Genomic DNA, 109,108 nt, shown 5'->3' on the forward strand with positions numbered 1-109,108 from the left:
CTCGATGTCGAGGTAGGTGTTGACGACGTTGTCCTTGCCGAACACCACCTTGTCGCCGATGCGCAGCGAGCCCTCGTGGCAGCGGATGGCGTTGCCGTCGCCGATGTGCACCCAGCGACCGATCTCCATCCGGCTCAGCTCGGGGGTCGCGTGGATCTCGACCCGGCGGCCGAGGAACACCATGCCGCGCAGCACGATGTGCGGGTTCGTCAGCTTGAACTTGAACAGCCGGTAGTAGCGGACCAGATACCAGGGCGTGTAGGCGCGGTTGGCGAGCACCCAGCGCAGCGACGCCATGGTCAGAAATCGCGCCTGCTGCGGATCCCGGCGGCGCGAACCCCGCCACCGCGAGCGCAACGGTGCGCCCCACATGCTCGTCACGAACCGTTCTCCCGTCGTGTTCCCCGGGGCCGGCGACCCGAGGGGTGTCTTTGGCTACACAGCGTACTTTCGCGCCGCATCACCGCCTGCTCTACCCTCACGTTCGCCCGCGAGACGTCCGTCAGCCGACCTGTTCACCGAGAAGCAACCTGCGCCTCGCAAGTCGGCCACCCCGCGCGAGTCTTACGAGCGCCGTTCGCGGCCCGTCTCGCGCTCGAGCGGCCGCTGCGCACGCGACACCGTCGCCAGCAGCGGTCGCTCGAGCGCGAGACACCAGGGGGCCGCGAACACGCCGTGCCGGAGGCGCGGCCGATCGGGCGCAGGCTAGTCTTGCGAGCGGCCACCGACCAGAGGGGAGAACAGCAGGTGCGAACCGGTAGCGTGCGGGCTGTCGCCACACAGCCGCGATCCCGGGTGCGTGCGGTGGCCGCGCTGGCCGCCATGGGCGCGCTCGCGCTGACCGCCTGCGGCACCGACGTCGACGACATCACGGTCGGCCCCGGGAAGGGTTGGCCCGCCGCGCACCACGACGGTCGCAACAGCGGCGTCAGCCCCGTGACCGGCGCGCGCTCGCTGACGCTGAGCTGGTCGAGGCCCGCCGCCGGTCCCATCGAGCAGCCGGTCACCATCGGCGCCGAAGGCCAGCTGTTCCTGACCACCCGCACCCCCAACGGATGCGCCATCCTGTCGTTCCAGATGCCGACCGGCCGCAAGCGTTTCTGTGATGTGCTCGGCCCCAACGCGATCTCGTCGCCCACTGCCGTGGACGGCGTGAGCAACGTCTACGTCGGCGACGACGGCGCGGTGAACTCCTACAACTACCTCGGTCAGCCGCGCTGGCGCACAGCCGTTGCGGGCGTGCCGGTTTCGGTGCAGTTCACCGGTGACAGCAGGCTGCTCACCATCACCCAGTCCGGCCAGGTGGACGTGCTCGACCGGCAGACCGGCCTGCGGACCGTGCCGACCCTTCAGCTGCTCGGCGAGCCCGACTTCATGGAGCACCCCGACCTGACCCGCCCGGCTTCGGGCCAGGGTCTCGACGACTGCGCCACCGGCGGCCCGCAATGCCCGGTCGCGAACATCTCGGCGATCGAGGAGTCCACCGGTCGTTTCTACGTCACCGTGTGGCAGCCGGGTTCGCCGAACGCGGCGCTGGTGGCTCTGCGCTACGCCGACAACAAGATTCAGCAGGAGTGGCGCGCGGAGATACTGACCGACGGCAGCGCCACCGGTCCCGCGCTCTCCGCCGACGGCGGCACGGTCTACGTCGGCGACAACACCGAGCGGCTGATCGCCGTCGACACCGCCGACGGTCGCACCAAGTGGGTGCGGCCGCTGGGATTCACACCGACCGGCGGAATCTCGGTCTCCGCCGACGGTCTGATCATCCCGGCGGGCGACGAGGGTTACCTGCTCGCCCTGCGCGACACCGGTGAGACCGCCGAAACGGTCTGGGAGCGCAAGGATCTCGCGCTGCGTGGCGTGCCGGTGCAGACCGCGGGCGGTACCGGCTACACCGTGGCGGCGATCCGCGAGGGCCTGAGCCTGATCACCTTCGACACCGGCAGCGGCGACACCATCGATGCCGACGTGCTGCCCGGCGCGAAGGGCAGCACCACCGGCACCTCGGTCGGCGCCGAGGGCGAGGTGGTGCTGGCCACGCGAATCGGCGAGGTCTTCGTTTTCAAGCCGGAGTAGGCGCAGCTCCGTATCCGCTCCGGCCGTGCGCGGTCTTCGGCCGGACTGCGTCCGGCAGCGCCGATCAGATCGGGTTGTTCGGATCCCGTTCCGGCAGCGGACGTTCCACGATGACCGGCCTGCCGAGCGGGTTGCGCACCCGGCGTTTGGCTTCCGAGTACACCTGCGCGGTCTCCGCGGCGACCACGTCCCAGGCGAAGTCCGCGGTCAGACGCTCCCGCGCGGCGTAGGCGCGGTCTTGCGTGGCGACGGGATCGTCCAGCGTGGCGCGCACCGCCTCCACCAGACCGTCCACGTCGGCGGGTTCGAAGGAGGCGCCGGTGACGCCGTCGATGACCGCTTCGCCGAGCCCGCCCGCGGTGGAGGTGATCAGCGGGGTGCCCGCGGCGGCCGCCTCCAGCGCGACGATGCCGAACGGCTCGTAGCGGCTCGGCAGCACGATGGCGTCGGCGCCGTGCAGCCAGCCGAGCAGCTCCTGGTGACCGAGCTGACCGGCGAAGGTCACCGCGCGCGCGACGCGGTGCACCCGAGCCCGTTCCCGCAGCCATTCGAACTGGGTGCCGACGCCGGCGACGGTCAGCGTGGTGCCGGGGTGGGCGCGGCGGATGCGGGGCAGGGCGGCGATGGCGTCCTGCACGCCCTTCTCGTATTCCAGCCTGCCGACGTACAGCAGCCGCGGCGGGCCGGAGCGTGGCGCGCGCGGCCGGAAGGTCCACGCGCCCACGTCGATGCCGTTGCGGATGACGGTCATCGGGATGCGCTCGGGACCGTAGAGGCGCTGCACCTCGTCCTGCATCGAGGTCGAGCAGGTGATCAGCGCGTCGGATTCGTTGGCGAGCCACCATTCGACCGAGTGGACCTGCTTGTTGACCTTGCCCGCGACCCAGCCGCTGTGGCGACCCGCCTCGGTGGCGTGGATGGTCGAGACCAGCGGCACGTCGTAGTACTCGGCGAGGGCGATGCCGGGATGGGCGACCAGCCAGTCGTGCGCGTGCACGACGTCGGGCGTCCAGCCGTCGCCGATGCCCGGCTTACCGAGCGCGACGCCCGCGCGCACCATCGCGTGGCCCATGGCCAGCGTCCAGGCCAGCATGTCCTCGCCGAAGTCGAAGCAGGGCGGATCCTCGGCGACGGCGACCACCAGTACGCCGTCCTCGATGAACGAATGCGTCGGGTGGGTGGCGGAATCGGTGCCGGACGGGCGGCGGGACAGGACGACCACCTCGTGGCCCGCCGCGGCGAGCTCGGTGGCGAGGTGATGCACGTGCCGACCCAACCCACCGACCACAACCGGCGGGTATTCCCACGACACCATCAAGATCTTCATGCATGTCCTTCATAGGCAGGGCCGTCCGCGGCCGGGCCTTGCGGGCCCCGGCCCAGGTTCCCGGTGGGATCGGCACTGGGGAGCCGTCGCGCATCCAATCCGGGGAAGAATCCGTCGGCCGCGTACCATCCTGCCGCCAACTGCCGCGCTTTGGCGACTTGACCCGCGCCGACCGCCGCCGCGATCTCCCGCACGGCATGCGCGTGCTGGTGGGCCCGCTCCCGCGCGTAACCCGCCGCGGAGTCCTTGCTGACCATGAACGCCCAGTCGCTGGACACTGTCAGGATCGCCTCGCGCAGCAACTGATCCGCGACCGGATCGCGCAGCGGGGACGTGGATCCCGCGCGCATCTTGTCCAGGGTGTCCAGCGCCAACCGCACGACTTCGTCGTTGAGTTCGACCAGATCCCGCACCTGATCACCGGCCCAGACCCGCCAGTCCTTGCCGGATCCCCAGGACGAATCGGTCAGCTGCACGGGCTCACCCACGAAGCCGCGTTCGCGCGCGTCGGCCAGGGTGCCGACGGTGACACCCGCCTCGGGCAGCGCGCGCAGGACCTGGGCCAGCCACTGCGGGCCCTCGTGCCACCAGTGCCCGAACAGCTCGGTGTCGAAGGCGGCGACGACGAGCGCGGGGCGGCCGATGCGTTCGGATTCGGCCACGAGTCGATCGCGCACGGTGCGCACGAAGTCGTCGACGTCGCGGACCACCGCCGCGGCCGCCAGCTCCGGGTCGTACGGGGCCTTGTCGGGCCCGGCGACGGTCTTGCCGGTGACCCGGGCGGGTTTGAGACCCGTAGCGTGGTCGTAGTGATGAAAGTCACGGTACGCCGCCTGGCCGGGATACCCGGACTTCGGCGACCAGACCCGGTAGCTCACCTGCAAATCGCGCCCGAACGCCACCACGTCGGAGTCGCGCACCGGGCGGCCGAGGCTGCTGTCGCCGCGCAGCGCGGGCCCGTCGACCATGAAATGCGTCACACCAGCCTCGGCGTAGCCGATCTCCATGCCCGGCGTGTATCCGCACTCCGGCGCCCAGATGCCGGTCGGGGTGTGCCCCCAGCGCTGGCGGGCGTCGGCGAGGCCTTCGCGCAGCTGGAAGGCGCGCAGCCGGGGGTCCAGCAGCGGCTGGAACGGGTGCGCCAGCGGCCCGCCGAGCAGTTCGATCGTCTGCGCGTCCGCGAGTTCGCGCCAGACCGGCGCGGCGCCGTGCCGCCAGCGCAGCTCGAACTCGGTGAGCGCGGCGGCGGCGAGCCGGTGCTCGTGTCCGCCCAGCGCGAGATTGCCCGCCATGGCGGCCTCGTCGGCGCGCAGCTGCCAGTTGCCGAGCCAATGGTGCATGCCCGCCAGGCAATGCGGGTCGTCCAGCTGGGCCGCGAGCACCGGCGTGATGCCGAGGCTGAGCAGATGCGAACGCCCTTCCGACGCAAGGGTTCTCAGCACCTCGACGACCGGAAGGTAGGACGCGGCCCAGGACTGGTAGAGCCATTCCTCGCCGACCGGCCAGCGGCCGTGGTGGGCCAGCCACGGCAGATGGGAGTGCAGGACCAGGGTGAACTGGCCGGGTACCGCGTTGTCGGTCAACGCTTCACCGCGATGGCCACGAGGTCGAGACTGGCGTCGATGTCCTCGGTGATCAGGTCGAAGTCGTCGATGGAGACCGCGGCGACGTCGGCGGTCAGTTCGGCGGGCCACGGCTCGCCCGCGAGCGCCCGTTCGATCTGCGCGTCGATGAACGAGCCACCGTGCTTGGCGTCCAACGCTTTCAGCGTCGCGCCGTGGTGTACGCCGGTCATCAGCGCGACTTCGAAACCGGCCTCGACGATCAGCTCGGTCAGTTCGTCCGCGTTGAGTTCGCGGGTGTGGAACGGGTTGAGCGGGGTGTCGCGGCCGGGGGAGAAGGTGATCCGGTTGGGCGTGCTGATCAGCAGCTCGCCGCCGGAGCGCAGCACTCGATGGCATTCCCGCAGGAACTGGCTCTGGTCCCAAAGGTGTTCGATGACTTGGAAATTCACCACGACATCGACCGAGGCGTCGTCGAGCGGCAGGGCGGCGAGGTTGCCCTGGATCATCTCCACGCGCGGGTAGCGCGCGCGTACGTGCGCGACCGCGCTCGCGTCGTAGTCGAGGCCGATCACCTTGGCGGCCACTCCGGCGATCATGTCGGCGCCGTAACCTTCGCCGGAACCGGCCTCCAGCACGGTCTTTCCGGCGCACCGGTCGAGCAGCCGGGCGTAGACGATCTCGTGCCTGCGGAACCAGTAGTTCTCCTCGGCGATGCCGGGGACGGTGCGCTCGCCGGTCAGCGGCAATGGTTCGTCGGCACCGGCGTTTTCCGCAGTTATGACCCTCGGGTCGCCCACTGCGGCAGGGATCACAGCCTCGCTCATCACACCGACGTTACTGGTAAGGGTCGCGCACGATATCGCCCGGACCGGTGTATTGAGAGAGAAGCCACTAAGTTACCCACGAGTAACTTAACGTAGGGTAGTGTCACGCCCTGAGCTACCTCAACAGGACGTACGGCCCAGCTCGTGCGACCACCAGATAACGCCCCCAGAACAGGAGGTCGACGAAGACCGATGCCGAACATCGTCGTACTCATCAAGCAGGTCCCTGACACCTGGTCCGAGCGCAAGCTGTCCGATGGTGACTACACCCTGGACCGTGAGGCCGCGGACGCCGTCCTCGACGAGATCAACGAGCGCGCCGTCGAAGAGGCGCTGCTGATCAAGGAAGCCCAGGGCGGTGAGGTCACCGTGCTGGCCGCCGGTCCGGACCGCGCCACCGAGGCCATCCGCAAGGCGCTTTCCATGGGCGCCGACAAGGCCATCCACATCAACGACCCGGCGATCCACGGCTCCGACGCCGTGCAGACCGCGTGGGTGCTGGCCAGCGCGCTCGGCCAGGTCGAGGGTGTCGAGCTGGTCATCGCCGGTAACGAGGCGACCGACGGCCGCGCCGGTGCGGTGCCCGCGATCATCGCGGAGTACCTGGGTCTGCCGCAGCTGACCCACCTGCGCAAGCTGACCGTCGACGGCGACAAGATCACCGGCGAGCGCGAGACCGACGAAGGCGTCTTCAAGCTGGAGGCCACCCTCCCGGCCATCGTCTCGGTCACCGAGAAGATCAACGAGCCGCGCTTCCCGTCCTTCAAGGGCATCATGGCGGCCAAGAAGAAGGAAGTTCAGGTCTTCACGCTGGCCGATCTGGGCGTCGACCCGTCGACCGTGGGTGTCGCCAACGCGGGCACCACCGTCACCGCGTCCACCCCGAAGCCCCCGCGCACCGCGGGCGAGAAGATCGCGGACGAGGGCGACGGCGGCACCAAGATCGCCCAGTACCTCATCGGTCAGAAGATCATCTGATCCGGCCGGCTGACGAGACTTCCTAGGAGAGAACACAAATGGCTGAAGTACTTGTGCTCGTCGAGCACGCCGACGGTGCGATCAAGAAGGTCAGCACCGAACTGCTCACCGCCGCCCGCACCCTGGGCACCCCGGCCGCCGTCGTGCTCGGCGCCGCGGGCACCGGCGAGAAGCTGGCCGACGCGCTGGCCGCCGCGGGCGCCGAGAAGATCTACATCGCCGAGTCCGACGATGTGGACAACTTCCTGGTGACCCCGAAGGTCGACGTGCTGGCCGGTCTGGTGGAGTCGGTGTCCCCGGCCGCCGTGATCGTGTCCGCCTCCGCCGAAGGCAAGGAGGTGTCGGGTCGCCTCGCCGCCCGCATCGGCTCCGGCCTGCTGGTGGACGTCATCGGCGTCAACGAGGACGGCTCCGTCGTGCACTCCATCTTCGGTGGCGCCTTCACCGTCGACGCCAAGGCCACCGGCGACGTGCCGGTCATCTCGGTCCGCCCGGGTGCGGTCGAGGCCGCGGCGCAGGCCGGTGCCGGCGAGAAGGTGACCGTCGAGGTCCCCGCGCAGGAAGAGGGCGTCGTCAAGGTGACCTCGCGCGAGCCGGTCGTCGCCGGTGACCGTCCGGAGCTCACCGAGGCGAACATCGTCGTCTCCGGTGGTCGCGGTGTCGGCTCGGCCGACAACTTCGCGGTCGTCGAGGCGCTGGCCGACTCGCTCGGCGCGGCCGTCGGCGCCTCGCGCGCCGCCGTCGACTCGGGCTACTACCCGGGCCAGTTCCAGGTCGGTCAGACCGGTAAGACGGTCTCCCCGCAGCTGTACATCGCCCTCGGCATCTCCGGCGCCATCCAGCACCGCGCCGGTATGCAGACCTCGAAGACCATCGTCGCGGTCAACAAGGACGAAGAAGCCCCGATCTTCGAGATCGCGGACTACGGCATCGTCGGCGACCTGTTCAACGTCGCCCCGCAGCTCACCGAAGCGGTCAAGACCCACAAGGGCTGAGACCCCTCGGCGCGTAGCCAACTTGAACGACCCCGGCTGGAAACAGCCGGGGTCGTTCCTGTTTCAGCTTCGATGCCGGTACCTGGGCTCCGCGATGAGCCGCGGCACACCAGTCCAAGAGGCCGATTGTCGTAGCCGGAGACTTGTCGTTCGAACGTGGGGCCTGGCGATTGACCGGCGAAATCACTGTGGACCGGCGGCTTTCGCCTCGTTTGTGAGACCGAGGGTGGTCTGCGGTGCCTCAGCTGCGGTGGAGGGTGGCCAGCAGGGTGGTGAGGATGGGGGAGCGGCGGGCGTCGTCGCGGAGGACGGCGGAGACGGGGATGCGCAGGCGGTGTTCGGCGAGTTGCAGGACGACGAGTCCTTCAGTGGGGCTCTGGGCGTAGAGGACGGTCCACGCCTCGGGGCGGTTGATCAGCTCCATGGTGGCGGTGTGGTCGGGAGGAATCGGCGGGCCGAACGTGGGTCCGACGGGCAGATCGGCGAAGGCGCTGCGAATGATGTTGTGCAGCAGCACCTGTTCCTGTTCGGGCGGCAGCAGCAGCGGGTAGGAGCTGAGGTCGTTGAGGGTGACGGTGTCGCGGGTGGCCAGCGGGTGACCGCTCGAAGTCGCGATCACGAGGTCTTCGACCCAGAGTTGTTCCACCATCAGGCCTGGCTGGTCGACGCGCCCGCGGATCAGCGCGAGATCGCAGTCGCCGTCCGCGACGGCCGTGATGCGTTGGCGGAAGGGCTTGATCACGAATTCGATTTCCGCGTCCGGGTGCGCGGCGCGCGCGGCCGCGATGGCCGACAGCGAGCGGCTCGCGAAGGACATGTTGGCCGCCAGCCGGATTCGCGGCCCGGAGGCCCGAACCGCCGCGCGGATGGCGGATTCCAGGCTCAGCATCTGTTTGGCCAGGGGAAGTAGCCGGGTGGTCGCGTCGGTGGGGACGACGGCCCTGGTAGAGCGCTCGAACAGCGGCACACCGAGGTCGCGTTCGAGCCGCGCGATCTGGTGGCTGATCGCCGACTGCGAGATGAAACATCGGGCCGCGGCCCTGCTGAAGCTCAGTTCTTCGCAGACCGCGACGAAGTACGCCAGCTGCCGAAGCTCCACGACAAGCTCCTATTCATGAGCAATCCAGATAAGAGTCATCTTCATTATGCGCCGTAACGGCTGAAATATCTGCGTTCCCGATGACGGTTGGTAATGAGAGAAGGAGGCTGTCATGGAACACGCAGATGTGGTCGTCGTCGGATCGGGATTCGGGGGGCTGGCCGCCGCCAAACAACTCGCCAAGTCGGGTATCGACTTCGTACTCATTTCGAGCACGCCGGAACACCTGTTCCAGCCGTTGCTCTATCAGGTCGCGACGGGTGTGCTGGCGTCGCACGAGATCGCGCCGCCCATCAAGTCGGTGCTGCGCAGGCACAAGGAAGCCGATGTGCGCCTCGGCAAGGTGGTCGGCATCGATCCGGATCAGGCGATCGTCACCTACGAGAACGACGGTGTGCGCCACGAGATTCGGTACGGCTCGCTGATCGCGGCCACCGGCGCCTCGCAGTCCTATTTCGGCCGTGACGATTTCGCCGAGAAGACCTTCGCCCTCAAGACCATCGACGACGCGAAACTGCTTCGCGCCCAGATCGAACGGGTCTTCGCCGAGGCCGCGACCGCGGACCCCGAGACCAAGAGCAGGCTGCTCAGCTTCGTGGTGGTCGGCGCGGGCGCGACCGGCGTGGAAGTCGCCGGTCAGCTGAAGGAGCTCGCGAAAAGGTACTACCACCAGGAGGTTTCGGTCACCCTGGTGGAGGGCGCCGGAGAGGTGTTGCCGCCCTTCGGCGGTGGGCTCTCGGAGTACGCGAAGAAGTCGTTGACCGGAAGCGGCGTCGAGGTGCTCGTCGACACGTTCGTCACCGACATCGAGCCGGGCAAGGTGACCGTCAAGGACAAGGCGGGTGTGGAGCGCAAGATCGGCGCCGAGACCGTGGTCTGGTCGGCGGGTGTGCAGGCGGGCGGGTTCGCCAAGATCCTGGCCGAGGCCACCGGCGTCGAGACCGACCGCGCCGGACGGCTGCTGATCAACCCCGATCTCACCGTCGCGGGCTACGCCGACATCTACGCCATCGGCGATATGACCTCGCTCAACGGCTACCCCGGTCAGTCGCCGGTGGCCATGCAGGAGGGCAGGCACGCCGCCGACATCATCCGCCGCAAAAAGCAGCCCGGCACCCCGTTCAAGTACTGGGACAAGGGCAGCATGGCGGTGATCAGCCGGTTCAGCGCGGTGGTGAAGCTCAACGAGAAGATCACCTTCCGCGGCGTGATCGCCTGGGTCATGTGGCTCGCGGTGCACCTGCTGTACCTGGTGGGCTTCCGCAACCGCTTCGCGGCGGTGGCTTCGTGGCTGGTCGCCTTCATCGGCAGCGGCCGCCCCGGTTTCGACGAGGTGGAATCGACCCCGGCGCAAGCCCGCGCACCGGAACGCGTCGCCGCCTGAGCGCACCCGCACGAATCGCACCGATGCCCGCGCATCGGTGCGATTGCCGTTTTCGGGCACTGAACGGTTGCTCGAGCAGGGAAAAGGCGACTCCACGACGCGTCGATGCTAACGCCGCGCGTCGGGTCGGTGAACCTTGGGTGTGACCGGCGTCTCGTTAACCTAGCCTGCATCGACACGCAACTTCGAGGTTGCCCCGGCGCAGTGTCGGACTGGCTTCATCACGGATATGACTATTTCGTCCGTGCTGACAGCCCCGGCTCCGACGGACTCGGGGGTGGAACGGTCGCGTTATTCCCTGGTCGTCTCGTCCGACGCCGAGCACAGGGAGGCGGCGCAGCGGCTGCGCTACGGCGTCTTCGCCAACGAGCCGGGCTTCCACATCCCCGACAACGGCACCGGGCTGGACGCCGATCGCTTCGACGAGCACTGCGACCACCTGCTGGTGCGCGACGACATCACCGAGCAGTTCGTCGGCTGCTACCGGATGCTGCCGCCGGACAAGGTCGCCGCGGCGGGCGGGTACTACACCGCCACCGAATTCGACCTCGCCCAGCTGGATCCCGAGGGTCAGCGGATCGTCGAGATGGGCCGGGCCTGCGTGGTGCCCGACCACCGCAACGGCTCGGTGCTCACCCTCATGTGGGCGGGCATCCTGCACTACATCCAGCTCACCGGATACGAGTGGGTGATGGGTTGCGTGTCGGTGCCGATGCAGGACTCCCCGGCGGACCCGGTGGGCGTCAACGTGCGCGGCGTGCGGGACATGCTGCTCGGGCGGCACGCCTCCGATCCGGAGCGGCGGGTGCACCCGCACCGCCCGGTGGTCGTCGACGGTAAGACGCTCGACGAGCTGACCCCGCCCTCGCGCCCCAAGCTGCCTCCGCTGCTGCGCGGCTACCTGCGCCTCGGCGCGCAGATCTGCGGCGAGCCCGCGCACGATCCCGACTTCGCGGTCGCCGACTTCGTCGCGCTGCTCGGCCTGGACACCATCAACACGCGATACCTGGACCGACTACAGGGCGCTGCCGCGGCCCTCGACGGGGGGCGGTGAGGACCGTGGTCTTCGAGGCGCCGCCCGCACAGGCCGTGCACGCGTGGATGCCGTCGAGCCCCTGCGGGCCCGGCTGCATCGAGCCGATCGGTGAGATCGGCACGGCGCGGGTGGTCGCCCGCGCGCTCGGCGTCGCCGGGCTGCTGCTGACCTATCCGATGTGCCACCTCGCGACGCCCGCGGGACGGCGCGAAGACCTCCAGCGCGGATACGCGCGGATGCTGCTGCGCTGTCTCGGCATGCGACTGCGGGTGGTGGACAAGCGGATTCCCACCGATCCGGTGCCCGCCGAGCGCGCGATCGCCTCCCGGGTCGGCGCCGAACGCGCCGCGTCCGCGGCCGCCAGCGCAGACGTCCGCTACGCCGATCGCGGCACCGGCGTGCTCGTGGTGACCGGGCACATCGGCTGGACCGACGTCGTCGCGCTGGCCGCCGTGCAGCCGCTCGGGTTCGTCGCGCGAGCCGATCTGATCGACTGGCCGCTGCTCGGCGAGCTGGCGAAGCTGATGCGCGTCATCCCGATCGAACGCGAGCGGCTGCGCCAGCTGCCCGACATCGTCGCCCAGCTCGGGGCGCGTCTCGCCGCGGGCGAGCGCGTCGCGGTCTTCCCGGAAGGCACCACGTGGTGCGGCCGCGCCTACGGCACCATGCGGCCCGCACTGTTCCAGGCCGCGATCGACACCGGCACCTTCGTGCAGCCCGTGCGCCTGCGCTACTTGGACGGGCACGACGACCGCTGCACCGTCCCCGGCTTCGTCGGCGAGGACTCCTTCGGCGACTCGGCCCTGCGCGTGTTGCGCTCCCGCGGCATGATCGCCGAGATCGTCCTCGAGCCGCCGGAGTACCCGGGCCTGGACCGCAAGGATCTCGCCCGGCGTTGCGAGCTGGCCGTGCGCGGCGACGAACTCTCCCGGCACGGACTGAACGACACCCGGTGGATCGAGGCCACCGCGACTCGGGTGGAGGACCCCGCGCCCGCCGAACCGACGGCGCCTGCCGCGGTCACGCACAGCGGCGTGGATCGGCGCGGGCTGCGCAGCCGCGCGGTCGCGGTCTTCCGCGGTCGGGGACGTGCACCGGAGCACGCGCCGCGCACCGAAACGGCATCCGACAGCGCACGCGCCTGACACAGGTGGCGCACTGCGTGCTAGCTGGGAGCCGGACGCAGGTGCACGACCTTCGTCTGGGTCATCTCGTCGAGCAGTTCCGGTCCGTAACCGAAGCCGGTTCCGCTGGCCCGCCGCGGATGCGCCGCGCCGCCCGGCGCTCCGCCGAACACCGCGTTGATCTTCACCGTGCCGACCGGCAGCTCCCGCCAGGCGCGCTGAGCGTTGGCGATCGAGGGAGTGAGCACGGTCGCCGCGAGGCCGTAGTCGTCGTTCGCGGCCTCGGCGAGACCCTGGTCGAACGAGTCCACCACCCGTACCGGCGCGACCGGACCGAACGTCTCCTCGCGCATGATTCGCATGGTCGGCTCGCAGCGGGTCAGCACGGTGGCCGGATACCACGCACCGGCGCCGTCCGGCACCGTTCCGCCGGTCAGCAGATCGGCTCCGTCGCGGACCGCGTCGCGCACGTGGGCGTGGACCCCATCGCGATGGCGGCGGTCGACCAACGGCGCCGCCCGCCAGGACTCGGCCTCGGCGACCAGCGCCGCGAGAAACGCCTCCGCGACATCCCGGTGCACGAAGATCCGCTCGACGGACACGCAGATCTGACCGGCGTTGGCGAACGCGCCGAGCGCCGCCTGCCCGGCGGCCCACACCGGATCCACACCGGTGTCGACGACGAGCGCGTCGTTGCCGCCGTTCTCCAGCAGGGCCTTGGCGCCCGTGGCCGCAACGCTTTTCGCGATCGACCGTCCGGTGCTCGTGCTGCCGACGTGCGCGACGACATCCACGTCGGTGCGTGCGGCGAGCAGCGCGCCCACCCGCCCATCGCCCTGCACCGTTTGCACAACGCCTTCGGGGAACGCGCTGGTGAACAGCTCCCCGAGTAGCCCGCCGGTGTGCGGCGCGCGCTCGCTCGGCTTGTGCACGACCGTGTTTCCGGTGACCAGCGCCGCGCCGAGCAGACCGCAGGACACCGCGACGGGGTCGTTCCACGGCGTCAGCGCGACGACGACGCCGCGCGGTTCCCACACCATGAGGTCGGTCGCGTCGAAGTCGCCCTGCAAGCTCTTACCCCGGTGCACCGGGCCCAGTTCGGCGTATTGCTCCAACGTCGCCGCCCCGGCCGACACACCTTCCTCGCCCTCCGGCCGAGGGCGTCCGGTTTCGCGGCGGTTGAGCTCGGCGAGATCGTCGGCGCGCTCGCGGAGCGAGGCGGCGCAGGCGCGGAGCGCGGCCGCCCGTTCGGCCGCCGAGGTGCGCGCCCACGTGGACTGGACACGGCTGGCCAGCTCCATCCGCTGATCGATCTCCGCGAGGCTCGTCATGGACACCTTGCCGACGGTGGCGCCGGTGGCGGGATCGAGGATCTCGATCGTTTCGTCCGCCCGGTCTTCGGTGGGAAACGTGACAGCTCTCGGTCCGGTCATACCGCGGGCGTTGCCTGCCGCCCGCTGTTCAAACCAGTGGCGCCGGTGCTGCCGTACCGTGCGGGGCCGGGTTTGATTCGATGCCGACAGGCAACAGCTATCGACGTGGCCGCGACTGTCGAACGGCGCACCGTGCTGCTGTGGCATGTGCACGGCTCGTGGACGACATCGTTCGTCCAAGGGCCGCACCGTTATCTGGTCCCCGTGGTGCAAGGCGGTGGGCCGTGGGGGCGTGGGCTCTGCGGTCGGGACTGGCCGTCCGCAACGGAGGTGCTCGCGGGCGAGTTGCGCGAGACCCAGCCGGACGTGGTCGTTCTGCAACGCCCGGAGGAGATCGAGCTCACCGAGCGCTGGCTGGGCAGGCGCCCCGGCGCGGACATTCCGGCGGTCTACGTCGAGCACAACACGCCGCGCCCCAGCCCGGCCACCACCAGGCATCCGCTGGCGGATCGCGCCGACATCGCGCTCGTGCACGTGACGCATTTCAACGAGCTGATGTGGGACAACGGAATCGCGCCGACCCGTGTCGTGCCGCACGGCATCGTGGACCCCGGCGCGCTCTACACCGGGGAGCTGCCGCACGGCGTGGCGCTGATCAACGAACCGATGCGGCGCGGCCGGATCACGGGCAGCGATCTGTTGCCCGACCTCGCGATGGCGGGACCCATCGATCTGTACGGCATCGGCGCGGACGACTTCACGACGCACAGACCCACCCGACATCCGATTCGCGGCATCGGCGATTTCGCACAGCACGCATTGCACCGGGAAATGGCGCGGCGACGGATATACCTGCACACCGCGCGGTGGACCTCGCTCGGCTTGTCGCTCCTGGAAGCCATGCACCTGGCGATGCCGGTGATCGCCCTGGCCACCACCGAGGCCGGGTGCGCGGTGCCGCCGGAAGCGGGCGCGCTCTCGTGTGATGTCGCGTCGCTCACCGCGAAATTCCACGAATTCCTGCACGAACCCGATCTCGCGGTGCTAGCGGGCAAGGCCGGACGGCAGTTCGCGCTGGAGCATTACGGCCTCGACGCCTTTCTGCGTCGGTGGGATTCTCTACTTTCGGAGGTCACCGGATGAAGGCGAAACGCGTATTGGTCACCGGCGGTTGCGGATTCGTCGGGTCGCACCTGTGCGAGCGGTTGCTCGACGCGGGCGCCGCGGTGGTCGCACTGGACAACTTCGCCACCTCCACACCGGACAATGTCGCCCGGCTGCTGGACCGACCCGGCTTCGACCTCGTCCAGCATGATGTCACCGAGTCGTTTCCCGCGGTGGGTTCCTTCGATGTCGTCTTCCACCTCGCGTCGGCCGCGTCGCCCCCGGACTATCTGCGGCTGCCGATCGAGACGCTACGAGCCGGTTCGGCCGGGACCGGCAACGCCCTCGGGCTGGCCGAGCGGAATCGGGCTCGCTTCGTGCTCGCCTCGACCAGCGAGGTCTACGGCGACCCGGCGGTCCACCCGCAGCGCGAGGACTACTGGGGTCACGTCAATCCGGTCGGTCCGCGCAGCGTCTACGACGAGGCGAAACGTTATGCCGAGGCGTTGACCATGGCATTTCGCCGGGAGCGGCGCGTGAACACCGGCATCGCCCGTATTTTCAACACTTACGGACCCTGGATGCGCACCGACGACGGCCGCATGGTGCCTACGTTCATCGCCGAGGCGCTGGCGGACGCCCCGCTCACCATCGCGGGAACCGGCGAGCAGACCCGCTCGCTGTGCTACGTCGAGGACACGGTGCGTGGCTTGATCGCGTTGGCGGCCAGCGATCACCCGGGACCGGTGAACATCGGGAATCCGGACGAGGTCTCGGTGCGCAGCCTGGCCGAGGAGATCCGCTCGTTGAGCGGAAGCCGGTCCATCGTGCGGTACGTCGACGGCGCGATCGATGATCCGCGGCGCCGCTGCCCGGACATCTCACTCGCGCGGCGTGAACTGGGCTGGTGGCCGTCGGTGACCAGGGACGATGGGCTGCGCCGCACGATCGACTGGTTCGCGGGGCGCCCGACCGTGCCCGCCGAGGAGCCGGTGCGCTGATCGGCGCGTCGGTTTAGTGGCGACCGCCGAGGGTAGCGCCCGATAAATGCCAGCGGTCGGCCGATGGGCCCCGCATCCGTCTCGAACAGAAAGGCGGCACGTGCGCATTCTGGGAATCAACGCGATATTCCACGATCCTGCCGCCGCCCTGATCGTGGACGGCGAAATCGTCGCGGCCGCCGAAGAAGAGCGGTTCAGCCGACGCAAACACGGCAAGCGGCCGGTGCCGTTCTCCGCGTGGGAGCTGCCCGAGCAAGCGGCCAAATGGTGTTTGGACAAAGCCGGGATACGCCCCGATCAGCTCGACGCGGTCGGCTACTCGTACGACCCGAAGCTGGTCGATCACTCGCTCGACGGCCTCGATCCCGGAAGCGAAGAGACCCGCACGGACTACGCCTTCCGAGCGCCCGCATTCCTCGCGGCCGCGTTGCCCGGCCTCGATCCTATGAGGGTGCGTTTCGTGCGACATCACCTGGCACACGCCGCGTCCGCCGCGCTGGCCGCGCCGTTCGGCGACTCGGCCGTTCTGGTGGCCGATGGACGCGGCGAAAGCCATTCCTCTCTGGCCGGCGAATACCGGGACGGCAAATTCGTCGAGCTGGCCTCGCAGCGGCTGCCGCACTCGCTCGGGCTGATGTACGAGGACCTCACCGAACACCTCGGATTCGCCCGCTCCAGCGACGAATACAAGGTGATGGCCCTCGCCTCCTACGGCACGCCCCGGTTCCTCGATCGGTTCCGCGAGCTGGTGTATTGCACCGGTGACGGCGGTTTCCGAACCGAACCCGTGGACTGGGATTCTTTCGCGCCCGCCGTGATCGACGGTGCGTTTCGCCTCGACCACGCCGACCTCGCCGCGAGCGTCCAACGTCGACTCGGGGACGTGTTGCTCGAGTCGATTTCCTGGCTGCACGGTCAGACCGGTCAGCGTGACCTCACGCTGGCCGGTGGGATCGCGTTGAACTGCGTCGCCAACACCCGGTTGCACGCCGAAGGTCCCTTCGAACGGATCTGGGTGCAGCCCGCGGCCGGTGACGCGGGCACCGCCCTGGGCGCCGCGCTGCAACTGGCGGCCGAGTTCGGTGAACGTGCCACCCCGATGCGGGCGGCCGGTCTGGGTCGTGAGTGGACCGACTCGGAGCTGGAAGCGATTCTCCGCACGGCGAAGGTCGCGTACACGAAGTCCGACGACGTCGCGGCGGACGTGGCGCGGGCGCTGGCGGCGGACGAGGTGGTGGCCTGGTTCCAGGGCCGCGCGGAGTTCGGCCCGCGCGCGCTCGGGCACCGTTCGCTGCTCGCGCATCCCGGTCGGGCCGAGAATCTCGAACGCCTCAACGAGGTGAAGGGGCGCGAACAGTTCCGCCCGCTCGCGCCGATGGTGCTCGCCGACCGCGCGGCCGAGATCTTCGGACGCGGACCGTTGCCGAGCCCGTACATGTTGTTCGTCCACGATGTCGCGCCCGAGTGGCGGGCCAGGATCCCCGCCGTCACGCATGTGGACGGCACCGCGCGGGTGCAGACCGTCGATCCCGCGGACAGCCCCGTCGTGGCGCGGATGCTGGCGGAGTTCGACAGGTTCACGGGTCTGCCCGTGGTGGTCAACACGAGCCTCAACACCGCGGGCAGGCCGATGGTCGATTCACCACGTGATGCGCTCGAGTGCTTCGGTTCCGCGCCGATCGATCTGCTCGCCATCGGCTCGTTCCTGGTGCGTCGCGCATGAATACCGTCGACTACAGCGTCGTGATTCCGACCGTGGGCCGAGAGAGTCTTCGGACGCTGCTCGAGTCGCTCGACAACGCGACCGGCCCGAAGCCGCGGGAAATCGTCGTGGTCGACGACCGGCCCAACGGCGGGGAACTACCGCTGCCCGAGATGCTGTCTCCGGTACGGGTCGTCCGCTCGGGTGGCCACGGACCCGCCGCGGCGCGGAACGCCGGTTGGCAACACGCGTCGGGCGAGTGGATCGCCTTCCTCGACGACGACGTGCGCCCCGCGCCGGACTGGCCCGCCCGCTTGGCCGACGACCTGCACGACCTCGATGAGAGAACAGCGGCGTCCACGGCCCGCATCGAGGTTCCGCTGCCGAAGCACCGCCGACCGACCGACGAGGAACGGGGCGTCGCCCGGCTGGCCACCGCGCGGTGGATCACGGCGGACATGGCCTACCGCCGGACCGCGCTGCTCGCGGTCGGCGGCTTCGACGAACGGTTCCCGAGGGCATTTCGGGAGGACGCCGATCTGGCGCTGCGGATTTGTCTCGCCGGGTACGTCATCGCCAATGGGCAGCGGGTCACGCACCACCCGGTGCGTCAGTCGGGGCTCATGGCCAGTGTGCGAGCGCAACGCGGCAACGCCGACAACGCGTTGATGCGGCGCAAGTTCGGCCCCCAGTGGCGTCAGCGCGTGGGCGAGGACAAGGGATCAATGCCTCGCCACGCGCTCACCACGGCCACGGGTGTGGCCGCCTTGGCGCTCGGCGTCGCCGGACGCGAACGCGCGGCTTTGGCGTCCGCGGCGCTCTGGGCGACGCTGACCGGCGTATTCGCCGCGCGCCGGATCGCATCCGGGCCGCGCACGCCCGCCGAGATCGGCCGAATGGCGTTGAGCAGCGCGCTGATTCCACCGGCCGCGTGCTGGCACCGGCTGCGCGGCGAGCTGCGCCACCGGCACGTGACCCACGCTTCGCCGCTGGCGCTGCTGTTCGACAGGGACGACACCCTCATCGTCGATGTGCCCTATCTCGGCGACCCCACCGAGGTCCGTCCGGTACCCGGCGCCGTCGACGCGCTGCGGATGGTGCGCGCGGCGGGCATCCCGCTCGGCATCGTCAGCAACCAGTCCGGCGTCGCGCGGGGATTGATCAGCCACGAACAGCTGGCCGCGGTGAACTCCCGCGTCGAGGAACTGCTCGGGCCGTTCGCCACGTGGCAAGTCTGCGTGCACGGCGAAGGAGACGGCTGCGCGTGCCGCAAACCCGAGCCCGGCCTGATCAGACGGGCCGCGGCGGAGCTCGGCGTCGACGTCGGCAGGTGCGTGGTCATCGGCGACACCGGCGCGGATGTCGCCGCCGCGACGACCGCGGGCGCCCGCGCGATCCTGGTGCCGACAGCGCGAACCCTTCCCGAAGAAGTGCACCGCGCGCGGCACGAAGCGACCGTGGCGCGAGACCTGGCCGAGGCCGTTCGGCTGGCGCTGGCGGGTGTGCCGTGACCGGCGCGCTGTTCGAGGGATCGTGGCCTTGACCGGCTCGATCCTCGTGCTGCGCGCACTGGGCCTCGGCGATCTGTTGACCGTGGTGCCCGCCCTGCGCGGATTGCGCGACGCCTTCCCGGACGACCGCGTGGTACTTGCCGCGCCGGAGTCCCTGTGCGATCTGGTCGATCTCGTCGACGCGGTCGACGAACTGCTGCCGACAGCGGGACTCGGTGCGCTCCGCTGGCCGGGAGCGCCGCCGAGGCTGGCGGTCAACCTGCACGGCAGCGGGCCGGAGAGCATCCGCGATCTGCTCGCGACAAATGCGGACATCCTGCTGAGCCATCGTCATCCGGATTTCCCCGACCTGCCCGGCCCCGAGTGGCGCGACGACATGCACGAGGTGGATCGCTGGTGCCGACTGCTGGAGTCCGCGCGGATCGACGCCGATCCCGCCGCGCTGCGGTTACCCGCGCCACGACAGCAAGCCCCCGAGTCGGACGTGGTCGTGATCCATCCCGGCGCGGCCTATCCCGCCCGTCGCTGGCCCGCCGAACGTTTCGCGCGCGTGGCTCGGGAACTCGGCGCAGACGGCCACCGGGTGGTGATCACCGGGACGCCCGCCGAGCTCCCCTTGGCGAGCTCGGTCGCCGAGCAAGCGGGCCTACCGCCCTCGGCGGTGTACGCCGGACGCACCGACCTCGCGCGACTCGCCGCGCTGGTGGCCGACGCGGCGCTGGTGGTGTGCGGCGACACCGGCGTGGGCCATCTCGCCACCGCCTTCGGCACACCGTCGGTCCTGCTGTTCGGCCCGACACCGCCGAACCGGTGGGGGCCGCCGCTCACCGCGAAAGATCATGTGGCGCTATGGGCCGGGGACATCGGCGATCCGCACGCCGACCGCCCGGACCCCGGACTGCTCATGCTGCGACCCGAACAGGTGCTCGCGGCCGCGGCCGGATTGCTCGGAGAGAAGGTGCGCCATGGGTAGTCGCGTCGGAGTCGTCGGCGCCGGGTACGTGGGACTCACCAGTGCCGCGTGCCTAGCGCATCTGGGACATCACGTGGTCTGCGTCGACAACGACGAGTCCAAGATCGCGGCGCTGCGCGCGGGGACGGTCTCGATCGTCGAGCCCGACCTGCCCGAACTGGTGCGGGAGGGGCTCGCAGAGAACCGGCTCTTCTTCACCTCGGATCCGGGGGCGCTGCACGAATGCGAAGTGGTCCTGCTGTGCCTACCGACTCCCATGGGCACCGCCGGTACGGCCGACCTCGGCGTGGTCGAGGACGCGCTCGAGACCCTGACCGCGGTCCTGCCGCCGGATTGCGTGCTCGTCACCAAGTCCACCGTTCCGGTGGGGACGGCGGCTCGGATTCCGGCGCTGTTCGGTCTGCCCGCGGTTGTCAGCAATCCCGAATTCCTCCGTGAGGGCCACGCGGTGCACGACTTCCTGCATCCCGACCGCGTCCTCATCGGTGTGGAGGAGCGGGACCGCGAATCGGCCGACCGTGTCGCGGCGCTGTACGCCGGAACGGACGCGCCGGTGCTGCGATCGGATACGGCCAGCGCGGAACTCGCCAAGTACGCGAGCAACGCGTTTCTCGCGGTCAAGCTCTCGTTCGTGAACACGCTCGCCGAACTGTGCGAGCGGGTCGGCGCCGACATCACCAAGGTCACCGACGCGATGGGCATGGACGACCGGATCGGTCCGGCGTTCCTCGCGCCTGGTCCCGGCTGGGGCGGCTCGTGCCTGCCCAAGGACACACGCGCGCTCCTGCGGGCCGCGGAGGCAGCGGGCGTGGACTTCGCCGTGGTCCGGGACGCGTTGCGCGCCAACGACCATCAGCACGCGATGGTGATGCGCAAGATCCGCCGCGCGGTCACCGGTGCCGTCGACGGCTCGCTGTCGGGGACCCGGATCGGCGTGCTCGGCCTCGCGTTCAAGGCCGGGACGGGAGACCTGCGTGATTCCCCCGCCGTCGCGATCGCGCGGCAACTGTCCCATCACGACGCCGCGGTCACCGCCTACGACCCGTGTGTGCCTCGGTCGGTCGCCGCCGACCTCGACGGCATTCGCGTGGTGGACGATCCGTACCTGGTGGCGAAACGCGCCGGTGCGATCGTCATCCTCACCGAGTGGCCCGAATTCCGTTCGCTCGACTGGACCAGGCTCGCCGCCGATGTCGACCGTGCCGTGATCGTGGATACCCGAAATCTGCTCGACGAACGTTTGCTGAGCGGCACCGGCTTCGTCTTGCTCGGCACCGGCACCGCCGCGGCTTCCGCAGACGGACCGACGTGAACGGTGCCTCGGCGGGCCAATTGTCCAGGCGGCCAAGAACTTCGGCTCATCTACCGGGCTGTCGCTGGGGGAAGCGCAAGCGCGGGATCTCGTGGACGATTCCTGCCTGTAGGTCCCGTCGATTTCCATGCGGCGCGACGTAGCGGCTTCCGGCCCCGGCCGCGTGCAGTCCAGCGACCGGGTACCCGAGGCTAGTTTCGGGGAGGTAGCCCGTCCCGGGACGGATTCACCTGCGGGCGATACACCTCGTCGAACACTGCGAGCTGGGGAGCGGACAGGATGGCGCGGGCCTCGTCCAGCAGCACCTCTCCCTGCTGCACGTGCCGTGGCCACTGGCATGCGTGTGACTTCTCGAGGTGGGCTCTGCCCTTGTCGAGATCCGCTGGGAGGCCGTCTGTTCCGACGAGGTAGGCGAGGCCGAGTTCGAAGTGGGCGTTGCCCTGCGCGAATCGGTCGTCGTCGTAGGCGAGGGAGGAGCCGAACAGGAGGTCGTCGATGAGGTCCTCGGCCTCGGTGTGGCCGAAATCCACTGCGACACTGAGCAGTTTGTAGGCCAGTTCGTCCAGGCAGTCCGCGTCGTCGTCCGTCGAGTCGAACGAGAGCAGGTCCTCGAGTGCGCCGCTCCGGGCCGCCGCCACGTACTGCTGGAAGGACGGGGAGGAGCCGGGGCCCGGGCTCACGAGATATCCGTCCTGGAAATGGTTGCCGAACGCCGATTCGCCGTCGCGAGCTGTCATGTCCAGGCACTGTAGGGTCGGGCACCGACAATCTGCTGCGCTGTTCGGCTCGCTGCCAGTCGACAATGCTTTGCCCGCCACAACTTTTGGAAGCTGGTCTGACGGTGAACTCGGTTCGAGGCGCCGCCCCGCCATTCCCAGCATGGCACGGCGGTAATTCACCGATGTCGATCGACGTCCGGGGGTGTCTAGGCGCGCAGCAGCAAGTACGCGGCGACTACCGAGCCGATGACGGCGCCGCCGTAGCAGACCGCGATGATCAACGCGCTGAACCGCTCGAGCCGCAAGCCGTGTGTCAGCGTGTACCGGAAGCGGTGTGCCCAATGGAACAGAGCCAGCGCGCAGAGGCCGAAAAGGACCAGCCGGGTGACGGGATGACGCAACACCGAGAGCAGGTCTGCGTGGTCCGGCGCGGGCAGCCAGTCCAGGGGAAAGGCGAGGCCGAACAGGAACAGCAGCACCGGCACGAGCAGCGCGGCGGCCATCCCGCCGGCGCTGAACAGCAACCACGCCAACGGTTCCGGGGATCTTCTGTTCGTCATCGCAGCACCACCCACAGCACGATCGCCGTCAGCAGACCCCACAGCAGATAGTGCGCCCCAACGATCGCGGCCGGTGCGACGCGCCGGTTCCGAACCCGCACGACCATCGCCTTGGGCGCGAGGCCGAACCAGGTGACCGTGTGCAGTAGCACGAACAGCAGGGCGATCGTGTTCAGCGCGACCACCCACCCTCCGGAGCTCCAGCTCAGAAACCGTTGATACTCCGCGCTTCCCGAACTGACCGCGTGGACGAGGAGCAGCAGATACACCACGAACCAGGCGACGAACACGCTGCTGAGTTCGCGCAGAACGAAGAGCAGGTACGAGCGGCGTCGCACCCACCAGAACGTGGGGACCGGCTTTCGGTACAACTGCGGCGCCGTGGTCATCGGGCCCGCCAAGGCATGAGGAGATCGCGCAGCGATTGCGTGGCCGCGGTCAGTTTGTAGCGTTGGATCGCCCCGGCCGGGTCGACCCCCTTGGGGCAGGCAGTGCTGCACTCGCCGACCAAGGTGCAGGACCATACTCCCTCCGGAGAAGAGAGCACGTCCCGCCGATCCGCGGCTCCCTCGTCACGCGAGTCGAGGTTGTAGCGCTGGGCCAGCGCGATCGCCGCCGGACCGAGGAACTCGGGCTCGAGCGCGTAGACGGGACAGGCCGAGTAGCAGAGCATGCAGTTGATACACATGCTGTATTTGCTGTAATCGTCCATTTCGGACGGTGTTTGCAGGTACTCGCCGTCCTCGGGCGGCCGGTGTTCCTCCCTGATCAGCCATGGCTCTACCGCCGTCAGCTTCTGCATGAAGTCGCTGATCTCCACGACGAGATCCCGGATCACCGGGAAGTTGCGCAATGGCTCGACCCGCACGGGCCCGGGCGCGTAGTCGGTGAGGAAAGTGGCGCAACTCAGCTGTGGCTCGCCGTTGACGGTCATGCCGCAACTACCGCAGATGCCCATCCGGCACGACCACCGGTACGACACCGTCCCGTCGAGGTCGTCCTTGATGTAGTTGAGGCCGTCGAGCACCGTCCATTCCTTGCGCAGCGGAACCTCGTACGACTGCGGGACCGGTTCGTCGTCTCGATCCGGTCGGTAGCGCGCGACCTGCAGGGTTATCCGGTCCGCCATCGCCATCACCTCCCATATACGCGTTCGGCCGGAGGCCAGCGGGTAATCGTCACCGGCAGGTACGAGACGCGGCCAGGACCGTCCGGCTGCCGATGGATCAGCGAATGGGCCAGGAATCGCTGGTCGTCCCTGGCGGGGAAATCGGTCCGTTGGTGCGCGCCACGGGATTCCTCCCGCGCCAGCGCGCATGCGACGATGCATTCCGCCACGTCGAGCATGCAGGACAGCTCCAGCATCGCCACCAGTTCGGTGTTGAACGCCCGGCTGTGGTCGTCGAGGTGCGCGCTGCCGAACCGTTCGCGAAGCTCGCGCACCTTGTCGGCCGCCGCGGTGAGGGAGGCGCCGTCCCGGTAGATCCCGGCACCGGTCTCCAGCGTCTCTTGCATCTCGGTGCGGATTTGGGCGATGCGTTCGGATCCCTCGGCATGCTGGGCCAGTCGCTGTTCCAGCCGGTCCTGTTCGGTGCGTCCGCGCGCCACGACCGCCGGTGTCTCGCGGGTCTTGGCGGAGCTCGCGTACTCGGCGGCGGCGTGACCGGCTCGCGCGCCGAAGACCAGCAACTCGGGCAGGGAATTCGACCCGAGCCGATTGGCGCCGTTGATGCTGACGCAGGCGGTCTCACCTACGGCGTACAAGCCGTCCAGGGGTGTCGCGCCGTGGATGTCGGTATGGATGCCGCCCATCATGTAATGGACGACCGGGCGAACCGGGATCAGCTCCCGGACCGGATCGATGTTCTGGTACTTCGAGCACAGCTCGCGCACGAACGGCAGTTTCGTGTCGATGAGAGCCGCGCCGAGGTGGCGTAGGTCGAGGTGGACGACGTGTCCGTACGGCGTGCCGATGGTCCGGCCCTTGTCCAGCTCGTGCACGAAGGCCTGCGACAGCCGGTCACGCGGCCCGAGTTCCATGCTTCGCATCACCGGCTTCGGTGCGGGCGTCCCGAGGTCGTAATCCTGCAGGTAGCGGTAACCGTCCTTGTTGAGCAGCCAGCCGCCCTCCGCGCGCGCCGCTTCGGTGATCAAGATGCCCGTGAATGGAAGCCCGGTCGGGTGGTACTGGACGAACTCCATGTCCTTGAGCGGCGCTCCCGCCCGGTAGGCCAAGGCCATACCGTCGCCGGTGTTGATATTGGCGTTGGTGGTGAACGGATACACCCGGCCGCAGCCGCCGGTGCACACGATGACAGCGCTGGCGAGAATGGTTTCGACGCGTCCGGTGGCCAGTTCGATGGCGACGATGCCGCACACCTTGCCCTCGTCGACGAGCAATGTCGTGGCGAACCACTCGTCGTACCTGACGATGTCTCGATACGACAGTGCGGTCTGGAACAGCGTGTGCAGCATGTGGAAGCCGGTCTTGTCGGCCGCGAACCAGGTGCGGTTGTTCGTCATGCCGCCGAACGCGCGTACCGCGATGCGCCCATCCGGCTTGCGGCTCCATGGACAGCCCCAATGTTCCAGCTGGAGCAGCTCGCGCGGTGCTTCCTGGACGAAGGCCTCGACAGCGTCTTGGTCACAGAGCCAATCGCTGCCGGAGACCGTGTCGTGTGCGTGCTCGTCGAGGCTGTCGCCGGGATCAGCGACAGCGGCCGCGCCACCCTCGGCGGAGACGGTGTGGCTGCGCATCGGATAGACCTTGGAAACGATCGCGATACTCAACCGGGGGTTGTCTTGCGCGATGGCGATGGCCGCACGCAGGCCCGCGCCGCCCCCGCCAACGATCACTACATCGTGCGAAGCGGTCATGGTGGCACCACCCGGGCGTCGTCGGTCAGGCCTCGAAGTCGGCGCTGTGCTCGTCCATCAGGACCTTGCCGTCGTGGCGGACGGTTTTGATCCGAACGCTGCCGTCGTGGAATTCGTGTCGAATCCTGCGGCAGCCGCAGTCGTAACGCAGGTCATCGATGACCAGGCCCGCGTCGTCGTTTTCCCGGTGGCGAGCCCCGCCCCGCAGTTTCCCGCATGGGGCGCGTTCGGTGCTGAACTGCTCGGTGGTGCTAAGCATCTCGGCCTCCCGGCTAACCGGTGGCACACCCTACTGATCGGTGTAGAAGACAAGCGTACGCGCATTGCCCCCGGGTCGGGCCTAGACGACCTTGGCGTCGATCAGCCGCTGCCAGATCTCGCCCTGGTCGATGACCTCGACGCCGAGTTTCTCCGCCTTGGCCAGCTTGCTCTCACCGACTCCCGCGCCGGTGACGAGCAGGTCGGTGTTCGCCGACACCGAGGACGCCACCGTCGCGCCCGCCTTCTCACACAGGCGTTGGAATGTCGGCCGGGCGACCTTTTCGCCGGAGCGCGGGTCGCTGATGGCGCCGGTGATCACCACCGCCTTGCCCGCCAGGGGCGCGCCCGCCGCGACGACCGGGGGCAGGTCCTCTTCGCGCACATCCAGACAGACACCCGCGGCGCGCAGCCGCTCCAATTCCGGGCGCAGGCGAGTGAGATGCTCGACCAGGGAGGCGGCGACCTTCGGTCCGATATCCTCCACCGCCACGAGCCGTTCCTCGCCCGCGTCGGCGACCTCCTCCAGGGAGCCGAATCCCGCTCGGGCCAGGCGCGCGGCGGTGCCATCGGAGGCCATCGGGATCGCCAGGCCGATCAGCGCGCGACGCAGGCCGACCTGGCGGCTGGCATCGATCGAGTCGATCATGCGCGCGGCCGAGACCTCGCCGATGCGGTCGAACTCGAGCAGACGCTCCTTGGTCAGCGTGTAGAAGTCCGCGGGACTCTCCAGAATGCCCGCCTCGGCCAGGCGTTCGATCCACACCGGTCCGATGGCGTCGATGTCGGCCGCCGCCCGCGACGCCCAATGGATCAGCCTGCGCACCGTCTGGGCGGGGCAGGAGGCGTTGGTGCAGAACAGTTCTCGGCTGTTGCCCTGTTCGGTCACCGGCTGCGCGCACGAGGGACAGGCGGTGGGCGGCACGATCTCGCGTTCCTCGCCCGTGCGCTTGGAGGCGTCGAGCACGCCCGCTACGAACGGGATCACGTCGCCCGCGCGGCGCACCAGTACGGTGTCACCGATTTTGATGTCGCGGGCGCGGATCACCTCTTGGTTTGCCAGCGTGGCTTTCGTGACTGTCGTGCCGCCCACGAACACCGGCTCCAGCCACGCGACCGGGACGATCTTGCCCGTCTTGCCGACGTCCCAGACCACCTCGGCCAGCAGCGTGGTCTTCTCCTCGGCGGCGAACTTGAACGCCAGCGCGCCGCGCGGGGAGTTCGACCGCGTCCCGGCCGCTGCGTAGGCATCGCGGTCGGCCAGTCGCAGCACCGCGCCGTCGAGGTCGTAGTCGAGTTCGTTGCGGCTTCGCTCGATCGCGGTGATCGCGGCTTGCGCCTGCTCGGCGTCGGCGCAGTGCCGCATCTGCGCGCCCATGATGCCCAGTGCCGCCAACCCCTCCACGAGGTCGACCGCGGCGGCGTCGGCGGGGGTGTCCAGGTCGAATCCGAAGAACTGCAAGCGCCGGCCGGCGACCGTGGCCGGGTCCTTCGCCCGCAATGTGCCCGCGGCGGCGTTGCGTGGATTGATCAGCGGCTTGTCCGGATGCGCGGTGTTGTAGGCGAGGAAGGTCGAACGCAGCATCACCGCCTCGCCACGAACCTCCACCCGCCCCGAGAGGCCGATCCGCTCGGGAACGCCGTCGACCAGCGCGCGAACCAGCATGGTGACGTCGTCGCCGGTGGTGCCATCACCCCGGGTCACGGCACGCACCAACCGCCCGTCCTCGAAGACAAGGGCCAGGGACAAGCCGTCGAGCTTCGGCATCACCACCACCGGCTGGCCGGGAAAACGTTCGAAGAACGCCGCGACCTGCTCCGGCTTGGTCGCCTTCTCGAGCGACAGCATCGGACGCGAGTGCCGCACCGGCGCGTGCAGCACCGCGGGCGCGCCGACCTGCTCCAGCGGATTCGGGTCGGGCGTGAGGTCGGGGTGCGCCCCGATCAGGGCACGAAGCTCGTCCTCGAGCGCGTCGTACTCGGCGTCCGCGACCAGCGGCGAGCCCTGGTAGTAGGCGTCGCGCAGCGCCACGATGCGGTCCGCGAGCTCTTGGATACGTTCACCGGTTTCCACAGCACGGGAGGCTACCGATACCCACCGACACTGCCGTCGAGGCGCTTCCGCCCGGCCTAGCTGAGCGTCTTCAATGCCGCCGCGTCGTACGGCTTCAGCTCGTCGATCCGCCCCGCCAGGACCTTGGACGCCCACTCCGGGTCCTGGAGCAGGGCGCGACCGACAGCGACCAAGTCGAATTCGTCGCGCTCCAGACGATCGAGGAGGTTGTCGAGGCTGCCGAGTTCGGCGCCCTGGCCCGTGAACGCACGGAGGAAATCGCCGTCGAGGCCGACCGAGCCGACGGTGATGGTGGGCTTGCCGGTGAGCTTCTTGGTCCAGCCGGCGAGGTTCAGGTCCGAGTCGTCGAATTCCGGGAGCCAGTAGCGACGGGTGGAGGCGTGGAAGGCGTCCACGCCTGCCGCGGCGAGCGGAGTCAGGATCGCCTCCAGCTCCCGCGGGGACTCGGCGAGTCGCGTGTCGTAGGCCTCCTGCTTCCACTGCGAGTAACGGAAGATCACCGGGAAGCCGGGCGAGACGGCGGCGCGAACCGCGGCGACGACCTCGGCCGCGAACTTCGTACGGCCCACGGGGTCACCGCCGTAGACATCCGCACGGCGGTTGGTGCGTCCCCACAAGAACTGGTCGAGGAGATAGCCGTGCGCACCGTGCAATTCGACGCCGTCGAAGCCGATGCGCTCGGCGTCGGCCGCGGCCTCGGCGAAGGCGCCGATGACGTCGTCCAGATCACCCTGGGTCATCGCCTTGCCACCCTCGGTGCCGTCGACACGAATACCGGAGGGGCCGACAGCGGGTGCGTCAGGGTAGGGCGCGTCGCCCTGGTTGCGGACCATGCCGATGTGCCACAGCTGCGGCACGATCTTGCCGCCCGCCGCGTGGACGTCCGCGGCGACCCGCGCCCACCCCGCCAACTGCTCCTCGCCGTGGAACCGCGGCACGCGATCGCTCTGCCCCGCCGACTCGTGGCCGATGTAGGTCCCCTCGGTGACGATCAGGCCCACGCCGGCGGCGGCGCGCCGGGCGTAGTACGAACGCACGTCGTCACCGGGAATGCCGCCGGGGGAGAACATGCGCGTCATCGGCGCCATCACGATGCGGTTCGGGACGGTCAGGCCGTTCAGCGTGACCGGCCGGGACAGGATCTCGGCCGTGCGGGAGGCCTTGGACGCGGTATCGATCAACTGGATGCTCCTAGTAGTTACTTGAGGAAGTCGATGGTTGAGAACTTCAAACAACGCAGCCACCGTAGAGCTAAGTATTTGAGATGGTCAAGTTTCTGCGGATAGGGTGGTTCGTATGGCAGAAGCTCCCCGCGTCGACACGGCCCAGCTCATGGAGCTGCTCTCGGTGTCGCTCGGCACCTACTACAGCGACTTCACAGCCGCGGCGGCGAGCGAGAACCTCACCGCGAGCCAGGCCAGGACGCTGAGCGTGCTGCGCCGGGGGCCCGTCGCGATGCGCGCCCTGGCCGAGACCATGGCCTGCGATGCCTCCAACGTGACCGGGATCATCAACCGGCTGGAGAAGCGTGGCCTCGTGCGCCGGGAGGCCAGCGCATCCGACCGGCGCGTCACCAATCTCGTCATCACGCCCGAGGGGTGGCAGGTGACCGAGACGATCCGGGCGAAAATGTGCGCCACCCGAGACGGCCTGGACAGGCTCAGCGACCAGGACCGAGACCGTCTGTGCGCACTGCTGGAACAGGTTTTCGTCGCCCGGCTCGCCACCCGGTCCGACTCGTCTACCTCGGTCGCCGGTCGATAGACGCCGCCGACTCCGGCTCCGCACCCTCGAGCAAACCACCCATTCCGGGTCGGCATCAGCGAATGACCTCCCACGGCAGGCGAGTTCGGTAGCGACTGAACTGTGCTCATCGCCGGGCCGGCGGTAGGACGAGGTCTGAACGGGCTCATTGAAAGTCGGCGCTGGGAAAGATGCGCCAGCAGATGGGCTTTCACTCGCTCCGCCACCTGTACGGGTCGCCCAGCCGGAGCACTGTCGAGGCTGTGGCACGCGGCCGTTGACGGACTGAAGACCGGACGTCCTGGCCAGCCGCCGGCCACGGGCCGTCCACCGATCAGTTCTTCCAGCTCTAATTCATGTTGACCGGCATCCATCTCATCCACGTCCTCATCGGACTCGCAGCGCTGCTCGCGATGCGCCGATCCCTGCGAGCAGGCACGGCCACGTTCCGGCAGTTCGACAGCGGGGCCTCCTACTGGCACCTCGTGGACCTGCTGTGGGTTGGTATCGATGCGTAATGACGGTGGTAGGCGCCAGGGCGGTGCCGCAGGATGGTTGTGCAGTGCTGGTGAGAGGAGAGCACGATTACCGGCGCCGGACTGAGGCGGAGGGTCCTCGTTCACGGATGCGGGCGCAGAGGGGGTAAGGGTCTTCGCGTCGGGCCGGGTTCAGGAGGTCGGCGAAGAATTCGGAAGCGGGTGCGGTGGTCACCGTGTGGCTGGGGGCGCGCCGTGGTGGATGGCGCGGTGGGTGAAGGTCGGGGAGGTGCCGGGGTTGAGGCGCGCGCCGGTCAGCTCGCTGGAGGGGAAGAACTGGGGAAAGCGTGCGTCCTGTTGGGAGACATCGACGAGGGTCTTCTCGATGACCAGGGAGTTGTACTGCTCGTAGGTGGTCTCGAGGGTGTTGGCGTTGAGGATCACCTCGTGGCCCCCGGAGCGCGCCGAGCGGGCCAGCCCGAGGATGCGCGAGTGCTCGGGGACCAGACATTCGGCGGCGATGGCGTTTTCGCTGATCGCCCAGATACCGGTGTCGGTATTGAGCACGAGGGATTGATTTCCCATGGCGTGGCCGGGGGTGGCGAGCAGGGCGATGCCGGGGCCGAGCAGCACGCTGCCGTCGAGCGGGAGGATCTTCTCCGGTGGGATGTCGACGAAGGTGGCGGGCTGATACCAGGGCCGCTGCAACGGGTGCAGATCCGCCATGGCGTCGAGCTCGTCGCGCTGGGCCAGCAGTCTGGCGTTGGCGAAGGCCGCTGTCACCGGGGCGTTCGGACTGATGTCGGCCTGTGGGCGCAGGGTGCCGAGCCACCGCCGGACGTCCTGGGTATGCAGATGGTCGAAGGCGAGATAATCCACCTCGGCCGGATCGACCCCGGCCGCACGGCAGGCCGAGAGCACATCGGTGTGTTCGCGCACGAACAGATTCCGCAGCCGACCGGGTGCGTAGCGATTGAGTTCGGCGAAATACGGTGTGTAGGCGTCGAGTTCGTGATCACTGGGCTCGAACAGCAGGGTGCGCGCGGTGCCGTCGGTCTCGGTCCAGCGCACGATGAGCATGCGGTTGACGATGGTGAGGAACGGTGTGGGGGTGACCGCCGCGCGGAAGAGCCCGTAGCTCGTCGGATAGGGCAGCGAGATCAGATCGTGGGTGCGCACCGAGTCCGGCGTCCCGGTGGCGGCGAATTCGCGGCGGAAATCCAGTGCGGCCGTGCGTGCGGCGCGCAGACGTGCGCCGAAGCCGCCGGGCGCGGTGAGCGCCTTGTCGAAGGTGTCGATGCGGACGAACGGCGCGGTGGTCGTCGGCCGCGGAATGGCGACCGGCTCGGTGGCGAGGCGTTCGGCGATGCTCATAGGAGCCTCCTGAGGAAAGGGGCGGTCCCGGCGTTCACAGGACGCGGGGCCGCATGCGGGCCGTGGTGAACAGGGGGGTCAGCGGTCGCAGCGGGAGCGGCGGCACCCAGCCGCCGTAGAGGTCGACGCGGTGCAGGCGCGCTTGGACGACGCGGCCGATACCCATCTGGTCGATCGGATCACGTTCGGAGCCTTGGACTTCCAGCGTGAAGTCCTCGACGCTGCGGACTTCGATCACCTTCTCCCGCGGGGTGAAGGCGATCAGCCAGGAGGGGAACAGTCCGGTCAGGCCGGTGACGTTACGGTGCGGGCGGGCCAGGATCGGCGGCGCGTCGGGCATGACCGCGCCGAGCCGCCCGCTCATGCCGAGCAGCTTGCGCCCGCGCCGGCTAGCGGTGGCCTGGATCTCGGAATCGCTCAGCGTCCAGGTGATTTCGCCGAGCTTCTTCGGATAGCCGAGCATCTCACGGCCGAGGATCAGGGCGACATCGTCGTCCAGGATCATCCAAGGGCAGTGGATTCCGGTGCCCTGCACGGTCTTGATGTGCACGAACAGTCCGGCTTCGTGATAGACCGAGCCGTAGTTGCAGTCCGGGAACCAGGCGGTGAACAGCTCCGCGCGGGCCGGTTCGGCCAGGCGCACCCCGGCGGGCAGCCACTGCTGCATGCGCGAGGGGTCGATTTCCACGGTGGCGGTGAAGTAGTGGGCGTCGCGGTAGAGGCTCTTGCGGGGATCCGCGAGTGTCAGCGCCCGGCGCAGATCCGATCCGAACGAACGGCCCACGGTGCGGGCCACGGGTTCCCAACCCATCTCATTTCACCTTCCGGTAGACGGTGCGCAGGATCGGGCCGACCAGACCGCGCGGGGTGTACTGGCCGCTCACGGTCTGCACCTTGGCGAAGACTCCTGGCACGACCCGTCGGCGACCGGCTGCCATGCCCGTGATCGCTTGCGTCGCAGCCTCTTCGGCGCTGATCCACAGCGGTGCCGGTACCAGCCGATCCAGGTTCGACACTCCCGCTGCCTCGGCGTATTCGGTGCGCACCGGGCCGGGGGCGAGCAGCGTGCACTGCAGGCCGGTTCCGGCCAGTTCGCCGTGCAGCGATTCGGCCAGGGTGTTGGCGAACGCCTTGGACGCGGCGTAGGTTGCGTTGTTCGGGCCGGGCTGGTTACCCGCCGTGGACCCGGTGATCAGGATCGCGCCCGCGCGCCGTTCCAGCATGCCCGGCAGGACCGCGAGGGTGAGGTCGTGCACCGCGACGGCATTCAATTCGACCTGTCGGCGTTCCCGGGCGGGATCGGCGCTCGCCAGTTCGCCGTAGCTGGCGAAACCGGCGTTGTTGCACAACACCGCGATCTCGCGGGCGGCGAGTTCGTCACCGAGCTTGGCGCGTTCGGCGCGATCGGACAGATCGACGGCGCGGATCTCCGCCGTGACCCCGTAATCGGCGGCCAGGCGATCGGCCAGCTCACGCAGCCGGTCTTCGCGGCGGGCGACCAGGATCAGCGAGTACCCGCGCCGGGCGAGACCTTCGGCCAAAGCGGCGCCGATGCCGGAGGAAGCTCCGGTGACGACGGCTCGGCTCGTCGGGGTGGGTGTGGGCAGGCTCATGGAAGCTCCTCGATGTTCAGAACTGGGTGAGAGCGCGGACGGTCATGGTGGCCCCGGCGGCGGCCAGGGTGCGCACCGCGCCCGGCCCGCGCAGCCGTTTCTCCCCGGCCGCGATGCCGCGGAAATTGGCGGCGTGCCAGGCGAGTTGGAGATAGGAGTTGACCGGATCCAGGCCACGGCCGGGGATCCGGGGCGCGCAGGGCAGCTCCCGCGAATCCCACGTGCCCGCCAGCAATTCGGCCGCGAGATCGGGCCGGACCGCGAAGGGACGGCCCAGCCCGATCACATCGACGGCGCTCTGGGCGAGCACCTCGTTCATGAAATCGAGAGTGCGGATGCCGCCGGTGAGCATGAGCGGCATACCCGAGCGGGCGCGCAGCTCCCGGGCGTAGCGCAGGAAGTACGCCTCGCGTTCGCGGGTGCTGTCCTGCACCACGCCGGTCATGGCGGGAGCCTCGTAGTTGCCGCCGGAGATCTCGAGCAGGTCGATGCCCGCGGACTCCAGTGCGAGCGCGACGTCGAGGGACTCGTTTTCCTCCAGTCCGCGGTGCTGGAAGTCGGCCGAGTTCAGCTTGACCGACAGGATCGCGTTGGGGCCGACGGCCTCTCGCACGTCCGCGACCACCTCGAGCAAAAGTCGGCGGCGGTTCTGCGGGCTGCCGCCATACTGGTCGGTGCGCTGGTTGGCGAGCGGGGACAGGAATTGCGAGAGCAGATAGCCGTGCGCGGCGTGCACCTGCACCCCCGCGAACCCGGCGGCCATGGCCAGTTCCGCGGTGCGGGCGTAGCGGCTGCGCAGATCGGCGATGTCGGAGATCGAGAGCGCCCGTGGCTTGCGCAGGTTGTAGCCGATCACCTGCGGGCGCAGCGCCGACGGTCCGACCGGACGTCGGTGCAGCGGACCGACCGCGACACGTCCGGGATGGTTGATCTGCATGACCATCACCGCGCCCTCGCGGGAGCCGGCGCGGGCCCAATTACGCACCGCCTCGAGGTGCCGGTCGTCTTCGAGGGTGACATTGCGCGGTTCGACGTAGGCGCGGCGGTCGATCATCACGTTGCCGGTGATGAGCAGGCCCGCGCCCCCGCGCCCCCAGGCGCTGTAGAGCCGGGTGAGGGTCTGGCTGGGCGCGCCGTCGATCTGGCCGAGCTGCTCGCTCATGGCGGCTTTGGCCAGACGGTTGGGCAGGGTCACCCCGCACGGCAACGGCAGTGGACTGCCGACGGCGACGAGGCGGGGCGAGCGGTTCTTGGGTGACACGAACGAGACTCCTAGGGTGGTGGCAGGTTTGGGATCAAGCGATGCGACGTGCGGCGGCGAAGATCGGACGCAACAGGGTGTGGTTCAGGGTGCTGGAGGGGTCCCACTGGGCGTCAGGGACATCGCTGTCGATCGTGTTGCCCCGCCGCCTCGACAGCATCGACCACAGAACAGAGAGCCGGGCCATCGCACGCACCATCAAGCGGCCGCGCACCACCTCCCAGCGCAGTTCCGGTCCGCCCGCCAGGATTTCGGCCGAGGGCTTCGACACAAGCGTGTAGAGGTCGCCGATCGGGGTGCGCACTCGCTGCTGTAACAGCGCCGCCTCGGCCAGCAGCCGGGAGGAGTTCATCAGCAGCATGCCCGCACCGGAACGCGGGGCGACGAGCCCGGCGAACCAGAGATTGGCCAGCCCGGGCGCGAAAGTGTGGGAGATGAGCCGCGGCTGGCCCTTCTCCCAGTCGAGCAGGCCCTCACGCAGAAACGGGAACGTCGTCTTGAATCCGGTCGCCCAGACGATGGTGTCGTACTCGCCGCTGGAGCCATCGGTGAAATGCACCGTAGGCCCGTCGAATCGCGCGATCTCCGGACGTACGGTGATGCGTCCGTGCTTGAGGAAGTACGGCAGCTGCTGGTTGACCACCAGGTCCTGATCGAAGATCCGGTGCTCGGGCTTGGCCAGCCCGAAACTATGGTAGCTGCCCATGCCGACGGCGACGATCAGCCGGAAGACGGCCTCCTGCACCAACTTCGGCACCGGCACCGACCCGACGTCGAATCGGCTGCTCGGCACGCCGAGGACATACTTGGGCACGAACCAGTAGCCGCGGCGCAGTGAGATCTCCGAGGTCCCGAACACGGTCGCGGCCTCGACCGCGAGGTCGCAGCCGGAGTTGCCGGCCCCGACCACCAGCACCCGCGAACCAGCCAGATCGGCGGGCCGCTTGTAGTTCTTGGAATGGATCTGCTTGCCGGTGAATTCGCCCGGATAGGACGGCACATTGATGTCCCAGTAGTGCCCGTTGGCCACCACGACACCGGCGTACTGCCGCACGACACCGTCGGCGAACTCCACCCGCCACCCGGCCAGGCCCGAATCATCCAGCGGCGCAACATCGGTCACCAAGGTGTTGAACTCGATCCGGCGGGTCAAACCGAATTCGGCCGCGAAGGCGCGCAGATAGTCGCGCATCTGCGCGGCGCTCGGGAAATCCGGGTAGTGGTCGGGCATCGGATAGTCCGGGTAGCCGGTGACGTCCTTGGCGCTGATCAGATACGTCGAGTCGTAGACCCCGTGCGACCAGTTGCCGCCGATCGAGCCGGTGGCCTCGATGTGGTCGTAGTCCAGACCCAGATCCGTGTACGCCTTCGCCACCGCGAGACCGGTGTATCCCGCCCCGATGATGCAGTACCGGCGCGTCATGAAGACCTCCTCGAAAGCTACAACCGCTGTAGCTACATTGAGTGTAGTATTTGCGTACGAAGAACGATCTGTCAAGACAGTGGCCTGCCACGAGGCAGCGATACCGAAGGAGGTGGGTGCGTGACCAGCGCCCCGGCACGACGCGGAAAGGCATACGCGCCCCGAATGCCCCTGGAGGAACGCCGCGCGCAACTGCTGGACGCGGTCCTGAAAATCATCGTCGAACAGGGTGTTCACAAGGTGTCGATGGACACCGTCGCCCGCGAGGTCGGCGTCACCCGCCCGGTGGTCTACAGCGTCTTCTCCGACAGCGACGACATGCTGCGCGCCTCACTCGATCGCGAGCAGGCTGCCGCGCTCGCCCAGGTGACGCCACTGATGAGCGCGGCGCTGGCCTCCGACGACCCGGCCGCCGCCTTGCTCGAATTTCTCGACGGCTTCCTCACCGAGATCCAGAAAGCCCCCGACCGATGGCGCGCCGCCTTCAGCCTCGTCGACAGCGCCACCCCGAAATTCCGCCGCCGTGTCGACAGACAACGCAAAGCCGCCACCGCGCTCCTGGAGGACTACCTGCGGCGCACACCCGTTCCACCCGGCACCGATGTCGAGATGACCGCCCGCGTCATCTTCGCTCTCGCCTGGGAGGCAGGCCGCCTGCTGCTGTCCGAACCCGAGATCTTCTCCCAGCGCCGCATGCTCGGCTTCGCCCGAACGGTCATCGCCGAACAATTCGACGTTCCCGCACAGCCCGACTGACGCGAACTTCCTTCGAACGCGCGAGCACGGCCGATTCGCCGCGCTCTCGATCTGCGGCCGAAAGTCGAGTACCGCCTTCCGAGTCGAATCCGGCTCCGCGCAGCGGCGACACGATCCTGGATGCCGGGCGCAACAGGCGAGCGGTGCAAGCACTCGCAAACGAGCTCGACCTTCCCGGCCGATTCGCGGACTCGACGATCCCGCGGCCGCCGACGCGGCACTCGCGGGGGTCGACGTGGTCGGACACTGCGCGGAAACGTACTGTCCGTCGATCCGGGAATACCGACTAGTGCTACACGTGTTGAGGATCCTGGGTGAATCGTAGAAAAATCGTAGAAAGCAGGGGTGGACCCGAAAAATGCCCAGGTCAGCGGTGGTATAGGCTTTGTCGGTCATGAAGTCGGCTTTTTCGGGTCCGGTCACCGGTGCTGCGCCCCAGACGGTCTACCTCGATCATGCGGCGACCACACCGATGCTGCCTGCGGCGATCGAGGCGATGACGGCTGCCATGGCGCGGCCGGGGAACGCCTCGTCGGTGCACGGATCCGGGCGGGCCGCGCGCCGGTTGCTGGAGGAGGCGCGCGAGTCGATCGCCGCTGATCTGGGCGCCCGGCCGTCCGAGGTGATCTTCACCTCCGGCGGAACCGAGAGCGACAATCTCGCGGTCAAGGGCATCTACTGGGCGCGCAGGGACGCCGACCCGCGCCGCACCAGGATCATCGCCAGCTCGATCGAGCACCACGCGGTCATCGACACGGTGGAATGGCTCGAGCGGCACGAGGGCGCGCAGGCCACCTGGCTGCCGGTCGACGCCGACGGCGTGGTGTCGCCGCGCTCGCTGCGGGCGGCGCTGGCCGAGCACCCCGACGAGGTCGCCCTCGTCACCGTCATGTGGGCGAACAACGAGGTAGGCGCGATCCAGCCGATCGCCGAACTCGCCGCGGTGGCACAGGAATTCGGCGTTCCCATGCACAGCGACGCGATCCAGGCGGCGGCCCAGCTGCCCATCGATTTCGCCGCGAGCGGGCTGTCCGCGGCGAGTTTCGCCGGGCACAAGGTCGGCGGACCGCACGGTGTCGGCGTGCTGTTGCTCGGCAGGCAGGTCGGGTGTGTGCCGCTGTTGCACGGCGGCGGGCACGAGCGCGACCTGCGCTCCGGCACCTCGGATACCGCGGCCGCGGTCGGCCTTGCCACCGCGCTCGACGCCACGGTCGCCGAATTGCCCACGCGCACAGCCGAATTGATCGCCTTGCGGGACGCGCTCATCGCGGGCGTCACGGCGGCGGTGCCGCACGCCGTGCTCAACGGTCCGGTCGGCGCGCAGCGCTTGCCGGGCAACGCGCACTTCACGTTCCCCGGTTGCGAAGGCGATTCGCTGCTGATGCTGCTGGATGCGGCGGGGATCGAATGCTCGACCGGCTCCGCCTGCAACGCGGGCGTGGCCACGCCGAGTCACGTGCTGATCGCCATGGGTGTCGAACCATGGGTGGCGCGCGGCTCGTTGCGATTCTCCTTGGGGCACACGTCGACCCGCGCCGACGTGGACGCCCTCCTCGATGTCTTGCCCCAGGTGGTGGAGCGGGCCAGGGCCGCTGGTCTTGCCGGTGCGAAAGGTGGTGTGTGATGCGGGTACTCGCGGCGATGAGCGGTGGTGTCGATTCCGCCGTCGCGGCGGCGCGCGCCGTCGACGCCGGGCACGAGGTGGTCGGCGTGCACCTCGCGCTCTCGGCCACGCCCGGCACGCTGCGCACCGGTTCGCGCGGCTGCTGCTCGAAGGAAGACGCGGGTGATGCCCGCCGCGCGGCGGATGTGCTCGGAATCCCTTTCTATGTCTGGGATTTCGCGGACCGCTTCAAGGAAGACGTGATCGACGACTTCGTCGCGGCCTACGCGGCGGGCGAGACGCCCAACCCGTGCCTGCGCTGCAACGAGAAGATCAAGTTCTCGGCGCTGGCCGACCGCGCGGTGGCGCTCGGCTTCGACGCCGTCGTCACCGGCCACTACGCCCGGCTGGAGGACGGTGTGCTGCGCCGCGCGGTGGACGCGGACAAGGACCAGTCCTATGTCCTCGCCGTGCTCACCGCCGAGCAGCTGTCCCGCGCCATGTTCCCGGTGGGCGACACCCCGAAGCCGCAGATCAGGGCCGAGGCCGCCGAGCGTGGACTCGCGGTGGCGAACAAGCCCGACAGCCACGACATCTGCTTCATCCCCTCCGGTGACACTCGCGCCTTCCTCGGCGCGAAGATCGGCGTCCGGCCGGGCGCGGTCGTGGACGCCGACGGCCAGGTGCTCGCGAAGCACGAGGGCGTGCACGGCTTCACCATCGGCCAGCGCAAGGGCCTCGGGCTCGCGGGCCCCGCGGCCGACGGCAAGCCGCGCTACGTCACCGACATCGATCCCGACTCCGGCACCGTGCGCGTCGGCTCGGCCGAGGACCTGCGGGTCTGGACGGTGCGCGCCGAGCGGGCGATCTGGACCTCGGGCACGACGCCGGAGGGGCCGATCGAGTGCGTCGCGCAGGTGCGCGCGCACGGCGGCACCGCGCCCGCGGTCGCCGAGGCGGTGGGCGACGGGCTCGAGGTGCGGCTGCGCGAGCCGTTGACCGGCGTCGCGCGCGGACAGGCCGTCGTGCTGTACCGGCCCGACGCGGCGGGCGACGAGGTGATCGGCAGCGGGACCATCAGCGACACCTCGCGCGAGCCGCACTCGGCCGACGACGCGGCGCGCGTCGAGGCGCGGTAGAGGAGCCGATCGTCCGTCCTTATCGGTCGATGTACCCGTTGCAGTACCGGGGCGCGGTAGAGGAGCCGATCGGCCGACGTACCCACTGGCGCACCGGGGCGCGGTAGAAGTCGATCGCCTGTCCCGATCGGCCGTCGTACCCGCTGGCGCACCGGGGCGCGGTAGAGAAGTCGATCGTCCCTGATTGGCCGTCGTACCCGCTGGCGCACCGAGGTGCGGTAGAGAAGCTGATCGTCGTCTTGATCGGCCGTCGTACCCGCTGGCGCACCGAGGAGCAGGCCGCGAGTCCGACAGGCATACGCCATGATCGCCCCGGCTGCGGTGCGGGGTAATGTCACGATGCCGCGGCCGGGCGGACTGGGACGGATCTCGGCATCAGGCGTCGAGCCACCGGCGCACGCGGCGGCATCCATCACACATCGACATGGGTAGGACGTGGTGAGCGAAACCGGTACTGACGCTGCGGATTCCGCCGACCCCGGCGCGTCCGACCCGTTGCCCGGCGGTATCGCGACGGCCGTCGGCTCCTGGCCGGGCACCGATCCGCGCGAAGCCGCGAACACCGTGCTTGGGGAGCTGGCCGAGCTGACCCACCTGCCCGAGCTACCGGGCCGCGGTCTCGGATCCGACATGATCGGCCGCGTCTCGGCCCTGCTCGTGGACATGCGCTTCGACACCAGCACCCGCGGCTACCGGCTCGCCGCGCGTCCCGGCGCGGTCTCCCGCCGCGCCCGCGACCTGCTGCGCGCCGACCTGGACGCGCTCGAAGAGGCATGGGAGACAACGGGTTCGGCGGATACGGGACGCGTCGTCAAGGTGCAGGCCGCCGGTCCGCTCACGCTGGCCGCCGAGGTCGAGCTGCCCGGCGGGCACCGCGCGCTCACCGATTCCGGTGCGCTGCGCGATCTTTCGGAATCCCTCGCGGAGGGCCTTGCCCAGCACGTCGCCGAGGTCGGCAAACGGCTCGGCGCGCGGGTCGTGCTGCAACTCGACGAGCCGTCGCTGACCGACGTGCTGAACGGTTCGCTGCGCGGCGTCAGCGTGCTGGACACCGTGCGCGCGATGCCGGATCCGGAGGCGCTCGCGGTCCTCGACGCCGTCATCGAGGCGCAGGCCGCGCCGGTGCTGGTGCACAGCTGCGCCGGGCCGCCCGCGCTGGCCTTTCTGCGCCGCAGCCAGGCCGCCGCGGTCGGCTTCGACCTCGCGACGATCCACACCCGCGATCTCGACAGCATCGGCGAGACGCTCGACGCAGGTAAACGGCTGGTGCTCGGGCTGGTGCCAACCACCGACCCGGCGATCAGAGCCGCCGCGACGGCGACCACGCCGCAGGCACCGGTCACCTGGCGTGAGATAGCGGAACCGGGCGTGCGTCTCATCGATCGCCTCGGCTTTCCGCGCGCCACGCTCGCCGACCGCGTGCTCGTCGCACCGGCGTGCGGGCTCGCGGGCGCGCCGCTGTCCTGGGCCCGGCGCGCGCTGAATCTGGCGAACGAGGTGGCCCGCGCCTTCGCCGAGGACCCGGAGTCGCTGACCTTCTCCTGACCGGTCCGGACCCCGCGGCAGGGCTCGGACGTGCGGGAATGTGTCGGTGGCCTCGACTACTCTGCCTTTCGTGAGCGAGAGCGAGAGTGTGGCGATTCCGGCGACGGCAGAGCAGCGGGTGGAGTGGCAGCGGCTCGCGGACGAGGTTCGCGAACACCAGTTCCGCTACTACGTGCGCGACGCGCCGATCATCTCCGACGGCGAGTTCGACGAGCTGCTGCGGCGGCTGCAAGCCATGGAGGACGAGCATCCGGATCTACGGACGCCCGATTCGCCGACCCAGCTCGTCGGCGGCGGCTTCGCGACCGACTTCACCGCGGTCGACCATCTGGAGCGGATGCTCTCGCTGGACAACGTGTTCAGCTATGACGAACTGCGCACATGGGCCGCGCGGGTGGAGGCCGAGACCGGCCCGAACCTGCACTACCTGTGCGAGGTGAAGATCGACGGCGTCGCGCTCAACCTGGTCTACGAGAAGGGCAGGCTGGTGCGCGCCGCGACCCGTGGTGACGGCCGCACCGGGGAGGACGTCACGCTCAACGCGCGCACCATCGACGACATCCCGGTCGAGCTGGCCGCCGCAGACGAGTTCCCGATTCCCGACCTGCTCGAGGTGCGCGGCGAGGTGTACATGCGGTTGGCGGACTTCGAGACCCTCAACGCGTCCATCGTCGCCGAGGGCAAGCCGCCCTACGCCAACCCGCGCAACACCGCGGCCGGTTCGCTGCGGCAGAAGGACCCGTCGGTCACCGCGCGCAGGCGGCTGCGGATGATCTGTCACGGTTTCGGCCGCATCGAGGGCTACATGCCGTCCTCGCAGTACGAGGCGTACCGCGCGCTGGCCGCCTGGGGCCTGCCGGTCTCCGAGCACACCCGGCGGGTGCAGGGCGTCGAGGCGGTGATCGAGCGGGTGGCCTACTGGGGCGAGCACCGCCACGACATCGAGCACGAGATCGACGGCCAAGTCATCAAGATCGACGAGACGTCGCTGCAACGTCGCCTCGGTTCCACCTCGCGCGCGCCGCGCTGGGCGATCGCCTACAAGTACCCGCCCGAGGAGGCCACCACCAAGCTGCGCGACATCCAGGTCAACGTGGGACGCACCGGCCGCGTCACGCCGTTCGCGGTGATGGAGCCCGTGTCCGTCGCGGGCTCGACTGTCGCGATGGCGACGCTGCACAACGCGTCGGAGGTCAAGCGCAAGGGCGTGCTCATCGGCGACACCGTCACGATCCGCAAGGCGGGCGACGTGATTCCCGAGGTGCTCGGCCCGGTGGTGGACGCGCGCACCGGCGAGGAGCGCGAGTTCGTCATGCCGACGCACTGTCCGGAGTGCGGCACCGAGCTCGCGCCGGAGAAGGAGGGCGACGCCGACATCCGCTGCCCGAACCAGCGTTCCTGTCCCGCGCAGCTGCGGGAGCGGGTGTATCACGTGGCCAGCCGCAACGCCTTCGACATCGAGGCGCTCGGCTACGAGGCCGCCGTCGACCTGCTGAAGTCCGGCGCCATCGCCGACGAGGGCGATCTGTTCGACCTCGACGAGCCGCGCCTGCTCACCACCTCGCTGTTCGCCAACAAGAGCGGCACCCTCTCGGCGAATGGCAAACGGCTGCTGGACAATCTGGACTCCGCCAAGGACCGTCCGCTGTGGCGGGTGCTCGTCGGCCTGTCGATTCGGCACGTCGGCCCCACCGCGGCCAGGGCGCTGGCCGCCGAGTTCGGCAGCATGGAGCGGATCGAGTCGGCCACGGCCGAGGAACTCGGCGCCGCCGACGGCGTCGGCCCGACCATCGCCGCGGCGGCGGCCGAATGGTTCACCGTCGACTGGCACCGGGCGATCGTCGACAAGTGGCGCGCGGCCGGTGTGCGGATGGAGGACGAACGCGACGAGTCGATCGAGCGCACGCTGGAGGGCCTCTCGATCGTCGTCACCGGTTCGCTGCAAGGCTTTTCGCGCGACGGCGCCAAGGAGGCCATTCTGATGCGCGGCGGTAAGGCGGCGGGTTCGGTCTCCAAGAAGACGGCGTTCGTGGTGATCGGCGAGTCGCCCGGTTCGAAGGCGGCCAAGGCCGAGGAGCTCGGTGTGCCGATTCTGGACGAGGACGGATTCCGATTGCTGTTGGCGGGTGGGCCGGAGGCGGTGACACCGGCGGCGTCCGGCGCCGAGGGAAACGTCGAGGAGTAGGCCCCGCGGCGGTCGGCATGTGCGCCGTCTGCGAACGGCACTTGACCTGAACCTTGCTTCAGGTATGACGATCGGTGGGTAGGCGTACCTCCGCATTCGCTCCATGCGCGGCTACCTCGGCAGTCGCTCCGGCCATGCGACGGCGTATCTCCGCAGTCGCTCCGAGCGTGCGCGGCGTACCTCCGTAGTCGCTTCGGCCGTGGGTGGTCTTCGGAGGGATCGAGTCCGACAGCGCCTACCAGGCAACTAGGAGGAGGTCATCATGACTCACCGTCCCACCGCCCTCATCACCGGCGCGTCCGCCGGGCTCGGCCGCGCGCTGGCACGCGCGTTGACCGGGCGCGGCTGGCGGGTGATCGGCACCGCCCGTCGTGGTGATCGGCTCGACGAGGTCCGCGCCGAGCTCGGCGTCGCATTCGTCGCCGTCACCGGCGATGTCACCGATCCGGCGCACCGCGCGCGGCTGGCCGAAATCGCCGATGGCGCCGGACCTCTCGACCTCGTGGTGAACAACGCCAGCAGGCTCGGCCCGAGCCCGCTGCCGCGGCTGGCCGACTACCCGCTCGACGAGCTCGAGGCCGTGTATCGCACGAACGTGGTGGCGCCGCTGGCCGTTCTGCAAGCCACGCTGCCCCTGCTCGGTCCCGGCGGGGTGATCGTCGACATCAGCTCCGATGCCGCCGTGGAGCCGTATCCGGGATGGGGTGGGTACGGTTCGGCCAAGGCGGCGCTGGACCAGCTCACCGCGATCCTCGCGGCCGAGCATCCGGAGCTGGCCGTCTACTCCTTCGATCCGGGCGATATGCGCACCGAGATGCATCAGGCCGCGTTCCCCGGCGAGGACATCTCCGATCGGCCGGAGCCGGAGAGCGTCGTGCCCGCGCTGCTGCGGCTCCTCGACGAACGCCCGAGGAACGGCCGTTACACCGCGGCGGATTTCGCGGTGGCGCGATGAGTGGCGGGGCGTCGCGCCGATCTGCGAAAGGCATCGTGCCGTCCGCGCGGCACCGCTCGTTGTCGAAGCACGGAAACATCCGGGCGGCAACGCCTTTCGCCGCGTGGGCGCGGACCTTCGAACTGCCGGATCGGCGCAATGCCGATGCACCGCCGGAGGCGCGTGGGTTGGCGCGGGACGAAGTCCGGCTGTTGGTCGCGGGAGACCGGTCGACGCACGCGCGGTTCCGCGAACTGCCGCGGTATCTGCGACCGGGCGACCTAGTGGTGGTGAACAACTCGGCTACGACCTCGGCGGCGGTCGACGGCACACTCGCCGATCTGCCGATCACCCTGCACTTCGCCACCTGGTTGGACGACGGCGGTTGGGTGGTCGAGGCGCGCACCCGCGAGCGCACCCCGCTGCACGACGGCGAACTGCGTGCGGGCGCTGTGCTCGAGCTGGCGGGCGGAGCGCGCGCGACGCTGCGCGAGCCCTGGTTGCCGGGGGCGCGCAGGTTGTGGATCGCCGACGTCACCGTGGATCCGCGGGTTCTCATGAGGGAGCACGGACGACCGATCACCTACTCCTACGTGCCGCGGCGATGGTCGCCGTCGTACTACACCACGGTGTTCGGACGGATTCCGGGCAGCGCGGAAATGCCCAGCGCCGCAAGGCCCTTCACACACGACGTGGTGCTGGATCTGGTGAGCTCGGGTGTCTCCCTCGCGCCGATCACGCTGCACACCGGCGTCTCGTCACCGGAAGCCGGGGAGCCGCCGAGCCCGGAGCGTTTGGCGGTGCCCGCCGCGACGGCCCGGCTGGTGAACGACACCAAAGGCGCGGGCGGGCGGATCGTCGCGGTCGGCACCACGGTCACCAGGGCCCTCGAATCCGCCGCCGACAAGGATGGTCGGTTACGGCCCGTGAGCGGGTGGACCGAACTGGTGCTCGGCGCGGACCACCCCGCCCGCGTGGTCGACGGGCTGATCACCGGCTGGCACGCCCCCGGCGCCTCCCACCTCGATCTGCTCGTCGCGGTCGCGGGGGAGACCACCGTGCGCCGCGCCTACGCCGAGGCGCTCGACACCGGCTACCTGTGGCACGAATTCGGCGACAGCGCACTGCTTTTCCGCGGCGACGACCGCGACTAGGTCGTACCTCCGCGTTCGCGTGGGCGCCGACCTTCGAACTGCCGGATCGCGCGATACCGATTCACCGCCGGGTGCGCGGGTTGGCTCGGGACGAAGTCCGGCCGCCTGGTCAGGGACCAGCGGGTCGCGGGTCTGGTGGACGAACGCCACCGGCGCGCCGTCCAGCCCACGGCCGTGCGCGGCTTACGGGGCGACTCCGTCCGGCTGCGCCCGTCGGGCGAGGTGAAACGTGCTGCGCCGCAAGACTGTCAATCCGAACGTCTTTCCGGCGGTGTGCTTGTCAGGCGGCCGTGACCAGCACGGTCGCGCTCTCCTGGCCCTCGATCTCGAAGCGCGCGCAGTGCCCGCCCGGATCGAGTTCGACGTGCCGACGGTTGACCCGGCGCGGGCCGGTGGTGTCGACGACGACCTTGGTACCGCTGGTCGAACACACCTTGGTCACCGCGGGGTACGCGGTGTAGGTCGCGCTGCCGCTCTGACACAGATTGGTGGCGTTGTTCAGGAACACCCGCGCGGTACCGTCCTGGCACGGCGCCTCCGCGATCGCCGTCTGCGGCACCGCGACCACCGCTCCCGCGGCGACCGCCCCGATCACCGCACCGCGGATCACGAGCCGACGAAGTATCCGTGTCATCGCTGCACCTCATCCCTGGGAGACGTTCCGACAGCCACGCCCCGCACAGGACCTAGCGCCAGCATGCTAACCCCGATCGGCCGACCTGTCCCCCCGTCCGTCAGCTGTCGGCCGCCGGTTTTTCGGGAAGAGGATGTCGTCGACCGCGACGGCGGTGTCGGCGAAGTGCAGCGGAATGAGTTCGCCAGGACGGAATTTGCGCACGTTGGCATAGCCGACGGGAGTGGGCTCGGTATGTTCGTAGATCAGTTCCCTTGTGACGACCCAATACACCGGATACCCGCCCCGGCTGTAAAGGTTGGCCTTGATAGTGAGGTCTGGCACGACCGTCTCGTCGGAAACCTCGACGACCAGCGGGATATCGTCCGGGGCCCACACCGAGATCTTCCGCCCGACGACACCGATCGGCTCGGAATCGAGCCGTCGGACCCAGCAGTCCGGGTCGGGAAGAGAATCCTCGGTCGGCAGCGTTGTTCCGCTGACCTCGAACCCGTCCGACTCCAATGCCAGTCCGACGCGGAATACGGCTGGCCCGTGCCAGTCTCCGATGACCACCGACCAGACCTCCCCCTCCACGAGTTCGACCCGATGGTCGAACGCGCCCGCTTGCCACGCGCGCAAGAACTCGTCGCGGCTCCAGCGGTAGGCGATCGAGGCCTCGGTCATGAAGCCAAGCCTACCGTGCCGTGCTCGAGGTGAGGGCGGAAGCGCGTCGCATCGGGCCAGGTAGCGGTGAGGAAATCGAACTTATCCACAACTACGGACTCGGCGGGCGCCGTGTGCTGGTTCGTGCACCGACGCGGGTTGGTGTCGCCTCGAGGTGGGTGGGACGGAAGTATGGCGGCATGCTGCGGAGTTTTCAGGTGACCAACCACAGATCGCTGGCCGAACGGCAGGAGTTGCGGCTGACCAAGGGGAGCGGGCCGGTGGCGGTGCCGGTGACCGCGGTGCACGGCGGGACGGCGGCGGGGAAGACGAGCCTGGTCGACGCGCTCGGGCACATGCGCGACGCGGTGCTGCGCTCGGTCACGGGGTGGGATCCCTACGCGGGCCCGGTTCGCGCGCCGCACTTGGGTTTTCCGGATCGGCCGTCGGAGTTCGTCGCGGGGTTCGTCGCGGAGGGCTGCCCGTTCACCTACGGCTTCCGGTTGGACAACGCCGAGGTGACGGCCGAATGGTTGTACAGCCATCCGCGCTCGCGCAAGCGAATCGTATTCGAGCGCAACGGCGAACAGATCAAGATCGGGCCCATGTTCGAGGCCGCCCGCTACGGCATCGCCGCGCTGGTGCCGCTGGTGCGCCCGAACGCGTTGCTGCTCAGCCTCGCCGGGCAGATGTACGCCGAGGCGCTGGTCCCCGCCTACCGCTGGTTCTCCTCGATGCTGGAGGTACAGCGCGGCGCCGCCGAGCCGAACGAGATCGCGCACCGGTTGGGCGGCCACATCTCTCGCTCCCCGGACAACGCGGCCCGACTGCTGCTGTTGCTGCGCGCCGCCGAACTGGGCATCACGGATCTGCTGATCGCCGAGAACGACCCGCTCTACGCCGACTACCTGCGCGAACTCGACGCCGATATCGAGGGCGCCGCCAAACAGGTCGAGCTGTGCGCCACCTCGCCCGCGCACGCCGACCGACTACTACAGGACACCGGGCTCACACCGCTGCTGCTGGAACGGGAGCTGACCAACCTGCGCGCCGCCCGCGACGCGCTCTACACCCGCATGGTGGGTCGGCGCGGGGTCGGCCTGAGCCTCGTGCACGCGGGCATCGACGCCCCGTTCGACATCACCGACGAATCCGCCGCGACCCTCTCGCTGCTGCGCCTGCTGCCCACCATGCTCGACGCGCTCGACAACGGCCGGGTACTCGCGGTCGACGACATCGGCGCGCACCTGCCCGCCGAACAGGCCGACCGGCTGATCCAGCTGTTCCAGAACCCGGAGACCAATGCCCATGGCGCCCAACTCGTTTTCACCACCGACAACCGCTCGCTGATCGACCGGGGCAACGGGCGTTCGCAACGCACCCGCACGGCGGTCTGGCAGGTCCGGCGCACGGAGCGCGGGACGAGCGAGCTGGCCGCGCTCTGACCCCACCGTTGCCCCATACGATGGACCCATGCTGGAACTCGCAATGCTGGTGATCATGGTCACCCTGCTCGTCGCGCTGCTGGTGTCCTACCGCCGGGGGCGAAAGGGCTTCCAGCTGGCCGAACCGGAATCCGGCACCCTGTACGTGACCGGCGTGAGCCCGCGCCCGGACGCCGTGGGCGAGCAATACGTCACGATCACCGGCAACCTGACCGGCCCCTCGGTACCGGGGACCGTGGTCTACGGACGCTTCGCCTGGGACGTGAACCAGTGGCCCGCGATCGGCGACTACATCCCCGTGGTGTACCCGCCGGGCAAGCCGGACCGGTGGCAGATCCAGCACCCCGGCGGCCGTCCGAGCCTGGGTTCCTGAACTGGTCGGATGTCTAGGTCGCGCGCGGCGGTGGCAGGATGCCGGTATGGGCGCGAGCGAGCTGGTCATCCGGACGGCGATCCCGGAGGAATACGCCGCGGTCGGTGAGCTGACCGTCGACGTGTACGTGGGCGAGGGCTATGTCCGGCCGGGCAGTCCGTACGTCGCCGAGCTGGCCGACACCGAACGCAGGGCCGCCGCCGCTGCGGAGGTGTTGGTCGCCGTGCACGACGACCGCTTGATCGGCTCGCTCACCGTCGCCCGCTACGGCACCCCTTATGCGGAGATCGCGCGGCCCGGCGAACTGGAGTTCCGCATGCTCGCGGTCGCCAAGCGGGCCCGCGGGCTCGGTGCGGGAACGGCGTTGGTGCGCACCGTGATAGAGATGGCGAGCGTGCAAAAGTGCGAGGCGGTCGCGCTGACCACCATGTCCGCGATGGTCGACGCCCGCCGCATCTACGACCGCTTCGGTTTCGTCGCCGTGCCGGAACGGGATTGGACGACGCAGGCGGGCGAGCTGCTCACCGTGCTGCGGCTACCGCTACCTCCACGCTGACACCGTTCGCGCGAATCCGACTGCGCGCCAAGAGCAGTTCCCTCCGGCGCGGTTCGGGTTCAGCCGAGCACGGTCGCGACGATTCCGGCCAGGTAGCCGAGCCGCGCCACCTCCGACGGCCGGAAGTCCGGGCCGCCCGGCCTGCCGAGCAGCAGCACCTTGCCGGTGTTGCCCAGCGGCGCCGCCGCCAGCTTGGTGTCCATGTCGCGCCAGATCTGCGGCACCCACTCGGCCTCCGGATCGAGCACCGCGGGCTTCTCCAGCGGCATCCACGGCGCCGAACCGGCCTGGGTCTGCGGCGCGCTCTGGCTGCCGACGAGCCGATAGGCGCCGTGCGGGCCCAGATCGATCACCGTGCTCCAGCCGACGCGCAGCACCCGGGGGACGCCGTCGACGAGCACTTGCAGCCGGTCGTCGCGGGCGCTGGCCACTTGGTCGATGAGCTCGAGCTCGCGGTGCGTGTCCAGCACGCCCGAATAGGGGCGGATCGAGTCCACGTGCACGTCGCCGATCGATTCCGCCGCGGTGATGAGCGTGTCCGGGAGCGCGTTGGGTGGAACTTCCACGACGAGATCGTCCACGGCGAAGCCTGCCCCTCGTTCGACCACATCCAGCGAGAGGATGTCGGCGCCGACGGAACCCAATGCGAGCGCGAGTGCGCCGAGGCTTCCCGGGCGATCCGGAAGTTGCACGCGGAGCAGGTATGACACGCGCGTTCCTTTCCTCTGGCCGGCCGAGCCTGGTGGTCGGATACCCGGGTCAGGCAATACTTACACCCCTTGCGGCCTGTTATCGACTCGAAGCGCTGCCAGTGACGAACGCCACGCGGCAATTTCGCGCCATCTCGGCGTGTCGCTCTAGATGCCGTGGTGTGTCGTCGCGGTTCTTGCTCTCGGACGGGCGGTGCGTCGCGCGGCGTAGTGTTTGTCTGTCCACCGCAGCCCCGGCAGCGACCGGGTGGGCGGAGCGATCCCGGTCGCGGACTAACATCTGCCGTGCACGATGTGAGCCGAGCGCCAGCGCGGTCGTCGTGCACGGCCACCCATGCACAACCATGCCGAAAGGGGTCCCGCGGTGCCCGCCATCTCCCGCGACGAGGTCGCACACCTCGCCCGGCTGTCCCGGCTCGCGCTGACCGACGCCGAACTGGATCAGTTCGCCGGTCAGCTGGATTCGATCCTGAGCCACGTGCGGACCATCTCCGAGGTCGCCGCCGCCGACGTCCCGGCCACAGCCTCGCCGAATCCGGTGACCAACGTGACGCGCCCCGACGAACTCGTGCCCGGCCTGACGCCGCACGAGGCGCTGGCGGCCGCACCGGCGGTCGAGGAGCAGCGGTTCATGGTGCCGCAGATTCTGGGAGAGGGCGAATGACAGAGCTGACCACGCTCAGCGCGGCCGAGCTGGCCGCGAAGATCCACGCCCGCGAGGTGTCCTCGGCCGAGGTCACCCAGGCGCACCTGGATCGGATCGCCGAGGTGGACGGCGAGTTCAACGCGTTCCTGCACGTCGCGGGCGAGCAGGCGCTCGCCGCCGCGGACGCGGTGGACGCGGCGCTGGCCGACGGGCACGCGCCCGCCTCGCCGCTGGCCGGAGTTCCGTTGGCGCTCAAGGACGTCTTCACCACGACGGACATGCCGACCACCTGCGCCTCGAAGATCCTCGAGGGCTGGATGTCGCCATACGACGCGACGCTGACCAGCAAGCTGCGCGCGGCAGGCATCCCGATCCTCGGTAAGACCAACATGGACGAGTTCGCCATGGGCTCGTCCACCGAGAACTCCGCCTACGGCCCGACCCGCAACCCGTGGGACACCACCCGCATCCCGGGCGGCTCCGGCGGCGGCTCGGCGGCCGCGCTGGCCTCGTACCAGGCGCCGCTGGCCATCGGCACCGACACCGGCGGCTCGATCCGGCAGCCCGCGGCGGTGACCGCGACCGTCGGCACCAAGCCGACCTACGGCACGGTCTCCCGCTTCGGCCTCGTCGCCTGCGCGTCCTCGCTGGATCAGGGCGGCCCCTGCGGCCGCACGGTGCTCGACACCGCGCTGCTGCACGAGGTGATCGCCGGTTACGACCCGCGCGACTCCACCTCCCGCGACGTGCCGGTGCCGCCGGTGGTGGCCGCCGCGCGCGCGGGCGCCGAGGGCGATCTGCGCGGGGTGAAGATCGGCGTGGTCAAGGAGCTGCACTCCGACAGCTACCAGCCGGGCGTGCTCGCCTCCTTCGACGCCGCGGTCGGCGTGCTGAAGGAGCTGGGCGCCGAGGTCGTCGAGGTGTCGTGTCCGCACTTCGAGTACGGCTTGCCGTCCTACTACCTGGTGATGCCCTCGGAGGTGTCGTCGAACCTGGCGCGCTTCGACGCCATGCGCTACGGCCTGCGCGTCGGCGACGACGGCACGCACAGCGCCGAGCAGGTCATGGCGATGACCCGCGCCGCGGGCTTCGGCCCCGAGGTCAAGCGCCGCATCATGATCGGCACCTACGCGCTCTCGGCGGGTTACTACGACGAGTACTACGGTCAGGCGCTCAAGGTCCGCACCCTGATCGCGCGCGATTTCGACGCCGCCTACGAGAAGGTCGACGTGCTCGTCTCGCCGACCAGCCCGTTCACCCCGTGGAAGCTGGGCGAGAAGGTCGACGATCCGCTGGCCATGTACCTGTCGGATTTGTGCACGCTGCCGACCAACCTGGCGGGCCACCCGGCCATGTCGGTGCCCTCGGGGCTGAGCAAGGACGACGGCATGCCGGTCGGCTTGCAGATCATGGCGCCCGCGCTGGCCGACGACCGCCTGTACCGGGTGGGCGCGGCCTACGAGACCGCCCGCGGACCCGTCGCCTGACGGACCGGACAACGGCGAGCGGGCCGGGGCGTGATGCCCCGGCCCGCTCGGCGTTTTCGGTGGGTTGTCCTCAGCGCAGATCGGCGAGATCCACGGCTTGCGCCATCGCGCGGAAGCCCGCGTCGTTGGGGTGCAAGCGATCTCCGCTGTCGAATGCCGGGTTCAACCGGCTCGGGTCCGCCGGATCGGCGAGCACGGCGGCGGTGTCGACGACCGCGTCGTACTCGCCGGAGGTGCGGATCCACTCGTTGACGGCCAAGCGCTTGGCCTCGGCCTCCGGCGAATCGTACGGCGAATCGCCGAAGGGCAGGATGGTCGCGCCGATGACGCGAAGTCCGGCGGCCCTGGCCCGGGCGATCAGCTCGCGGTGCGCGGCGATCAGCTGGTCCGCGGAGACCGGCACCGGCGGTTCGCCGAGGTTGGGCGCGCCCGCGCTGAGACCGATGTCGTTGGCGCCCTCCAGGATGATCACCGTGCCGACTCCAGGCTGGTCGAGGACGTCGCGCTGGAAGCGGTGCAGCGCGCTCTCGCCGAGCCAGTCGGAGTCGACCGTCACCCGGTTGCCGCCGATGCCCTGGTTCAGCACCGCGCGCGGGGCGCCAGCCGCGGCGAGGCGTTCGGCGAGCTCGTCGGGGAAGCGGTTGTCCGCGTCGGTGGTCGAGCCGACGCCGTCGGTGATGGAGTCGCCGAAGGCCACGATGGCGGGCGGGTTCGGCAGGAGATCGGCCACCTCGACGCCCGCCAGGTAGTACCAGGTCGGGGTGGTCTCGGTGAACGCGGCGGCGGTCGGGTCGGCGCGGTGATCGCCCACGGCGCGGTAAGTGGTGGCGACGGCCTGCGCGTGTTGCGTGGCGGGGCCGGTCGGCGCGGCGAAGTACAGCGTGATGGTGATCGAGTCGAAAGCGTTGAGCGGCAACGCGACCGGATCGGTGACGAGGTCGGCGCCCGGCGCGATCTCGAAGGTGGGTGACAGCCCGGCGGTCAGCGGCGACAGCGTCTCGGGCCTGATCGCGCCCGCGCCCGCGGTGCGCGCGATGGTCGCGCCGGTGATCGTCAGCGGGGCGGCGCCGTAGCGGTTGGTCAGCCGGACGCGGGTGGTGAGTCCGCCCTCGCTGACCCGGACCACTTGGCGCAGAGTCTGATTCGCGAAGCCTTGCTGGGCCCAGTTGGCGACGAACGCGCGACTCGGCGGGTGCGGTGAGGTCGCCCACGCCGTGGTCCAGCCCGGCGGATCCGCTGGACGGGCCGCCGCGCCCGCGGCGGTGAACGGTAGCAGGATCAGCAGCAGGGCTAGCAGGGCACGGACGGTGCGCACGACGGAATCCGTTCTCTCGTGGTCGAACTCGGCGAAGCGCCGAACAGGACGGCACAACCACGAAAGCGCCGGGTCGATTCCCGGCCCGGATTCAGGTGGTGCGCAACAGCTCGGCGCGGCGCTGGACCCCCGCGGTCATGCCTTCGAAGCCGCGGCGCAGGTTCGCGCCGAGCGCCGCGGCCACCACGGGGTGGAACCAGCCGCCGAGCTCGAAATGCGATTCGTAGCGCGTGCGTTCGGGACTCACCGCGGTGACGGTGTGCGAGCGCAGGCTGTGCAGCGCGCCGAGCGGCACCGGCTTCATCGAGTAGCTGAGCTCACGACCCGGGGTGTGGCTGCGAATCCATTCGCGCTGCCGCCGCGGGCTGGAGCCGTAGACTTGCACGAGCATGTCGATCGGGTCGCCGGGCGTGAGCGTGCTCTCGCATTCGGTGACGAAGGGATTCCACTCGCCGTAGCGGGGGAGGTCCGTGATCACTTGCCACACCAGGTCGGCCGGTGCGTCGATGTACACGGCCACGTCGATGACAAAGCCCATGGGAGCAAATTAGAACAAGTTCTACTGTCGCGTCAATGAACGGCTCGCTCAGCGTAAATCCCGCGCCGATGAGCGAGCTCAGCGGGGTTCCGGCGCTGGCCGGTGCGTCGGCGAGAGCCCGGTGCTGGGCGGCATCCTCAACTGGAGCCCGGGGCCGAGCGGCAGGCTGAACACGAGCCCGGGGCGGACTTGGCGGGTGCCCGGTGCTGACCGGCGGGCTCGGCGGGTGCCCGGTGCTGACCGGCGGGCTCGGCGGGTGCCCGGTGCTGACCGGCGGGCTCGGCGGGTGCCCGGTGCTGACCGGCGCTCTCAACTGGAGCCCGGCGCCGCGCGGCGAACTCAACACGAGCCCGGCGCCGCGCGGCGGACTCAACACGAGCCCAGCGCTGTGCCCTGGTCGGTGCCGTAGCGATGGCCGTGGCCTGGCGGCGCGTCCAATGCGGCGAGCAGGTCCGCGGTGGTCTGTAGGAAGCTCACCACCGGCAGCCAGCGCGGGACGGGGGCGTCCACGCGCACGCCGGCCAGATCGGGCGCGCGCCACAGTAGGGCGGGCGACCAGTGCACGACCGGATCGGAGCTGTTGGCCAGCACGGTCGCGCCCGCGCGGTGCACGCCGCCCGCGGGCGGACCGGCCCAGAGCGCGGCGCAGGTGCGGCGGTCCTGCTCGGCGTCGTCGGCGAAGATCGCGCTGCCGCCGAGCGCGCCGAGGCTCTGGCCGTAGACGAACAGCCGCGGCGGCTCGGCCATGGCGCTCAGGCGTTGCTCCACGGCGTCGAAGAGGGCGCGGGCGGCCCGCACCGCGTCGGCGCGGCCGAAGACGAATGTCACCCAGCTCGGCGCGTAGGAGTACTGGAGACCGACCACCGCCACGTCACCGCCGAAGCGTTCGGCGAATCCGGTCACCGCGTTGGCGTCGATCCAGCCGGACCCAGTCGGCAAGGCGACCACGATATTCGACCGGTACAGCCCGCCCGAGCGCTCCAACTCCCGGATGGCCAGTGCCACTCGGGAATCGAGATCCGGCGCGGAATCCACGCCGACGTACACCCGCACCGGCCCCTCCGGCGTTCCGCTGACGAACTTGCGCCCCTGAGCTCCCAGCGAAGGCCAGCTGACCGCCGACCCGGCGCTGCCCGATCTGGTGTGCGAAACGGGTTGCGTCAGAGCGGGATCCATCGCGACGTTGGCCGCCGCGTACACCTGCTGCCGCCATCCCACCACCGCGGGCGTCAGCACCAGGTAGCCCACCGCCGCGGTGACCACTCCCAACACCAGACCGCGGAGCAGGCCGAGTGTGCGCAGCGCCCAGCCGAGCGCCTTGGTGATCCCGACGACGACGCCGGTGAGCAGCGCGGTGGCCAGCGCGCAGTGCAGCCAGTAGCCGGGGCCGATCGGCGGGGTCCCCATGGCGGCACGCAGATCGTTCTGCCAGTGCCCGGCGCGCCAAGCGGTGATCGTCACGGCCAAGCCGACCACTCCCAGCAGCGGCAGGCGGTAGCGAGCGAAGCGTCGGTCGACGTCGAAGTCCCAGCGGCCGAGCGAGAATCGCAGCGCACCGGCGAACCCGAGCGCACCGCAGATCAGCAGGGCGGTGAGCACGGCTTGCGCACCGGGCGTACGGGGCAGCAGACCCGGCGCGAGCGAGAGAAGTGTTCCCGCACCGACTGCCAGTGTCGTCCCGATGCGCGGCGCGGCGATGGCTGCCCGGCTCCGGCGCTTCGGGAGCGGTGTCGTGGGGACGGGGCGAGGGCTTTCGGAGAGTCGCTGCGTCGTCGTGGTCATGCCGAAACTCCCGCGGTGAAAGCGTTGTGCCAGATGGGCGCCGAACTGGCCAGCGTCGTCAGATCGCGACTCGAAGTGCTTGGTGTGCAAGCATTTCGGGTCGCCGATGCGTTTGCGACGCCGCTGGAGATGGACCCGGCACCCGCGGACCGATCGCCGGACGCGCGACGAAGCGCACCGAGGACGAGCGCGAGCAGCGTGCCGAGTCCGAGCGCGCCGAGTCCGGCGAGACCGACCAGCCAACCACTCCATCCGGACGCCGTGACGCCCGCGCCGAGCATCGTCTCGACGACCGGAGCGCCGTAGTGCTGGCGGCGTGAGTTCAAATCGACCACGGTGTCGGCGATATCGGCCATCGTGTAGCACCTGGCACGGCCCCACGACTCGGTGCGCGCGTCGCACGCTTCCCGCATCCGGCGGTCCAGGGCCGCGTCCACGGCCTGGCGCGCCCACGGGCCAAGCGGTTCGCCGCGCCGATCCGCATAGCGCAGCAGGTCGTAGCCGAGATCGTGGGCCTTGCAGGCGGTCTCGAATTCGGCGGGCAGCGGGACGGGGGAGGAGCAGTCGCCGCCGGGGTTGGTCAGCAGGCCGTGCACCGGGACCGGTCGATAACCGAGCACGGTGATGAAATCGTCGGGAATGCTTGCGGCAGAGGCGGTCTCATGTGCGGTCAACACGGCGACCGCGGTGGCGGCCGCGACGTTCTCGACGACGGGCGGCCCGACGGTGGCCGCCTGGGCGGCGGGGGCCATGGCGACGGTGGCCGACATCGTGGTCAGCGCCGCGGCCGTCAGCGCCGCGACCCGGCGCAACCCCAGGGGTGCGGTCGGGTGGCGGTCGGTGGCGGCGATGGTCTCGGTCCTCATGGGCCTCGACGCTAAGAACGGCACACGCTCACCGGCCTCCCGCCGAGGTGGGGTTTGCGCCGCCGTGCTGCCGGGGGATCGGCCGGGTCGGCTCACCCCGGGGTACGGGGTGGGAATTCACCCGTGGGTATGAGGCACGGGCCGGGCCGGGGTTCCTAGGGTCGTAGCTATGAAGGAGAAGACCCGTGACCTGGCGAAGCGGATGGACGCGCGCGGCTGGTTCGACGCGTCCGTCGTGCTCACCGCGCTCATCCTCTACTCGGTCGCGTGGCCGACGCTGCACGTGACGCACGCCGTTTCCCCGGGGGCACAGCCGTTCATCGCCGCGTTCGCCGCGTTCCCGATCCTGCTCGTGCGGGTCAATCCGGCGCTGGGCTGGGCCATCTCCGCGGGCTCGGCGCTGCTCATCGCGCTGGCCATCCCGCACCAGCCGAACAACGATCTGCCGTTCCAGGTAGTGCAGGTGATCGCGCTGATCGCGCTGCTGTTCGCGGTCGGCTTGCGCGCACCCGTGCAGACCGTGGCCATCGCGTGGGGAGCGACCTCGCTGCTGTTCGGCACAACCATGCCCGGTGAGGGCGAGGCGTTCGCCAACGCGGCATGGGGCTGGCCCATCGCGCTGGCGGCGGTGGTGCTGTTCGCCCTGCTGGTCCGGTGGCTGGTGCTCTCGCGCCGGGAACTGGTGCGCCAAGAGGAGGAGAACGAGCTCGAACGGGCCCGTCGCGCCATTCTCGAGGAGAAGGCGCGCATCGCCCGCGACCTGCACGACGTCGTGGCCCACCACATGTCCCTGGTCGTGGTGCAGGCGCAGACCGCGCCCTACCGCGTCGAGGGCGTGACACCGGCCGCACGCGCCGAGTTCGAATCGATCGGCGCCACCGCTCGCGAGGCGCTCAACGAGATCCGCGGCATGCTCGGCGTCCTGCGCAGCGACGGTCAGCTGCCCGAACACGCGCCCCAGCCGAAGGCCGAGGACGTGCTCACGCTGTTCGACGGCGCCCGGCGGGCGGGCGTCCCGATCGACTGGACCATCGAGGGCGACCTGCGCTCGGTCCCCGAGACCACCGGGCTCGCGCTGTACCGGATCGCGCAGGAGTCGCTGTCGAACGCGTCACGGCACGCGCCCGGTGCGCCGGTGCGGGTGGCGATCGTCTGCGGGTTGGAGCTGCACCTGCGGGTGGTCAACGGGCCGGGCGCCGCGCCCGCGCGGCCGGTCGGCAACGGCGGGCACGGCATCGCGGGGATGCGGGCCAGGGCGTTGGCCGCGGGCGGCGAGGTGACGGCCGGTCCCAGCGACGACGGCGGGTTCGAGGTGCAGGCCCGGCTCCCGTTGGGAGCGGTACTCGCGACGCCCGCCGCGGTGCCGGTCGCGACGCCGACGGTGCAGTAGGCGTATCTCCGCCTTCGCTCCGGCCATGCGCGATGCGGCGTACCTCCGCCGCGATCGGACGGCCGCGGGTGTGGCAATTAGGGTGAGCGCGTGGCAATAACGGTTTTGATCGCCGACGACCAGGCGATGGTGCGCCAGGGGTTCGGCGCGCTGCTCGCCGCCCAACCGGACATCAGCGTCGTCGGCGACGCCCCCGACGGCAAGGTCGCGGTGGCCGAGGCCAAGCGGCTGCGCCCGGACGTCGTGCTGATGGACGTGCGCATGCCCGAGATGAACGGCTTGGACGCGGCGCGCGCGATCCTCGCGGCGGGCTTCGACCCGCCCGTGCGGGTGCTGATGCTGACCACCTTCGACATCGACGACTACGTGTACGAGGCGCTCAGCCTCGGCGCCAGCGGATTCCTGCTCAAGGACGCGCCCGCCGAGGAGTTGGTGCGCGCGGTGCGGGTGGTCGCCGAGGGGCAGGCACTGCTCGCGCCGACCGTCACCCGCAGGCTCATCGCGGATGTCACCAGCCGCCGAGCCGCCGCGCGGGTGAAACCCGCACCGCAGCTGGCCGCCCTCACCCCGCGGGAGCGGGAGGTGCTGGAGTTGATCGCGAAGGGCATGTCCAACACCGAGATCGCCGAGGCGCTGTTCGTGGCCGAGCAGACCGTGAAAACTCATGTCTCCAAGGTCTTCTCGAAGCTGAACCTGCGCGACCGCGCGCAGGCCGTCGTGCTCGCCTACGAATCCGGGCTGGTCACGCCCGGCTGATCAGGCCGGGCACTTGCCGCCGCGCAGCTCGTCGACATGGCGGCCGAGCAGCGCGGCCAAGCTGTCCAGCAGCGCGGTCGCGTCCGCGAAAGTTCCCGAATCCGCCTGTGCCGCAAGGGCGACCGCGACCAAACCGGAGCGGGACGGCAGCAGACCGAATTGGCGCGCCGTGTAGACGCCGGTCTCGTCGTCCGGGCCCCAGCCGCCCTTGAACTCGGCGCCCTCCAGTATTCCGAGACCCCAACCCTGGTCGGGGGTGATCTCGCCCATCAGCCGGGTCACCGTCTCGGTCTGCGGCAGGCACGGCAGACGCGAGGCGAAGCGGACCTGATCGGTCAGCGTCCACTCGGTCGCGCCGAACGCCTCGTAGTCCAGCCGGGTGCGCGGGCCCGCCACACCGGTGACCGCGTCGCCCGCCTCGTCGAGCACTTGCTGCACGGCCTGCGCCGCCTCCAGCCCGTCGCCCAGCGAATTCCACAGCGCGCCGGCCGCGGCGTTGTCGGAGACGGTGATGGCAGCTTCCGCGTCGTGTATGGCGCCCTCCGGGTCGTGGCGCAGCGCGGCGATGGCCAGCGGAACCTTGATGGTGGACCACGCGATGCCGGTGGTCCAGTCCCCGAAGACGGTGATCCGGCGGCCGCCGACCGGCATGATCGCCAGTCCGACCTGTCCGTGCAGGCCGGGCTGCAACTGGGTGAAATCGGCCGCGAGCGAATCCGGCAGGCTCACCGTGCGCCCCGCCTTCCAGGTACCCACCGTCTGCGCTGACACTGTCGCCGCGGCGGGTTTCTCCACCCGCTCGGGCATCAGGCCGCACGAGACCATGGCCAGCATCGTCGCCGCGACGGTCCCGCGCAGCACCGGACGACACGCGGAAGCGATTCGAGCCGACTTCACCACCGTCAACCTCCCCACCGCCCCGCGCATGCCGCGCGACCCTCGGCGGTGCCATCTACCCGTCCAACCCGTCCGGGTGATTCACCGGCCGAGAACCCACCACCGTGCTCGCTCGTGGGAAGTGACGCGATGATGATGTGCTGTACCTAGTTTTGCCGATGACGGCGCAGAATTCGAAACCGCGTGGATCTCGGGGGTCCGTCCGGGTTCCATTACGCTGGCTGTCCTGGACCGGAAGGGGGTCGCCTTGCTCACTAGCGGTGAGGTGTTCGCGGGGTTCACCGTGGAACGGCTGCTCGGGCAGGGCGGTATGGGCTCGGTCTACCTGGCCCGGCATCCCCGGCTGTCCCGGCTCACCGCGCTCAAGCTGCTGAACCGCGATCTGTTCCTGGACAACGAGGTGCGGGCCCGCTTCGAGCGCGAGGCCGACCTGGCCGCGCAGCTGGATCACCCGAGCATCGTGGCGGTCTACGATCGCGGCTCCGAGGACGGTCAGCTGTGGATCTCCATGCAGTACGTCGACGGCGTCGACGCGGCGGCGGTGAACCCGATGACGCTGCCGCCGGAGCGGGCCGTGCAGATCATCGAAGGCGTCGCGGACGCACTGGATTACGCGCACGGCATGGGAGTGCTGCACCGGGATGTCAAGCCCGCCAACATCATGCTCGCCAGGTCCAGCGGCGGACAGGGCGAGCGGGTCTTCCTGGCCGACTTCGGCATCGCTCGCCTGCGCGAGGACTCCACCCACCTGACCCAGACCGGCATGTTCACCGCCACACTGGCCTACGCCTCGCCGGAACAGATGACCGGCGCGCCGCTGGGCAACCGTTCCGACCAGTACTCGCTGGCCTGCGCGCTGTACTGGCTGCTCGCCGGGGTCGGGCCGTTCGACTCCGCCAACCCCGCCGACATCATCCACGGCCACCTCCAGATGCCGCTGCCCTCGGTCCGCCTGCGCCGACCGAACCTGAACCCCGCGCTGGACGCGGTGCTCGCCGCGGGCATGGCGAAACGCCCGGAACACCGCTACCGCTCCTGTACCGAGTTCGCCGACGCCGCCCGCAAGGCGCTGACCGCGGTGGGCCCGCCGCCGCTCCCCGTCCTCCCGCCGCCCACCTACGCGCCCCAGCCGTACCCCGCACCACCCGGCTACCCGCAGCCCATGCCGCCCGCGCCGATGCGGCCGATGCCGCCGCAACCCATTCCGCCGCAACCGGTTCCGAGGCAATCCCCACCGCGGCCCGCATCTCCGCCTTCGCCGCAGCCCCCTCCGCCACCGATGCCGCACCACCCCGTGCTCCCGGCTGCCGCGCCACCGCCTCAGGTGGTACCAGCGCCGCCGAATGCGCCGCAGCGCGTAGCCCCGCCCGGGGCGGTTCCGGTGCCGCAGCCAGCAGCCCCGCCCGCCGAGCTACCACCCCAAGCTGCCCCGGTGTCGCCGAATGTGCCGCAACCAGAAGGCTCGACTGCCGTGCAATCGCCTGGAGCGGTCCCGGTGTCGCCGAATGTGCCGCCGTCGGCAGCCCCGCCCGCCGAGCTACCACCCCAAGCTGCCCCGGTGCCGCCGCCGGGCATGTCTCCACCCGGCGGTCCTCAGCCGATGCCGCATCCGCCGGGGGTGCATCCCGCGCCGAGCGCACCGGTCTCTTCGCAACCCGCGCCGACACCGCTGTCGCCGAACGCGTCTCCGCCGTCTTCGGTCCAGCCCGCTTCCCCTGCGTCGCAACCGGTCGAACCGTCGCTCATGTCCGCACAGCCCTCCTCGGCCGATCCGGCCGGTCAGGTCGAACCGGAAAGTGCGGCGGCAGAGTCTGATTCGACTGCTGGTGCGAGACGCGGCGACGAGTCGCCGTCGGCAAGTGACAGTGGTGCCGCGATGCTCTCGGAAATCGACCGAGACGCGGAGAATGCTGCGGCCGAAGACAAAGGAGCGCTGCCGCCACGCGGACAGGAATCTTCGGCTCAGCGCGCTGCACCAGACCGGGATGGTGCGCCTCCAGCTGCGACAGGCCCAACCGGAAACCCGGCACCGGATTCGGAAGACGGCACGGCCGCGGTCGAATCGTCCGCTGCGGCAAGCGCTCAATTCGTCCACGGGGCAGCACCCGCGCCCGGTGGCGGAACACCCGACGGGAATGGCGGCGCGGCGCGGCGACAAGACCCGGTAGCCGCGCAACCACTCGCCGGTCCACCTCCGGGTGCGCCGCCGATGTCGGGGCCGATCAACAGTCCGTCCGGCCCACCTCCTGGATATCCACCGCACAGCCCGAATCCCCTTGGACCCCAACCGGTACCCCCGCGCCGCAGTCTCGCCGGACTGTTCGGTGCGCTGGCGCTGGGCTCGGTGGTGGTCGTGGCGCTGGCGGTCGGCTTGGTCGTCGTGCTGGCGTCCCGGTCGGATTCGGGAGGCGACACTGCGGCCGCTCCGGCGACCGCTCTCCCGAAGGCGGCTTCCCCCGCCCCCGCGCCGGATCCGCTGGCGGCGAGCAGGCGGGCGTTCCCGACATTGCTGCCGCAGGAGCCGGGGACCATCGGCGAGGGGTACGAGGACGCGACCTGCTACGCCGAGAAGCGGGGCGACCGTTTGAACATCGACGAGGAAGCGCTCACGTCGAGCCCGTGGATCCTCGCCTGGGAGTGTCGTCGCGACGTCGACAACCCGTTCGGCATGAGCTACACCGTCCTGGAATACCAGTCCGCCGCGGCGGCGCGGTCGGTGGTGGACACGCTGCCCACCAATGCCGCGACACCGGGTCGCAAGTCGGGAGTGCCGTTCACCCGACATCTTTGGATCCGCGCGGATCCGCCGGGCCCGGTGCCGTCGCATTACTACACGGCGAAACTCGTGGTGAGCTTCCCCGGCGAGACCACCCACGCGAACTACCTCGTGTACGCGAGCCACCGCGGCCCCGCCCGCGACGCACAGGCTCCCCTGCCGCCCGCCGAGGACGAGCTCGCGGATTGGTGGACGACCGCGCCGCTGTGAGCCGCTGTCGCGGCCGCTCAGTCGACCGCCAGCGCCTCCACGATCGGCATCCGCGCCGCGCGCAACGCGGGCGGAATCGACCCGAGCAGTGCCAACGCCAGCGCGGCGGTGCCGTAGACCAACAGCATCGGGCTCGGCTCGTAGACGATGTCGATGGTCATGGCGTGACCGATGGCGACGGTGGCCAGATACTGGATCGCCGCGCCGACCACGAGACCTATCGCGGCGCCGACCAATCCGATGCCCGCCGCTTCGGCGAGCACCGACCGCAGCAGGAACTTGCGGCTGGTGCCCATGGCGCGCAGCACGCCGAGTTCGCGGCGGCGTTCGAGCACCGAGAGCATCAGGGTGTTCAGCAGCGCGATGGTCGCGACGAGCACCACGATCCACAAGATCGCCCTGCTCATCACCGAGCCCTGCCGCATGCTCGACGAGATCGCGGTGACGGCGTCCTGCCCCGAGCTGACGTGGAACTGCTCCGGCACGGCGGCGCGGATAGCGGCCTGCACCGCGGCCTGGTCCGCGCCTGGCGCGACCTCGACGGACAGGATGGTCTCGCCGGGGCGTTGGTACCACTGCCGCAGGTATTCCACGTCCATCATCACGATGCCCGAGATCGCCGAGACGTACGGGATGATCTGCAGCACTTCCACCCGGTGCGGACCGGTCGGGGTTTGCAGGGTCAGCTCCGCGCCCGCGCTCACCCCGAGCGATCGGGCCACATCGCGGGAGATCACCACACCCTCGCCGGAGGTCATGCGCGGCAACAGGCTTCGATCGACGGCGTTGGACCGGATATCGCCCAGCGCGGTCGGATATCCCTGCAGCATGACCCGCCCGGTCCCCAGGGTGGCGAAGGCCATCTGCGCCGGGTTGACCTCCTCGACACCGGGGACCTTCGCGACGATGTCCTTCAAATCGTCGGGCAGCAGGGGCCCGGTCGGGAACTGCTCCATCGCCGTGGGACTGACGTAGACGTCGGCCGTGCCGAGGTCTTCGAACGTGGCGGTGGCCGAGTCCACCATGTTCGCGGAGGCGCCGCCCATCGCGACGGTCGCGGACACGCCGATCATCACCGTCATAGCCGTCGCCCACACCCGGCGCGGGGCGCGTTCCAGGGTGGTGGAGCCCAGTGCGCCGGGCGCGCCGAAGCGGCGGGCGATCGATGCCGCGGTGCGCACGATCGGTCCGGTGGCCGCGAAGCAGACGAGCAACGTCGCCGTGAACGACAGCGAGATGGAGGCGAGCGAGAGCCTGCCGAGGTCGGCCTTGGCGACGAGGACGGCGGCCACGGCGAGACCGACGCCGAATACCGCTGCGCCCCAACGCACTACCGGCCGAACGGTGTCGGTCTGCCCGACACCGACCGGGGCAAGCGCCTCGATCGGCTGCACTTTGTAGACCTGCCGCGCGGCGAGCGCCGCGGCGGTGACGCTCGCCAGCACACACGCCGCCACCGCGGCCGGAATGGCGTGGCCCGGCACCATGTACTCGGTGCGCGCCTCGACCGATTGCACCATCGCCGCTGGTAGCCGGTCGATCGCGGTGCGGCCCATGAAGATTCCGAGGATCGCGCCGATCATGGTGCCGAGCAGGCCGAGCAGCGCGGCCTCGGCGAGCAGGTCGCGCACCATCGGGCCGCGTTTGCCGCCGATGGCGCGCAGCAGTGAGAGCGTCGGCCTGCGCTGGGCGACCGCCATGCTCATCGCGTTGTAGATGAGGAACGCCGAGACGATCAGCGCCGCCGCCGAGGACATCAGCGTCGAGTAGCGGACAATCTGGATCGCCCCGCCCGCCTGCGCCGTGCGCAGATCTGGATCGGCGACGACGGCGCGTCCGTCCACCACCGCGGTCAGCGCGGCGCGCAGCTCGCCGATGTCGGCGCCGTCGTCGGCGATGATCTGCACCGAGTCCAGCTTGCCGACGCGGTCGGTCAGAAACTGCGCCAAACCCAGTGGCGCGGCGACGATGTGGCCGCCGTTGAGCTTGTCCGAGGTCTCGGCATCCAGTACGCCCGCCACGGTGACCGTGCCTATACCGAGCGGGAACTCGTCGCCTTCGGCATAGCCCATCGCGGCGCCGACCAGGACGCCGCGCGGCGTGGTGATCAGCTTGGTCGTGTGCTCGCCCATCGGTCCGGCGAGTTCGCTGTCGAGCGCGGTGATGTTCGCGTCCGCACCGAGCAGCAGCGCGCGATCCTCGCCCGAGCCGAGCTGGGCGCGCAGCATCGGCACCGCCTGGTCGACTCCCGGCGTCGCGGCGATGCGCGGCAGCAGTTGCTGGTCGAAACCCGCGTCGGTGATGCCGGTGATCTCCAGTGCCGCTTTGCCGCCGAGCGCTTTGGTGAGCCGATCCACCGATCCGGTGACCGAACCGGAGATGCTCAGCACCGCGACGAGCAGCGCGGCCGACACCGCCATCACGGTCATGGACATGACCGTCCGGCCACGGTGTGCGAGCAGCTCGCCGAAGTTGAACAGCCGCAACCGATCCCATCCGGCCCGGATCATGCGCGCACCGAACCCTCGTCGAGCGCCGCGTCCTCGTCGCGCCCCGCGCCCGCGCGCTCGACCCGGTCGTTGGAGCCGATCTTGCCGTCGCGCAACGTGATCACCCGGTCGCAGTACTCCACCGCGCCCATGTCGTGGGTCACCATCACGACCGAATTGCCGTTGCGCGCGATGTCACCGAGCAGTTCCAGGATCGACGCGCCGGTCTTGGAGTCCAGGTTGCCGGTCGGCTCGTCGGCCAGGATCAGCGGCGGATTCATGATCAACGCCCTGGCCACCGCCACCCGCTGCATCTGGCCGCCGGACAGCTCGGCCGGGCGATGCGCGGCCCGATCGCCGAGTCCCACGCGGTCGAGCAGTTCCAGGGCTTGCGGCTTGGCCTTGCGTAATCCCTTGCCGTCCAGCAACTTCGGGATCGCGACGTTCTCCCACGCGGTCAGCGTGGGCAGCAGGTTGAAGAACTGGAAGATGAAACCGACTCGGTGGCGGCGGAATTCGGACTGCTGCTCCTCCTTCAGCGCACCGATCTCCTCGCCCTGGAAGCGGATCGACCCCGCGTCCGGACTGTCCAGCGCGCCGAGCAGATGCAGCAGCGTGCTCTTGCCGGAGCCGGACGGACCGATGATGGACGTGAATTCGCCCCCCTCGATGCGCAGACTGACGCCGTCCAGCGCGCGGACGGTCTGCTCGCCGACCCGGTACTGCTTGACGATGTCCGACAGTTCCAGCATTGCCGGGTCCGACATAGTGCTTCCCCCAATCGCTTTCGTTTCTCAGGTGCTATCGCGCCAGTGCTTCGACGGCCAGGTGGCGGCGACGATACTGGCAATCGAGCACCGCGCGCAGCGTTGGCTGCTCCGCGGCGAGCTCGAGATAGGCCTCGACGGCGGATTGCCCCTGCGTCAGGGCCTGCTCCATTTTGACGTCCAAGTGCAATCGCCACCGGTAACTCAGCGCGAGCAGCACCCCCTCCGGGCCGCCGAACAGCCGATCCAGCTCCGGTATCCCCGAGAACAGGTCGGGACTTTCCGGATCGACCGCGGCGCGGGCGAGCACGGTGTGCACGATTTCGGTCCGAGCGTGTTGTTCTTCCCAGGACATGACATCGGCCTTTCGTGAAGCGTCCGCCGCGCCGCCGGTCGGGCCGCACGACGAGATTGCAGCCAACGCTACGGCTGGGACGTCCGGGTGTCGTCGTGCCGAGGACGCGAATCGATCTCCTACCGTGGTAGGAGGCGCCGACCGTTCCCGGCACGATGCGTCGGCGCACGTCGGCCGACTAGCCTGACAAGATGGATGTGACGCAGGCCATCCCTCCGCCCGCGGGCGCCGAACAGGCGGTTCCGTTCCGGGAGCGCGGGCGGGTGCGAGATCGGCTCGCCGAGTTCGCGCGCGATCCGATCGGCACTTTCCGGCGAAGTCTGACGGAGTTGCCGTTCGACTATCCGCCGAAGGTGATCGTCATCGCCGACATCGCGACCTTCGTGATCGGCGTCGCCGCCACCGTGCAGCGGCACGCCTATTTCCCGACCGCGGTGCCGCTGCTCGCCATGCTGTTGCTGTTCATCTCGGTTCCGGCGTTCTGCCTGTTCGGCGTGGTGCCGAATCCGGGCACTCTCGGACTGTGTGGGATGGGGGCGGCGGCGCTGTTCCTGGTGCAACCGGTCGCCGCCGATTTCGCGCCGTTCGTCCTGGTCATCGTCGTCGGCGAGGTCGCGGCGCTCGCGTCGGTGCGGGTCGGCGCCGCGGTGGCGGTGGGGGCGGTCGCCGAGCTGGTGGTCTTCGACATCGCGGGCAACGTGATGTGGAGCGCCGACACCGAACGTTTCTCGGGCCTGCCGATGTACGGCATGGGCATCCTGCTCGGCTTCATGTGCGGGCTGATGCTCCAGTACCAACGGCGCTTCCTCTACCGGGAACGGCACTATCAGGACATGCGCGCGGCTCAGGCGGCCGAGGAAGAACGGCGCAGGATCGCCCGCGAAGTGCACGACGTGATCGCGCATTCGCTGAGCATCACGCTGCTGCACCTCACCGCGGCCAGGCACGCGCTGGAGACCGATCGCGACGTGGACGAGGCGGTGGAGGCGCTGGTCGACGCCGAACGCCTCGGCCGCCAGGCGATGGCCGATATCCGGCGCACCGTGGGACTACTCGACAAACGACCCTCCAAGCTGGTTCCGGAACCGAGCGTCGGCGATATCGAGGATTTGGTCGGCGATTTCGTCCGCGCCGGACTCGACGTGCGCTATCGGTGCACCGACGACCTGTCCCCGGTGACGGCGGCGGTAGGTCTCGCGCTCTACCGCATCGGCCAGGAGTCGCTGGCCAACGTCGTCAAGCACGCGCCAGGTGCGACGGCGACCGTCCTGCTCACGGTGGACGACGCCGCGGCGGCGCTGACGGTGGTCAACACGCTGCCCGGCGGACTGCCCGCGCAGCGCGGCCACGGCATGGGCCTGACCGGCATGTGGCAGCGCGCCGAACTGCTCGGCGGACGGCTGACCGCGGGGCCCGCCGAGGACGGCTGGTCGGTGCGGGCCGAGTTCCCGCTCGTCGCGTCCAAGGCGTGGCTGCACTGTCCGCTGCCCGGTCTGTTCCTCGACGCCGCGAGCGCGGTGCGCGAGGGCACGACACCGCGCGAGCAGCCGCCCGCCCTCGGCGCTCCGGCGTGGCGCACCATGCGGGAGGGCGCGTGACGGCCGCCGCCCCAGCCGCGGACGCCATCGCCGTCCTCGTCGTCGACGATCAGGAACTGGTGCGCGGCGGCCTGCGCCGGATCCTGCGCCGCCGCGACGGTTTCCTGGTGACCGAATGCGCCGACGGTGACGAGGTGCCCGCCGCGGTGGCCGCCGACAAGCCCGATGTGGTGCTGATGGATTTGCGCATGAAACGCGTCGACGGCATCGACGCCACCCGCCTGCTGCGCGCCACCGACGGCGCGCCGCCGGTGCTGGTGCTCACCACGTTCGACGACGACCAGCTGTTGTCCGGCGCGCTGCGCGCGGGAGCCGCGGGCTTCATCCTCAAGGATTCGCCCGCCGAGGATCTGATTCGCGCGGTCCGGATGGTGGCCGCGGGCGGAGCGTGGCTGGACCCTTCGGTGACCGGCCGGGTGCTCTCGGCCTATCGAACCGTCCGTCCGGTATCCGCTCGCGGCGACAGCAGACTAGCGGATTTGACCGCGCGCGAGTACGAAGTTCTCGAATTGATCGGCCGCGGGCGCGCGAACGCGGAAATCGCCAGGCAGCTGGGCATCTCGGAAGTCACCGTGAAAAGCCATGTCGGACACATATTCGGCAAGTTGGACCTGCGAGATCGAGCCGCCGCGATCGTCTTTGCGTTTGACCACGGGGTGGTCTCACCCGGAGAATCCACTCTTTGACGGGCAACCCGGAGCAGTGGGTCGCCGCCCGGGATGTGGAGGTTGCACGGGGTGGACGGACCTGGATGGCGGGTCGGCAGTCGGTTCGGGCCGTACGAGTTGCGCTCGCTGCTGGGCAAGGGGGGAATGGGCGAGGTCTACGAGGCCTATGACACGGTGAAGGACCGGGTCGTCGCGGTCAAACTGCTGTCCGAGGAACTCGCCAAAGACCCGGTGTACCAGGTGCGTTTCCGCCGGGAATCGCAGGCCGCCGCCCGGCTCGCCGAGCCGCACGTCATCCCGATCCACGACTGGGGCGTGATCGACGGCGTCCTGTTCATCGACATGCGGCTGGTCAACGGGGTCGACCTGCGCACCATCCTGCGCGGGCAGGGGCCGATGAGCCCGGAACGCGCCGTTTTCCTCATCGAGCAGATCGCCGCCGCGTTGGACGCCGCGCACGCCGACGGCCTGGTGCACCGCGACGTCAAGCCCGCCAACATCCTGGTCACCGATGCCGATTTCGCCTACCTCGTCGATTTCGGCATCGCCCACACCGAGGGCGACTCGGCCGTGACCCAGGTGGGCATGGCGGTCGGCTCCTACATCTACATGGCGCCGGAGCGTTTCGACGTCGGCCCGGTGACCGGCCGCGCCGACATCTACTCGCTGGCCTGTGTGCTGCACGAATGCCTCACCGGGGCAACACCCTTCCCGGCGGCGAGCATGAGTGTGCTGATCAAGTCCCATCTTTCCGATCCGCCGCCGCGTCCGAGCGCCGCGCGTCCCGGTATCGCGCCCGCCCTCGACGACGTCATCGCGCGCGGCATGGCGAAGGACCCCGCCGACCGTTTCGCGACCGCCGCCGAGCTGGCCCGCGCGGCCCGCGCCGTGGTGGGCTCGGCGTCGCCCGCGGCGACCGCCCCCACATTCGTCGTGCGCGCACCCGATCCCGCGAGGTTCGGACAGTCGGATCCGACCGTGCGCGGAGCGGTTCCGCCGGAATCCACCGGGGAGCTGTCGGTTCCAGCGGTCATCCACCCCACGGCGCCGACAGAGATCCGTCCGGCCGACTTCCAGTTCACCCCGCTCCCGCCGCAGCAGCCGCAGGCGCCGCCCGCGACCGGACCGCTGCCGCAGGTGCGCCCGTTTCCCGACGCGCATCTCTACCCGGAATCCCAGCGGTACGCCGAACCGCAGTACGGCGCGAGCCAGTACGCCGAAACCCAGTTCAACCAGCCGCAATACGCGGAGCAGCCGTCTCCGGCGCCGCAGCACACCGCGCCGGAGACCCAGCGCTACCCGGCGCCGGAGGAGCGGCAATCCGCGCCGGAGACCCAGCACTATCCGGTGCCGGAGCAAGCCGCACCCGAAACCCGGCGATACCCCTTCCCACCGACGCCCGAAGCGCAGCAATCCGCGCCGGAAACCCAGCGCTACCCCGAATCGCCGTTCGCCCCGCCGCCTCAGCCGCGGCACGGTGCGCAACCGCTCCCGCAGCCGACCTACGCCGACCACGTCGCGCAGGGCGAACCGTATCCGCCGCACGGGTACGGCGCCGACGCCTATGACGGGCGCTACGGCGGGGCCGATCCCTACGCGCCGCGGGAGCCGCGCCGGTCGGTCGTGCTGCCTTTGCTGTTCGCGGTGCTGGTGATCGTGGTGGTGACGGTCTCGGGCGCGGTCGCCTGGCAGGCGATCGGCTCGCGCGATTCCGGCATCGACAACGCCGCCGAAGGCAGGACCGGCGTGTCCTTGACCTCGGCGCGCGCGCCCAGCGCGGCCGCGACCCCCGCCGCCCCCAAGACCGCCCCGACCTCGACGTCCGCGACCCCGGTCCGGCTACCCGACGGTGCGACGCCCTGCGGCGCCGCGCAACCGTCCGGAGCCTTCGCCAGGGCCGCGATCGGCAACGCGGTCACCAGTTGCCCGTTCGCCGAGGAAGTGCGGAGGGCCTACTCCGCGGCGGGAAGCGCGGGCGGATCCCGGTCGGTGGTGGCCACGAGCCCGGTCACCGGCCGGACCTACACGATGAATTGCGCAGCCGAAGGCCAGCTCGTGGTCTGTACCGGCGGTGAGAACGCGGTGGTTTATGTTTACTGATCGAATCGGGCGCCTCGGTAAGGCGCTGGGTGCCTGCACGCTCGCTCTGGCGTTGCTGACTTCGTGCGGCGCCGATCCCAGTGGCGACGCCGCCGAGGCGACGACCATCACCGAGGCGGCATCGCGCAGCGATCAGATGAATCTGGAATTCACGCTGCCCGGCACGCTGGCGGCCGGCTTCCAGGAGTTGCGCGCCGGCGTGCGCGGCAGTTTCGGCATGGCGATCATGCCGGTGGGCGGCAGCGACCGAATGCTGACCTTCGGCGATTGGACCACCGGGCCCGCCTGGTCGACCATGAAGGTGCCGCTGGTCATCGCCGCGCAGCGCCGCAATCCGTCCGTCTCGACCTACTCGATGACGGCCGCGATCACCTCCTCCGACAACGCCGCCGCCGATACGCTCTGGCAGGGGCTCGGCAGCCCGCAGGAGGCGGCCAAGGCCATCGAGGCGGTGCTGCGCGAGGGCGGCGACAGCAAGACCGCGGTGCCCGCGACGCGCAGCCGCGCCGAGCACTCGGCGTTCGGCCAGGCGGAATGGTCGCTGGCCGAGCAGGCGCGGTTCGCCTCGCGGCTGCCGTGCCTGCCGGAATCGGAGACGGTGCTGGAACTGATGGCCGAGATCGTCCCGAACCACCGCTGGGGCCTCGGCGCCTTCCGCAGCGCGGAGTTCAAGGGCGGCTGGGGACCGGACGCCTCCGGCGACTACCTGGTCCGTCAGTTCGGCATCATCGACGTCCCGACCGGAAAAGTCGCGATCGCCTTTGCCGCCCAGCCCGATTCGGGCGCGTTCTCGGACGGAATGAGTGTGCTCGACAAGATGGCCACGCTCGTCTCCGAACACCTCGACGAACTGACCGGGGGCAAGTGCCGGTCGTGACCCGAGCGACGAATGCGGCGCTGAGCGGGACGTAACCCAGGGTTCACGGGGGCGGGGCTGCCAGGCCTCGCCGAGCGGGGCAAGATAGCGGCCATGCGCATCGGAGTCTTGACCGGAGGCGGGGACTGTCCAGGACTGAACGCGGTCATCCGCGCCGTCGTTCGCACCGCGAACGGACGGTACGGGGACGCGATCGTGGGCTTCCAGGACGGCTGGCGCGGCCTATTGGAAGACCGCAAGATCAACATCCTCAACGACGACCGCACCGACCGGCTGCTCACCAAGGGCGGCACCATGCTCGGCACCGCACGCACCAATCCCGACACGCTGCGCGCCGGGCTCGGCCAGATCAAACAGACGCTCGACGACAACGGCATCGAAGCACTCATCCCCATCGGCGGCGAGGGCACCCTCACCGCCGCCAGCTGGCTGGCCGACGAGGGCGTCCCCGTGGTCGGCGTGCCCAAGACGATCGACAACGACATCGACTGCACCGACGTCACGTTCGGCCACGACACCGCGCTGAGCATCGCCACCGAGGCGATCGACCGCCTGCACACCACCGCCGAATCGCACCAGCGCGTGATGCTGGTCGAGGTGATGGGCAGGCACGCGGGCTGGATCGCGATCAACTCCGGCATGGCCGCAGGCGCGCACCTGACCTTGGTACCCGAGGTCCCGTTCGACGTGGACGAGGTCTGCGCCATGATCAAGCGCCGTTTCCAGCGCGGGGACAAGCACTTCATCTGCGTGGTGGCCGAGGGATCGCATCCGGCGCCGGACTCCGGTTTCGCGTTGCGCGAGGGCGGTATCGACGAATTCGGGCACGAGCGGTTCACCGGCGTCGCCCAGCAGCTCGGCGCCGAGATCGAACGTCGCATCGGCAAGGAGGTGCGCACCACCGTGCTCGGCCACGTCCAGCGCGGCGGCAGCCCGACACCCTACGACCGTGTGCTTGCCACCCGATTCGGTCTGCACGCCGCCGAAGCGGTGCACGCTGGTCAGTTCGGTCAAATGGTCGCCCTGCACGGCACCACGATCGGCCTCGTTCCGCTCGCTGAGGCGACCAAACAGCTCAAGCGGGTGCCTGCCGACCGCTACCGGGAAGCCGAGGCGTTCTTCGGCTGACACCCGTCCGCGCGGCAATTACCCTGGCCGCCATGGGACTTGCCATCGACGATCTGCCCGCCGACACCGCCGCCGTGCTGCGCCGCCGGGCCCGCGCCGCCGAACTTCCCGTCGCCGACTACCTGCGCGCGGAGCTCGTCGCGCGGGCCGGGGCGCGCGTGCCGGAGGATGCCGTCGTCGAGTTCCTCGAAGCGGAAGGGCGTGACACCGCGCCCGAGATCGACGCGGACGCTTCGGCGCTCGTCACGCTCTACGACCTGCCCGCCGAGACGCTGACCGTGCTCGGCAAACGGGCCCGCGCCGCCGGATACCCGCTCGGCGACTACGCGCGGCGAGAGCTGATCGCCTCGGCGCGGCGTAGCACGGTCGAGGACGCGATGCTCGAGTTCGGCGAGGTCGCGGACCCTGGGCTGGACATGGCGGCGGTCGCGGCATCGGTGCAGTACGCGCGCGGAGAGTGATCGCCTTCTGGGATTTCCTGGAGCCCAGATCATTCCCGCGGCGTACGGTGCGTGCGACTCGCGGTTGATCCCTATTCGGCGGTGTCGTGGGTACTGTCGCTGCATGCGTACCGGTCGAGTGCTCGCCGTGGTCCTGTTCGTGGTCGCCGCGCTGGTGGCGAGCTGTACGGAGGAATCCAACCCGCCGGAACCCACCACCGGTGACTGGCACGGCGCGATCCAGATCCCCGGCCAGCCGCTGGAGATCGGGGTGACTTTCGCGGGTGACGGCACCGCGACCATCGACATCCCGCTGCAAGGCGTGCGGGACGAACCGCTCAAGGACGTGAAGTCCGATCGGAGCGGCGTCGCCTTCGCCATTCCGGACGTCCCTGGCGACCCCGTGTTCAAGGGCAGCTATGACGCGGGCCCCGACCGGATCACCGGCGATTTCACCCAGTTCGGTCAGTCGTACCCGTTGACGCTCGAACGCGGCGCCGTCGCCCAGCTCGACCGGCCGCAGGAACCGAAACCGCCGTTCCCCTACAGCTCCGAGGACGTGAGTTACGCCAGCGGCGACATCACCGTCGCGGGCACTCTCACGAAACCCGAAGGCGCCGGACCGTTTCCGGCGGTGCTGCTGGTCACCGGCAGCGGACCGCAGGACCGGAACGAAGAACTGATGGGCCACAAGCCCTTCCTGCTGCTCGCCGACACCCTCACCCGCGCGGGCTACGCGGTGCTGCGCACCGACGACCGCGGCGTCGGCGGCACCGGCGGCAATCTGGCGGAGTCGAACTACACCGACCTGGCCAACGACGTCGCCGCGGGCGTGAACTACCTGCGTGGCCGCCCCGACATCGACCCGGCGCGCGTCGGCCTGCTCGGCCACAGCGAGGGCGGCTACCTGGCGCCGATGGTCGCCGCACGGCCCGACAGCGGCGTCGCCTTCGCGATCCTGATGGCGGGGCCGACGGTGCCCGGCGGCGATGTGCTCATCGAACAGACCAGGGCGATCCTGGCCGCCAACGGCGTGCCGCCCGAGCAGATCGACAAGCAGGTGCGCGACACCACCGAGATGGTGGCGCTGCTGAAGGCCGGTGATCTGGCCGGGGCCAAGGACTTGGCCAAGCGCAACAACGCCGCACTGCCCGAGGGCGAGCGGGTGCCGGACGACCAGGTCGGCGCCGACATCACCCCGTACTTCGCCGCGCTGATCGCCCACGATCCCGCGCCCTCGCTCTCCGCGCTGCGGATTCCGGTGCTCGCCTTCTTCGGGGAGAAGGATCTTCAGGTCCTCGTCGCCCAGAACGAGCCGCCCGCGCGCACCTTGCTGGCCGCCGACCCGGACGCCACCGTGCACGTCTTCCCGGGGCTCAACCACCTGATGCAGCCAACCCAGACCGGCCTGCCCAGCGAGTACACCGCCATCGAGACGACCATCGATCCGCAGGTCCTCACCTACGTGACGAACTGGCTGACCCAGCGGTTCCCGCCGAAGTAATTCGCCGGAACCGAACCGCGGAGGTCGGCGCGGTGTCCACCGACCTCTTCCCTAAACTGATCGGCATGAGCACAACCACCGTCGAGCTGATGGACTACAGCGACGTCATCGCCCGGTACGAGCCGGTGCTCGGCATGGAGGTCCACGTCGAGCTGTCCACGGCGACAAAGATGTTCTGCGGCTGCGCCACCGAATTCGGCGCGCAGCCCAACACCCAGGTGTGCCCGGTGTGCCTCGGGCTGCCCGGATCGCTGCCGGTGGTGAACCAGCAGGCGGTGGAGTCGGCGATCCGTATCGGCCTGGCGCTGAACTGCTCGATCACCCCGTGGGGCCGGTTCGCGCGGAAGAACTACTTCTACCCCGACCAGCCGAAGAACTACCAGATCAGCCAGTACGACGAGCCGATCGCCACCGACGGCCACCTCGATGTGGTGCTCGACGACGGCAGCACCTTCCGGGTGGACATCGAGCGCGCCCACATGGAAGAGGACACCGGCAAGTCGGTGCACGTCGGCGGCGCCACCGGCCGTATCCACGGCGCGAGCCACTCGTTGCTCGACTACAACCGCGCGGGCGTGCCGCTCATCGAGATCGTCACCAAGCCGATCACCGGCGCGGGGGAGCGCGCGCCCGAGGTGGCCCGCGCGTACGTGACCGCGCTGCGTGATCTGCTCAAGTCCCTCGACGTCTCGGACGTCAAGATGGAGCAGGGCTCGCTGCGCTGCGACGCAAACGTCTCGCTGATGCCCATCGGCGCCACCGAATTCGGCACCCGCACCGAGACCAAGAACGTCAACTCGCTCAAGAGCGTCGAGGTCGCGGTGCGCTTCGAGATGCGCCGCCAGGCCGCCGTGCTCGCCGACGGCGGCAGCATCGTGCAGGAGACCAGGCACTTCCACGAGGCCGACGGCACCACCTCGCCGGGCCGCCGCAAGGAGACCGCCGAGGACTACCGCTACTTCCCGGAGCCGGACCTCGAGCCCATCGCGCCGGACGCGGAGTGGGTCGAGAGCCTGCGTGCCACCATCCCCGAGTACCCCTGGCTGCGCCGGGCGCGGATCCAGGCCGACTGGGGCTGGTCGGACGAGGTCATGCGCGACGTGGTGAACGCGGGCGCGCTGGACGCCATCATCGCCACGGTCGAGGCGGGCGCGCCGCCGAACGAGGCGCGCTCCTGGTGGGTCAACTACCTCACCGAGAAGGCCAAGGAGCGCGAGGTCGGCCTCGAAGACCTGCCGATCACTCCCGCGCAGGTGGCCGAGGTGACCAAGCTGGTCGAGGCCAAGACCGTCAACAGCAAGGTCGCCAAGCAGGTTGTCGACTTCGTCCTCGCGGGCGAAGGCGAGCCCGCCGCCATCGTCGAGGCCAAGGGGCTCGGCATGGTCAGCGACGACAGCGCCCTGCAGACCGAGGTCGAGAAGGCGCTCGCCGCCAACCCCGACATCGCCGAGAAGATTCGCTCCGGCAAGGTGCAGGCCGCGGGCAAGATCGTCGGCGATGTCATGAAGGCGACCCGGGGCCAGGCCGACGCCGCGCGCGTCCGCGAGCTCGTTCTCGCCGCCTGCTCCTGATCGAACGCAGCGCGCCGCCCGCAACCATCGGTAGCGGGCGGCGCGGTCGTTTGCGGGGGCCGTTTCGAGCACCGTGGCGTGGTCGGCCCGCGTTCGTGCTCGCGGCCGCGCCGTATGCCGGTTAGTCCGGTCCGGTGCCGCTGGCGCTCTGCGGCGGGATGCGGACGACGCGGTCGTCGTTGGGGCCGGGCTGGCCGTCGGTCTTGTTGACGGTGCCGACCCAGATATTGCCGTCGGGTCCCACCGTCGCGCCGCCGAGCTGGCCGTAGCGGTCCTGGGCGAGCAGGCTGGGGGCCGTGGTCACGGCGTGGGTGTTCTCGTCGGCGGCGGCGATGGCGAGCGCCTTGGCGTAGGTCAGCGAGACCGCCACACCGTCGGCGGCCGCCGCGCAACCCGCGACGCCCGGCCGGTCCGGCCAAGTCCACGCGACGCTGATCGCGCCGTCCGCACCCAGCCGTTGCAGCCGGTCCTCGACGGGGGTGCGGTCGGTGAACCAGACGTTGTCCTTGCCGTCGCGGCACAGATCGCCCGCGACGCCGATGCCCGAGGCCGCGACCTCCGGCGCCGCCGCACCGCCCGGCGCGGGCGAGTTCACCCGCAGCAGTTTCCCGGCCAGCGAGGAGGGGGTCGAGGCCAGGCCGGGGTTGCCCGCGTCGCCGGTCAGCACCAGCAGCTGGTCGGGGCTCGCCCATTCGATCGCGCCGTGATTTCCGCTGGCGCCCTTGGGGATTCCGGTGAGGATGTCCTTGGGCGGGCCGCCTTCGGCGATCCGGACGACCCGGTTGTCGCTCGCCGTGGTGATGTACGCGTAGAGCAGGCCGTCCTCGCGGTAGGTGGGGGAGAGCGCGATGTCGCTGAGTCCGCCGTCGGCCGAGCCGTCCACGTCCAAGCGCGCGATCTCGATCGGCGGCTGATCCGGATCGACCACCTTCAGGATGCGCCCGGTGCGGCGCTCGGCGACCAGCGCGCCCTCGGCCACGCCGACCATGCCCCCGGTGGTGTCCAGGCAGGTCGCGACCACGGCCGGATCGGGGTCGATGCACGGCCCGCTCGGGCGGGTCGTCGACGGCGGCGCCTGCTTAGGGGACTTGGGATCCGCGGGTTCGAACGTCGGCTCGGGGGTGAACGGGCTCGACGCGGAATCGTCGAACCTGGCGCACCCGGCCAGCAGAGCGGACCCGAGCGCCACACTCATGGCGAGACGTCCCACGACAACCAACCTCATGCCCCAGACGTTACGGAAATACCCTCGCCCGCGCCGCTCCCGGGGGCGTGTTGACACGCCGTCGGGCTTCGACTCCCGTCGTCGCGCGGCGCGACATAGGGTGTAGACCCATGAACGAGCGACGTATCGGCGAGGCGCGACCGTGACCGACAAGCCGAATCAGCTTCCCACCGGCCCGATCACGGGCGAGCAGCTCACCACCGCCCGCCAACCGGTGACCAGCCCGTTCGATTCGCCGACCCAGCAGTTCCCCGTGGTCGACATGTCCAAGCCGCGTCCCGCCGACGTGCCGCGCACCGACGACGAGCTCGGCCTCGATCCCGACGTGCCCAGCGTCGAGCAGACCAAGGCGGGCGAGCCCGCGTACTCCTACGCCAGCATCCCGCCCGCCGCCAACCCGCCGAACGAGCCGAGCAAGGCCGCGCGGCGCCGCACCGCCGAGAATCGGCGCGGCACTCTGTATTTCGGCCTGTTCCTGCTGCGGCTGGTGGTCGGCGGCACCTTCATCTATCACGGCTTGCAGAAGCTCACCGGCTGGTTCCACGGCCCTGGCCTGGACGGCACCCGCGACATGATGGCCGACGGCGGCTGGGACCACCCGAGCATCGCCACCGTCCTCCTCGTCGCGGGCGAGCTCGGCGGTGGCGTCTTGCTGATCCTCGGCCTCGCCACCCCGCTCGCCGCGGGCGCGGTGCTCGCCGTGATCCTCACCGCGTGGGCGTGGAAGCAGGGCATGATCCCCGGCTTCCAGTACAAGGGCTCGGTCCCCTCGGGCGTCGAACTCGAGACCATCCTCGCGGGCACCGCCGCCGCCGTCATCCTCACCGGCCCCGGCCGCTGGTCCCTCGACCGCAACCGCGGCTGGTCCACCCGCCCCGCCTGGGGCTCTTTCGCCGCCCTGCTGGCCGCCATCGCGGCCGCCGCGGGCACCTACTGGTATCTGCACGGCGGCAACCCCTTCACCGGCATCGGCCCCTTCGACTGATCGACCGAACTCTCAGCCAGGCTGTGCCGATCGGATAATCCGGAAGCTTGCGCCGAAGGGGTCGTCCAGACCGGCGAGATACCCGTACGGGGTGTCATGGGCGGGCCGGACCACTGTTGCGCCTGCCGCAGTGGCGCACGCGACGGTTGCGTCGACGTCCTCGACCTCGAAGTAAGTCAGCCACTCGGACTTGGTGGCCGACCGCTCTCCGTGGATGCCGCCGATCGGCCGGTCATCGGGTCGACGCAGAACCGTGTAGTCGAGGTCGCCGGGCGTGTTCTCCAGGGTGAATTCGAATACCGCGGCGTAGAAGTCGCGAGCCGCGCTCGGCTGGGCGGTGACCAGTTCGGGCCAGGCCAGTGTGCCGGGCTCGTTCACGATCTCCGCACCGATGTGGGCGCGGCCCTGCCACAACCCGAACTGGCCACCCGCGGGATCGATACCGATGGCCATCCTGCCCTGGTCCATCACATCCATCGGGGGCAAGGGGATGTGGCCACCGGCGTCGGTGATCCGCTCGACCGTGCGGTCGCAGTCATCGGTGGCGAAGTACAGATTCCACCAGAACTCCGTCGCGTCGGCATCGGGATTCTTCATCAGGGCCGCCACCGGCTTCCCGCGTACCAGACACATGGTGTAGTTGCCGGTTTCCGGCGGCCCTTCCAGAAACTGCCAGCCGAATACCGCGCCGTAGAACTCCATCGCTCGGTGATGATCAGGAATCCCGAGATCAAGCCAGGTCGGCGTGCCGTTCGGCGGAATTTTCGTCACTTCGGTCATCGGATCTCTCCTCGCCGCTGTTCAGTGGACCGCACAAGCCTCATCGTCGAGCCCAGACGCATTCCAACGCAGCAAATTCGGCTATCCGCGATGTCAGCGTCGCCGTCGGCGACTAAGCCCTGATATGGGTGCTGTTTCGAACGCACCGACGAACCATTCGATCATTCCACTGGTCCGCGGCGGCCGTACGCGGGTTCGTCCGTGCTGAAGCAGCGGATCGGATCCCACGGACGGCCAGTCGCCGCAGAGTCGAGCAGACCCGATCGCTGGCGCCACGGCCGTGGCGGCGGGGCTGTTCCGAGGCGACGAAGGCCCCGGTGGAGAACCGGGGCCTTCGTCGTTCGGGTGATCAGGGGACGCGGCGGACGGCGCCCTTGTCGGCGGAGGTGGCGAGGGCGGCGTAGGCGCGCAGGGCCGTGGTGACCGGGCGCTCGCGGTCGACGGGCTGCCATGGCCGCTCGGAGGCTTCCATCTTGGCGCGGCGCTCGGCGAGCACGGCGTCGTCGACGAGCACCTCGAGCGCGCGGGTGGCGACGTCGATGCGGATCTGGTCGCCGTTCTCGATGAGACCGATCACGCCGCCGCTGGCCGCCTCGGGGGAGATGTGGCCGATCGAGAGGCCCGAGGTGCCACCGGAGAAGCGGCCGTCGGTGATCAGCGCGCACTGCTTGCCGAGACCGGCGCCCTTCAGAAACGCGGTGGGGTGCAGCATTTCCTGCATGCCGGGACCGCCCGCGGGGCCCTCGTACCGCACGACGAGCACGTCGCCCGGCTTGATCTGCTTACCGAGGATGACCGACACGGCCTCCTCCTGCGATTCCACGACGACGGCGGGACCCTGGAAGGAGAACAGATCCTCGTCGATGCCCGCGGTCTTGAGGATCGCGCCGTCCGGCGCGATGTTGCCGCGCAGCACGACCAGACCGCCCTCGACGGTGTAGGCGTGCTCCTTGTCGCGGATGCAGCCGCCCGCGGCGTCGGTGTCCAGCGAGGACCACCGGTTGTCCGTGGAGAACGGCTCGGTGGTGCGGACCCCGCCCGGCGCGGCGTGGAACAGCTCGACGGCCTCGTCGGATGCCTTGCCGGAGCGGATGTCCCAGGTGTCGAGCCACTCGTCGAAGCTCGCGGTATGCACCGTGGTCACGTCGGTTTCGAGCAGCCCGGCGCGGCGCAGTTCGCCGAGGATGGCCGGGATGCCGCCCGCCCGGTGTACGTCCTCCATGTGGTAGTCCGAGTTCGGCGAGACCTTGGACAGGCAAGGCACTTCGCGGCTGATCTCGTCGATGGTGCTCAGATCGAAATCGATCTCGCCCTCCTGCGCGGCGGCGAGGGTGTGCAGCACCGTGTTGGTGGAACCGCCCATCGCCACGTCGAGCGCCATCGCGTTGCGGAACGCCTTCTGGTTGGCCACGTTTCGCGGCAGCACCGAGGCGTCGTCCTCGCGGTACCAGCGGTTGGCGATGTCGACGATCACCCGGCCCGCCTTCTCGAACAGCGCGCGGCGGGCGGCGTGCGTGGCCAGCGTGGAGCCGTTGCCCGGCAACGCCAGACCCAGCGCCTCGGTGAGGCAGTTCATCGAGTTGGCGGTGAACATGCCGGAACAGGAGCCGCAGGTCGGGCAGGCGCTGCGCTCGACCTCGTCCAGCCCCTCGTCGGTGACATTGCTGTTGGCGCTGGCCGAGATCGCGGTGATCAGGTCCGTCGGAGCCTGGGCGACACCGCCCACCACGACGGCCTTACCGGCCTCCATCGGACCGCCGGAGACGAACACGGCCGGGATGTTCAGCCGCATGGCGGCGTTCAGCATGCCCGGAGTGATCTTGTCGCAGTTGGAGATACACACCAGCGCGTCGGCGGTGTGCGCGTTGGCCATGTATTCGACCGAGTCGGCGATGATCTCGCGGGAGGGCAGCGAGTAGAGCATGCCGCCGTGGCCCATCGCGATGCCGTCGTCCACGGCGATGGTGTGGAACTCGCGCGGCACGCCACCCGCGGCGCGGACCGCCTCCGCCACGATCTCACCGACGTCCTTCAAATGCACGTGGCCCGGCACGAACTGGGTGTAGGAGTTCGCGATGGCGACGATCGGCTTGCCGAAGTCGGAGTCGGTGAGGCCGGTGGCCCGCCACAGCGCGCGTGCGCCTGCGGCGTTGCGTCCGGCGGTGGTGGTGCGTGAACGAAGCGGTGGCATGGAGGGTCCTCGGAGGGTCGCGGGGGCTGTGGTGCGACTGCGCGGAGTTCGCTCGGCGTGTGCGGAACTCGCTCGGCGGCTGTTCCACGGTACTCCCGGGGGTGCCGGGCCGATGTCGCCGGTCGCGATAGGCGATGTGCCGCGCGTCGCGGGTGCGTTCGTGTCGCCGCGGGTGGTGGTCGTCGGCGCGGACGGTGTCATCGGGTGTGTGTCGGTACCCGAACCGTCCAGCCGCGCGGGCGGTTGTCCGTCGGCGGCGCGGCTACGCCAAGACTAGCGTCGCGTGTCCAGCCGATATTCCGAAGCGCGGGAAGAACCAAGTGCGGGAGCGGCTCTCGTACCGCCTGCGAACTACCTGGCCTGCGCACGTCGACCGTCCACCTCGGCATTCGCTCCGGCCGTGTTGCGTACCTCCGCGTTGGCTCCGGCCTTACGCGATCCGCAGAGGGCACCGACAGGCGGCGACTTCAGTCGTCGGCCTTGCGATCCTTCTCCGTTGCCTCGGCAGCCTCCGCGCCCCCGGTCGATCCCTCGCCCGCGTCTCCAACAGACTCCGCGCTCGCCCGCTCCTCCGCGTCCCGCTCGGCCTCGGCCGCCGCGGCCGCGCCGAACAGATCGGGCAGCCGTCCCTTCGACGCCGCGATCAGCGTGCGCAGCTGGTCGTAGCTGACCGCGGGCAGCCGCACCTGCGACTCGTCGGTCAGGTGCGCGCGCACGAATCCGCGCTTGGGAATGCTCACACCTTTGATCTGGTCCCAGTCGATGTGCCGCGAGCCGAAGAGGCTGCGCAGGTCCAGCCCGGCGTCGGAGACGACGGTCCGGGTGCGCGCCACCCAGGCGGCCACCACCACGGGCAGTGCCAGCAGCCACCACAGGGCGGCAGGCCAGCCGACGAAGAAGAGGAACACGCACAGCGCGAGCACGACCACGCCGAGGTAGGCGAGCGGCTGAATGCGGATGACCTTGGCCTCCGGCCGACCCGTATCCGATCCCGCGTCGGAGGTATGGGACGATTTAGCCGGTGGCACGGACTGATGCGGTGATGACACACCACCATCCTCGCATCCTGGTAATCGGACACAAGCAACCACTGGAGTCCCACATAATGGGACGTACTGGGTCATCTGTTTGACTCATCGCTTCACGCCCGCTTAACGTCGTGCGCGTGAATCGAAACGAGTTGCTCGTAATCGGCCGGCGCGTCCAGCGTTGAGCCTGACTACCTAGGTCGAATACGTCAGCTCGCGTTGCGACGCGCCACCCTCGAACAGCCATGCGCTGGTCGGGGGCTTTTTTGTGTTCGGGCAGTTTCCGGCGCGGCGGGTCGCGAAGACCGATCGTGTCGAGCACAGCAGTGTTGTCCGGGGTCAAGAACGACAAGTTAGGAAACGAAGACGGTGAGCGCACCAACCGCACGGCCCGGGCCCTCGGCCCGCAGGCCAGCGCCTTCGGCTACTCAGCAGGCATCGCCCGCTGGCACTCCGACGACCACGGCGAACCGCCGCCAGGTCCCGCCCGAGCGGGTCACCGGCGCGCAGTCCGTCGTCCGGTCGCTCGAGGAGCTCGGCGTCGACACCGTATTCGGCATCCCCGGCGGCGCGATTCTCCCGGTGTACGACCCGCTCTTCGACTCGACCAAGGTCCGCCACGTGCTGGTGCGCCACGAGCAGGGCGCGGGTCACGCGGCCACCGGGTACGCGCAGGCGACCGGCAAGGTCGGTGTGTGTATGGCCACATCCGGCCCCGGCGCGACCAACCTGGTGACGCCGATCGCCGACGCCCAGATGGACTCGGTGCCGATCGTCGCGATCACCGGCCAGGTCGGCCGCGGCCTGATCGGCACCGACGCCTTCCAGGAAGCCGACATCTCCGGCATCACCATGCCGATCACCAAGCACAACTTCCTGATCACCGACGGCGCCGACATCCCGCGCATGATCGCCGAGGCGTTCTACCTGGCCGCCTCCGGCCGTCCGGGCGCGGTGCTCGTCGACATCCCCAAGGACGTGCTGCAGGCGCAGACCACCTTCAGCTGGCCGCCGGAGATGCGGCTGCCCGGCTACCGTCCGGTCACCAAGCCGCACGGCAAGCAGGTGCGCGAGGCCGCGCGGATGATCCTCGAGTCCAAGGCCCCCGTGCTGTACGTGGGCGGCGGCGTGATCAAGGCCGACGCCTCGGCCGAGCTGCTGGAACTGGCCGAGCTGACCGGCATCCCGGTGGTCACCACCCTGATGGCGCGCGGCGCGTTCCCCGACAGCCACCAGCTGAACATGGGCATGCCCGGCATGCACGGCACCGTCGGCGCGGTCGCGGCCCTGCAGCGGTCGGACCTGCTGATCACCCTCGGCGCCCGCTTCGACGACCGCGTGACCGGTCAGCTGGACTCGTTCGCGCCCGGCGCCAAGGTGATCCACGCCGACATCGACCCGGCCGAGATCGGCAAGAACCGGCACGCCGACGTCCCGATCGTGGGCGACTGCCGCGAGGTCATCACAGAGCTGATCGAGACCCTGAAGGCCGACCCGGCCGCGGGCGCGGCTCCGCTGCTGGACATCTCGGAGTGGTGGTCCTACCTGGACGGCGTGCGCAAGCAGTACCCGCTGGGCTGGACCCCGCCGAAGGACGGCTCGCTGTCGCCGGAGTTCGTCATCGACGCGCTCGGCCGCCTGGCCGGACCGGACGCGATCTACTGCGCGGGCGTCGGCCAGCACCAGATGTGGGCCGCGCAGTTCATCAAGTACGAGAAGCCGCGCACCTGGCTGAATTCCGGCGGTCTCGGCACCATGGGCTACGCCGTCCCGGCCGCCATGGGCGCCAAGATGGGCGCGCCGGAGAAGGAAGTGTGGGCGGTCGACGGTGACGGCTGCTTCCAGATGACCAACCAGGAGCTGGCCACCTGCGCCGTCGAGGGCGTGCCGATCAAGGTCGCGCTGATCAACAACGGCAACCTGGGCATGGTCCGGCAGTGGCAGACCCTCTTCTACGAGGAGCGCTACTCCAACACGGACCTGGGCACGCACACCCTGCGCATCCCCGACTTCGTCAAGCTCGCCGAGGCGCTCGGCTGCCACGGCATCCGCGTGGAGAAGGAAGAGGACGTCGAGGCCGCGATCCGCGAGGCGCAGTCCATCAACGACCGTCCGGTCGTGATCGATTTCATCGTCGGCAAGGACGCCCAGGTGTGGCCGATGGTCGCCGCGGGCACCAGCAACGACGAGATCATGGCCGCCCGCGGTATCCGCCCGCTGTTCGACGAGGACGAGCAGGCCGCGGAGCCCGCCGTCATCCACGAGGCGATGTCGCACGAGAAGAACAAGGGGACCGAGGCGTGAGTGAGCGCAGCGAACGAACCATGTGCCAGCGTGCGCTACGCATGCCGGCACCGAGCGTTAGCGAGGGGCAGGCATGAGTAGCACCCACACCCTGAGTGTCCTCGTGGAGGACAAGCCGGGCGTGTTGGCGCGGGTGGCGAGTCTGTTCTCGCGCCGCGGGTTCAACATCGAGTCGCTCGCGGTCGGCGGCACCGAGATCCCCGAGATCTCGCGGATGACGATCGTCGTGACGGTCGAGGACCTGCCGCTCGAGCAGGTCACCAAGCAGCTCAACAAGCTGGTGAACGTCATCAAGATCGTCGAGCAGGACGCCGACGCGTCGGTCGCGCGCGAGCTGATCCTGGTCAAGGTGCGCGCCGACGCGAGCGTGCGCACCCAGGTGATCGAGGCCGTGCAGTTGTTCCGCGCCAAGGTGATCGACGTCTCGCCGGACGCGCTGACCATCGAGGCGACCGGAACCCGGTCCAAGCTGGACGCACTGCTGCGCATGCTCGAGCCGTACGGTATCCGCGAGATCGTGCAGTCGGGCGTGGTCGCTGTCGGCCGCGGCCCCAAGTCCATTACGGCCACCCGCTAGGGTGGTCGCGATCGACGGTCGGTGTTGGTCCCCGCGCGCACGCGGAGATGAGCCCCGTCCCAGTACAAGCGCAAGATGCGCACATCGTTTCCCCGCATCGGCGGGGATGATCCGAAGGGAACCAATCAAGTGGCAGTCGAGATGTTCTACGACGACGACGCCGACCTGTCGATCATCCAGGGCCGCAAGGTCGCTGTCATCGGCTACGGCAGCCAGGGCCACGCGCACTCGCTGAGCCTGCGCGACTCCGGCGTGGACGTCCGCGTCGGTCTCGCTGAGGGTTCGAAGTCTCGGGTGAAGGCCGAAGAGGCTGGTCTGACCGTCGGCACCCCGGCCGAGGTCTCCGAGTGGGCCGACGTGATCATGGTGCTGGCGCCCGACACCGCGCAGGCGTCCATCTTCACCAACGACATCGAGCCGAACCTGAAGGACGGCGACGCGCTGTTCTTCGGCCACGGCCTGAACATCCACTTCGGCCTGATCAAGCCCCCGGCCGACGTCACCATCGGCATGGTCGCGCCGAAGGGCCCCGGCCACCTGGTGCGCCGCCAGTTCGTCGACGGCAAGGGCGTTCCCGCGCTCATCGCCATCGACCAGGACCCGAAGGGTGAGGGCCAGGCGCTGGCGCTGTCCTACGCCAAGGGCATCGGCGGCACCCGCGCGGGCGTCATCAAGACCACCTTCAAGGAAGAGACCGAGACCGACCTGTTCGGTGAGCAGGCCGTGCTGTGCGGTGGCACCGAGGAACTGGTGAAGACCGGTTTCGAGGTCATGGTCGAGGCCGGTTACGCGCCGGAGATGGCCTACTTCGAGGTGCTGCACGAGCTGAAGCTGATCGTCGACCTGATGTACGAGGGCGGCATCGCGCGGATGAACTACTCGGTGTCCGACACCGCGGAGTTCGGTGGCTACCTGTCGGGTCCGCGCGTCATCGACGCCGACACGAAGGAGCGGATGAAGGCGATCCTGAAGGACATCCAGGACGGCACCTTCGTCAAGCGCCTCGTCGCGAACGTCGAGGGCGGTAACAAGGAGCTCGAGGGTCTGCGCAAGAAGAACGCCGAGCACCCGATCGAGGTCACCGGCGCCAAGCTGCGCGGCCTGATGAGCTGGGTCGACCGGCCGATCACCGAGACCGCGTAAGCGTCGTCGCACAAAACGGCCCGGCACCCGAGGGGTGCCGGGCCGTTGCGTTTCTAGCTGCTGCCGAAGGAGCCGCGCGGCCAGCCCCAGAGACCGTTGCCGTGCCAGCCGTTGCCGGGCCAGCCGTCGCAGCGATCCCACTGGTTCCAACTGTTCCAGTCGTTGTCCCAGAAATCCCAGCCCCAGTTCCCGTGGCAATCCCTCGGGTGGTGGTGGCGGACCTCGGTGATGGTGGGGGCGCCCGGCTCGGCCGATGCGGGTACCGCCAAGGCGGCCAACGGTATTGCGGCGACCGCGCCCGCGACGGCCACTCGGGCCAGCATGCGTCCGGTCGCGGACTTGCGTGTGGTGGACAACGTGAATCCTTTCACTCTGCGGCGAACCGCTCGTTCGCCATCCCTCGCGGGGATCCGTTCGCCTGAGCTGGGCGAACAGGTCTGGATAGGACGTGCCGTCGTCGTCGCGGGAACGCGACCCCCGGACATACCGTCGCGTCGGCGACCGCACGCCTACACTCTGCACCACTCGAGCCGAAAGGTCACTGGGCGTTCGGCATTCGCGAACAATTTTCAGTCTGAAGTACTACGCCGATAGGGGGATACCCTGAGGGCGAAGCCGGGGTTGCGCCCGGACCGGACGGGCGCAGGCGTTGGGGCGCAATCTCATCGATCGTTGAGGTATGGCCTGCCGGGCATTCGGCGGGCTGTCCAGCCGCCGAATCCCGCTGTCGCCAGGTGGCAATTCTCGAGCAATTGCGAGTGGCTGGGATGGTGTGCGCGACTGCCTTTCGAACGCGCCGCCGGATCGAGTGAACCTTGCCACCCCGTTCGCGGCCCATCACACTGGGCAAATGACGACCTCGTCCGCCGCTGTCCCCGGGTCGGCCGCCGCCTCGCTCGGACGCGCGGCGCGCAAACGCGTCTCGCGTTCCGCGCTCGGCGCCTGGCGAGTTCCGCCCGACCGCATCGATCCGGTTACCATCCTGGAACGCCAGGCCGCCACCCGCGTCCCGGAGCTCGTTCCGATCCGCTACGCGCGGATGGCCGCGGGGCCGTTCCCGTTTCTGCGCGGCGCGCCCGCCATCATGGCCGCGGACCTCGCCGCGTCGGCCAGCACCGAGCTGACCGTGCAGCTGTGCGGTGACGCGCACCTGTCGAACTTCGGCTTGTTCGCTTCGCCGGAGCGCTCGCTGGTGTTCGACCTCAACGACTTCGACGAAACACTGCCCGGTCCGTTCGAGTGGGACGTGCAGCGCTTGGCTGCCAGCGTCGCGGTGGCCGCGCGCGAGAACTTCGGCGCCGACACCGACGCCGAGCGGGCCGTACTCGCCGCGGCACGTGGCTATCGCGAGTCGATGCGCCGACTGGCCCGGCTCGACGGGATGACGGTCTGGTACGAGCGGATCGACGCCGACGAGGTCGCGGCGTTGATTCGCAAACCCCAGCGGCGCAAGGGCGTCGAGCGGGCCCTCGATGCCGCCCGCGCCCGCACCAGCTTGCAGGCGCTGACCAAGCTCACCGAGCCCGACGCCGACGGCATCCCGCGCATCCGGCACCGTCCGCCGTTGGTCACGCCATTGGCGGAGCAGGAGGCGAACGCTGTCTCGGCGGTGTTCGCCGACTACCGTCGCAGCCTGCCGGAGGAGCGCCGTGTCTTGTTGGACCGGCACCGGCTGGTCGATGTCGCACGGAAGGTGGTGGGCGTCGGCAGCGTCGGCACCCGATGCTTCATCGTCCTGCTCGCCGACCGCGACACAGCGGGACCGCTGTTCCTCCAGGTCAAAGAGGCCGAAGAGTCCGTGCTGAGCCCGCACCTCGCGCCGAGCCGGTTCCGGCACCAAGGTCACCGGGTGGTGCACGGTCAACGACTCACGCAGGCCGCCAGCGACATCTTCCTCGGCTGGGCCACCGGTCCCGAGGGACGGCACTACTACTGGCGCCAGCTGCGAGACATGAAGGGCTCCGCGGTGATCGAGAACATGTCCCGCCCGGTGCTCACCGCCTACGCCAGGCTCTGCGGGCAAAGCCTGGCGCGCGCCCACGCCCGCTCCGGCGACCGCGTCGCCATCGCCGCCTACCTCGGCGCCGGTGACGCGTTCGACCGCGCGATGGTGGACTTCGCCCTCGCGTACGCGGATCAGACCTTCGACGACCACAAGGCGTTGCTCGCGGCGATCGAAAGCGGACGCGTGCGCGCCGCCGAGCCGGGGGCGTGACAGCCGCCTGACCCGGCGCGTGAGAATCGGCTGCTCATCCCAGCGCCTGAGTATCGGATCGCGGCCGTGCGAGCGGCGCCGTGACGTCCTTCTACACTGGCTACCGATGAGTAGGTTTTTCGATTCGGTCGACCAGGTGACCCGGCGTCTCGCCGACGCGGGCTACCTGCCGTCGCTGGACATCGCCACGGCCGTGTTCCTCGCCGGGCACCTCGGCAAGCCGCTGCTGATCGAGGGTCCGGCGGGCGTCGGCAAGACGGAGCTGGCCAAGGCCGTCGCCGCGGCGACCGAGGCGGAGCTGATCCGCCTGCAGTGCTACGAGGGCATCGACGAGGCGCGCGCCCTCTACGAGTGGAACCACGCCAAGCAGCTGCTGCGCATCACCGCCGCCGACAGCGCGGACTGGAACCGGACCCGCGATCACGTCTTCACCGAGGAGTTCCTGCTCGACCGCCCGCTGCTGGCCGCCATCCGCAACCCCGACCCCACCGTGCTGCTCATCGACGAACTCGACAAGGCCGATGTCGAGCTGGAGGGCCTGCTGCTCGAGGTGCTCGGCGACTTCCAGGTCAGCATCCCCGAACTCGGCACCGTCACCGCGGTCCGCAAGCCGTTCGTCATCGTCACCTCCAACGCCAACCGGGATTTGTCCGAGGCGCTCAAGCGGCGTTGCCTGTACCTGCACATCGACTATCCGACGGCCGAGCTCGAGCGCGCGATCGTTCGAATGAAGGTGCCGGAGTTGGACGAGGCGCTGGGAGAGCCGGTGGTGCGGGTGGTCGGCGCGCTGCGTGAGCTGCCGCTGCGCAAGGCGCCGTCGATCGCCGAGACCGTCGATTGGGCGAAGACGCTCGTGGCGCTGGGGGCGCGGAATCTGACCAACGGCGTGGTGCGGTCGACGCTCGGTGTGCTGCTCAAATACCAAGCGGACCATCGGATCGCGGTCGAGCGGCTGGCGTTGTCGGAACCGGAGAGCGACCGGCGATGAACGGGCTCGGTTCGAACGAGACGCTCACCGACCGTCTCGTCGACTTCGTCGGCCTCCTCCGCGAGCACGGAATCCACGCGGGCCCCAGCGAAACCGTCGACGCCGCGTCGGCGATCGTCGCCCTCGGCGTCGAGAACCGCGAACGCCTGCGCTCCGGCCTGGCCGCCTGCCTGCTGCGCCGCAACGGCCAACGCGCCGTCTTCGACCAGCTCTTCGACCTCTATTTCCTGACCGCCGAACGGCCGACGTCCGCAACGATTCCCGAGTCCGTCGAGACGCTGCGCGAACGTCTCGCCGCCGCGCTGGCCGCCGACGATCAGGCCGCGCTCGCCGAACTCGCGAGCCAATCCCTCACCGAGCTGGGCGGTTACGGCGGTGCGGGCGGCGCTGGTCAATCGTCCCGGCCCGTCACGACCGCGTCCGGCGCGGGCTGGTCCTCGTACCAGACCATGAAAGCCCTTCGCCCGGAAGAACTTCTGGACCGCGTCGTGGCGAGCATGGGCGGCGCGGGCGAACTCGATTCCGCCGTCCGAACCATCGAGGCCCAACGCAGGCTGCGCTTGTTCCGCACTGCCGTCCAAACCCAGGCCCGACTCCGCTCGGCCGACCTGCGCGGCACCGACTACATCGCCCGCCGCGGCGTCGAAACGGCAACGGACCGAATCGATTTCCTCGGCGCCCGCGAACAAGACCTCGCCGAAATGCGCCGCCTCGTGAACCCATTGGCCCGCAAACTCGCCACCCGCCTCGCCGCCCGCCGCCGCAAGGCCGTCCGCGGCCAGATCGACATGCGCCGCACCCTGCGCCGCTCCATGGCCACCGGCGGCGTCCCCGTCGACCCGGTGCTGCGCGCCCGCAAACACGGCCGCCCCGACCTCGTCGTCCTCGCCGACCTCTCCGGCTCCGTCACCGGTTTCGCCGAATTCACCCTGCAACTCGTGCAGGCGCTGCAAGACCAATTCAGCAAGGTCCGCAGCTTCGGCTTCATCGACACCTGCGACGAGATCACCGGCTTCTTCACCCCCGGCGAACCACCACTCCCCGGCCTTTCCGCCCGAATCATCCGCGAGGCCAACGTCTCCCGCTTCGGCAGCAGCAACTACGGCGAAGCCCTCCGCACCTTCGCCGACACCCACCTCGACGCCCTCGGCCCCCGCACCTCCCTGCTCATCCTCGGCGACGCCCGCACCAACCGCACCGACCCCAACCTCCCCGCCCTGCGAGCGATGACCGACCGAGCCAAACACACCCACTGGCTCAACCCCGAACCCGCCCGCTCCTGGTCCACGGGCGACTCCGCCGCGCTGACCTACGCGGAGCACGTCACCATGCACGAATGCCGCAACGTGCGCCAGCTGACCGAGGTGATCTCCCGCCTCCTGCCCGCGTGAAGTAGCCGTACCGGATCTTGAGCCCGGCCGCTGTGCAGTCGGCTGCGTCTGTCCCGCTTCGAACTCGGCGAATCGTTGCATCAGCCGTTGCGGTGAGGGATAGTCGCCGCGGCGGCTGGGAAGTGCGAGTTGGTGTCCCACCGCCAGGAGGCCCACACCGCGGCACCAGGCAGATGGCTCCGAACAGGACGGGGACTGCTCTTGGGTTCACGCTTGCTGTTGGGCGCGAACGGTTTCACGGTCCAGGCTGGTCGCCGTGGTCGCCGACGCTGCGGTACGGGGCCAGGTCCAGGCGTACCGCACGATGAGGGCGAGAAGGATCAATTCCAATACGATGCCGAGGCCGTAGAAGTACAGCCAGGACTCGCCCATCGCGTTGAATGCCGTGATGGGGACGTAGAGCGAGGCCACGATGAGGTTTGCGATGCGGTTCACCCTGGCGGGCAGCGTCATCGACAGCACGACCATGAAGATCGGGATGGCCATGAGGGTCAGCGCCGTGGTCGAAAAGGACTGGGAGAGGTCGAACTCGAAGACCTTGCCGTCGAGGATGTCTTCGATGACGCCGGGCGTGAAGAAGTTGAGAATGTCCACGTAGGCGTATAGGAACATGAAGCTTGTCCACGTCGCGGCGAGCTTGGCTCTCACCGGTATCGGCTGGTCTTCCAATGTGGCGGTGGTGGGTTGACCTGTTCTCATCATGGGCTCCGTTGTTGTGGTGAGGATCGGTAGGTCTACGATCGCCGAGCCCGGCGGCGGGCGCCTCGGCCCGGAGGCTGGAGTTCGCCTGGCCGATGGCATGGTCTCTCTCTCGTACTTTCGGCGGGTACGCCGAGGCGCGCCGATCCCTAGGCTGGAGCCGTGGTCACTTTCCGGCGCCCCATCTGGCATGAGCCGCGGCCTGCTGACGCCCCACCCATCGGTCGGCTCGACTGGCTGCTGGTGGGGGTGTTCGCGGCCGCCGCCTTGGTCGAGGGCATCGCTCGGCCGGACTTGGCCTGGCGCCCCCTTGTGACGGTGCTCGCCCTGGCGCTGATGCCTGCCCTGCTCTGGCGGCGGGGTCGCCCCCTGCTGGCCGCCCTGGTCGGATGGGGTGTCGCGGGGCTGCTCTCGGTCCTCCAGCTGACTGCCCACGCCGGGGACATCGGCCTCTACTCCATGATGGCCGTCCTGATCCTGCTCTACTCCCTGGTGCGGTGGGGCTCGGGCCGGGAGATGGTCTTGGGGACGGCGTTCGTGACTGTCGTCGTCGCACTGGGGATGTACGTCTCCGCCGCGGGCTGGGCCGACGTTTTCGGCGGGAGCGTCCTGTTGCTGTTGTTCGTCGCCCTCGCGGCGGTGTTCCGCTACCGCGCGGACCTCTGGCATCGCCAACAGCGCGAGATCCGCAATCGGGAGCGGGTGGGGCTGGCTCGCGAGCTGCACGACACCGTGGCCCACCACGTCTCGGCCATCGCGGTGCAGGCGCAGGCCGGTGGCGTGGTTGCCGGCACCGAGCCTGAGAAGGCTGCCGAGATCCTGGCCGCGATCGAGTCCGAAGCGTCGCGAACCCTGGCGGAGATGAGATCCATGGTGCGGCTGCTGCGTGAGGAGGAAGCCGTCGCCTACTCACCCCAGCTGGGTGTCGCGGACCTGCCTGCTCTGGCGCGCGCCGACGCGACGCCCACCGTCGAGGTCTCGCTGGACGGTTCGTTGACCCGGCTGGCACGACCCGTGGATGCCGCGCTCTACCGGCTCGCGCAGGAGTCGCTGACCAACGCAGTACGGCACGCCCGGAGCGCGACCCGCGTCGGGATCCACGTACGCCGGGAGGGCGACGCCGTCAGGCTGCGTGTCAGCGACGATGGACAGACCGAGCCGGGGCCAGCCCCGGAGCCCGGGTTCGGCCTGCTGGGCATGACCGAACGCGCCCAGCTCCTCGGCGGATCGCTCTCCGCGGGGCCGAGGCCCGAGGGTGGCTGGGTGGTCGAGGCCGTGCTGCCGGTGGAGACTCTGGCATGAGCATCCGTGTTGTCGTAGCCGACGACCAGGACTTGGTCCGGACCGGGCTGGTGATGATCCTCGGCGCGCAACCCGACCTCGAGGTCGTGGGACAGGCAGCAGACGGGCTCGCAGCGCTCGACCTGGCGACCCGGCTGCGTCCCGATGTCCTCCTCGTCGACATCCGGATGCCCGGGCTCGACGGCGTCGAGGTGACGCGGCGCCTGGCCGGGCCAGGCGTGACCGACCCGATGGCGGTCGTCGTGATCACCACCTTCGACCTCGATGAGTACGTCCTCGGTGCCCTACGCGCCGGCGCCAGCGGCTTCCTACTCAAAGACGCCGGGCCGGAGCTCCTCGTGCAGGCTATCCACGCGGCGGCCAACGGGGACGCGCTGATCGCCCCCAACGTCACCCGTCGGCTGCTGGCGACCTTCGCCGACCAGGCGCCGGTGGTACCGGTCCAGCCCATCGACCCGCTCACCGAGCGCGAGAAGGAGGTGCTCGCGCTGGTGGCACGGGGCCGGACCAACGCCGAGATCGCCGCCGAACTCTTCGTCGGCCTGAGCACGGTCAAGACCCACGTCGCATCGTTGATGACCAAGCTCGGCGCCCGCAACCGCGTCGAGATCGCGATGTGGGCATACGACACCAGACGCGTGAGAGCCGATTAGTGGGTACAGATCGCAGCGTAGGCCCGTGCGGTTCGGTAGCCCAGCTATGAGTGCGGCCGGTCGTGGTTGTTCGGGTTCGGCGAGAAGCCTTTTCAGGGTGAAGTTTTCGCGTTCGAGGTCCTGTAGCAGCGGTCGCCGTCATGCGGGAAGTGGACAGGGACGTGAGGCTCGTCAACGCGCGGGGTGTTTGAACTGCCAGGCCGCCAACGCCAGCACTGCGATCCCCACAACCAACGTCACCAACCCACTCGTCATCAACCGCACCGTGATTCGGCGCAGCCGCTCATGCCTCTGGCGGTTCTCGAAGAACTTGTCGGTGGGCATGGTGTCGCCGATGAAGCAGGATTCGGAGGATTTGATGGCGCGGGTGGCGAGGGAGTCGGTGATGCCGCCTGCGGTGAGGGTGAGGAGGGCGGTGGCGATGCAGGTGATGGAGACGGTGGTGAGCGCGACGTCGAGCATGGGACCCCCGGTGTTCCGGGCCCGCCGGTGGGCGGCGGGCGGTTGTCCTGGTGGCACCAGTTTGGCGGTGGGGTCCGACATATTCGGCTGACGTATCGGTCGTGTGCCTGGGTGGAGGTCTCCGTTCGTAATGGGCAGCGGGCTCAGCGGCGTACTTCGGTGAGTGTGACCGGGCGGCGCTCGGCGCGGGAGAGTTCGCAGGCTTCGGCGATGTAGAAGGCTTCGAGGGCGTCGGCCACTGTGCACGGGCTGGGCGTGGTTCCGGTGGCGACGGCGACGAAGGTGGTGAGTTCCTCGGTGTAGGCGCGGCGGAATCGCTCCATGAATCCGGGGTAGGCGGGGTAGGGGGAGGCGGGGTGGTCGGGTTCGACGGAGTGGAGCGGGGCGCGGTCGTCGAGGCCGACGATGGCGTTGCCTCGGGAGCCGAGCACCTCGAGGCGGACGTCGTAGCCCGCGCCGTTGTAGCGGCCGAGGTTGACGGTCGCGAGGGTGCCGTCGTCGACGGTGAGTACGGCGGCGGCGGTGTCGATATCGCCTGCGGCGGTGATGAATTCGTCGCCGCGGTTCGCGCCGCGGGCATAGACCTCGGTGACTTCGCGGCCGGTGACCCAGCGGATGATGTCGAAATCGTGGACGCCGCAATCGCGGAACAGGCCGCCGGAGCGCGGGATGTAGTCGGCGGGCGGCGGCGCCGGGTCCAGCGTGGTGGCCCGCAGGGTGTGCAGCCAGCCGAGTTCGCCGCTGGCGACTGCTGCCCGGGCGGCGCGGTAGCCTGCGTCGAAGCGTCGTTGGAAGCCGATTTGCACGGGAACGGCGCTGGCGCGCACACGGTCCAGCACGGCTAGCGTGCCGGCGATGTCGGCGGCGACCGGCTTTTCGCAGAAGACCGGGATGCCGCGGTCGACGGCGGCTTCGATCAGGGCGGGGTGGGAGTCGGTCGCGGTGGCGATGACGAGCCCGGTGAGGTCGGCGGCGAGGAGCGACTCGATATCCCCAACGGCCTCGACGCCGAGTTTGGCCGCGGCGGCGTGCGCGCGGGTGGTGTCGATGTCGGCGACGACAACGCGATCGACACCCGGGAGTCCGTGCAGGGTTTCGGCGTGCGCCGTGCCGATGCGGCCGACGCCCGCGAGGCCTAATGTGACGGTGCTGCTCATCGATCCTCCTCGGTAGGAAAACGATTGCGTGCCTGGTGTTTCAGCGGAGCGCGGCGGTGGTGCCGCGGACGACGAGCTCGGGTTCGAGTCTGCGGCGGACGGGGTCGGTGCGCTCCCCGCGCAGACGTTCGGCGAGCGCTTCCACGGCCAGCTCCCCGATACGGACGCGCGGCTGGTCGATGGTGGTGAGCGCGATGTGGCGCAGCGCGGCGAGCGAGGTGTTGTCGTAGCCGACGACCGAGACGTCGTCCGGCACACACAGTCCGGCTTCCTCGAGCGCCGACATGGCGCCGACCGCGTTGAAGTCGTTGCCGCACACCAGCGCGGTGGGAAAGTCGCCGGGGGAGAAGATCTTCAGCAACTTGCGCACCCCGGCGATGCCCGCCGAGTCGGTGTGCTCGCTGGAGATCACCATCGGTTCCAGGCCGTGTCGCGCCATCGCGGTGCGGTAGCCGCGGCGACGGGCGGCCGCGGAGAACGCGGCGCCGCCGTCGAGGTGCACGATTCGACTGTGGCCCAACGAGACCAGATGATCGACGGCCAGTGTCGCACCCAGCTCGCCGTCATCGTTGACGGTGTCGACGCCCGCGATCGTGGAGCCGCGCGAGACCAGCACGACCGGAACCTGCTGCGCCGCTTGGCGAATCGCCGCAGCGGGCAACACGGGCGAGAGCAGGATGATCCCGCCGGGCCGGAACGACAGCAGGCTCTCCAGTGCGGTGCGCTCGCGGGCGGCGCTGCGGCGGCCGGTGTTCAGGATCAGTTCGAGCCCGGACCGCTGCGCGGCGGCGTCCATTCCCTCCACCACGTCGGCGAAGAAGGTGTTGCGCAGATCCGAGACGAGGACGCCCACGATATTGGAGGTCCGGCTGGCCAGCGATCGGGCCATGATGTGCGGCTGATAGCCCAGCTCGCGCGCGGCCTCCAGCACGGCGCGGCGCCGGTGCGCGCTGACCTTGGGCGAATCCCGCATGACGAGGGAGACCAGCGCACGAGAGACGCCCGCCCGGGCGGCGACGTCCTCCATCGTCGGTCGCGCCATCTCGCCTCCCTCCGCCGTTCCAGGGTCGGCTCGCCGAACTCGCCGTCGGCTGCCGGATCGGACGTTACACGGGCTCCTCCGCGCCAGCAATAGAGCGCTCTAATCGGACATTGCCAGGCGGTCGCTCCGCGCGCTTTTGCCGTGCCGGGCAAAGAAATACGAGGTCGAGACCAGGAAACGCGCGGGAGTCGCACCCCTTGACACGATGTGGCCTGCGTTACATAGTTGGAGCGCTCCAAAGCGAGGGCACCTGTTCACCTCGAAGGTCGGAGAGACGATGAACGAACCTCTCTACCCGCTGCGCATCGCGGCCGCGCCGATCTCCTGGGGCGTGTGCGAAGTCCCCGGCTGGGGCCACGTGCTCGAGGCAGAGGCAGTGCTGGCCGAGATGGCGCGACTCGGCATCACCGCGACCGAACTGGGCCCACCCGGCTACCTCCCGGACGACCCGGCGGTGCTGCGCGCATTGCTCGACGGCTTCGGCATCCGAGCGGTCGGCGGGTTCCTCGCGCTGCCGCTGCACCGTGCACCGGAGGATGCGCTGGCCGCCGCGCGACGGGCCGCTACGCTGTTCGCCGCCACCGGGGCGGAGGTCCTGGTGCTGGCCGCCGCCACGGGCTCGGACGGCTACGACGCGCGCCCCGAACTCGACTCCACCGAGTGGCGAACCCTGCTGGACACCGCCGCGGCCGTCCGCGACCTCGCGGCGGCGCACGGTCTGCGCACCGCGCTGCACCCGCACGTCGGCACGCACGTGGAGACCGAGGCGGAGGTCGAACGGTTCCTCGCGGACTCCGACCTCGATCTCTGCCTCGACACCGGCCATCTGCTGCTCGGCGGAACCGACCCCGTCGACCTGGCCCGCCGGTACCCGCACCGCATCGGACACGTCCACCTCAAGGACGTGCGCGCCGAACAAGCCGCCGAAGTGCGCAGCGGCGCAATCGAATACAGCGAGGCGGTGCGACGGGGGCTCTACGCGCCGCTCGGCGAGGGCGACATCGATATCGCGGCACTCGTGCGCGCGGTCCGCGCGGCGGGCTATCGCGGTTGGTACGTCATCGAGCAGGACACGGCGCTGCGATCGGCCGATCCCGTGACCTCGGCGAGCCGCGACGCGCGACACAGTCTGCGCTACCTTGCCGATCTGAGCCTCGCATCGGCGTCGCGACGGTAGGGGCGCGTCAGATGTTCGGACGAAAAGTCGCTGTTACCTATGGATTCTCGTTGCGCGCTGCCGTTTCGCTGGCGGCCGTCGCCGCACTGGCCGCCTGTAGCGGCCCGGGTGCCGACGTTGCAGGCCCCACCCGAACACGCGTCGCCGCAGGCGAATTGGAGTCGGTCGCGGTGGTCACCCACGGCAGCGCGGGCGACGCCTTCTGGAACGTCGTCAAGAACGGTGCGGAGGCCGCGGGCAAGGAACTCGGCGTCGCCGTGGAATACAACTCCTCCGGAGATCCCGGCCAGCAGGCGAAGCTGATCGACAACGCGGTGGCGCAGGGCGTGGACGGTCTGGTGGTCTCGATGGCCAACCCGGAGGCGCTGCGGCCCTCGGTGGAGCGCGCGGTCTCGGCCGGAGTCCCGGTGGTCACCATCAACTCGGGGGAAAGCGAGAGCGCGAAGTACGGCGCGTTCGCGCACGTCGGGCAGAGCGAGGGCCTCGCGGGCCAGGCGGCGGGCAGGCGGCTCGCCGACGCCGGACGCGAGAAGCTGCTGTGCGTCATCCACGAGGCGGGCAATATCGGCGCCAACCAGCGCTGCGACGGCGCGACCCGTGCCTTCGGCAACGGCACGACACTCCAGGTGGACATCAACAACCCCACCGACGCCCAATCCCGGATCAAAGGCGCGCTGGAGGCCGATCGCTCGATCGATGCCGTGCTGACGCTGAACTCCCAGGTCGCCGCCCGCGCCGTGGACGCGGTGCGCGAATCGCGATCCGCCGCCACGGTGGCGACCTTCGACCTGAACACCGACGTGGTCGAGGCCCTTCGGGCGGGCGCGCTGCTGTTCGCGGTCGATCAGCAGCAGTACGAACAGGGCTACCTGCCGATCGTGCTGCTCGAGCTGTACCGCGCGAATTTGAACACGGTCGGCGGCGGCGCGCCGGTGCAGACGGGCCCCGGCTTCGTGGACGCCGACAACGTCGAGGCCGTCGCCACGCTCGTCGCCCAAGGCACCCGGTGAGGACCACGAACATGACCACGACGACCGAACGCACCGAGGTCACGCCCAGCACCGAAGGACCGAGCCTGCTCCAGCGCCTGGCGGTGCGACCGGAGATCGGAGCCGCTCTCGGCGCGCTGCTGGTGTTCGTCTTCTTCTCGCTCGTCACCGATCGCTTCCTCAGTCCGCTCGGGATCGCGACCTGGTTGGACGACGCGTCCACGCTCGGCATCATGGCGGTCGCGGTGGCGCTGCTGATGATCGGCGGCGAATTCGACCTCTCGGCGGGCGTGATGACCGCCTCGACCGCGCTCGTCACGGCACTGCTCGCGGTGCACGGGGGGTGGAACGTCTGGTTCGCGCTGCTGGCCTCGCTGGTGTTCGCGCTGACCGTCGGCGCGTTCAACGGCTGGGTCGTGATGCGCACGGGGTTACCGAGTTTCATCGTCACCCTCGGCACTTTCCTTGCGCTGCAAGGTCTCAACCTCGGCGTCACCCGTTTGGTCACCGACACGGTGCAGGTGTCGGGCGTGCGGGCCGCGGACGGCTACGAGTCGGCGGGCTGGGTGTTCGCGGCCACGCTGAACATCGGCGACGCGCGCATCCAGGCCTCGGTGGTGTGGTGGATCGTGCTCACGGCGATCGCCTCGATCATCCTGGTGCGCACCAAGTTCGGCAATTGGATCTTCGCGGTCGGCGGCTCGCTGCCCAGCGCGCGGGCGGTGGGTGTTCCGGCGGACCGGACCAAGATCCTGCTGTTCATGGGGACCGCGTTCGCGGGCTGGGTGGTCGGCTCCTGCAACATCCTGCGATTTGCCAGCGTGCAGGCCAACCAGGGCGTGGGGCTCGAGCTGCACTACATCATCGCTGCCGTGGTCGGCGGCTGCCTGCTCACCGGCGGCTTCGGCTCGGCGATCGGCGCGGCCATCGGCGCGCTCATCTTCGGCATGGCCCGCCAGGGCATCGTGTTCGCACGCTGGGACAGCGACTGGTTCATGCTGTTCCTCGGGGTGCTGCTGCTGGCCGCGGTGCTGGTGAACAACCGATTCCAGAAGCGAGCGGAAAGGGTGCGCCGATGACCGCCCCCCTGATCGAGACGATCGACATCGGCAAGAGCTACGGCGGCGTCGTCGCGCTGCGTGACGTGTCGACGGTGGTGCGGGCGGGCGAGGTCACCTGTGTGCTCGGCGACAACGGCGCGGGCAAATCCACGCTGATCAAGATCCTCGCCGGGGTGCACCGGCACGACAGAGGCGACTTGCGCGTCGAGGGCGAGCGAGTCCGATTCGATTCGCCGCGTGCGGCATTGGATCGCGGTATCGCGACCGTGTACCAGGATCTCGCGGTGGTGCCGTTGATGAGTGTCTGGCGCAACTTCGTGCTCGGATTCGAGCCCACGACCGGGCCCTTCCGGCTGCTCGATCGGAAGGCCGGGCGCGAGATCGCCCGGAAGGCACTAACCGACATGGGTATCGAGATCGAGGACATGGAGCAGCCGGTCGGCACCCTGTCCGGCGGACAGCGGCAGTGTGTCGCGATCGCCAGGGCAGTGCATCGCGGTGCCAAGGTGCTGATCCTCGACGAGCCGACCGCCGCGTTGGGCGTGAAACAGGCTGGGGTGGTGCTGAAGTACGTGGTACAGGCGCGCGAGCGCGGACTCGGCGTCGTCCTCATCACGCACAATCCGCACCATGCCTACCCCGTCGGCGACCGCTTCCTGCTGCTCGAGCGCGGCGCGGTGCTCGGCGCCTACGAGAAGTCCGAGATCGACCTGTCCGAGCTGACCAGGCAGATGGCGGGCGGAGCCGAATTGGACGCGCTGCGACACGAATTGGCGCGGGTGATCGGCTCGTGACCGGGTCCGCGGGGGCGGGCACGATCGAGGCGCTGACCATCGGCCGCGTCGGCGTCGACCTGTATCCGGAGCAGGGCGGCGTCCCGCTCGCCGAGGTGCGGTCCTTCGCGAAATCGTTGGGCGGCACGGCGACCAACGTCGCGGTGGCCGCCGCGCGCCTCGGCCGTCGCTCGGCGGTGCTCACCAAAGTCGGCCCGGACGGCTTCGGCGCGTACGTTCGCGCGGCGCTCACCGAGTTCGGTGTCGCGGCGGACTACGTCGGCACCGCGCCGAATCTGCTGACGCCCGTGGTCTTCTGCGAGCTGAACCCGCCCGCCGATCCGCCGCTGCTCTTCTACCGCGCACCGATCGCGCCAGACCTCACCCTCACACCCGAGGACGTGCCGTGGGATCTCGTCGACGCCGTGCCGCTGCTGTGGGTCACCGGCACCGGCGTCAGCGCCGAACCCGCGCGCGGCACCCAGCGCGCGATCCTGGAGCGGCGCGCCCGGCGCGGGCACACGGTCCTCGACCTGGACTATCGGCCGATGTTCTGGTCGGACGAGGCGACCGCGCGCGCCGAGATCGGCTGGATGCTCGACCACGTGAACGTCGTCGTGGGCAACCGCACCGAGGTCGGCATCGCGATCGGCACGACCGATCCCGATGCGGCGGCCGACCGGCTGCTGGCGCGCGGCATCCGGCTCGCGGTGATCAAGCGCGGCGCCGAGGGCGTCCTCGTGGCCACCGCCGACGAGCGCTGGACCGTGCCGCCGTGCCGGGTGGCGGTGGTGTGCGGGCTCGGCGCGGGCGACGGCTTCGGCGGCGCGCTGATCCACGGGCTGCTCGCCGACTGGGACCCGCACCGCATCGGCGTCTACGCCAACGCGGCGGGCGCGCTGGTCGCGTCCCGGCTGGCCTGCGCGGACGCCATGCCGACGGCCGCGGAGATCGAGGAGCTGCTGTGCCGATGAACCCGTACCTGACCGACGACCGCTGGGCCGATCTGCTGCGAATTCGCGCGACGGACCCGGCGGCCGTAGAACGGGCCTACGCCAAGCGAATTCGGCGGTCCGCCCTGCTCTCGGAACGCGAGACGCTGTTCCTTGTCGCCGCGGACCATCCCGCGCGCGGCGCGCTCGGCGTCGGATCGGACCGCACCGCGATGGCCGACCGGCGCACCCTGCTGGAACGGTTGCTGATCGCGCTGGCCGATCCGGCGGTGGACGGTGTGCTGGGATCGCCGGACGTGGTCGAGGAGCTGCTGTTGCTCGACGCGCTGGACGACAAGGTGGTGATCGGCTCGATGAACCGCGGCGGCTTGGCGGGCGCCGAGTGGGAGATCGACGACCGGTTCACCGGCTACGACGCCGACGCACTGGTCCGCTACCGCCTCGACGGCGGCAAAATGCTTCTCCGGCTGGTCGATTCGGATCCGGGCACGGTGCCCACCCTGCACGCTTGCGCGCAGGCGGTGTCCGAGCTCGCCGCGCACGGTCTGATGGCGATGGTGGAACCGCTTCCATACCACCGCGACGCGTCCGGCGCGCTGGTGATGAGCAAGGACGCGCCCGCACTCGCGCGGGCCATCACCGTCGCCTCCGGCCTCGGGGTCACCTCGGCCTACACCTGGCTGAAAATTCCTGCCCCCGAGGATAGTTCGGTGCTGGACGCGACGACGCTGCCGGTTGTCGTGCTCGGCGGAGTGCCCTCGGGTGACCCGGCCGCGGACCTGGCCGCGTGGGGCGGCGCGCTGCACCACGACGTGGTGCGCGGCTTGGTGGTGGGGCGCACCCTGCTCTACCCACCGGACGGCGATGTCGCCGCCGCCGTCGACGCGGCGGCGCGGATGCTGAAGGAGTCCCGATGACACTGCATCGTCCGGCCGGGACACTGGCCGACGGCCGAGACCCGGTCCGGCTCACCGCCGAGGACGCCGGATGGCGCTACACCGGCCTGCGCGTAGTCGAACTCGCGCCGGGCGAGACCAGAACCCTGGCCACCGGAGAGTACGAGGCGTTCGTGCTGCCGCTGTCCGGCTCCTGCGTCGTCCGGGCCGACGCGCACGTCCTCGAATTACGCGGGCGCGACTCGGTTTTCACCCGGGTGACCGATTTCGCGTACGTACCGCGCGACGCCGACGTCGCGTTGTCCAGCGCCGACGGCGCGGTGCTCGCCATGCCGATGGCCAGATGCGCGCGGCGGCTGTCGCCGAAATACGGTCCCGCCGAGGAGGTTCCGGTCGAGGTGCGGGGCGCGGGCCGGGCGACGCGGCAGGTCAACAACTTCGGCGTGCCCGGCGTCTGGGCGCACGCGGACAAGCTCAACGCCTGCGAGCTGATCACGCCGGACGGCAACTGGTCGTCGTACCCGCCGCACAAGCACGACGAGGCGAGCGCGTGCGAGGTGGTCAACGAGGAGATCTACTACTTCCGCATCGCGGGCCGCGACGGCGTCACCCCGTCCCGCGAGGGCTTCGGCCTGCACCGCACTTATACCGCCGAGGTGGACGAGAACGTGGCGGTCCGCGACGGCGACGTCTTCCTGGTGCCGCGCGGTTACCACGGTCCGTGTGTCGCCGCGCCCGGCTACCCGATGTACTACCTCAACGTGCTGGCCGGTCCGGCGCCCGAACGGTCGATGGCCTTCTGCGACGATCCGGCGCACGCCTGGGTGCGGGACGGCTGGGCGGGGGAGCAGGCCGACCCGCGCTGCCCGGTCACCGGCCCGGAAGGACGGTTGTCATGGAACTGACCACCGCGCAGGCCCTGGTGTCCTGGTTGGTCGCGCAGCGCTCCGAGACGCTGGACGGCGCGGACGTGCCGCTGTTCCCAGCCGTCTTCGCGATCTTCGGGCACGGGAACGTGCTCGGCCTCGGCACGGCGTTGCACGAACGCCGCGACGAGCTGCCCGTCTGGCGCGGGCACACCGAGCAGGGGATAGCACTGGCGGCCGTCGGCTACGCCAAGGCAACACACCGGCGCCAAGTCGGCGTCGCCACGTCCTCCATCGGGCCCGGCGCGCTGAACATGGTGACCGCGGCGGGCGTCGCGCACGCCAACCGGCTGCCGCTGCTGCTGCTTCCCGGCGACACCTTCACCGGACGCGCCCCCGATCCGGTGCTGCAACAGGTCGAACACTTCGGGGACGCGACCGCGACGGTGAACGACGCGTTCCGGGCGGTGAGCCGCTACTTCGACCGGATCACCGAACCCGAACAGCTCATCGCGACGCTGCCGCAGGTGGCCCGCGTGCTGACCGATCCAGCCGACGCCGGACCGGTCACCCTGGCACTGCCCCAGGACGTGCAGGCCGAGACCTTCGACTTCCCGGACGCGCTGTTCACTCCGGTGCTGCACCGCGTGCCGCGGCCTCGCCCCGACCTGCGGGCGCTGACCGAGGCCGCCGCGGCCATCCGCGCCGCGCGGCGACCGCTACTGGTGCTCGGCGGCGGCGTGCGCTACTCGGGCGCAGGCCCGATCGCGGTGGAATTCGCGGAGCGGCACGGCATTCCGATCACCGAGACCACCGCGGGCCGCACGCTGGTGCCCCACGATCACCCGCTGCACGCGGGCCCGCTCGGCATCACCGGCTCGGCGTCGGCGAACGCGCTCGCCGCGGACGCGGACCTGGTGCTTGCCGTCGGCACCCGATTGCAGGACTTCACGACGGCATCGTGGACGGTCTTCGCGCCCGACGTTCGCCTGGTCACCGTCAACGCGGCCCGCTTCGACGCCGTCAAGCACGGCGCGCTGCCGGTCGTCGGCGATGCGGCAGCCACCCTCTCTGAACTGGCCGAACACCTGTCCGGATGGATCGTCCCTGCGGACTGGACCGGCCGCGCCGCGCCGCTGCGGGAGACCTGGGATGCCCGGATCGACAAGCTGCGCGCCCCGACACCGGGCACGCCCAGCTACGCCCAGGTGGTCGGCATCGTCAACGAGCTCGCGACGCCGGAGGACTACGTCATGACGGCGTCGGGCGGGCTGCCCGGCGAGCTGATCGGCGGCTGGCGGGCCGCCGGAGGGACGCCGAGCATGGACGTGGAGTACGGATTCTCCTGTATGGGTTACGAACTCGCGGGGGCGTGGGGTGCGGCCATGGCGCGCGAGCACGGTCTGGTCACCACCTTGCTCGGCGACGGCTCCTATCTGATGCTGAATTCGGAACTGTTCTCGGCGGCCTTCGCCGGGCACCCGTTCGTCGCCGTGATGTGCGACAACGACGGCTACGCGGTGATCGCGCGCTTGCAGGAGGGGCAGGGCGGTGCGGCGTTCAACAATCAGTACGCGGACTGCCGCACCACCCTCGTCGACCCGCCGCGAGTGGATTTCGTGGCGCACGCCTCCGCGCTGGGTTGCTCGGTGTTCACTGCGACAGATACCGACCAGTTTCGAAATGTCTATCGACAAGCGCGGGCTACCGCCGTCGCGACATCCCGTCCCGCGGTCGTCGTGGTGAAGACTCGGGCCGCCGACTGGACCGAGGCCGGTGCATGGTGGGAAGTCGGTGTGCCGCAATACCTTTCCGGCCGCGGCGACTACGATGCGAACAAGCCCGCGCAGCTGCGCTACGTGCGAGGGCGATGACTCGCACGTAAGGTCGGTCGTGTACGTCGGTGTACAGGCCTGTTCGCTGGGCGGTCGACACCCGGTCCCGGATGCGAGGTGAGAGACACAGACCCCCGTGAGCGTTGAATAGCTCACAGTGGATGGGGCCGAATGTGGAGAAATTCGTCGGATGATGGCATTGTGGATCTACGAGACCGGGGTGTCTATGCAAGTCCCTGGCTCGTCAACAGAAAGTATGAAATGGCTCAAGGCATTGTTAAGTGGTTCAACAGCGAGAAGGGCTTCGGCTTCATTGCCCAGGACGGCGGCGGTCCCGACGTCTTCGTGCACTACTCGGCTGTGAGCGGTTCGGGTTTCCGGTCCCTCGATGAGGGGCAGCGCGTGGAGTTCGAGATCGGCCAGGGACAGAAGGGTCCGCAGGCTCAGGACGTCCGCGTCGTCGCCTGATTCGACACGCACTTCGAGGCTCCGCACCATTACGGTGCGGGGCCTCTCGTCGTTTCGGGCTGGGTGAGACCCGCCCGAACCGTCGCACGATGGACCGAGCGGCACCCCGCGTTGTACCCTTCCCCGGTTCTGCGCGTTCGGAGAAGGTGCGGCGTATGGCTCAGGGCACAGTGATGTGGTTCGACACCGAAAAGGGTTTCGGTTTCATCGCCCAAGATGGTGGTGGCAAGGACGTGTTCGTGGACTACCTGGATCTCCAGGGTTCCGGGTTCCGATCCTTGACGGCCGGGCAGCGGGTGGAGTTCGAGCTGCGCCAAAGCAAGTCGGGGCCGGAGGCGATCGGCGTGCGAGTCATCGAGTAGGTGTATCCCCGCACCGCCCGGCAGCCGCTACCGGGCGGACAGCGCCTGCGCGCGGAAGAACTCCGCGGTGAGGTCCCGTGCCCGTCCCAGGTCCCGTTCGCCGGAGCGTGGGAAAGCGTCCGTGGCACTGCCGAATTCGCCCACGATGAAGTCGGCGATCGGCGCGGGCACGGCTCCGCTGCCCATTTCCCTTGTCCGCGACTTGAGTTCGGTCAGCTCGGCCACGGCCGTGACCAGGTCGGCGGGCAGCTCGCACTGCGCGAGCAGCGTCGGCAGATGCATCGGCGCCACCGCCGCTTCGGGATGCTCGCGCAGCCACCGCAGCGCCATCGCGGGACGCAGCGCGTAGAAAACCTTCTTCAGTGATCGGTTGCGGTCGAACAGTTCCCACTGCCGAGCGCCGAGGTGCAGGTAGTGCCGCGCCACTTGATCGCGGGCGGCGATCTGCTCGGCCAGCGCCCGCAGCTCGGCGCGGAATCCCGCGTCGCCGCGGTACACGATCGGCGACATCAGCCACTCGATCAGCACCGCGTTGCCTTTGACCAGCAACCGCAACGCTTTACCCAGCTCCCAGCCGTTGACATCGAGCAAGCCCACGAGCGGCGTCTCGATCACATCGCGCGTCCGCCACGGCGACAGATAGGTGTCCAACGGCGCCACGTACACGAAGCGGCAGTCGTAGTCGGAGTCCGGCGACGGGAAACCCCAAGCACGGCTACCGCTTTCGATGGCCAGCGGCACCCGCACGCGATGCTCGCGCTCGATCCGGTCCAGCTCGGCGTCGACGGACCCGACCACGGTCGGATCCATCGACTCCGGAACAGCGCGCAACGACATGCCTCGATCGTATGTGCGAGGGTGTCCGCGCTTCAGCTCATTTTTCGGGCCGAAACGTGGTGCGTGCCATCACCTGTCGAGCCGGACACCGACGCAAGCGCGGGTGTGTCGCCACGTCCCCACACGCGGCCTCGACGTCGACACGTCCCGATCCGGTCGCGACGGTCCGCAGTGCGGCGACCGCCAGCGCCACGGCCGCACTGTCGAGGCCGCCGCCACACCGCTGAGCACCACCGAGGTGGCCCAAGCGGCCGCACGGGCGGGTGCCAGGCGCGTCGCGACCCCGGCGGTGATCGCCCGCACCGTGCCCACTCCGATGCCGATCGGTATGTGCCGGGCGAGCAGCGCGCCGCAGTTCGGCGCCAGCGCGATGCTTAGGTTGCCGAGCAGCAGCACCACGCGGTGCGGGCAACACCGCACGCGGTCGAACCGGCCGAGCCCCGCGGCGAGTAGCGGTCATGCTGACGGCGGCGACTCGGGCGCGCAGGTTGCTGTGGCGCCCTGTCGTCGGCGGTCTCGACCGCGGAAACGGCGTTCTCGGCTGCCACTGCGAGTTATACGACGAATTGCCTGTCAATAACCAAACTGGCTGCGCCCAGAAAAATACCGGCATTGGGATGCCCTGGTTTCGAGCGCGAGTTCATGTTCGCAGCGTGTCCCGCCCGGCTAATTCGGCAAGCGCGCGGAAGTTGTCGTTCTCATAGTTTCTCCGGCGATTCCTTAGAGTCCTCTCATGAATAGGCAGATGCTGCGCACGCGAATGATCTGGACAGTCGACCAGCGTCCGAACCCTGCAAACATGCAGGTAAAGGCCGGTTTTTGAGGGTGAATTCATGGGATGTTCGGTGATCTGCACCGCATTGAAGATTTGAATGTAGTGCGCGTCACAATTTTCCAGAATTTCGTAACCGCATTCGCACCGCAGCCGATGTGCCGTGTGTCAGCCAGTTCGACTGGATAATTTCGAGGAAGAGGAATTCTTATGATCCCCGTTATCATCGACACCGGTAGCGCCGCCATCAACGGCCTGTTCGACACCCTCGGCGCCGCGCTGAACGGTGTGCTGAACACCCTGTGGACGGGATCCTTCGGCGGCCGCTGATTCGACTCCGCGATCGAGCGACTCGATCGGGTCCGTGCCGTCCGATCGGCACGACCGTGGAAGACCCCGCACCCCCTCGGTGCGGGGTCTTCCCGTCTTCTCCGAGCGTTTCGGACACGACCGCTGCTTTCGGGCAGCGCGCATGCGCCGGACCGCCGCTGACATCGACGTGGACCCGGTGGCCTTACGGCAGAACGCCATTCGCTTTCGGTCGTCCGCCCACCTCACACACTGACGGCAGCCGCCTACCGGGTGGTACAGCCGGACGAAATGCCGACCACTAAGCTTGTCGGCGGTAACTGCCGACCCCCATTTCCCCAGGAGTACCCCACAGTGAGCCAAGCAGGCCGTCCTGTTGTTCTGATCGCCGACAAGCTCGCCCAGTCGACCGTCGACGCGCTCGGTGACGGTGTCGAGGTTCGCTGGGTCGACGGCCCCGACCGCCCGGCCCTGCTCGCCGCGGTTCCGGAGGCCGACGCGCTGCTCGTGCGTTCCGCCACCACCGTCGACGCCGAGGTGCTCGAGGCAGGCAAGAACCTGAAGATCGTCGCCCGCGCCGGCGTCGGCCTCGACAACGTCGACGTGCCCGCGGCCACCGAGCGCGGCGTCATGGTCGTCAACGCGCCGACCTCCAACATCCACACCGCCGCCGAGCACGCGGTCACCCTGCTGCTCGCCGCCGCCCGCCAGGTCCCCGCCGCCGACGCGACCCTGCGCGAGCGCACCTGGAAGCGCAGCAAGTTCAACGGTGTCGAGATCTTCGGCAAGACCGTCGGCGTCGTCGGCCTCGGCCGCATCGGCCAGCTGTTCGCCGCGCGCCTCGCCGCGTTCGAGACCAAGCTCATCGCCTACGACCCCTACGTCTCCCCGGCGCGCGCCGCCCAGCTCGGCATCGAGCTGGTCACCCTGGACGAGCTGCTGCAGCGCGCCGACCTGATCTCGGTGCACCTGCCCAAGACCCCGGAGACCAAGGGCCTGCTGAGCAAGGAGAAGCTCGCCCTCACCAAGCCGGGCGTCATCATCGTCAACGCCGCGCGCGGCGGCCTGATCGACGAGGCCGCGCTGGCCGACGCCATCAAGTCGGGCCACGTGCGCGCCGCCGGTCTGGACGTGTTCGAGACCGAGCCGTGCACCGACAGCCCGCTGTTCGAGCTGCCGCAGGTCGTCGTCACCCCGCACCTGGGCGCGTCCACCTCCGAGGCGCAGGACCGCGCGGGCACCGATGTCGCGAAGTCGGTGCTGCTGGCCCTGGCGGGTGAGTTCGTGCCTGGCGCCGTGAACGTCACCGGCGGCGCGGTCGGCGAAGAGGTCGCCCCGTGGCTGGAGATCGTGCGCAAGCAGGGCGCCCTGGTCGGCAAGCTGTCCGACGAGCTGCCCGTCAGCATCGAGGTGCAGGTGCGCGGCGAGCTCGCCTCCGAGGACGTCGCGGTGCTGGAGCTCTCGGCGCTGCGGGGCATCTTCTCGGCGCTGGTCGAGGACCAGGTCACCTTCGTCAACGCGCCCGCGCTGGCCAAGGAGCGCGGCATCACCGCGCAGGTCACCACCGCGCCGGAGAGCCCGAGCCACCGCAGCGTCGTCGACCTGCGCGCCGTGTTCGGCGACGGCCGCACGCTGAACGTCGCGGGCACGCTGACCGAGCCGCAGCAGGTGCAGAAGATCGTCAACATCAACGGCCGCAACTACGACATGCGGGCCGAGGGCCTGAACCTGGCGATCCTCAACTACGAGGACCGGCCGGGCGCGCTGGGCAAGATCGGCACCAAGCTCGGCGAGGCCGACATCGACATCCTGGCCGCGCAGCTGAGCCAGGACGTGGACAAGGAAGGCGCGACCGTCGTCCTCCGCGTGAACAAGGAAGTGCCCGCCGACGTGCAGGCCGCGATCGCCGAGTCGGTCGGCGCCGCCAAGATCGCGCTGGTCGACCTGTTCTGATCCGTTCGGCGCGCCGAGCGCCGGACGAGAACCGTGCCGCGCGCCCGGACCCCCCGGGGGGGGGGCGCGGCCGGTTACCCGCCGGGTGGCGGGGGGGGGCGGGGTAGGGAA

General features: G+C 69.7%; 97 protein-coding genes (1 of these 97 cut by a window edge). 57 read left to right on the forward strand and 40 right to left on the reverse strand.

Annotation, left to right across the window (positions count from 1 at the left end):
* Positions 1 to 381 carry the 5' portion of an acyltransferase gene (locus tag AB0H49_RS19865; RefSeq protein WP_354999168.1) on the reverse strand. The gene continues 369 nt to the left of window position 1, outside the view, so 381 of the gene's 750 nt are visible here — the first part of the coding sequence; the start codon lies at positions 379 to 381; its stop codon lies beyond the left edge, outside the window.
* A gap of 366 nt (positions 382 to 747) precedes the next feature.
* On the opposite strand from AB0H49_RS19865, the gene AB0H49_RS19870 reads away from it, so the two are divergent.
* Positions 748 to 2,079, forward strand: a complete 1,332-nt coding sequence (locus AB0H49_RS19870) for a PQQ-binding-like beta-propeller repeat protein (protein WP_354999169.1) — start codon at positions 748 to 750, stop codon at positions 2,077 to 2,079.
* 64 nt (positions 2,080 to 2,143) lie between these two features.
* Here the strand turns inward: AB0H49_RS19870 and AB0H49_RS19875 are convergent, their stop codons facing one another.
* Genes AB0H49_RS19875 through AB0H49_RS19885 form a run of 3 tightly spaced genes read right to left on the reverse strand, consistent with a single transcriptional unit; the run spans position 2,144 to position 5,795 of the window.
* Positions 2,144 to 3,406, reverse strand: coding sequence for a glycosyltransferase family 4 protein (locus tag AB0H49_RS19875; RefSeq protein ID WP_357253342.1), 1,263 nt, complete (start codon positions 3,404 to 3,406; stop codon positions 2,144 to 2,146).
* A complete protein-coding gene (locus tag AB0H49_RS19880; RefSeq protein ID WP_357253344.1) occupies positions 3,403 to 4,989 on the reverse strand; it encodes a glycoside hydrolase family 57 protein in 1,587 nt (528 codons plus the stop codon). Before AB0H49_RS19880 ends, AB0H49_RS19875 begins: the two co-directional genes overlap by 4 nt.
* Positions 4,986 to 5,795: a methyltransferase domain-containing protein gene (locus AB0H49_RS19885; protein WP_357253346.1), complete on the reverse strand. Its 810-nt coding sequence runs from the start codon at positions 5,793 to 5,795 to the stop codon at positions 4,986 to 4,988. The genes AB0H49_RS19880 and AB0H49_RS19885 overlap by 4 nt, the downstream gene beginning before the upstream one ends.
* A 192-nt stretch (positions 5,796 to 5,987) precedes the next feature.
* Here AB0H49_RS19885 and AB0H49_RS19890 point away from each other — a divergent pair, with 192 nt between their 5' ends.
* Both AB0H49_RS19890 and AB0H49_RS19895 read left to right on the forward strand, forming a co-directional pair.
* A complete protein-coding gene (locus tag AB0H49_RS19890) occupies positions 5,988 to 6,773 on the forward strand; it encodes an electron transfer flavoprotein subunit beta/FixA family protein (protein WP_067781613.1) in 786 nt (261 codons plus the stop codon).
* Between the two features lie 38 nt (positions 6,774 to 6,811).
* Positions 6,812 to 7,768: an electron transfer flavoprotein subunit alpha/FixB family protein gene (locus AB0H49_RS19895; protein WP_354999173.1), complete on the forward strand. Its 957-nt coding sequence runs from the start codon at positions 6,812 to 6,814 to the stop codon at positions 7,766 to 7,768.
* Between the two features lie 241 nt (positions 7,769 to 8,009).
* Here AB0H49_RS19895 and AB0H49_RS19900 read toward each other — a convergent pair whose 3' ends face one another.
* Entirely contained in the window at positions 8,010 to 8,867 is an 858-nt protein-coding gene (locus AB0H49_RS19900; protein WP_357253349.1) for a LysR family transcriptional regulator, read from the reverse strand.
* 112 nt (positions 8,868 to 8,979) lie between these two features.
* On the opposite strand from AB0H49_RS19900, the gene AB0H49_RS19905 reads away from it, so the two are divergent.
* From AB0H49_RS19905 to AB0H49_RS19915, 3 genes are all read left to right on the forward strand, one after another.
* A complete protein-coding gene (locus tag AB0H49_RS19905) occupies positions 8,980 to 10,251 on the forward strand; it encodes an NAD(P)/FAD-dependent oxidoreductase (RefSeq protein ID WP_357253351.1) in 1,272 nt (423 codons plus the stop codon).
* Between the two features lie 229 nt (positions 10,252 to 10,480).
* Entirely contained in the window at positions 10,481 to 11,305 is an 825-nt protein-coding gene (locus AB0H49_RS19910; RefSeq protein WP_357253353.1) for a GNAT family N-acyltransferase, read from the forward strand.
* Positions 11,302 to 12,432: a lysophospholipid acyltransferase family protein gene (locus AB0H49_RS19915; RefSeq protein ID WP_354999177.1), complete on the forward strand. Its 1,131-nt coding sequence runs from the start codon at positions 11,302 to 11,304 to the stop codon at positions 12,430 to 12,432. Before AB0H49_RS19910 ends, AB0H49_RS19915 begins: the two co-directional genes overlap by 4 nt.
* 20 nt (positions 12,433 to 12,452) lie before the next feature.
* Here the strand turns inward: AB0H49_RS19915 and AB0H49_RS19920 are convergent, their stop codons facing one another.
* On the reverse strand, positions 12,453 to 13,844 hold the full coding sequence (locus AB0H49_RS19920; RefSeq protein ID WP_357253355.1) for an aldehyde dehydrogenase family protein: 1,392 nt from the start codon (positions 13,842 to 13,844) through the stop codon (positions 12,453 to 12,455).
* Between the two features lie 138 nt (positions 13,845 to 13,982).
* On the opposite strand from AB0H49_RS19920, the gene AB0H49_RS19925 reads away from it, so the two are divergent.
* The 6 genes from AB0H49_RS19925 to AB0H49_RS19950 all read left to right on the forward strand — a co-directional run bounded on the left by AB0H49_RS19925 (position 13,983) and on the right by AB0H49_RS19950 (position 21,387).
* Positions 13,983 to 14,927, forward strand: a complete 945-nt coding sequence (locus tag AB0H49_RS19925; RefSeq protein ID WP_354999829.1) for a glycosyltransferase — start codon at positions 13,983 to 13,985, stop codon at positions 14,925 to 14,927.
* The gene (locus AB0H49_RS19930; protein WP_357253357.1) at positions 14,924 to 15,889 is read left to right on the forward strand and encodes an NAD-dependent epimerase/dehydratase family protein; all 966 of its coding nucleotides are present in this window, start codon (positions 14,924 to 14,926) and stop codon (positions 15,887 to 15,889) included. The genes AB0H49_RS19925 and AB0H49_RS19930 overlap by 4 nt, the downstream gene beginning before the upstream one ends.
* 100 nt (positions 15,890 to 15,989) lie before the next feature.
* Positions 15,990 to 17,612, forward strand: a complete 1,623-nt coding sequence (locus tag AB0H49_RS19935) for a carbamoyltransferase C-terminal domain-containing protein (RefSeq protein WP_357253359.1) — start codon at positions 15,990 to 15,992, stop codon at positions 17,610 to 17,612.
* Positions 17,609 to 19,102 (forward strand): HAD-IIIA family hydrolase, encoded by a 1,494-nt coding sequence (locus AB0H49_RS19940; RefSeq protein WP_357253361.1) that lies wholly within the window; start codon positions 17,609 to 17,611, stop codon positions 19,100 to 19,102. The genes AB0H49_RS19935 and AB0H49_RS19940 overlap by 4 nt, the downstream gene beginning before the upstream one ends.
* Positions 19,103 to 19,130: 28 nt before the next feature.
* On the forward strand, positions 19,131 to 20,075 hold the full coding sequence (locus tag AB0H49_RS19945; RefSeq protein WP_357253363.1) for a glycosyltransferase family 9 protein: 945 nt from the start codon (positions 19,131 to 19,133) through the stop codon (positions 20,073 to 20,075).
* Positions 20,068 to 21,387 carry a UDP-glucose/GDP-mannose dehydrogenase family protein gene (locus AB0H49_RS19950; protein WP_357253365.1) on the forward strand — a complete coding sequence of 440 codons (1,320 nt, stop codon included), beginning with the start codon at positions 20,068 to 20,070 and terminating at the stop codon, positions 21,385 to 21,387. Before AB0H49_RS19945 ends, AB0H49_RS19950 begins: the two co-directional genes overlap by 8 nt.
* Before the next feature lie 191 nt (positions 21,388 to 21,578).
* Here AB0H49_RS19950 and AB0H49_RS19955 read toward each other — a convergent pair whose 3' ends face one another.
* From AB0H49_RS19955 to AB0H49_RS19990, 8 genes are all read right to left on the reverse strand, one after another.
* Positions 21,579 to 22,124, reverse strand: a complete 546-nt coding sequence (locus AB0H49_RS19955; RefSeq protein WP_357253367.1) for a hypothetical protein — start codon at positions 22,122 to 22,124, stop codon at positions 21,579 to 21,581.
* A 188-nt stretch (positions 22,125 to 22,312) separates the two neighbouring features.
* Positions 22,313 to 22,666, reverse strand: coding sequence for a fumarate reductase subunit FrdD (gene frdD, locus AB0H49_RS19960; protein ID WP_357253369.1), 354 nt, complete (start codon positions 22,664 to 22,666; stop codon positions 22,313 to 22,315).
* The gene (locus AB0H49_RS19965; RefSeq protein ID WP_357253371.1) at positions 22,663 to 23,055 is read right to left on the reverse strand and encodes a fumarate reductase subunit C; all 393 of its coding nucleotides are present in this window, start codon (positions 23,053 to 23,055) and stop codon (positions 22,663 to 22,665) included. Before AB0H49_RS19965 ends, frdD begins: the two co-directional genes overlap by 4 nt.
* Complete coding sequence (locus AB0H49_RS19970; RefSeq protein ID WP_357253373.1) at positions 23,052 to 23,795, reverse strand: succinate dehydrogenase/fumarate reductase iron-sulfur subunit; 744 nt, start codon at positions 23,793 to 23,795, stop codon at positions 23,052 to 23,054. The genes AB0H49_RS19965 and AB0H49_RS19970 overlap by 4 nt, the downstream gene beginning before the upstream one ends.
* Before the next feature lie 5 nt (positions 23,796 to 23,800).
* On the reverse strand, positions 23,801 to 25,543 hold the full coding sequence (gene frdA, locus AB0H49_RS19975) for a fumarate reductase (quinol) flavoprotein subunit (protein WP_354999187.1): 1,743 nt from the start codon (positions 25,541 to 25,543) through the stop codon (positions 23,801 to 23,803).
* 25 nt (positions 25,544 to 25,568) lie between these two features.
* The gene (locus AB0H49_RS19980) at positions 25,569 to 25,802 is read right to left on the reverse strand and encodes a hypothetical protein (RefSeq protein WP_357253375.1); all 234 of its coding nucleotides are present in this window, start codon (positions 25,800 to 25,802) and stop codon (positions 25,569 to 25,571) included.
* Between the two features lie 81 nt (positions 25,803 to 25,883).
* Positions 25,884 to 27,875, reverse strand: a complete 1,992-nt coding sequence (gene ligA / locus AB0H49_RS19985) for an NAD-dependent DNA ligase LigA (protein ID WP_354999189.1) — start codon at positions 27,873 to 27,875, stop codon at positions 25,884 to 25,886.
* A 56-nt stretch (positions 27,876 to 27,931) separates the two neighbouring features.
* Positions 27,932 to 29,056, reverse strand: coding sequence for an NADH:flavin oxidoreductase (locus tag AB0H49_RS19990; protein WP_357253377.1), 1,125 nt, complete (start codon positions 29,054 to 29,056; stop codon positions 27,932 to 27,934).
* Positions 29,057 to 29,171: 115 nt separating this feature from the next.
* On the opposite strand from AB0H49_RS19990, the gene AB0H49_RS19995 reads away from it, so the two are divergent.
* Both AB0H49_RS19995 and AB0H49_RS20000 read left to right on the forward strand, forming a co-directional pair.
* Positions 29,172 to 29,639 carry a MarR family transcriptional regulator gene (locus AB0H49_RS19995; RefSeq protein ID WP_357253379.1) on the forward strand — a complete coding sequence of 156 codons (468 nt, stop codon included), beginning with the start codon at positions 29,172 to 29,174 and terminating at the stop codon, positions 29,637 to 29,639.
* Positions 29,640 to 29,974: 335 nt separating this feature from the next.
* A complete protein-coding gene (locus AB0H49_RS20000) occupies positions 29,975 to 30,136 on the forward strand; it encodes a cytochrome c oxidase subunit 3 (RefSeq protein ID WP_357253381.1) in 162 nt (53 codons plus the stop codon).
* Positions 30,137 to 30,325: 189 nt separating this feature from the next.
* Here the strand turns inward: AB0H49_RS20000 and AB0H49_RS20005 are convergent, their stop codons facing one another.
* The 5 genes from AB0H49_RS20005 to AB0H49_RS20025 are packed head-to-tail and all read right to left on the reverse strand — an operon-like array spanning position 30,326 to position 35,765.
* Positions 30,326 to 31,468 carry a hypothetical protein gene (locus AB0H49_RS20005; RefSeq protein WP_357253383.1) on the reverse strand — a complete coding sequence of 381 codons (1,143 nt, stop codon included), beginning with the start codon at positions 31,466 to 31,468 and terminating at the stop codon, positions 30,326 to 30,328.
* A gap of 34 nt (positions 31,469 to 31,502) precedes the next feature.
* Positions 31,503 to 32,279 carry an acetoacetate decarboxylase family protein gene (locus AB0H49_RS20010; protein ID WP_357253385.1) on the reverse strand — a complete coding sequence of 259 codons (777 nt, stop codon included), beginning with the start codon at positions 32,277 to 32,279 and terminating at the stop codon, positions 31,503 to 31,505.
* Between the two features lies 1 nt (position 32,280).
* Entirely contained in the window at positions 32,281 to 33,081 is an 801-nt protein-coding gene (locus AB0H49_RS20015) for an SDR family oxidoreductase (RefSeq protein WP_357253387.1), read from the reverse strand.
* Positions 33,082 to 33,097: 16 nt separating this feature from the next.
* Positions 33,098 to 34,342 (reverse strand): NADH:flavin oxidoreductase/NADH oxidase family protein, encoded by a 1,245-nt coding sequence (locus AB0H49_RS20020; RefSeq protein ID WP_357253389.1) that lies wholly within the window; start codon positions 34,340 to 34,342, stop codon positions 33,098 to 33,100.
* 34 nt (positions 34,343 to 34,376) lie between these two features.
* Positions 34,377 to 35,765 (reverse strand): NAD(P)-binding domain-containing protein, encoded by a 1,389-nt coding sequence (locus tag AB0H49_RS20025; RefSeq protein ID WP_357253391.1) that lies wholly within the window; start codon positions 35,763 to 35,765, stop codon positions 34,377 to 34,379.
* Positions 35,766 to 35,885: 120 nt separating this feature from the next.
* Between AB0H49_RS20025 and AB0H49_RS20030 the strand changes: the two genes are divergently transcribed.
* The 7 genes from AB0H49_RS20030 to AB0H49_RS20060 all read left to right on the forward strand — a co-directional run bounded on the left by AB0H49_RS20030 (position 35,886) and on the right by AB0H49_RS20060 (position 45,081).
* Positions 35,886 to 36,521: a TetR/AcrR family transcriptional regulator gene (locus tag AB0H49_RS20030; RefSeq protein WP_357253393.1), complete on the forward strand. Its 636-nt coding sequence runs from the start codon at positions 35,886 to 35,888 to the stop codon at positions 36,519 to 36,521.
* A gap of 394 nt (positions 36,522 to 36,915) precedes the next feature.
* Positions 36,916 to 38,145, forward strand: a complete 1,230-nt coding sequence (locus AB0H49_RS20035; protein ID WP_357253395.1) for a cysteine desulfurase family protein — start codon at positions 36,916 to 36,918, stop codon at positions 38,143 to 38,145.
* Entirely contained in the window at positions 38,145 to 39,263 is a 1,119-nt protein-coding gene (gene mnmA / locus AB0H49_RS20040; RefSeq protein WP_357253397.1) for a tRNA 2-thiouridine(34) synthase MnmA, read from the forward strand. The genes AB0H49_RS20035 and mnmA overlap by 1 nt, the downstream gene beginning before the upstream one ends.
* A 495-nt stretch (positions 39,264 to 39,758) precedes the next feature.
* Positions 39,759 to 40,808: a methionine synthase gene (locus tag AB0H49_RS20045; RefSeq protein ID WP_357253487.1), complete on the forward strand. Its 1,050-nt coding sequence runs from the start codon at positions 39,759 to 39,761 to the stop codon at positions 40,806 to 40,808.
* Positions 40,809 to 40,902: 94 nt separating this feature from the next.
* Positions 40,903 to 42,993, forward strand: coding sequence for an NAD-dependent DNA ligase LigA (gene ligA, locus AB0H49_RS20050; protein ID WP_357253489.1), 2,091 nt, complete (start codon positions 40,903 to 40,905; stop codon positions 42,991 to 42,993).
* A 262-nt stretch (positions 42,994 to 43,255) separates the two neighbouring features.
* On the forward strand, positions 43,256 to 43,948 hold the full coding sequence (locus AB0H49_RS20055; protein WP_357253399.1) for an SDR family oxidoreductase: 693 nt from the start codon (positions 43,256 to 43,258) through the stop codon (positions 43,946 to 43,948).
* A gap of 59 nt (positions 43,949 to 44,007) precedes the next feature.
* The gene (locus tag AB0H49_RS20060) at positions 44,008 to 45,081 is read left to right on the forward strand and encodes an S-adenosylmethionine:tRNA ribosyltransferase-isomerase (protein ID WP_357253401.1); all 1,074 of its coding nucleotides are present in this window, start codon (positions 44,008 to 44,010) and stop codon (positions 45,079 to 45,081) included.
* 280 nt (positions 45,082 to 45,361) lie between these two features.
* On the opposite strand, the gene AB0H49_RS20065 is transcribed toward AB0H49_RS20060, so the two are convergent.
* Together AB0H49_RS20065 and AB0H49_RS20070 are read right to left on the reverse strand one after the other, a co-directional pair.
* A complete protein-coding gene (locus tag AB0H49_RS20065; RefSeq protein ID WP_357253402.1) occupies positions 45,362 to 45,715 on the reverse strand; it encodes a hypothetical protein in 354 nt (117 codons plus the stop codon).
* Positions 45,716 to 45,781: 66 nt separating this feature from the next.
* Positions 45,782 to 46,381 carry a Uma2 family endonuclease gene (locus AB0H49_RS20070; RefSeq protein WP_357253404.1) on the reverse strand — a complete coding sequence of 200 codons (600 nt, stop codon included), beginning with the start codon at positions 46,379 to 46,381 and terminating at the stop codon, positions 45,782 to 45,784.
* A gap of 197 nt (positions 46,382 to 46,578) precedes the next feature.
* On the opposite strand from AB0H49_RS20070, the gene AB0H49_RS20075 reads away from it, so the two are divergent.
* Genes AB0H49_RS20075 through AB0H49_RS20085 form a run of 3 tightly spaced genes read left to right on the forward strand, consistent with a single transcriptional unit; the run spans position 46,579 to position 48,734 of the window.
* Complete coding sequence (locus AB0H49_RS20075; protein WP_357253406.1) at positions 46,579 to 47,805, forward strand: ATP-binding protein; 1,227 nt, start codon at positions 46,579 to 46,581, stop codon at positions 47,803 to 47,805.
* Between the two features lie 28 nt (positions 47,806 to 47,833).
* The gene (locus AB0H49_RS20080; RefSeq protein WP_354999198.1) at positions 47,834 to 48,178 is read left to right on the forward strand and encodes a hypothetical protein; all 345 of its coding nucleotides are present in this window, start codon (positions 47,834 to 47,836) and stop codon (positions 48,176 to 48,178) included.
* A gap of 46 nt (positions 48,179 to 48,224) precedes the next feature.
* The gene (locus AB0H49_RS20085) at positions 48,225 to 48,734 is read left to right on the forward strand and encodes a GNAT family N-acetyltransferase (RefSeq protein WP_357253409.1); all 510 of its coding nucleotides are present in this window, start codon (positions 48,225 to 48,227) and stop codon (positions 48,732 to 48,734) included.
* 59 nt (positions 48,735 to 48,793) lie between these two features.
* Here the strand turns inward: AB0H49_RS20085 and AB0H49_RS20090 are convergent, their stop codons facing one another.
* Positions 48,794 to 49,444, reverse strand: a complete 651-nt coding sequence (locus AB0H49_RS20090) for an amino acid-binding protein (protein WP_067781705.1) — start codon at positions 49,442 to 49,444, stop codon at positions 48,794 to 48,796.
* Between the two features lie 364 nt (positions 49,445 to 49,808).
* On the opposite strand from AB0H49_RS20090, the gene gatC reads away from it, so the two are divergent.
* Together gatC and gatA are read left to right on the forward strand one after the other, a co-directional pair.
* On the forward strand, positions 49,809 to 50,108 hold the full coding sequence (gatC, locus tag AB0H49_RS20095; protein WP_354999200.1) for an Asp-tRNA(Asn)/Glu-tRNA(Gln) amidotransferase subunit GatC: 300 nt from the start codon (positions 49,809 to 49,811) through the stop codon (positions 50,106 to 50,108).
* A complete protein-coding gene (gene gatA, locus AB0H49_RS20100; RefSeq protein ID WP_357253411.1) occupies positions 50,105 to 51,577 on the forward strand; it encodes an Asp-tRNA(Asn)/Glu-tRNA(Gln) amidotransferase subunit GatA in 1,473 nt (490 codons plus the stop codon). The genes gatC and gatA overlap by 4 nt, the downstream gene beginning before the upstream one ends.
* Positions 51,578 to 51,647: 70 nt before the next feature.
* Here gatA and AB0H49_RS20105 read toward each other — a convergent pair whose 3' ends face one another.
* From AB0H49_RS20105 to AB0H49_RS20120, 4 genes are all read right to left on the reverse strand, one after another.
* Positions 51,648 to 52,892 (reverse strand): SGNH/GDSL hydrolase family protein, encoded by a 1,245-nt coding sequence (locus tag AB0H49_RS20105; RefSeq protein WP_357253413.1) that lies wholly within the window; start codon positions 52,890 to 52,892, stop codon positions 51,648 to 51,650.
* A gap of 91 nt (positions 52,893 to 52,983) precedes the next feature.
* The gene (locus AB0H49_RS20110) at positions 52,984 to 53,430 is read right to left on the reverse strand and encodes an SRPBCC domain-containing protein (RefSeq protein ID WP_357253415.1); all 447 of its coding nucleotides are present in this window, start codon (positions 53,428 to 53,430) and stop codon (positions 52,984 to 52,986) included.
* Positions 53,431 to 53,799: 369 nt separating this feature from the next.
* Complete coding sequence (locus tag AB0H49_RS20115; protein ID WP_357253417.1) at positions 53,800 to 55,212, reverse strand: alpha/beta-hydrolase family protein; 1,413 nt, start codon at positions 55,210 to 55,212, stop codon at positions 53,800 to 53,802.
* Complete coding sequence (locus tag AB0H49_RS20120) at positions 55,209 to 56,078, reverse strand: hypothetical protein (protein ID WP_357253419.1); 870 nt, start codon at positions 56,076 to 56,078, stop codon at positions 55,209 to 55,211. The genes AB0H49_RS20115 and AB0H49_RS20120 overlap by 4 nt, the downstream gene beginning before the upstream one ends.
* Before the next feature lie 202 nt (positions 56,079 to 56,280).
* On the opposite strand from AB0H49_RS20120, the gene AB0H49_RS20125 reads away from it, so the two are divergent.
* Both AB0H49_RS20125 and AB0H49_RS20130 read left to right on the forward strand, forming a co-directional pair.
* Positions 56,281 to 57,468 (forward strand): histidine kinase, encoded by a 1,188-nt coding sequence (locus tag AB0H49_RS20125; RefSeq protein ID WP_354999833.1) that lies wholly within the window; start codon positions 56,281 to 56,283, stop codon positions 57,466 to 57,468.
* Between the two features lie 90 nt (positions 57,469 to 57,558).
* On the forward strand, positions 57,559 to 58,224 hold the full coding sequence (locus AB0H49_RS20130) for a response regulator transcription factor (protein ID WP_354999207.1): 666 nt from the start codon (positions 57,559 to 57,561) through the stop codon (positions 58,222 to 58,224).
* Here the strand turns inward: AB0H49_RS20130 and AB0H49_RS20135 are convergent, their stop codons facing one another.
* A complete protein-coding gene (locus AB0H49_RS20135; protein ID WP_354999208.1) occupies positions 58,225 to 59,121 on the reverse strand; it encodes a hypothetical protein in 897 nt (298 codons plus the stop codon).
* Positions 59,122 to 59,368: 247 nt separating this feature from the next.
* Between AB0H49_RS20135 and AB0H49_RS20140 the strand changes: the two genes are divergently transcribed.
* A complete protein-coding gene (locus AB0H49_RS20140) occupies positions 59,369 to 62,107 on the forward strand; it encodes a protein kinase (RefSeq protein WP_357253421.1) in 2,739 nt (912 codons plus the stop codon).
* 17 nt (positions 62,108 to 62,124) lie between these two features.
* Here AB0H49_RS20140 and AB0H49_RS20145 read toward each other — a convergent pair whose 3' ends face one another.
* Genes AB0H49_RS20145 through AB0H49_RS20155 form a run of 3 tightly spaced genes read right to left on the reverse strand, consistent with a single transcriptional unit; the run spans position 62,125 to position 65,718 of the window.
* Entirely contained in the window at positions 62,125 to 64,617 is a 2,493-nt protein-coding gene (locus AB0H49_RS20145; protein ID WP_357253423.1) for an FtsX-like permease family protein, read from the reverse strand.
* Positions 64,614 to 65,363 (reverse strand): ABC transporter ATP-binding protein, encoded by a 750-nt coding sequence (locus tag AB0H49_RS20150; protein WP_357253425.1) that lies wholly within the window; start codon positions 65,361 to 65,363, stop codon positions 64,614 to 64,616. Before AB0H49_RS20150 ends, AB0H49_RS20145 begins: the two co-directional genes overlap by 4 nt.
* A gap of 34 nt (positions 65,364 to 65,397) precedes the next feature.
* A complete protein-coding gene (locus AB0H49_RS20155; protein WP_357253427.1) occupies positions 65,398 to 65,718 on the reverse strand; it encodes a hypothetical protein in 321 nt (106 codons plus the stop codon).
* Positions 65,719 to 65,909: 191 nt separating this feature from the next.
* On the opposite strand from AB0H49_RS20155, the gene AB0H49_RS20160 reads away from it, so the two are divergent.
* The 8 genes from AB0H49_RS20160 (at position 65,910) to gatB (ending at position 75,604) form a co-directional block, all read left to right on the forward strand.
* Complete coding sequence (locus tag AB0H49_RS20160; RefSeq protein ID WP_357253429.1) at positions 65,910 to 67,316, forward strand: histidine kinase; 1,407 nt, start codon at positions 65,910 to 65,912, stop codon at positions 67,314 to 67,316.
* Positions 67,313 to 68,002, forward strand: a complete 690-nt coding sequence (locus AB0H49_RS20165) for a response regulator transcription factor (protein WP_354999214.1) — start codon at positions 67,313 to 67,315, stop codon at positions 68,000 to 68,002. The genes AB0H49_RS20160 and AB0H49_RS20165 overlap by 4 nt, the downstream gene beginning before the upstream one ends.
* A 51-nt stretch (positions 68,003 to 68,053) precedes the next feature.
* Positions 68,054 to 70,084, forward strand: coding sequence for a protein kinase (locus tag AB0H49_RS20170; protein WP_357253432.1), 2,031 nt, complete (start codon positions 68,054 to 68,056; stop codon positions 70,082 to 70,084).
* Positions 70,074 to 70,961: a hypothetical protein gene (locus tag AB0H49_RS20175; protein WP_357253434.1), complete on the forward strand. Its 888-nt coding sequence runs from the start codon at positions 70,074 to 70,076 to the stop codon at positions 70,959 to 70,961. The genes AB0H49_RS20170 and AB0H49_RS20175 overlap by 11 nt, the downstream gene beginning before the upstream one ends.
* Positions 70,962 to 71,054: 93 nt before the next feature.
* Positions 71,055 to 72,089 (forward strand): ATP-dependent 6-phosphofructokinase, encoded by a 1,035-nt coding sequence (locus AB0H49_RS20180; protein WP_067781831.1) that lies wholly within the window; start codon positions 71,055 to 71,057, stop codon positions 72,087 to 72,089.
* Between the two features lie 32 nt (positions 72,090 to 72,121).
* Complete coding sequence (locus AB0H49_RS20185; protein ID WP_354999217.1) at positions 72,122 to 72,550, forward strand: hypothetical protein; 429 nt, start codon at positions 72,122 to 72,124, stop codon at positions 72,548 to 72,550.
* Positions 72,551 to 72,653: 103 nt separating this feature from the next.
* Positions 72,654 to 74,033, forward strand: a complete 1,380-nt coding sequence (locus tag AB0H49_RS20190) for an alpha/beta fold hydrolase (protein ID WP_357253436.1) — start codon at positions 72,654 to 72,656, stop codon at positions 74,031 to 74,033.
* Between the two features lie 65 nt (positions 74,034 to 74,098).
* Entirely contained in the window at positions 74,099 to 75,604 is a 1,506-nt protein-coding gene (gene gatB, locus AB0H49_RS20195) for an Asp-tRNA(Asn)/Glu-tRNA(Gln) amidotransferase subunit GatB (RefSeq protein WP_354999219.1), read from the forward strand.
* Between the two features lie 121 nt (positions 75,605 to 75,725).
* On the opposite strand, the gene AB0H49_RS20200 is transcribed toward gatB, so the two are convergent.
* On the reverse strand, positions 75,726 to 76,829 hold the full coding sequence (locus tag AB0H49_RS20200) for a PQQ-dependent sugar dehydrogenase (protein WP_357253438.1): 1,104 nt from the start codon (positions 76,827 to 76,829) through the stop codon (positions 75,726 to 75,728).
* A gap of 142 nt (positions 76,830 to 76,971) precedes the next feature.
* Between AB0H49_RS20200 and AB0H49_RS20205 the strand changes: the two genes are divergently transcribed.
* Complete coding sequence (locus AB0H49_RS20205) at positions 76,972 to 77,814, forward strand: DoxX family protein (RefSeq protein ID WP_354999221.1); 843 nt, start codon at positions 76,972 to 76,974, stop codon at positions 77,812 to 77,814.
* A 12-nt stretch (positions 77,815 to 77,826) separates the two neighbouring features.
* Here AB0H49_RS20205 and AB0H49_RS20210 read toward each other — a convergent pair whose 3' ends face one another.
* The 3 genes from AB0H49_RS20210 to AB0H49_RS20220 all read right to left on the reverse strand — a co-directional run bounded on the left by AB0H49_RS20210 (position 77,827) and on the right by AB0H49_RS20220 (position 81,834).
* Positions 77,827 to 78,594 (reverse strand): VOC family protein, encoded by a 768-nt coding sequence (locus AB0H49_RS20210; RefSeq protein ID WP_357253440.1) that lies wholly within the window; start codon positions 78,592 to 78,594, stop codon positions 77,827 to 77,829.
* A gap of 349 nt (positions 78,595 to 78,943) precedes the next feature.
* Positions 78,944 to 80,785 (reverse strand): dihydroxy-acid dehydratase, encoded by a 1,842-nt coding sequence (ilvD, locus tag AB0H49_RS20215; RefSeq protein WP_354999223.1) that lies wholly within the window; start codon positions 80,783 to 80,785, stop codon positions 78,944 to 78,946.
* A 467-nt stretch (positions 80,786 to 81,252) separates the two neighbouring features.
* Positions 81,253 to 81,834, reverse strand: coding sequence for a PH domain-containing protein (locus tag AB0H49_RS20220; protein ID WP_354999224.1), 582 nt, complete (start codon positions 81,832 to 81,834; stop codon positions 81,253 to 81,255).
* Positions 81,835 to 82,182: 348 nt separating this feature from the next.
* Here AB0H49_RS20220 and AB0H49_RS20225 point away from each other — a divergent pair, with 348 nt between their 5' ends.
* The 3 genes from AB0H49_RS20225 to ilvC all read left to right on the forward strand — a co-directional run bounded on the left by AB0H49_RS20225 (position 82,183) and on the right by ilvC (position 85,837).
* Positions 82,183 to 84,117 carry an acetolactate synthase large subunit gene (locus AB0H49_RS20225; RefSeq protein WP_354999225.1) on the forward strand — a complete coding sequence of 645 codons (1,935 nt, stop codon included), beginning with the start codon at positions 82,183 to 82,185 and terminating at the stop codon, positions 84,115 to 84,117.
* A 73-nt stretch (positions 84,118 to 84,190) separates the two neighbouring features.
* The gene (gene ilvN, locus AB0H49_RS20230; RefSeq protein WP_067781857.1) at positions 84,191 to 84,694 is read left to right on the forward strand and encodes an acetolactate synthase small subunit; all 504 of its coding nucleotides are present in this window, start codon (positions 84,191 to 84,193) and stop codon (positions 84,692 to 84,694) included.
* A gap of 141 nt (positions 84,695 to 84,835) precedes the next feature.
* Entirely contained in the window at positions 84,836 to 85,837 is a 1,002-nt protein-coding gene (gene ilvC / locus AB0H49_RS20235; RefSeq protein ID WP_354999834.1) for a ketol-acid reductoisomerase, read from the forward strand.
* A 53-nt stretch (positions 85,838 to 85,890) separates the two neighbouring features.
* On the opposite strand, the gene AB0H49_RS20240 is transcribed toward ilvC, so the two are convergent.
* Complete coding sequence (locus tag AB0H49_RS20240; protein WP_354999226.1) at positions 85,891 to 86,193, reverse strand: hypothetical protein; 303 nt, start codon at positions 86,191 to 86,193, stop codon at positions 85,891 to 85,893.
* Between the two features lie 494 nt (positions 86,194 to 86,687).
* Between AB0H49_RS20240 and AB0H49_RS20245 the strand changes: the two genes are divergently transcribed.
* The 3 genes from AB0H49_RS20245 (at position 86,688) to AB0H49_RS20255 (ending at position 90,431) form a co-directional block, all read left to right on the forward strand.
* On the forward strand, positions 86,688 to 88,052 hold the full coding sequence (locus tag AB0H49_RS20245; RefSeq protein WP_357253444.1) for a DUF2252 domain-containing protein: 1,365 nt from the start codon (positions 86,688 to 86,690) through the stop codon (positions 88,050 to 88,052).
* Between the two features lie 106 nt (positions 88,053 to 88,158).
* A complete protein-coding gene (locus tag AB0H49_RS20250) occupies positions 88,159 to 89,040 on the forward strand; it encodes a MoxR family ATPase (protein ID WP_357253446.1) in 882 nt (293 codons plus the stop codon).
* Positions 89,037 to 90,431: a VWA domain-containing protein gene (locus AB0H49_RS20255; protein ID WP_357253447.1), complete on the forward strand. Its 1,395-nt coding sequence runs from the start codon at positions 89,037 to 89,039 to the stop codon at positions 90,429 to 90,431. Before AB0H49_RS20250 ends, AB0H49_RS20255 begins: the two co-directional genes overlap by 4 nt.
* Positions 90,432 to 90,638: 207 nt before the next feature.
* Here the strand turns inward: AB0H49_RS20255 and AB0H49_RS20260 are convergent, their stop codons facing one another.
* Positions 90,639 to 91,130 carry a DUF6326 family protein gene (locus AB0H49_RS20260; protein WP_357253449.1) on the reverse strand — a complete coding sequence of 164 codons (492 nt, stop codon included), beginning with the start codon at positions 91,128 to 91,130 and terminating at the stop codon, positions 90,639 to 90,641.
* A 162-nt stretch (positions 91,131 to 91,292) separates the two neighbouring features.
* Here AB0H49_RS20260 and AB0H49_RS20265 point away from each other — a divergent pair, with 162 nt between their 5' ends.
* Together AB0H49_RS20265 and AB0H49_RS20270 are read left to right on the forward strand one after the other, a co-directional pair.
* Positions 91,293 to 92,432 (forward strand): sensor histidine kinase, encoded by a 1,140-nt coding sequence (locus AB0H49_RS20265; protein ID WP_357253451.1) that lies wholly within the window; start codon positions 91,293 to 91,295, stop codon positions 92,430 to 92,432.
* Positions 92,429 to 93,085, forward strand: coding sequence for a response regulator transcription factor (locus tag AB0H49_RS20270; protein ID WP_357253452.1), 657 nt, complete (start codon positions 92,429 to 92,431; stop codon positions 93,083 to 93,085). The genes AB0H49_RS20265 and AB0H49_RS20270 overlap by 4 nt, the downstream gene beginning before the upstream one ends.
* Before the next feature lie 171 nt (positions 93,086 to 93,256).
* On the opposite strand, the gene AB0H49_RS20275 is transcribed toward AB0H49_RS20270, so the two are convergent.
* From AB0H49_RS20275 to AB0H49_RS20285, 3 genes are all read right to left on the reverse strand, one after another.
* Complete coding sequence (locus tag AB0H49_RS20275) at positions 93,257 to 93,547, reverse strand: hypothetical protein (RefSeq protein WP_357253453.1); 291 nt, start codon at positions 93,545 to 93,547, stop codon at positions 93,257 to 93,259.
* A 143-nt stretch (positions 93,548 to 93,690) separates the two neighbouring features.
* Positions 93,691 to 94,704 (reverse strand): Gfo/Idh/MocA family oxidoreductase, encoded by a 1,014-nt coding sequence (locus AB0H49_RS20280; RefSeq protein ID WP_357253455.1) that lies wholly within the window; start codon positions 94,702 to 94,704, stop codon positions 93,691 to 93,693.
* Between the two features lie 40 nt (positions 94,705 to 94,744).
* Positions 94,745 to 95,746, reverse strand: a complete 1,002-nt coding sequence (locus AB0H49_RS20285) for a LacI family DNA-binding transcriptional regulator (RefSeq protein ID WP_357253457.1) — start codon at positions 95,744 to 95,746, stop codon at positions 94,745 to 94,747.
* A 277-nt stretch (positions 95,747 to 96,023) separates the two neighbouring features.
* On the opposite strand from AB0H49_RS20285, the gene AB0H49_RS20290 reads away from it, so the two are divergent.
* The 10 genes from AB0H49_RS20290 (at position 96,024) to AB0H49_RS20335 (ending at position 105,126) form a co-directional block, all read left to right on the forward strand.
* Positions 96,024 to 96,923: a TIM barrel protein gene (locus tag AB0H49_RS20290; RefSeq protein WP_357253459.1), complete on the forward strand. Its 900-nt coding sequence runs from the start codon at positions 96,024 to 96,026 to the stop codon at positions 96,921 to 96,923.
* A 50-nt stretch (positions 96,924 to 96,973) separates the two neighbouring features.
* The gene (locus tag AB0H49_RS20295; RefSeq protein WP_357253461.1) at positions 96,974 to 97,933 is read left to right on the forward strand and encodes a sugar ABC transporter substrate-binding protein; all 960 of its coding nucleotides are present in this window, start codon (positions 96,974 to 96,976) and stop codon (positions 97,931 to 97,933) included.
* 11 nt (positions 97,934 to 97,944) lie between these two features.
* Positions 97,945 to 98,991 carry an ABC transporter permease gene (locus AB0H49_RS20300; RefSeq protein ID WP_357253463.1) on the forward strand — a complete coding sequence of 349 codons (1,047 nt, stop codon included), beginning with the start codon at positions 97,945 to 97,947 and terminating at the stop codon, positions 98,989 to 98,991.
* Complete coding sequence (locus AB0H49_RS20305) at positions 98,988 to 99,767, forward strand: ATP-binding cassette domain-containing protein (protein WP_357253465.1); 780 nt, start codon at positions 98,988 to 98,990, stop codon at positions 99,765 to 99,767. Before AB0H49_RS20300 ends, AB0H49_RS20305 begins: the two co-directional genes overlap by 4 nt.
* Positions 99,764 to 100,720 (forward strand): 5-dehydro-2-deoxygluconokinase, encoded by a 957-nt coding sequence (gene iolC, locus AB0H49_RS20310; RefSeq protein ID WP_357253466.1) that lies wholly within the window; start codon positions 99,764 to 99,766, stop codon positions 100,718 to 100,720. Before AB0H49_RS20305 ends, iolC begins: the two co-directional genes overlap by 4 nt.
* Positions 100,717 to 101,616: an aldolase gene (locus AB0H49_RS20315; RefSeq protein WP_357253491.1), complete on the forward strand. Its 900-nt coding sequence runs from the start codon at positions 100,717 to 100,719 to the stop codon at positions 101,614 to 101,616. Before iolC ends, AB0H49_RS20315 begins: the two co-directional genes overlap by 4 nt.
* Positions 101,613 to 102,500 carry a 5-deoxy-glucuronate isomerase gene (iolB, locus tag AB0H49_RS20320; protein WP_357253468.1) on the forward strand — a complete coding sequence of 296 codons (888 nt, stop codon included), beginning with the start codon at positions 101,613 to 101,615 and terminating at the stop codon, positions 102,498 to 102,500. The genes AB0H49_RS20315 and iolB overlap by 4 nt, the downstream gene beginning before the upstream one ends.
* A complete protein-coding gene (iolD, locus tag AB0H49_RS20325) occupies positions 102,491 to 104,335 on the forward strand; it encodes a 3D-(3,5/4)-trihydroxycyclohexane-1,2-dione acylhydrolase (decyclizing) (RefSeq protein WP_357253470.1) in 1,845 nt (614 codons plus the stop codon). The genes iolB and iolD overlap by 10 nt, the downstream gene beginning before the upstream one ends.
* A 222-nt stretch (positions 104,336 to 104,557) precedes the next feature.
* The gene (locus tag AB0H49_RS20330) at positions 104,558 to 104,764 is read left to right on the forward strand and encodes a cold-shock protein (RefSeq protein ID WP_011210759.1); all 207 of its coding nucleotides are present in this window, start codon (positions 104,558 to 104,560) and stop codon (positions 104,762 to 104,764) included.
* 155 nt (positions 104,765 to 104,919) lie between these two features.
* Complete coding sequence (locus tag AB0H49_RS20335) at positions 104,920 to 105,126, forward strand: cold-shock protein (protein WP_141809440.1); 207 nt, start codon at positions 104,920 to 104,922, stop codon at positions 105,124 to 105,126.
* A 27-nt stretch (positions 105,127 to 105,153) separates the two neighbouring features.
* Here the strand turns inward: AB0H49_RS20335 and AB0H49_RS20340 are convergent, their stop codons facing one another.
* Positions 105,154 to 105,963, reverse strand: coding sequence for a nucleotidyltransferase domain-containing protein (locus tag AB0H49_RS20340; protein ID WP_357253473.1), 810 nt, complete (start codon positions 105,961 to 105,963; stop codon positions 105,154 to 105,156).
* Positions 105,964 to 107,398: 1,435 nt separating this feature from the next.
* Here AB0H49_RS20340 and serA point away from each other — a divergent pair.
* Positions 107,399 to 108,997, forward strand: coding sequence for a phosphoglycerate dehydrogenase (gene serA / locus AB0H49_RS20345; protein WP_354999252.1), 1,599 nt, complete (start codon positions 107,399 to 107,401; stop codon positions 108,995 to 108,997).
* Positions 108,998 to 109,108: the final 111 nt, after the last annotated feature.

The sequence above is a fragment of the Nocardia sp. NPDC050713 genome, from assembly GCF_040654315.1.
Taxonomy (GTDB): Bacteria; Actinomycetota; Actinomycetes; order Mycobacteriales; family Mycobacteriaceae; genus Nocardia.

Coding starts and splice junctions, on each gene's coding strand:
- AB0H49_RS20070 (WP_357253404.1), bottom strand. CDS start 46,381: ATGACCGAGGCCTCGATCGCCTACCGCTGGAGCCGCGACGAGTTCTTG.
- AB0H49_RS20275 (WP_357253453.1), bottom strand. CDS start 93,547: ATGCTCGACGTCGCGCTCACCACCGTCTCCATCACCTGCATCGCCACC.
- AB0H49_RS19930 (WP_357253357.1), top strand. CDS start 14,924: ATGAAGGCGAAACGCGTATTGGTCACCGGCGGTTGCGGATTCGTCGGG.
- AB0H49_RS19910 (WP_357253353.1), top strand. CDS start 10,481: ATGACTATTTCGTCCGTGCTGACAGCCCCGGCTCCGACGGACTCGGGG.
- AB0H49_RS19970 (WP_357253373.1), bottom strand. CDS start 23,795: ATGGCGGACCGGATAACCCTGCAGGTCGCGCGCTACCGACCGGATCGA.
- AB0H49_RS19980 (WP_357253375.1), bottom strand. CDS start 25,802: ATGCTTAGCACCACCGAGCAGTTCAGCACCGAACGCGCCCCATGCGGG.
- mnmA (WP_357253397.1), top strand. CDS start 38,145: ATGCGGGTACTCGCGGCGATGAGCGGTGGTGTCGATTCCGCCGTCGCG.
- AB0H49_RS20080 (WP_354999198.1), top strand. CDS start 47,834: ATGCTGGAACTCGCAATGCTGGTGATCATGGTCACCCTGCTCGTCGCG.
- AB0H49_RS20015 (WP_357253387.1), bottom strand. CDS start 33,081: ATGAGCCTGCCCACACCCACCCCGACGAGCCGAGCCGTCGTCACCGGA.
- AB0H49_RS20200 (WP_357253438.1), bottom strand. CDS start 76,829: ATGAGGTTGGTTGTCGTGGGACGTCTCGCCATGAGTGTGGCGCTCGGG.
- AB0H49_RS20085 (WP_357253409.1), top strand. CDS start 48,225: ATGGGCGCGAGCGAGCTGGTCATCCGGACGGCGATCCCGGAGGAATAC.
- AB0H49_RS19995 (WP_357253379.1), top strand. CDS start 29,172: ATGGCAGAAGCTCCCCGCGTCGACACGGCCCAGCTCATGGAGCTGCTC.
- AB0H49_RS19950 (WP_357253365.1), top strand. CDS start 20,068: ATGGGTAGTCGCGTCGGAGTCGTCGGCGCCGGGTACGTGGGACTCACC.
- AB0H49_RS20185 (WP_354999217.1), top strand. CDS start 72,122: ATGGGACTTGCCATCGACGATCTGCCCGCCGACACCGCCGCCGTGCTG.
- iolD (WP_357253470.1), top strand. CDS start 102,491: ATGGAACTGACCACCGCGCAGGCCCTGGTGTCCTGGTTGGTCGCGCAG.
- AB0H49_RS19905 (WP_357253351.1), top strand. CDS start 8,980: ATGGAACACGCAGATGTGGTCGTCGTCGGATCGGGATTCGGGGGGCTG.
- AB0H49_RS20120 (WP_357253419.1), bottom strand. CDS start 56,078: ATGAGGACCGAGACCATCGCCGCCACCGACCGCCACCCGACCGCACCC.
- AB0H49_RS20180 (WP_067781831.1), top strand. CDS start 71,055: ATGCGCATCGGAGTCTTGACCGGAGGCGGGGACTGTCCAGGACTGAAC.
- AB0H49_RS20255 (WP_357253447.1), top strand. CDS start 89,037: ATGAACGGGCTCGGTTCGAACGAGACGCTCACCGACCGTCTCGTCGAC.
- AB0H49_RS19965 (WP_357253371.1), bottom strand. CDS start 23,055: ATGACCACGGCGCCGCAGTTGTACCGAAAGCCGGTCCCCACGTTCTGG.
- AB0H49_RS20300 (WP_357253463.1), top strand. CDS start 97,945: ATGACCACGACGACCGAACGCACCGAGGTCACGCCCAGCACCGAAGGA.
- AB0H49_RS20000 (WP_357253381.1), top strand. CDS start 29,975: ATGTTGACCGGCATCCATCTCATCCACGTCCTCATCGGACTCGCAGCG.
- AB0H49_RS20335 (WP_141809440.1), top strand. CDS start 104,920: ATGGCTCAGGGCACAGTGATGTGGTTCGACACCGAAAAGGGTTTCGGT.
- frdA (WP_354999187.1), bottom strand. CDS start 25,543: ATGACCGCTTCGCACGATGTAGTGATCGTTGGCGGGGGCGGCGCGGGC.
- AB0H49_RS20035 (WP_357253395.1), top strand. CDS start 36,916: ATGAAGTCGGCTTTTTCGGGTCCGGTCACCGGTGCTGCGCCCCAGACG.
- AB0H49_RS20145 (WP_357253423.1), bottom strand. CDS start 64,617: ATGATCCGGGCCGGATGGGATCGGTTGCGGCTGTTCAACTTCGGCGAG.
- frdD (WP_357253369.1), bottom strand. CDS start 22,666: ATGACGAACAGAAGATCCCCGGAACCGTTGGCGTGGTTGCTGTTCAGC.
- AB0H49_RS20270 (WP_357253452.1), top strand. CDS start 92,429: ATGAGCATCCGTGTTGTCGTAGCCGACGACCAGGACTTGGTCCGGACC.
- iolB (WP_357253468.1), top strand. CDS start 101,613: ATGACACTGCATCGTCCGGCCGGGACACTGGCCGACGGCCGAGACCCG.
- AB0H49_RS19940 (WP_357253361.1), top strand. CDS start 17,609: ATGAATACCGTCGACTACAGCGTCGTGATTCCGACCGTGGGCCGAGAG.
- AB0H49_RS20025 (WP_357253391.1), bottom strand. CDS start 35,765: ATGACGCGCCGGTACTGCATCATCGGGGCGGGATACACCGGTCTCGCG.
- AB0H49_RS20175 (WP_357253434.1), top strand. CDS start 70,074: ATGTTTACTGATCGAATCGGGCGCCTCGGTAAGGCGCTGGGTGCCTGC.
- AB0H49_RS20115 (WP_357253417.1), bottom strand. CDS start 55,212: ATGACCACGACGACGCAGCGACTCTCCGAAAGCCCTCGCCCCGTCCCC.
- gatA (WP_357253411.1), top strand. CDS start 50,105: ATGACAGAGCTGACCACGCTCAGCGCGGCCGAGCTGGCCGCGAAGATC.
- AB0H49_RS20280 (WP_357253455.1), bottom strand. CDS start 94,704: ATGAGCAGCACCGTCACATTAGGCCTCGCGGGCGTCGGCCGCATCGGC.
- AB0H49_RS20005 (WP_357253383.1), bottom strand. CDS start 31,468: ATGAGCATCGCCGAACGCCTCGCCACCGAGCCGGTCGCCATTCCGCGG.
- AB0H49_RS20340 (WP_357253473.1), bottom strand. CDS start 105,963: ATGTCGTTGCGCGCTGTTCCGGAGTCGATGGATCCGACCGTGGTCGGG.
- gatB (WP_354999219.1), top strand. CDS start 74,099: ATGAGCACAACCACCGTCGAGCTGATGGACTACAGCGACGTCATCGCC.
- AB0H49_RS20315 (WP_357253491.1), top strand. CDS start 100,717: ATGAACCCGTACCTGACCGACGACCGCTGGGCCGATCTGCTGCGAATT.
- AB0H49_RS19885 (WP_357253346.1), bottom strand. CDS start 5,795: ATGAGCGAGGCTGTGATCCCTGCCGCAGTGGGCGACCCGAGGGTCATA.
- AB0H49_RS20290 (WP_357253459.1), top strand. CDS start 96,024: ATGAACGAACCTCTCTACCCGCTGCGCATCGCGGCCGCGCCGATCTCC.
- AB0H49_RS20160 (WP_357253429.1), top strand. CDS start 65,910: ATGGATGTGACGCAGGCCATCCCTCCGCCCGCGGGCGCCGAACAGGCG.
- ilvN (WP_067781857.1), top strand. CDS start 84,191: ATGAGTAGCACCCACACCCTGAGTGTCCTCGTGGAGGACAAGCCGGGC.
- AB0H49_RS19920 (WP_357253355.1), bottom strand. CDS start 13,844: ATGACCGGACCGAGAGCTGTCACGTTTCCCACCGAAGACCGGGCGGAC.
- AB0H49_RS20150 (WP_357253425.1), bottom strand. CDS start 65,363: ATGTCGGACCCGGCAATGCTGGAACTGTCGGACATCGTCAAGCAGTAC.
- AB0H49_RS19955 (WP_357253367.1), bottom strand. CDS start 22,124: ATGACAGCTCGCGACGGCGAATCGGCGTTCGGCAACCATTTCCAGGAC.
- AB0H49_RS20330 (WP_011210759.1), top strand. CDS start 104,558: ATGGCTCAAGGCATTGTTAAGTGGTTCAACAGCGAGAAGGGCTTCGGC.
- AB0H49_RS20125 (WP_354999833.1), top strand. CDS start 56,281: ATGGACGCGCGCGGCTGGTTCGACGCGTCCGTCGTGCTCACCGCGCTC.
- AB0H49_RS19875 (WP_357253342.1), bottom strand. CDS start 3,406: ATGAAGATCTTGATGGTGTCGTGGGAATACCCGCCGGTTGTGGTCGGT.
- AB0H49_RS20010 (WP_357253385.1), bottom strand. CDS start 32,279: ATGGGTTGGGAACCCGTGGCCCGCACCGTGGGCCGTTCGTTCGGATCG.
- AB0H49_RS20065 (WP_357253402.1), bottom strand. CDS start 45,715: ATGACACGGATACTTCGTCGGCTCGTGATCCGCGGTGCGGTGATCGGG.
- AB0H49_RS20260 (WP_357253449.1), bottom strand. CDS start 91,130: ATGAGAACAGGTCAACCCACCACCGCCACATTGGAAGACCAGCCGATA.
- AB0H49_RS19895 (WP_354999173.1), top strand. CDS start 6,812: ATGGCTGAAGTACTTGTGCTCGTCGAGCACGCCGACGGTGCGATCAAG.
- AB0H49_RS20245 (WP_357253444.1), top strand. CDS start 86,688: ATGACGACCTCGTCCGCCGCTGTCCCCGGGTCGGCCGCCGCCTCGCTC.
- AB0H49_RS20305 (WP_357253465.1), top strand. CDS start 98,988: ATGACCGCCCCCCTGATCGAGACGATCGACATCGGCAAGAGCTACGGC.
- AB0H49_RS19890 (WP_067781613.1), top strand. CDS start 5,988: ATGCCGAACATCGTCGTACTCATCAAGCAGGTCCCTGACACCTGGTCC.
- ilvC (WP_354999834.1), top strand. CDS start 84,836: ATGTTCTACGACGACGACGCCGACCTGTCGATCATCCAGGGCCGCAAG.
- ilvD (WP_354999223.1), bottom strand. CDS start 80,785: ATGCCACCGCTTCGTTCACGCACCACCACCGCCGGACGCAACGCCGCA.
- AB0H49_RS20250 (WP_357253446.1), top strand. CDS start 88,159: ATGAGTAGGTTTTTCGATTCGGTCGACCAGGTGACCCGGCGTCTCGCC.
- AB0H49_RS20190 (WP_357253436.1), top strand. CDS start 72,654: ATGCGTACCGGTCGAGTGCTCGCCGTGGTCCTGTTCGTGGTCGCCGCG.
- AB0H49_RS20055 (WP_357253399.1), top strand. CDS start 43,256: ATGACTCACCGTCCCACCGCCCTCATCACCGGCGCGTCCGCCGGGCTC.
- AB0H49_RS20285 (WP_357253457.1), bottom strand. CDS start 95,746: ATGGCGCGACCGACGATGGAGGACGTCGCCGCCCGGGCGGGCGTCTCT.
- AB0H49_RS20155 (WP_357253427.1), bottom strand. CDS start 65,718: ATGTCCTGGGAAGAACAACACGCTCGGACCGAAATCGTGCACACCGTG.
- AB0H49_RS20110 (WP_357253415.1), bottom strand. CDS start 53,430: ATGGGCTTTGTCATCGACGTGGCCGTGTACATCGACGCACCGGCCGAC.
- AB0H49_RS20210 (WP_357253440.1), bottom strand. CDS start 78,594: ATGACCGAAGTGACGAAAATTCCGCCGAACGGCACGCCGACCTGGCTT.